This window comes from Bacillus sp. MRMR6, from assembly GCF_001940785.1.
Lineage (GTDB): Bacteria > Bacillota > Bacilli > Bacillales > Cytobacillaceae > Neobacillus.
Window position 1 is genome coordinate 173,015 of sequence record NZ_MSLS01000004.1, and the last position, 100,507, is coordinate 273,521.

92 protein-coding genes and 1 rRNA gene (1 of these 93 only partly in view) are annotated in these 100,507 nt (G+C 40.3%); 70 read left to right on the top strand and 23 right to left on the bottom strand.

The genetic code is table 11. From position 1 onward, the window contains the following. The 12 genes from BTR25_RS06575 to nagE all read left to right on the top strand — a co-directional run. Positions 1 to 4: the end of an ABC transporter ATP-binding protein gene (locus tag BTR25_RS06575; RefSeq protein WP_075687358.1), read on the top strand. It extends 1,826 nt beyond the left edge of the window; the window shows 4 of its 1,830 coding nt (coding positions 1,827-1,830); its start codon lies off the left edge, out of view; its stop codon occupies positions 2 to 4. Positions 5 to 125: 121 nt separating this feature from the next. After that, positions 126 to 641, top strand: a complete 516-nt coding sequence (locus BTR25_RS06580) for a YehS family protein (protein WP_075687267.1) — start codon at positions 126 to 128, stop codon at positions 639 to 641. 95 nt (positions 642 to 736) lie between these two features. Then, positions 737 to 1,444, top strand: a complete 708-nt coding sequence (locus BTR25_RS06585; RefSeq protein WP_075687268.1) for a M48 family metallopeptidase — start codon at positions 737 to 739, stop codon at positions 1,442 to 1,444. 181 nt (positions 1,445 to 1,625) lie between these two features. Beyond that, positions 1,626 to 3,092: a protein adenylyltransferase SelO gene (locus tag BTR25_RS06590; RefSeq protein ID WP_483295236.1), complete on the top strand. Its 1,467-nt coding sequence runs from the start codon at positions 1,626 to 1,628 to the stop codon at positions 3,090 to 3,092. 372 nt (positions 3,093 to 3,464) lie between these two features. Continuing rightward, a complete protein-coding gene (locus tag BTR25_RS06595; protein ID WP_483295237.1) occupies positions 3,465 to 5,855 on the top strand; it encodes a polyprenyl synthetase family protein in 2,391 nt (796 codons plus the stop codon). 154 nt (positions 5,856 to 6,009) lie between these two features. Further along, positions 6,010 to 7,608 carry an aspartate:alanine exchanger family transporter gene (locus BTR25_RS06600; RefSeq protein ID WP_075687271.1) on the top strand — a complete coding sequence of 533 codons (1,599 nt, stop codon included), beginning with the start codon at positions 6,010 to 6,012 and terminating at the stop codon, positions 7,606 to 7,608. A gap of 303 nt (positions 7,609 to 7,911) precedes the next feature. Beyond that, complete coding sequence (gene glsA, locus BTR25_RS06605) at positions 7,912 to 8,838, top strand: glutaminase A (protein ID WP_075687272.1); 927 nt, start codon at positions 7,912 to 7,914, stop codon at positions 8,836 to 8,838. 95 nt (positions 8,839 to 8,933) lie between these two features. Continuing rightward, the gene (locus BTR25_RS06610) at positions 8,934 to 10,046 is read left to right on the top strand and encodes an NAD(P)/FAD-dependent oxidoreductase (protein ID WP_075687273.1); all 1,113 of its coding nucleotides are present in this window, start codon (positions 8,934 to 8,936) and stop codon (positions 10,044 to 10,046) included. 231 nt (positions 10,047 to 10,277) lie between these two features. Then, positions 10,278 to 10,982 carry a Na-translocating system protein MpsC family protein gene (locus BTR25_RS06615; protein WP_075687274.1) on the top strand — a complete coding sequence of 235 codons (705 nt, stop codon included), beginning with the start codon at positions 10,278 to 10,280 and terminating at the stop codon, positions 10,980 to 10,982. A gap of 116 nt (positions 10,983 to 11,098) precedes the next feature. Continuing rightward, the gene (locus tag BTR25_RS06620; RefSeq protein ID WP_075687275.1) at positions 11,099 to 11,779 is read left to right on the top strand and encodes a Na-translocating system protein MpsC family protein; all 681 of its coding nucleotides are present in this window, start codon (positions 11,099 to 11,101) and stop codon (positions 11,777 to 11,779) included. Positions 11,780 to 12,279: 500 nt separating this feature from the next. Continuing rightward, complete coding sequence (locus tag BTR25_RS06625; protein ID WP_075687276.1) at positions 12,280 to 12,759, top strand: PTS sugar transporter subunit IIA; 480 nt, start codon at positions 12,280 to 12,282, stop codon at positions 12,757 to 12,759. Between the two features lie 298 nt (positions 12,760 to 13,057). Beyond that, the gene (nagE, locus tag BTR25_RS06630) at positions 13,058 to 14,503 is read left to right on the top strand and encodes an N-acetylglucosamine-specific PTS transporter subunit IIBC (RefSeq protein WP_075687277.1); all 1,446 of its coding nucleotides are present in this window, start codon (positions 13,058 to 13,060) and stop codon (positions 14,501 to 14,503) included. A 410-nt stretch (positions 14,504 to 14,913) separates the two neighbouring features. Here nagE and BTR25_RS06640 read toward each other — a convergent pair whose 3' ends face one another. Then, the gene (locus tag BTR25_RS06640) at positions 14,914 to 15,732 is read right to left on the bottom strand and encodes a PRD domain-containing protein (protein ID WP_075687279.1); all 819 of its coding nucleotides are present in this window, start codon (positions 15,730 to 15,732) and stop codon (positions 14,914 to 14,916) included. Positions 15,733 to 15,934: 202 nt separating this feature from the next. On the opposite strand from BTR25_RS06640, the gene BTR25_RS06645 reads away from it, so the two are divergent. Next, entirely contained in the window at positions 15,935 to 16,363 is a 429-nt protein-coding gene (locus BTR25_RS06645; protein ID WP_075687280.1) for a DUF4395 domain-containing protein, read from the top strand. 34 nt (positions 16,364 to 16,397) lie between these two features. Here BTR25_RS06645 and BTR25_RS06650 read toward each other — a convergent pair whose 3' ends face one another. Together BTR25_RS06650 and BTR25_RS06655 are read right to left on the bottom strand one after the other, a co-directional pair. Beyond that, positions 16,398 to 17,591 carry an MFS transporter gene (locus tag BTR25_RS06650; RefSeq protein ID WP_075687281.1) on the bottom strand — a complete coding sequence of 398 codons (1,194 nt, stop codon included), beginning with the start codon at positions 17,589 to 17,591 and terminating at the stop codon, positions 16,398 to 16,400. A gap of 161 nt (positions 17,592 to 17,752) precedes the next feature. Further along, a complete protein-coding gene (locus BTR25_RS06655; protein WP_075687282.1) occupies positions 17,753 to 18,829 on the bottom strand; it encodes a potassium channel family protein in 1,077 nt (358 codons plus the stop codon). A 210-nt stretch (positions 18,830 to 19,039) separates the two neighbouring features. Between BTR25_RS06655 and BTR25_RS06660 the strand changes: the two genes are divergently transcribed. The 3 genes from BTR25_RS06660 to BTR25_RS06670 all read left to right on the top strand — a co-directional run bounded on the left by BTR25_RS06660 (position 19,040) and on the right by BTR25_RS06670 (position 21,484). Continuing rightward, a complete protein-coding gene (locus tag BTR25_RS06660) occupies positions 19,040 to 19,540 on the top strand; it encodes a shikimate kinase (protein WP_075687359.1) in 501 nt (166 codons plus the stop codon). Between the two features lie 19 nt (positions 19,541 to 19,559). Beyond that, on the top strand, positions 19,560 to 20,324 hold the full coding sequence (gene aroD, locus BTR25_RS06665; RefSeq protein WP_075687283.1) for a type I 3-dehydroquinate dehydratase: 765 nt from the start codon (positions 19,560 to 19,562) through the stop codon (positions 20,322 to 20,324). A gap of 128 nt (positions 20,325 to 20,452) precedes the next feature. Further along, positions 20,453 to 21,484, top strand: a complete 1,032-nt coding sequence (locus BTR25_RS06670; protein ID WP_075687284.1) for a DUF418 domain-containing protein — start codon at positions 20,453 to 20,455, stop codon at positions 21,482 to 21,484. Positions 21,485 to 21,542: 58 nt separating this feature from the next. Here BTR25_RS06670 and BTR25_RS06675 read toward each other — a convergent pair whose 3' ends face one another. Beyond that, the gene (locus tag BTR25_RS06675; protein ID WP_075687285.1) at positions 21,543 to 23,276 is read right to left on the bottom strand and encodes an ABC transporter ATP-binding protein; all 1,734 of its coding nucleotides are present in this window, start codon (positions 23,274 to 23,276) and stop codon (positions 21,543 to 21,545) included. A 249-nt stretch (positions 23,277 to 23,525) separates the two neighbouring features. Between BTR25_RS06675 and BTR25_RS06680 the strand changes: the two genes are divergently transcribed. Further along, a complete protein-coding gene (locus BTR25_RS06680; RefSeq protein ID WP_075687286.1) occupies positions 23,526 to 23,969 on the top strand; it encodes a hypothetical protein in 444 nt (147 codons plus the stop codon). Between the two features lie 19 nt (positions 23,970 to 23,988). Continuing rightward, positions 23,989 to 24,858 (top strand): polysaccharide deacetylase family protein, encoded by an 870-nt coding sequence (locus tag BTR25_RS06685; protein WP_075687287.1) that lies wholly within the window; start codon positions 23,989 to 23,991, stop codon positions 24,856 to 24,858. A gap of 38 nt (positions 24,859 to 24,896) precedes the next feature. Here the strand turns inward: BTR25_RS06685 and BTR25_RS06690 are convergent, their stop codons facing one another. After that, positions 24,897 to 25,370 carry a redoxin domain-containing protein gene (locus tag BTR25_RS06690; protein ID WP_254842643.1) on the bottom strand — a complete coding sequence of 158 codons (474 nt, stop codon included), beginning with the start codon at positions 25,368 to 25,370 and terminating at the stop codon, positions 24,897 to 24,899. Positions 25,371 to 25,809: 439 nt separating this feature from the next. Between BTR25_RS06690 and BTR25_RS06700 the strand changes: the two genes are divergently transcribed. The 5 genes from BTR25_RS06700 to BTR25_RS06720 are packed head-to-tail and all read left to right on the top strand — an operon-like array spanning position 25,810 to position 29,807. Beyond that, the gene (locus tag BTR25_RS06700; protein WP_075687290.1) at positions 25,810 to 26,760 is read left to right on the top strand and encodes an ABC transporter permease; all 951 of its coding nucleotides are present in this window, start codon (positions 25,810 to 25,812) and stop codon (positions 26,758 to 26,760) included. Continuing rightward, entirely contained in the window at positions 26,753 to 27,703 is a 951-nt protein-coding gene (locus tag BTR25_RS06705) for an iron chelate uptake ABC transporter family permease subunit (protein ID WP_075687291.1), read from the top strand. Before BTR25_RS06700 ends, BTR25_RS06705 begins: the two co-directional genes overlap by 8 nt. Beyond that, positions 27,700 to 28,461: an iron ABC transporter ATP-binding protein gene (locus BTR25_RS06710; RefSeq protein WP_075687292.1), complete on the top strand. Its 762-nt coding sequence runs from the start codon at positions 27,700 to 27,702 to the stop codon at positions 28,459 to 28,461. Before BTR25_RS06705 ends, BTR25_RS06710 begins: the two co-directional genes overlap by 4 nt. Positions 28,462 to 28,497: 36 nt before the next feature. Further along, positions 28,498 to 29,451 carry a siderophore ABC transporter substrate-binding protein gene (locus BTR25_RS06715; protein WP_075687293.1) on the top strand — a complete coding sequence of 318 codons (954 nt, stop codon included), beginning with the start codon at positions 28,498 to 28,500 and terminating at the stop codon, positions 29,449 to 29,451. 50 nt (positions 29,452 to 29,501) lie between these two features. Further along, complete coding sequence (locus tag BTR25_RS06720; protein ID WP_075687294.1) at positions 29,502 to 29,807, top strand: antibiotic biosynthesis monooxygenase family protein; 306 nt, start codon at positions 29,502 to 29,504, stop codon at positions 29,805 to 29,807. Between the two features lie 40 nt (positions 29,808 to 29,847). On the opposite strand, the gene BTR25_RS06725 is transcribed toward BTR25_RS06720, so the two are convergent. Further along, positions 29,848 to 30,333 (bottom strand): hypothetical protein, encoded by a 486-nt coding sequence (locus BTR25_RS06725; RefSeq protein WP_075687295.1) that lies wholly within the window; start codon positions 30,331 to 30,333, stop codon positions 29,848 to 29,850. 107 nt (positions 30,334 to 30,440) lie between these two features. Here BTR25_RS06725 and BTR25_RS06730 point away from each other — a divergent pair, with 107 nt between their 5' ends. The 4 genes from BTR25_RS06730 (at position 30,441) to BTR25_RS06745 (ending at position 35,943) form a co-directional block, all read left to right on the top strand. Beyond that, the gene (locus BTR25_RS06730) at positions 30,441 to 30,692 is read left to right on the top strand and encodes an ATP-binding protein (RefSeq protein ID WP_075687296.1); all 252 of its coding nucleotides are present in this window, start codon (positions 30,441 to 30,443) and stop codon (positions 30,690 to 30,692) included. A 309-nt stretch (positions 30,693 to 31,001) separates the two neighbouring features. Further along, positions 31,002 to 32,558, top strand: coding sequence for an FMN-binding glutamate synthase family protein (locus BTR25_RS06735; RefSeq protein ID WP_075687360.1), 1,557 nt, complete (start codon positions 31,002 to 31,004; stop codon positions 32,556 to 32,558). 450 nt (positions 32,559 to 33,008) lie between these two features. Further along, positions 33,009 to 35,390 carry a M14 family zinc carboxypeptidase gene (locus tag BTR25_RS06740; protein WP_075687297.1) on the top strand — a complete coding sequence of 794 codons (2,382 nt, stop codon included), beginning with the start codon at positions 33,009 to 33,011 and terminating at the stop codon, positions 35,388 to 35,390. A gap of 148 nt (positions 35,391 to 35,538) precedes the next feature. Then, positions 35,539 to 35,943, top strand: coding sequence for an acyl-CoA thioesterase (locus tag BTR25_RS06745; RefSeq protein ID WP_075687298.1), 405 nt, complete (start codon positions 35,539 to 35,541; stop codon positions 35,941 to 35,943). Between the two features lie 357 nt (positions 35,944 to 36,300). Here the strand turns inward: BTR25_RS06745 and BTR25_RS06750 are convergent, their stop codons facing one another. Next, on the bottom strand, positions 36,301 to 36,408 hold the full coding sequence (locus tag BTR25_RS06750; protein WP_075687299.1) for a methionine/alanine import family NSS transporter small subunit: 108 nt from the start codon (positions 36,406 to 36,408) through the stop codon (positions 36,301 to 36,303). 1 nt (position 36,409) lies between these two features. Beyond that, a complete protein-coding gene (locus BTR25_RS06755) occupies positions 36,410 to 37,915 on the bottom strand; it encodes a sodium-dependent transporter (RefSeq protein WP_075687300.1) in 1,506 nt (501 codons plus the stop codon). 421 nt (positions 37,916 to 38,336) lie between these two features. Between BTR25_RS06755 and BTR25_RS06760 the strand changes: the two genes are divergently transcribed. Together BTR25_RS06760 and BTR25_RS06765 are read left to right on the top strand one after the other, a co-directional pair. Beyond that, complete coding sequence (locus BTR25_RS06760; RefSeq protein ID WP_483295239.1) at positions 38,337 to 39,671, top strand: alkaline phosphatase; 1,335 nt, start codon at positions 38,337 to 38,339, stop codon at positions 39,669 to 39,671. A 254-nt stretch (positions 39,672 to 39,925) separates the two neighbouring features. Next, positions 39,926 to 41,044 (top strand): cytochrome-c peroxidase, encoded by a 1,119-nt coding sequence (locus BTR25_RS06765; protein WP_075687301.1) that lies wholly within the window; start codon positions 39,926 to 39,928, stop codon positions 41,042 to 41,044. Positions 41,045 to 41,101: 57 nt separating this feature from the next. Here BTR25_RS06765 and BTR25_RS06770 read toward each other — a convergent pair whose 3' ends face one another. Continuing rightward, positions 41,102 to 41,638 carry a ribonuclease H-like YkuK family protein gene (locus BTR25_RS06770; RefSeq protein ID WP_075687302.1) on the bottom strand — a complete coding sequence of 179 codons (537 nt, stop codon included), beginning with the start codon at positions 41,636 to 41,638 and terminating at the stop codon, positions 41,102 to 41,104. A gap of 285 nt (positions 41,639 to 41,923) precedes the next feature. Between BTR25_RS06770 and BTR25_RS06775 the strand changes: the two genes are divergently transcribed. The 3 genes from BTR25_RS06775 to nhaC all read left to right on the top strand — a co-directional run bounded on the left by BTR25_RS06775 (position 41,924) and on the right by nhaC (position 46,183). Then, positions 41,924 to 43,351, top strand: coding sequence for an alanine/glycine:cation symporter family protein (locus BTR25_RS06775; RefSeq protein ID WP_075687303.1), 1,428 nt, complete (start codon positions 41,924 to 41,926; stop codon positions 43,349 to 43,351). A gap of 112 nt (positions 43,352 to 43,463) precedes the next feature. Further along, positions 43,464 to 44,561, top strand: coding sequence for an amidohydrolase (locus BTR25_RS06780; protein WP_075687304.1), 1,098 nt, complete (start codon positions 43,464 to 43,466; stop codon positions 44,559 to 44,561). 200 nt (positions 44,562 to 44,761) lie between these two features. Continuing rightward, positions 44,762 to 46,183: a Na+/H+ antiporter NhaC gene (gene nhaC, locus BTR25_RS06785; RefSeq protein ID WP_075687305.1), complete on the top strand. Its 1,422-nt coding sequence runs from the start codon at positions 44,762 to 44,764 to the stop codon at positions 46,181 to 46,183. A gap of 86 nt (positions 46,184 to 46,269) precedes the next feature. On the opposite strand, the gene BTR25_RS06790 is transcribed toward nhaC, so the two are convergent. Further along, complete coding sequence (locus BTR25_RS06790) at positions 46,270 to 47,529, bottom strand: transcriptional regulator (RefSeq protein WP_075687306.1); 1,260 nt, start codon at positions 47,527 to 47,529, stop codon at positions 46,270 to 46,272. Between the two features lie 79 nt (positions 47,530 to 47,608). Between BTR25_RS06790 and BTR25_RS06795 the strand changes: the two genes are divergently transcribed. The 3 genes from BTR25_RS06795 (at position 47,609) to BTR25_RS06805 (ending at position 51,063) form a co-directional block, all read left to right on the top strand. Beyond that, positions 47,609 to 48,718, top strand: coding sequence for a mandelate racemase/muconate lactonizing enzyme family protein (locus BTR25_RS06795; protein ID WP_075687307.1), 1,110 nt, complete (start codon positions 47,609 to 47,611; stop codon positions 48,716 to 48,718). Between the two features lie 12 nt (positions 48,719 to 48,730). Then, a complete protein-coding gene (locus BTR25_RS06800; protein WP_075687308.1) occupies positions 48,731 to 49,423 on the top strand; it encodes an N-acetyltransferase in 693 nt (230 codons plus the stop codon). A 137-nt stretch (positions 49,424 to 49,560) separates the two neighbouring features. After that, a complete protein-coding gene (locus BTR25_RS06805) occupies positions 49,561 to 51,063 on the top strand; it encodes a glycine betaine uptake BCCT transporter (protein ID WP_075687362.1) in 1,503 nt (500 codons plus the stop codon). A gap of 114 nt (positions 51,064 to 51,177) precedes the next feature. Here BTR25_RS06805 and BTR25_RS06810 read toward each other — a convergent pair whose 3' ends face one another. Both BTR25_RS06810 and BTR25_RS06815 read right to left on the bottom strand, forming a co-directional pair. Next, positions 51,178 to 51,681, bottom strand: coding sequence for a DinB family protein (locus BTR25_RS06810; RefSeq protein WP_075687309.1), 504 nt, complete (start codon positions 51,679 to 51,681; stop codon positions 51,178 to 51,180). 591 nt (positions 51,682 to 52,272) lie between these two features. Then, positions 52,273 to 53,223 carry an ABC transporter substrate-binding protein gene (locus BTR25_RS06815; protein ID WP_075687310.1) on the bottom strand — a complete coding sequence of 317 codons (951 nt, stop codon included), beginning with the start codon at positions 53,221 to 53,223 and terminating at the stop codon, positions 52,273 to 52,275. Between the two features lie 313 nt (positions 53,224 to 53,536). Here BTR25_RS06815 and BTR25_RS06820 point away from each other — a divergent pair, with 313 nt between their 5' ends. Genes BTR25_RS06820 through BTR25_RS06835 form a run of 4 tightly spaced genes read left to right on the top strand, consistent with a single transcriptional unit; the run spans position 53,537 to position 57,425 of the window. Next, entirely contained in the window at positions 53,537 to 54,556 is a 1,020-nt protein-coding gene (locus BTR25_RS06820; protein WP_483295240.1) for a FecCD family ABC transporter permease, read from the top strand. Beyond that, positions 54,556 to 55,578 carry a FecCD family ABC transporter permease gene (locus BTR25_RS06825; protein ID WP_075687311.1) on the top strand — a complete coding sequence of 341 codons (1,023 nt, stop codon included), beginning with the start codon at positions 54,556 to 54,558 and terminating at the stop codon, positions 55,576 to 55,578. Before BTR25_RS06820 ends, BTR25_RS06825 begins: the two co-directional genes overlap by 1 nt. Positions 55,579 to 55,592: 14 nt before the next feature. Beyond that, positions 55,593 to 56,417: an ABC transporter ATP-binding protein gene (locus BTR25_RS06830; protein WP_075687312.1), complete on the top strand. Its 825-nt coding sequence runs from the start codon at positions 55,593 to 55,595 to the stop codon at positions 56,415 to 56,417. Between the two features lie 24 nt (positions 56,418 to 56,441). Next, complete coding sequence (locus tag BTR25_RS06835) at positions 56,442 to 57,425, top strand: NAD(P)/FAD-dependent oxidoreductase (protein ID WP_075687313.1); 984 nt, start codon at positions 56,442 to 56,444, stop codon at positions 57,423 to 57,425. Between the two features lie 167 nt (positions 57,426 to 57,592). Here BTR25_RS06835 and BTR25_RS06840 read toward each other — a convergent pair whose 3' ends face one another. Beyond that, entirely contained in the window at positions 57,593 to 58,792 is a 1,200-nt protein-coding gene (locus BTR25_RS06840; protein WP_075687314.1) for an MFS transporter, read from the bottom strand. Positions 58,793 to 59,065: 273 nt separating this feature from the next. On the opposite strand from BTR25_RS06840, the gene BTR25_RS06845 reads away from it, so the two are divergent. The 14 genes from BTR25_RS06845 (at position 59,066) to BTR25_RS06910 (ending at position 75,309) form a co-directional block, all read left to right on the top strand. Next, positions 59,066 to 60,448 carry an L-cystine transporter gene (locus tag BTR25_RS06845; protein WP_075687315.1) on the top strand — a complete coding sequence of 461 codons (1,383 nt, stop codon included), beginning with the start codon at positions 59,066 to 59,068 and terminating at the stop codon, positions 60,446 to 60,448. 346 nt (positions 60,449 to 60,794) lie between these two features. Next, positions 60,795 to 61,370 carry a TetR/AcrR family transcriptional regulator gene (locus tag BTR25_RS06850; RefSeq protein WP_075687316.1) on the top strand — a complete coding sequence of 192 codons (576 nt, stop codon included), beginning with the start codon at positions 60,795 to 60,797 and terminating at the stop codon, positions 61,368 to 61,370. 228 nt (positions 61,371 to 61,598) lie between these two features. Beyond that, on the top strand, positions 61,599 to 63,719 hold the full coding sequence (locus BTR25_RS06855) for an MMPL family transporter (RefSeq protein WP_075687317.1): 2,121 nt from the start codon (positions 61,599 to 61,601) through the stop codon (positions 63,717 to 63,719). A 163-nt stretch (positions 63,720 to 63,882) separates the two neighbouring features. Beyond that, positions 63,883 to 65,505 carry an ATP-binding protein gene (locus BTR25_RS06860; RefSeq protein WP_075687318.1) on the top strand — a complete coding sequence of 541 codons (1,623 nt, stop codon included), beginning with the start codon at positions 63,883 to 63,885 and terminating at the stop codon, positions 65,503 to 65,505. 226 nt (positions 65,506 to 65,731) lie between these two features. Beyond that, positions 65,732 to 66,169 (top strand): SRPBCC family protein, encoded by a 438-nt coding sequence (locus BTR25_RS06865; protein WP_075687364.1) that lies wholly within the window; start codon positions 65,732 to 65,734, stop codon positions 66,167 to 66,169. A 195-nt stretch (positions 66,170 to 66,364) separates the two neighbouring features. Continuing rightward, the gene (gene atoD / locus BTR25_RS06870) at positions 66,365 to 67,042 is read left to right on the top strand and encodes an acetate CoA-transferase subunit alpha (RefSeq protein WP_075687319.1); all 678 of its coding nucleotides are present in this window, start codon (positions 66,365 to 66,367) and stop codon (positions 67,040 to 67,042) included. Beyond that, positions 67,023 to 67,673 (top strand): 3-oxoacid CoA-transferase subunit B, encoded by a 651-nt coding sequence (locus BTR25_RS06875; RefSeq protein ID WP_075687320.1) that lies wholly within the window; start codon positions 67,023 to 67,025, stop codon positions 67,671 to 67,673. Before atoD ends, BTR25_RS06875 begins: the two co-directional genes overlap by 20 nt. A 34-nt stretch (positions 67,674 to 67,707) precedes the next feature. Next, positions 67,708 to 68,892 carry an acetyl-CoA C-acetyltransferase gene (locus tag BTR25_RS06880; RefSeq protein WP_075687321.1) on the top strand — a complete coding sequence of 395 codons (1,185 nt, stop codon included), beginning with the start codon at positions 67,708 to 67,710 and terminating at the stop codon, positions 68,890 to 68,892. Between the two features lie 301 nt (positions 68,893 to 69,193). Next, positions 69,194 to 70,630 carry a GntP family permease gene (locus BTR25_RS06885; RefSeq protein ID WP_075687322.1) on the top strand — a complete coding sequence of 479 codons (1,437 nt, stop codon included), beginning with the start codon at positions 69,194 to 69,196 and terminating at the stop codon, positions 70,628 to 70,630. A 61-nt stretch (positions 70,631 to 70,691) separates the two neighbouring features. Beyond that, entirely contained in the window at positions 70,692 to 71,468 is a 777-nt protein-coding gene (locus tag BTR25_RS06890) for a 3-hydroxybutyrate dehydrogenase (RefSeq protein ID WP_075687323.1), read from the top strand. 117 nt (positions 71,469 to 71,585) lie between these two features. After that, entirely contained in the window at positions 71,586 to 73,001 is a 1,416-nt protein-coding gene (locus BTR25_RS06895) for a sigma-54 interaction domain-containing protein (protein ID WP_075687324.1), read from the top strand. A gap of 110 nt (positions 73,002 to 73,111) precedes the next feature. After that, a complete protein-coding gene (locus BTR25_RS06900) occupies positions 73,112 to 73,687 on the top strand; it encodes a LemA family protein (RefSeq protein WP_075687325.1) in 576 nt (191 codons plus the stop codon). Beyond that, a complete protein-coding gene (locus tag BTR25_RS06905; RefSeq protein ID WP_075687326.1) occupies positions 73,687 to 74,430 on the top strand; it encodes a TPM domain-containing protein in 744 nt (247 codons plus the stop codon). The genes BTR25_RS06900 and BTR25_RS06905 overlap by 1 nt, the downstream gene beginning before the upstream one ends. Before the next feature lie 123 nt (positions 74,431 to 74,553). Further along, entirely contained in the window at positions 74,554 to 75,309 is a 756-nt protein-coding gene (locus BTR25_RS06910; protein WP_075687327.1) for an NRDE family protein, read from the top strand. Positions 75,310 to 75,383: 74 nt separating this feature from the next. On the opposite strand, the gene BTR25_RS06915 is transcribed toward BTR25_RS06910, so the two are convergent. The 4 genes from BTR25_RS06915 to BTR25_RS06925 all read right to left on the bottom strand — a co-directional run bounded on the left by BTR25_RS06915 (position 75,384) and on the right by BTR25_RS06925 (position 77,148). Next, positions 75,384 to 75,551, bottom strand: a complete 168-nt coding sequence (locus BTR25_RS06915; RefSeq protein WP_075687328.1) for a DUF3934 family protein — start codon at positions 75,549 to 75,551, stop codon at positions 75,384 to 75,386. An 82-nt stretch (positions 75,552 to 75,633) separates the two neighbouring features. After that, on the bottom strand, positions 75,634 to 75,876 hold the full coding sequence (locus tag BTR25_RS06920) for a hypothetical protein (protein WP_075687329.1): 243 nt from the start codon (positions 75,874 to 75,876) through the stop codon (positions 75,634 to 75,636). Positions 75,877 to 75,895: 19 nt separating this feature from the next. Continuing rightward, a complete protein-coding gene (locus BTR25_RS28390; RefSeq protein ID WP_303046816.1) occupies positions 75,896 to 76,027 on the bottom strand; it encodes a hypothetical protein in 132 nt (43 codons plus the stop codon). A gap of 203 nt (positions 76,028 to 76,230) precedes the next feature. Continuing rightward, entirely contained in the window at positions 76,231 to 77,148 is a 918-nt protein-coding gene (locus tag BTR25_RS06925) for an SDR family oxidoreductase (protein ID WP_075687330.1), read from the bottom strand. A gap of 154 nt (positions 77,149 to 77,302) precedes the next feature. Between BTR25_RS06925 and BTR25_RS27430 the strand changes: the two genes are divergently transcribed. Both BTR25_RS27430 and BTR25_RS06930 read left to right on the top strand, forming a co-directional pair. Next, complete coding sequence (locus BTR25_RS27430; RefSeq protein ID WP_175596709.1) at positions 77,303 to 77,476, top strand: hypothetical protein; 174 nt, start codon at positions 77,303 to 77,305, stop codon at positions 77,474 to 77,476. Between the two features lie 268 nt (positions 77,477 to 77,744). After that, positions 77,745 to 78,737: a 2-hydroxyacid dehydrogenase gene (locus BTR25_RS06930; RefSeq protein ID WP_075687331.1), complete on the top strand. Its 993-nt coding sequence runs from the start codon at positions 77,745 to 77,747 to the stop codon at positions 78,735 to 78,737. Positions 78,738 to 78,906: 169 nt separating this feature from the next. On the opposite strand, the gene BTR25_RS06935 is transcribed toward BTR25_RS06930, so the two are convergent. Together BTR25_RS06935 and BTR25_RS06940 are read right to left on the bottom strand one after the other, a co-directional pair. Beyond that, positions 78,907 to 79,416 carry an SRPBCC domain-containing protein gene (locus tag BTR25_RS06935; protein WP_075687332.1) on the bottom strand — a complete coding sequence of 170 codons (510 nt, stop codon included), beginning with the start codon at positions 79,414 to 79,416 and terminating at the stop codon, positions 78,907 to 78,909. Between the two features lie 152 nt (positions 79,417 to 79,568). Further along, positions 79,569 to 79,913 carry an ArsR/SmtB family transcription factor gene (locus tag BTR25_RS06940; protein WP_075687333.1) on the bottom strand — a complete coding sequence of 115 codons (345 nt, stop codon included), beginning with the start codon at positions 79,911 to 79,913 and terminating at the stop codon, positions 79,569 to 79,571. Between the two features lie 313 nt (positions 79,914 to 80,226). Between BTR25_RS06940 and BTR25_RS06945 the strand changes: the two genes are divergently transcribed. From BTR25_RS06945 to BTR25_RS07005, 13 genes are all read left to right on the top strand, one after another. After that, positions 80,227 to 82,032 carry a glycosyl hydrolase family 18 protein gene (locus tag BTR25_RS06945; protein ID WP_075687334.1) on the top strand — a complete coding sequence of 602 codons (1,806 nt, stop codon included), beginning with the start codon at positions 80,227 to 80,229 and terminating at the stop codon, positions 82,030 to 82,032. Positions 82,033 to 82,199: 167 nt separating this feature from the next. Continuing rightward, a complete protein-coding gene (locus BTR25_RS06950; protein ID WP_075687335.1) occupies positions 82,200 to 83,534 on the top strand; it encodes an alpha/beta hydrolase family protein in 1,335 nt (444 codons plus the stop codon). Positions 83,535 to 83,710: 176 nt separating this feature from the next. Continuing rightward, positions 83,711 to 85,042, top strand: coding sequence for a S8 family peptidase (locus tag BTR25_RS06955; RefSeq protein WP_075687336.1), 1,332 nt, complete (start codon positions 83,711 to 83,713; stop codon positions 85,040 to 85,042). 170 nt (positions 85,043 to 85,212) lie between these two features. Continuing rightward, positions 85,213 to 86,505 (top strand): DUF2254 domain-containing protein, encoded by a 1,293-nt coding sequence (locus BTR25_RS06960; RefSeq protein WP_083652258.1) that lies wholly within the window; start codon positions 85,213 to 85,215, stop codon positions 86,503 to 86,505. A gap of 176 nt (positions 86,506 to 86,681) precedes the next feature. Continuing rightward, positions 86,682 to 87,683, top strand: a complete 1,002-nt coding sequence (locus BTR25_RS06965) for a LacI family DNA-binding transcriptional regulator (protein ID WP_075687337.1) — start codon at positions 86,682 to 86,684, stop codon at positions 87,681 to 87,683. Positions 87,684 to 87,700: 17 nt separating this feature from the next. Beyond that, on the top strand, positions 87,701 to 88,654 hold the full coding sequence (locus BTR25_RS06970; RefSeq protein ID WP_075687338.1) for a sugar kinase: 954 nt from the start codon (positions 87,701 to 87,703) through the stop codon (positions 88,652 to 88,654). Between the two features lie 9 nt (positions 88,655 to 88,663). Continuing rightward, positions 88,664 to 89,287 (top strand): 3-hexulose-6-phosphate synthase, encoded by a 624-nt coding sequence (gene hxlA / locus BTR25_RS06975; RefSeq protein WP_075687339.1) that lies wholly within the window; start codon positions 88,664 to 88,666, stop codon positions 89,285 to 89,287. After that, on the top strand, positions 89,284 to 89,841 hold the full coding sequence (hxlB, locus tag BTR25_RS06980) for a 6-phospho-3-hexuloisomerase (RefSeq protein WP_075687340.1): 558 nt from the start codon (positions 89,284 to 89,286) through the stop codon (positions 89,839 to 89,841). Before hxlA ends, hxlB begins: the two co-directional genes overlap by 4 nt. A 26-nt stretch (positions 89,842 to 89,867) precedes the next feature. Further along, complete coding sequence (locus BTR25_RS06985) at positions 89,868 to 90,497, top strand: bifunctional 4-hydroxy-2-oxoglutarate aldolase/2-dehydro-3-deoxy-phosphogluconate aldolase (protein ID WP_075687341.1); 630 nt, start codon at positions 89,868 to 89,870, stop codon at positions 90,495 to 90,497. A gap of 12 nt (positions 90,498 to 90,509) precedes the next feature. Next, positions 90,510 to 91,541, top strand: a complete 1,032-nt coding sequence (locus BTR25_RS06990) for a TRAP transporter substrate-binding protein (RefSeq protein ID WP_075687342.1) — start codon at positions 90,510 to 90,512, stop codon at positions 91,539 to 91,541. Between the two features lie 70 nt (positions 91,542 to 91,611). Further along, the gene (locus tag BTR25_RS06995) at positions 91,612 to 92,088 is read left to right on the top strand and encodes a TRAP transporter small permease (protein ID WP_075687343.1); all 477 of its coding nucleotides are present in this window, start codon (positions 91,612 to 91,614) and stop codon (positions 92,086 to 92,088) included. Then, a complete protein-coding gene (locus BTR25_RS07000; RefSeq protein ID WP_175596710.1) occupies positions 92,085 to 93,374 on the top strand; it encodes a TRAP transporter large permease in 1,290 nt (429 codons plus the stop codon). Before BTR25_RS06995 ends, BTR25_RS07000 begins: the two co-directional genes overlap by 4 nt. Positions 93,375 to 93,622: 248 nt before the next feature. Next, positions 93,623 to 93,904, top strand: a complete 282-nt coding sequence (locus tag BTR25_RS07005; RefSeq protein WP_075687344.1) for a cupin domain-containing protein — start codon at positions 93,623 to 93,625, stop codon at positions 93,902 to 93,904. Positions 93,905 to 93,939: 35 nt separating this feature from the next. On the opposite strand, the gene rpiA is transcribed toward BTR25_RS07005, so the two are convergent. The 4 genes from rpiA to BTR25_RS07030 form a co-directional block, all read right to left on the bottom strand. Next, complete coding sequence (gene rpiA, locus BTR25_RS07010) at positions 93,940 to 94,632, bottom strand: ribose-5-phosphate isomerase RpiA (protein ID WP_303046817.1); 693 nt, start codon at positions 94,630 to 94,632, stop codon at positions 93,940 to 93,942. Positions 94,633 to 95,149: 517 nt separating this feature from the next. Then, positions 95,150 to 95,875: a twin-arginine translocase subunit TatC gene (gene tatC, locus BTR25_RS07015; protein ID WP_075687345.1), complete on the bottom strand. Its 726-nt coding sequence runs from the start codon at positions 95,873 to 95,875 to the stop codon at positions 95,150 to 95,152. Between the two features lie 61 nt (positions 95,876 to 95,936). Beyond that, the gene (locus tag BTR25_RS07020; protein ID WP_075687346.1) at positions 95,937 to 96,143 is read right to left on the bottom strand and encodes a twin-arginine translocase TatA/TatE family subunit; all 207 of its coding nucleotides are present in this window, start codon (positions 96,141 to 96,143) and stop codon (positions 95,937 to 95,939) included. Positions 96,144 to 96,391: 248 nt separating this feature from the next. Continuing rightward, complete coding sequence (locus BTR25_RS07030) at positions 96,392 to 98,008, bottom strand: PhoX family protein (protein ID WP_254842644.1); 1,617 nt, start codon at positions 98,006 to 98,008, stop codon at positions 96,392 to 96,394. 267 nt (positions 98,009 to 98,275) lie between these two features. Here BTR25_RS07030 and BTR25_RS07035 point away from each other — a divergent pair, with 267 nt between their 5' ends. Both BTR25_RS07035 and BTR25_RS07040 read left to right on the top strand, forming a co-directional pair. Then, positions 98,276 to 99,727, top strand: a complete 1,452-nt coding sequence (locus BTR25_RS07035; protein WP_139311189.1) for a substrate-binding domain-containing protein — start codon at positions 98,276 to 98,278, stop codon at positions 99,725 to 99,727. A gap of 579 nt (positions 99,728 to 100,306) precedes the next feature. Next, positions 100,307 to 100,507, top strand: a 16S ribosomal RNA gene (locus BTR25_RS07040); the annotation flags it as partial.

The following is a 100,507-nucleotide window of genomic DNA, read 5'->3' on the forward strand; positions in this document are numbered from 1 at the left end:
CTAACCTGGAAGCGATATGCCGTGGATAAGTTGAAGTTGTTGTGATAAATGTACTAATATATAGAGGGTGGGTGCCTGTTACTTTTGGTGACAGGCACCCGTTTTTAAAAGTAGGAGGTCGACTGATGGAAAATAACGATATATTAATTCGTTTGCGATATGCGCTTGAAATTAAAAATAAAGAAATGGCAGAGATTTTTAAACTTGGCGGTGTGGAGGTAACCGTACCAGAAGTTATCCAGATTCTCACCAAATCAGATGAAGAGGAATATGATGCTGAGGATGACGGTGACGGTAACGGGCAAATCCGGGTGAATAACGGTATGTTTGATTCCTTTTTAAATGGTTTGATTATTTATAAAAGAGGAAAACAAGAGCCCAAACCTGGCCAACCAGCTGCTCCAGAACCACCATTAAAGAAAAGCGTAAATGTTAATAATCTTTTGCTAAAGAAAGTAAAAATTGCTCTAGCACTAACAACAGAGGACATGCTCGATCTATTTGAAAAAGCAGGCATCACCGTAACAAAAGGCGAACTTGGAGCCTTACTTCGAAAAGAAGGTCATAAAAACTACAAAGAATGCGGCGACAAATACGCCCGAAACTTTTTAAAGGGACTTGCTATTAAATATAGAGGATGACTCGGATTAGATGAGGTTCGGGAAGTTCAATTGCAAGACAAACTAACACCAATATGAGCGGACATTGTCCCGAGAAGGCCAATACAGGAGAAACGATGTTACATACCTACTTAGATGAGACTATTCGCTATGAAATAAAATACAAAAACCGGACTTCTTTTGGAATCACGGTTGATAGCTATGGAAATGTGGAGGTACAGGCTCCGAAAGGAACTTCCGATAGCCAAGTCATTCAAATATTAGAGACTAATTGGAACCTGATTCAGGCAAAAGTAAAAGAAATGACCGACAGGCTGAATGGGCCGCAGAGGAAGGCTTATGAGCATGGGGAAAGATTTCTTTACTTAGGTAGAGATTATCCTATTCAATTTTTCCAAGACGAACAGATCGAGAAGGATACTGTTGAGTTTAAGGGTGATGAATTACATATCCAGGTGAAACAGCTTGAGGATGAAAGGATAAAGCAGGCACTTAAACGATTCTATTATAAGCAATGTAAAGCCCTTGTAGAGAAGAGTATCTCTAACTATCAAAGCAGCTTCAATACAAAACCACGATCTATTCGCATATCAGATAGCAAAACAACATGGGGCACCTGCGATTCAAGACAACAGTTAACCTTCAATTGGAAGTTGGCGATGGCTCCTTTAGAGGTAATCAAGTACGTAGTCGTCCACGAAATGTGCCACATGGTCCATCTTAATCATGACCGCTCTTTCTGGCGCCTAGTCGGAAAAATCATGCCAGATTACAAAGAAAAAGAAAAGTGGTTAGCGGCCTCAAGCTGGAAGATGACGGTATAAGTGCGCAGGGACGGTTCTCCTGCTTCCTTAAGGAAGCAGGAGAACCGTCCCATTGCTTTCTAAGAACAAAATTAGACATATATTTTAACTTTATATGTAAAATAAGCTTAGGATTCTTTATTAGGGCGGTTCTGTTGAAGAAGCAGTAGAACCGTCCCTTTGCTTCAAAGAAAAGGGGGATATGATGACAAGCGGTAATCAAGCAGGATGGAATTTTGATAATAGTTATGAACGTTTACCGGGAGTGTTTTTTACTAAGCATAACCCAACTCCTGTAAGTTCGACGGAGTTGGTTATTCTTAATCGTTCTTTGGCAGCTGCTTTGGGTTTGAATGTTGAAGCACTGCAAAGTGAAGAAGCTGTTGCTGTATTCGCTGGTAACGAGATTCCTGAGGATGCTTCTCCTCTTGCACAAGCTTATGCAGGACATCAGTTTGGTCATCTAAATATGCTAGGGGACGGTAGGGCTATACTGCTTGGTGAGCAAATTACCCCTTCCGGTGAACGATTAGATATACAGCTCAAGGGTTCAGGAAGGACACCATACTCCCGCGGAGGCGATGGGCGTGCTGCGCTTGGACCGATGCTGCGTGAATACATCATCAGTGAAGCCATGCATGCACTGGGTATTCCTACTACCAGAAGTTTAGCCGTGGTTACAACAGGTGAGACAATCATCCGTGAAACCGAACTGCCGGGTGCAATTCTGACTCGTGTAGCGGCTAGTCATATTAGGGTGGGAACTTTTCAATATGCAGGAGCGAGGCCGACGGAGGAACTTCAAGCGTTAGCAGACTATACAATCAAACGCCATTACCCAGACATTGAAGCCGTTGAAAATCAATACCTGTCCTTGCTAGAAGAGGTAATTAAACGTCAAGCTATGTTAATAGCTAAATGGCAGCTGGTTGGTTTTATTCACGGTGTAATGAACACGGATAACATGACGATTAGCGGGGAAACAATTGATTATGGTCCATGCGCCTTCATGGATCAGTACGATCCAGCAACGGTATTCAGTTCTATCGATAGAGAAGGACGATATGCTTTCGGCAATCAGCCGAATATTGCTGTGTGGAATCTGGCTCGTTTGGCAGAAGCCCTTTTACCTTTATTGGCTGACGACCAGGAGCAGGCTGTCACATTGGCTCAGGACAAACTCGCGGATTTTGCTGAACTATTCAAAGCCAACTGGCTAGAAGGAATGAGAGCAAAGCTTGGTATTTTTAACGAAGAGGAACAGGATGTATCGCTTATCGAGAAGCTCCTCACGATGATGAAAAACCAAGGTGCTGACTATACCAATACATTTCGTGCCCTAACGTTTAATCAGCTTGAAACGATGGACCTATTTGGAACCACCGAATTTAAAGAATGGCATGAGATGTGGAAAGCTAGGCTAAGTAGGCAGCAGGAATCTGAGGAATCTTCTCATCAACTGATGCGAAATAGTAATCCTGCAGTGATTCCCCGGAATCACCGGGTCGAAGAAGCGCTAGAAGCTGCAGAGAATTGTGGGGATTTTAGTGTAATGAAAAGACTTCTTGACGTGCTTGCTGACCCTTATGCACATTCAGCAGAGCAAGAAGAGTACACGAAACTGCCAGCACCATCCACTCGGCCTTACCGGACTTTTTGCGGTACGTAGTTTTTTGGAAGCATGACTTATCTCAAGAGCTTGGTTGATATTTTTTCAACCAAACTCTTTTTTTACGCATCGATGCAAAAAATGTTACATATAAAAAGGATAAGTGACCACTGTGCTAACCTTTGATACAAAGAGGTCACATAGTGCCCATATAGGTAACTACTTCGCTAAAAATTGTAGCCAACTCGTCCACTTAGAACCTGTCTAAGTGCCCACATCACCAACTATCAAAGCCAACCTGGTCATTTATAGCCAATATAAGAAACCTCATTAAAAACTAAAGTCCAAGCTTAAAGCTATATTTTCTTCAGAGTAAATGTGAGGCACTTTTAAGTAATCTCGGTTAGAATTAAATATAAAAAGGCAGAGGGAATGGACAGGATGAGCGATGTATTAGAAATTAATGTTGATGAATGTTACCGGCGGGCAGAACAAAAGGCTGCTGAATATTTTAGAGAACTTAATATGCAGGTTTTGCAGAAGACCTACGTCCCTGCTTTAACAGAGGATATACAATTGTGGAAGCATAATCATATTCATCGTCATTCACTATTTCCTTTTGCGCGTAAAAGGAAAAAGCAAGGCCCAAAGGGATATCATCATTATATCCGCTGGCTGAATCTAACAGGAAAACTGGATCATTATCTTGATCGAAGCATTTCCTATCTGTTTATGCGCGATTTAGGTAAAGCGCTGAATTCTACTGAGACAGAGGCAAGAATCCGGAGAGTGGTTGATAGTTTAAAAAACTACCTAATTCAATCCACCTCAGCAGACCCAGAAGACACATCAGATACATTCAGCATGGCGGGGCTGTATCGCTGGGCCGAAAAGGAAGCTGTTGAGAGCTCTTTTATCTGGGTAATCAATAAATTAAAACATGTCTCTTCCCATATACCAGAGGGGATGGATGCGGAGCATGCTAAGCGAAAACTAATTAAGCTTATAGCCGGTGTCATTATGCATCAGGTGGAAGAGCTGACTGATGGGACACCACAAGAGGAACGGGCTCAGAAGCTGGGGGAAGCCATTAGATTAGGTTATTCCTATGGGTTAACGTACCCCTTTATTGATGATCTCCTAGATGCGAAGATTTTAACGGATGATGAGGAAAATCAATATACAAATCTCATACGTACCACTCTAACCACAGGAACAGTGCCGGAATTGGGCGAATGGCCCGGCAGGAATAAGGAGTTAATCCAATTTATCCATTCAGAATTACGAGAAGCCTTTGAGTATATTAAGAATCATCAAAGACCGGAGAACATGAAGTTGTTTTATGAACAGGCTTATGTATTCTTTCATTCTCAAGAAGTGGACCGAATCAAGGATTTATCCAATCCTAACTATACGAATGAAGAACTATATATCCCCATCATTGTAAAATCCTCTTCTTCCCGATTGATTGTTCGTTCTGTAATAAGTGCACCCGAGGACACGGGTTTTGACAATCGTACATTCGTATATGGTATCTATAATCAACTGGCGGATGATTTTGCAGATATGTTTGAGGACATGGAAGAAGGATCGGTTACACCGTATACGTATTATTTAAAATATCATGAAAAGCGTGATGACCTGCTAAACCCATTTGAATTATACTGGACAGTCATCAACCATCTAATCCATAACGTATTTCAGTCAGACCGGAAGACATGTGAGGTAATTCTAGACCGGGCAATTAATGGGCTGAAGCGCTACAAAGAACGGATGGGAACGGAAAAATACAATGAGGTTATCGAGCTATTTGCTTCCGGAGAGCCTGAGTTTAATCGTCTCATTCAAAAAATGGTAGCGAAAGCAGATGATGTTGATTTCTTTGATAAGTTGCTTCGTGACCATATCATTACCCTTTTAAAAAATGAACGCAAGGAACAGGAAGAGTTTTTAGATACGGTTAAATCAGTCCGGAATCAGATCAATACTATGTTAATTATCCCTAAAGCGAAACCCGAAGCATTACTGAATGAGCCGATTATTGACGCTGCAAATTACAGCTTAGAAGGTGACGGCAAGCGATTGCGGCCAATTATGACGTGGGTTATGGGTGTAACAGAATATGGGCTGGAGCCTGAAGCGATCGTGCCGCTTCTAAGGTCGTTGGAATATATGCATACAGCTTCGTTAATTTTCGATGACTTGCCTTCCCAGGATAATGCGTCCATTCGAAGGGGACGTCCAACCCTTCATAAAGTGTATAACAGTGCTACGGCTGAATTAACTGGTCTATTTCTGACTCAAAAGGCCATTGAAGAACAGGCCTCTCTAAACAAGTTTGATTCGGAGATAGTGCTTAAGTTAATCCGTTATTCGGCGCAGATGACAGCCGACATGTGTAAGGGACAGGCGATGGACTTGGGTTCAAGGGGGAAACGATCAACAATCGAACAATTGAACAGTATGTGCTTTTACAAGACAGGCATGGCCTTTGAAGCTTCCCTGATCATGCCTGCCATTCTCGCAAAAGCAAGTGAATTAGAAATGGGTGCTTTGAAAAAATTTGCCTACCATGCCGGTATTGCTTTTCAAATTAAAGACGATTTGCTCGATGTAGAAGGAAACCTAGACTTACTGGGAAAAACAATCGGAAAAGATGCAGAAAATAATCAAACTACCTTTGTTTCCATCTTAGGTTCCATTGGTGCGAAGAAAGCGATGTGGGAACATTTTTGTCTAGCAAGTGAAGCATTGCAGGAATTACCACGCAGTCATACATTTCTTAAGCATTTATTGAATTATATTATGAATCGCGACCATTAATATTCGGTAGAAGGGAACAGTGACAGTCACTGTTCCTTTTTGAACGTCAGGATAATTTCATAAAACTGTAAAATATTGATGACTTTAGTTTCATTGATTATGAGAAAATAAGCATTAAAAGAATGCTTGGATGGAGTATATGGAGGAAATATCTATGGAAGCGGTAAGAGAATTACTTGAAACACCACTCGCTCTGTTATTTATTATTTTATTTGTAGGATCGGTACTAGGGCAAATAAAAATTAAAGGAATTAGTATGGGGACATCAGGTGTGCTTCTAGCTGCGATGGTTTTTGGACACTTTGGCTATCAGGTTCCTTCTATTATCCAGCAATTTGGTCTTGGTTTATTTATAGTAGCTGTCGGTCTACAGGCAGGACCGCGCTTTTTTAGAATGATGAAATCAAGCGGTATCGTATTTGGCATCATTGGGTTACTAATTGTACTAGTGGCATCAATTACCACAATAATCGTTTCAAAGCTGTTTCATTTATCTCCTGCTCTCAGTATTGGAATTATGACAGGTGCCCTTACGAGTACCCCAGGATTAGCAGCTGCACTTCAAGCAACGAATGACCCCATTGCCTCAGTTGGTTATGGAATCGCATATCCATTTGGGGTAGTCGCGGTAGTCTTGTTCGTCCAACTATTGCCGCGATTGGTAAAAACAAATCTTGAGGAGGACCTGAAGAAGAAGACAGGCCCGGTCCGCAATGAAGCATCTCCAGAAGTGTTAACCATTGAAGTGACAAATCCAGCGATTAATAAAAAAACACTGAAGGAATTACACTTTACTCAGTTTGAATCGGTAGTAATCAGCCGAGTAATTCGCGGAGACAGGAATATTATTGCTTTAAATGATACAGTCATTTTGGTCGGAGACCGTTTAGTGGCGGTCGGGCTTCACGAGGATTTGGCCCAGCTTTGTGAGAGCATCGGTAGAAGGGTTACGACAAATTTTGAAAATGTAGATCACGTAAAGCTGCGCAAGGTTGCTGTGGATTCAGATGAAATGATTGGGAAAACATTGAAGGAAATCGGATTGAGGAGCAGTTATGGGGCAACGGTCACTCGGATTGAACGGGGTGGCTTTGAGTTTAATCAAGGACCAAAGTGGCGATTAGAGCGCGGAGATGTTTTGACGATTGTCAGCAGTGAGGATCGTCTAAATAAGGTCGAAAAGCTCTTTAGCAAAAAAAAGTTGACCGTTACGAATATCCATCTTCTTTCTTTAAGCTTGATCCTTCTAATGGGTATTATTGCAGGGATGATTCCGATTCATCTGCCGGGATTAGGGACGATAACATTGGGGGTTGCCGGCGGACCTTTGCTCATAGCGTTAATTATCGGGCACTTCGGAAAGCTGGGACCTATCCATGCCCGCTACTATCAGCCTTCTAATCAGGTTATACGCGATATTGGTCTCGTTCTATTTCTTGCAGGGGCAGGTACAACCGCAGGTACGGGAATAGTTGATGTGGTCCAACAGGAGGGCTTGCGTCTAGTTATTGGAGGTGCAATCATTACCACTTTTCCAATCATAGCAGGATACTTCATTGCTAGGAAATTATTCGGATTAAGCATTGTTCACTCACTAGGGGCATTATGTGGAGGAATGACAAGTACTCCAGGTCTTGGGGCGGCTAATCAATTGATTGACACAGAGGATCCAGCAATTGCCTACGCAGCGGCCTACCCCTTCGCCCTAATATTCGTAGCCATTGCTTCACAGCTGCTAATCTTCTTTTTATAAGGCTGTGTTAATGGTTATTGTTGATTTAAGAACCTGTTGATTGGAGCGAAAGGCGCTTGACTCCTCGAAAATGAAAATCACATTTTCTTCGTGCGATGTTTCGCTACCGTAGCCTTCCTTGTCCTGCGGGATGTACGAGCTGAGTGAGACCCCGCAGGTGCGAAGCTGTAATAGGCTCACGGGCGAGCCCGCGGAAAGCATAGCGCCTGGAGTGCAAATCAACAGATACGTCTTTTTATCATTTCAATTCTACAAGGGTAATATAAGTAAGGTGATATTCCTCAGAGAAAATGGATGATAAAAATGCTATGTCAATCAAGTGAAGAATTAGAAGCGTTTGTTAAAGAAACGATGGCCTGTACTCAACACGGAAAGGTTGCAGATTATATTCCTGCACTAGGAAGAGCAAATCCAGATGATTTATCAATAGCCATACAATATCCTGACGGAAAGTGTGTTTCAGCCGGGGAGATTTCAAAGGAATTCTCGCTTCAAAGTATTTCAAAAGTGATTAGCTTAGCGTTTGTCTTGATGGATAGAGGCCCAAGCTACGTATTTGAACGTGTGGGAATGGAGCCTACCGGTGACCCGTTTAATTCAATAGCAAAATTAGAGTCGATGCCAGCTAAACCCTTGAATCCGATGATTAACGCAGGTGCTTTGGTCGTAACTCATATGATAAAAGGAAATTCTGTGGAAGAAAGATTTCAACGCCTGTTGTCTTTTGTACAAGAATTGGCAGGTGATTCTACCATTGACTATTGTCAGGAAGTAGCAGAATCAGAGATTGAAACCGCTCATTTAAATCGGGCGTTGTGTTATTTTTTGAAACAGCACGGTATCATCCAGGAGGACGTTGAACAATTACTAGATCTTTATACAAAACAATGTGCGATCGAAATGAATTGTTTGGACCTAGCAAGGATCGGTCTCGTGTTTGCTCTTGATGGGGTCGACCCTTTAAGTGGAAAACAAATTATGCCTGTTGATATTGCCCGTATTTGCAAAACCTTTATGGTGACTTGTGGGATGTATAATGCGTCAGGGGAATTCGCGATTAAAATCGGCATTCCCGCCAAGAGTGGTGTATCGGGCGGTATAATGGGGGCTGTTCCAGGCAGATTTGGGATTGGGATTTTTGGCCCTTCCTTAGACGAAAGAGGAAATAGTATTGCAGGCATAAGACTGTTGGAACTTTTATCAAAGAAGTACAAATTGAGCATGTTTTAATCTTATTCAACTAGAACCCATTCCAGCAGAATGGGTTATTTCTATTTTTATCAAAAAAGTGGTAAAGTACATAAAAAAGCAGGAAAAGGTGTTTTATGAAAAAAATAATTGTGATTGGCGCAGGAATTCTCGGTGCTTCTACTGCCTACCACCTTTGTAAGCAGGATGTTGAGGTGATCTTAGTTGACCGCCAGGATATTGGACAAGCAACGGACGCTGCAGCGGGGATTGTTTGCCCATGGATTTCACAGAGGCGGAATAAGGACTGGTATGAACTTGTAAAAGGGGGTGCACGTTATTATCCAGAACTAATTGCCCAATTGGAGGCAGATGGAGAAGCAGAAACGGGTTACAAACGTGTAGGAGCGATTAGTTTACATACTGATGTGAAAAAACTTGAACAAATGGCTGAACGGGCATTGAAGCGGCGTGAAGATGCACCTGAAATCGGGGAAATTCGAGTGTTAACTCCTGTGGAAACGAAAGAGCTTTTTCCACCTTTATCAGAGGAGTTTGGATCGGTTTTTATAGGCGGTGGAGCTAGAGTAAATGGTAGAGCATTAAGAAAAGCCTTGGTGAACGCGGCTATAAGAAATGGAGTTTCTCTGCTGCACGGCAATGCCTCTTTGCTATTTAATAACAATAAGGTTTCAGGGATCAAACTTAAGGAAAAATCAATCCTAGCAGATTTGGTCATTGTTACTGCCGGTGCATGGTCTAGAGAAATCATCGAGCCGCTAGGTGTTTCATTTAGAGTAACACAGCAGAAGGCACAAATTATTCACCTTGAATTGCCGGGTATGGATACTAGCTCTTGGCCGGTGGTAATGCCGCCAACTTCACAATATATCCTTTCTTTTGAAGCTGGTCGTATTGTGATTGGAGCTACTCATGAAGATGAGGCAGAATTTGATGCTCGTGTGACTGTAGGAGGTCAGTATGAAATATTAAGTAAAGCCCTAGCAGTCGCTCCAGGATTAACGAATGGCACCCTTCTGGAAACGAGGGTGGGGTTCCGGCCATACACGCCTGGCTTTCTCCCTGTAATAGGTGCCCTTCCTGAATTTGAAGGAATCTTAGTAGCCAACGGGTTAGGTGCATCTGGCTTAACAAGCGGGCCTTACCTTGGTGCGGAGCTCGCCAAGCTTGCATTAGGTCTTAATTTAGAGCTTGATTTGAGTAGATATCAAGTGGCGGGTTCTGCCTGAGCCATTGAAGAATTTTGTTAAAATGATTGAAGTAAACTGAAAAAGGTGATAGACTATTTTAGTCTAATGTCTTGCAGTCATTAGTTTTAAGCGTCTCTACATATAAAATAGTAATAATTCAATTGTATGGTAAATGGGAGAAACTATAAAAATAGTCGTCTAACCGTGGCCTAACTTCTTTTTTAGAAGTTAGGCCTTTTTCAATTTTTTTGACCGAAGGGGGATGATGCAGTGATAAAAACAACTCAAGAAGATTTGCTGTATCTCAGCAGTAATTTTAGTAAGATGTTAAAACGCGGGTTTGGAAAAGGGCCGGAAACCTGTAATGTAACCAAAAGAGGCAATCGATTATATGTGCTTATGCGAAACTTTATCACGCCTGCAGAGGAAGTTTTACTTAAAAATGGAGATATTCTTTTGGCAACTAGGTTCCGTATGAGCGTATTTAATACAATTGTAGAAGAGTTTGTGAAGGAAGCTTCAAAGGTACTAGGCACGGAATATAAGAACTTTTATTATGATTGGAATTATGATACAAATAATGGGTTTCTTCTAATAGAGTGTGATCACTCTAAGGACCAATCAAAGATAGATGCGTTCTTTGAGACAGAGATTGTAAGGTTGTTAGTTGATGTTAGTTCAAGGCTTCATAAAATCCCTAGTTCATCAAGGATTGTTAAATATACACAAAATTATTGCGTTGTTGAATCTAAAGGGGTTTTGTTGGAGGTTGATTATATTTTGTATAAAAAAGGATGTTTTGATTTATTACTCCAGCAGTCGAAGGAAATAAAAAGCGGTTATTTGAAGCAGAAGAATCTCTTTGAAAAGCTATTTAATCGTGCAATAGACGACATATTTTTGATATTAGATTATGAGAATGATCGAAATTATCTTATTTTTAATTTTAATAAAGTATATATAATGGAAAAGTAAAATAAAGTAGCATGACTTCTTTTTTTGGACTATTAAAAGAATGGTTTTCGTATATACTAACGGTACTAAGTATGAAGAGGAAACCAATATAGTGGTAAGCAAGGAGTTCGATGCGGATGGTGGATCAAAACAAGGAAGAGTATCTCAGCAGCTACATTAGTAAATTATTACGGAAAAAGTTTGGTAGAGGACCACAGTCCTGTCATACCACCATATGCAGGAATTATATTGTTACCTATATACGAGGGTTTTTAACCCCTATGGAAGATGTCCTCCTGCAGCAAGGACAGAACAAGTATGTTGATCATGCAAGGACTGTGATCATCAACCACCTTCTAGATGAAATTAAAGGGGTTATACAAATAACTTTAGAGACTGATGTTGAAGAGTACTATCATGATTGGAACTTTCCTAATAACTCAGGAATCTTAATGTTTGTGCTTGAAAGAGAAGTTGCACCACCTGTAAATTCTGAAGTTGACCTCCCAAGATTAGGGTCTAGGGTTGAAAGAATAAGCCATTTGGTTGAAAAGGTTCCAGATAGAATACATACATATCCTATTTCTCCCTCCATCTTCTTGATTGAAAGGGAGGGGATCTTAGTACCGATTGAAAAAGCGCTTATTTCCAGAGGTTTTCAACAGGAACTGAAATTTACGAAGGATGAGTTAGAAAAAACGTATTTTCATCGTGAGGGCAGGTTTGAGGAAATCTTTAATAAACCTGTAAGGGATATCTTTATTGACTGGAATTTTAAAGAAGATAAATCGATGATGGCCTTTATTTTACATAATTAAAATGGGTAACCCGCTGAGCTAGCTTTGTTCTCCGCGGGTTTTTCCTTGCAGGACCTTCGGTAATCAAACAGGTTCATCCGGAGTTAGGAAAGAATCATGCCTTAAGAGTGAGGCTGGTTACGTTTCATAAGTCAGAAATGTGCATATGAAAATTACTCTTGGCATACTATTAAATAAATGTTATGATAATTTTGATAGAATCATATTGATCACATGTTACTGATACGATCAGGCATGGTGGTAAAGTAAAGGGCAATTTTGCCCTTTATTGTACCCCCATGCCTTTTTTATTTTTTCTAGGCAGGGGTTGCAGGTAATAAGTAGTGGTACGAGTTAGTAAAATAGTATAAATGAAACTTCTACCAGTGGGAGTTTTCTTCATCCCCACTTATTCTTCCTCGATTCCCCTAAGTCTTGAAGTGGGGTATTACTGCCCGTTAATGCGGGATAAATGCATGGTCGGGTCCATTCATGATTACGTTTAGTAAAGGAGAAACAAAATGGTATTTAATATTTTTAAAAAAGCAAAAGTAGAGATTCTAGCACCAGTTGATGGGCAAATTGTTGCACTTGACGAGGTTCCAGATCCTGTGTTTAGCCAGAGAATGATGGGAGAAGGAGTTGCTGTAGTTCCATCGAAAGGAAACATTCATGCTCCAGTTGACGGCACGGTCATTCTAGTTGCAGCAACGAAACACGCAATAGGGATTCGGGCTAAGGACGGTACAGAAATTCTAATTCATGTTGGACTAGAGACGGTAGCCTTAAATGGGGAGGGCTTTTCACTAGCTGTAAGTGAGGGAGATCGGGTTACTGCTGGGCAGGTTTTAATGGGGGTTGATTGGGAATATATTCGTACGCGGGCAAAGAGTGCTGTAACACCAATTGTCATTACGAATAATCAAAATAATAAAAAGCAAGTTACCATCACGAAGGAAAAAGATTGCATTCAAGGGAAAACTGTTATTATTACAGCTTGAAGAAAGTGAAAGCGCAATCAACTATATTTTAAATGAATTTAAGGAGGTGATAACCAAACTAACTGAAAACCTTGTAATTTGTGATAAGAATTGTCGTTTTATCTTCCCAGTAGAACATACTCCCTTTATTTGAACAAGAATCACATCATTCAGAACTAATATTTCTTATTATTAAAACTTAAAGCCAAATTCAATCGGACGTCTTGATTCTTGAATACTGCGATGGGTTATGGAAGCTGGAGACTCGTATTTCAGGGGAATGCAAAGAAAGAGAATAAATTTATAGGGGGAACTAAAAATGATGAAATATCTACAAAGACTTGGTCGGTCATTAATGCTGCCAGTTGCGGTTTTGCCAGCGGCTGCGATTTTAATGGGGATTGGGTACTGGATTGACCCCTCGGGCTGGGGAGCTGGGAGTCCCGTTGCTGCCTTCTTAATCAAAGCAGGTGGATCAATCATCGACAATATGGCAATCCTTTTTGCTGTAGGTGTAGCATTGGGAATGGCAAAGGAAAAAGATGGCTCAGCAGCACTAAGTGGTTTAGTTGCCTTCCTGGTAGTAACAACCGTGCTCTCAACAGGTTCAGTAGCCATGCTTCAAGGTGTGGATGCAGCAGAAGTAAATGCTGCCTTTGGGAAAATCGGAAATCAGTTTGTCGGAATCCTATCAGGTATTATCGCAGCTTTGATGTACAATCGCTTTAGTCATGTAAAGCTACCAGATGCCTTATCGTTCTTTAGTGGTAAGCGTCTCGTTCCAATCATGACATCTGTTGCGATGTTAGCCGTGTCACTTGTACTATTCTTTGTATGGCCGGTTATTTATACAGGACTCGTTTCTTTCGGTACATCAATCGCTGAATTAGGTGCAGCAGGTGCTGGACTATATGGTTTCTTCAACAGATTATTAATTCCTGTTGGCTTACACCATGCTTTAAACTCTGTGTTTTGGTTTGACGTTGCAGGTATTAACGATATCGGTAATTTTTGGTCAAGCACAGGTGAAAAGGGCGTAACAGGTATGTATCAAGCTGGTTTCTTCCCTGTAATGATGTTTGGATTACCAGCAGCAGCATTAGCAATGTATCATACAGCAAAAACTTCTAAGAAAAAGCAAGTAGCTGCTCTAATGATGGCGGCTGGTGTAGCTTCCTTCTTTACAGGGGTTACAGAACCACTTGAGTTTGCCTTTATGTTTGTGGCTCCAGTATTATATTTTACACATGCTGTTTTAACAGGTATTTCCTTAACCATTGCAGCATTATTCAATTGGACAGCAGGATTTGGATTTAGTGCTGGATTCGTTGACTTTGTCTTAAGCTTAAAAATTCCAATTGCGAATCAGCCTTATATGCTTTTAGTTCAAGGTCTCGTGTTTGCGGTCATTTACTACTTCTTATTCCGTTTTATTATTACAAAATTCAACTTAATGACTCCTGGTCGTGAAGAAGATATTGATGAAGACACAGAAGAAGGTGTAGTAGCAGGAAATAAATTTGCTGTAATGGCTGCTAAGATTTATGAAGGCTTAGGCGGAGATGCTAACGTTACGTCTGTTGACAATTGCGTCACTCGTTTACGCTTAGAAGTGAAGGATATGAAAGCAGTTGATCAAAAGAAAATTAAAGCTACAGGCGTACCGGGAATCAACGTTGTTGGGAAAAACAGCATCCAAGTAATCGTTGGTACCAATGTACAGTTTGTAGCAGATGAGATTGAGAAAATTCGTAAGAATAAATAATTGATTAAGTGAAGAATGCCTGGACCATTGGTCCAGGCATTCTTCTTTTGTCCAGCTCCAGCGCCTAGGGGCTCGGGTCATAAGCCACCCACGGAAGAAGGCAAAAAGCGCCTTCTTGCCGCGTGCGTCTTATGCCGGTCGCCCCTGGTCAAGGCGCTTCCGCTTTTCTTTGTCCAGCTCCAGCGCCTAGGGGCTCGGGTCATAAGCCACCCACGGAAGAAGGCAAAAAGCGCCTTCTTGCCGCGTGCGTCTTATGCCGGTCGCCCCTGGTCAAGGCGCTTCCGCTTTTCTTTGTCCAGCTCCAGCGCCTAGGGGCTCGGGTCATAAGCCACCCACGGAAGAAGGCAAAAAGCGCCTTATTCCGCGTGCATCTTATGCCGGTCGCCCCTGGTCAAGGCGCTTCCGCTTTTTTATCGGCTTCTTAATCTTTCGACGTGTAGTATTATGTATCCAAGTTCATGTTCTGGAAGCTGGATTCCATGGTTTCGTTTAAGATCTAGGGCAATCTTCTTTACACAATTGTATGAATTGGAAAACTTGGTTTTTAACATATTCAACATCTCGTCGTCCATAATGGGAACCCCGCCGCTACTTATTCTGGACATCGTATAACGGAGATGTGTAATTAACCTTTGGTAGGAGAGGTCATCCTCTTCTATCTGAATGTGTAAGCAATCTTTTATCGTTTGGATCATTTCTCCAATGATAGCGGTTTGCCTAAGTGTCTGTTTCATATCACCATTTTGTGGTTTGGCTGTGTGGATATGAAGAGCGATATAAGCTGCTTCGTCAACTGGCAATCTGACAGCTAATTTTTCTTCCATATAGCCTATTGCCCACATGCCAATATCAAATTCTTTTTTATATAGGATTTTAATTTCGTTGAACAGTTTGTTTTTTAGATGTATTCCTTCGTTTGTTCTTTCAATTGCAAAGGATAGGTGATCGGTAAGTCCAATATGGATATGCTCATGCAACTTAAGTCCAAGGTATTCTTCTGCATGGGTGATAATATCTTCAGAGATTGAAAGATGCTCTGCGGGGATGTTTTTCAGTAACTGCTGGAACTTCTCATTTTCTTTCATAACAAAAAGCTTTTCAATTTTTTGAGGGTTAACAATATCATTTTTCTTTTTTTGAAAGGCAATGCCTGCTCCGATCGCAATCTTCTCCTCATTTTGATCGGAGACAACAACAGCATTGTTATTTAAGATTCTTTTGATTTTCATCTGAAGTCAGCTCCTTAACTTTCCTATAATTCAGAGGATAAGAATTACAAACATAACCTTGTTAAACTTCGACATCTTTCGATCTTTCTCCTTCTACAATTATAACCCGGGATGCCCAATTTTTTTGATTAACTATACAAAAAGCAGAGAACAAGTTAAAATGAGTATAAACCAATAAATCCGATGAGAAAGGTGAGGTTTTATGTCAAATATGGTACGTTCGATTCCACGTCCATTAGTAAAGACAAACCAATGGGTCATTGTGATAAGTGTTGTTTTAACGTGGATATTCGGTCAAGCATGGTTTCTATTGATCCCATTATTATCAGGGATTTCTGGCATTGTTTTTCAATATAACCCAGTTATGAATATAGCAAAGAAATTCTTAAAGAAAAGGTCAGAGGAGTATGTACCAGAAGATTGGGAACAGCAGCAGTTTAATCAAAAAATTGCTATCCTTTGCTTAGGGGCGGCATTTGTTAGTTTTATAATTGGCTGGACTACCTTAGGCTATGTGTTTACGGTCCTAGTTGCTACGGCAGCCTTTGTGGCGATACTAGGATTTTGTATTGGCTGTTTTATTCACTACCAATGGAAGATGTATACGTATAAACGTTCGAAAAATGAATAAAAAGACTGCTGCAGATGTGTGCAGCAGTCTTTCTTTATCTGGCTAAAGCCTTTGCTTTCAAGGAACGTTTTTGCCATGTTAGTGTAATAAACAAGGTGATGACTAAAAGCACGAGTCCTAAAATAAATGGGTAGGTAATTTTTACATCATATAGTAAACCGGCAAGTGTTGGTCCCGCTACGTTGCCAATACTCATATATGCATTGTTCATTCCCATTGCAAATCCCTGTTCATTTCCAGCCATTTTAGATATCAATGTATTCAACACCGGTCTTAAAATAGAGGTAGATAGGAAAATGATCAATGAAATGACAAAGAAAAACGAATAATTGGTTGCAAAAAGAGAAAGGAAAAACCCTGCTGCAGCAACCCCGATAAATACATTAAGGACCGGTACCTCACCAAACCGGTTAACAATCTTATCAACTACGAAGAGCTGAACGATAACACTGACAACTCCAGTTGCTGTCACCATGATGGCAATATCTTTAGCTGTTGAGTCGAATTGATTGTCAAGGTATAATCCGATGACTGATTCATAAGCAATTAACCCAAAGCTCATGACTAAAGTGATAATTAGTGGTACAAAATAAGGCATTTTTACGGAGCGGGCGATTTTTCGAGCCATTGGTTCGTCCTCTGCCATTGCTGCAGCTCTACCTGCTTGATTGATGTCACTTTCTTTAAGCAGGATAATTGAAAATATAACAGCAACTAGTGACACAAGTGCTGAAATTAGGATTGGAAACTTCAGGCCAAAGTCAGCTAAAAAACCGCCAATGCCTGGACCTACCACAATACCTAGTGACATCGCTGCAGAAACTAAGCTGTTTCCTTTAGCCCGTTGGTCAAAGGTTGTGATGTCAGCTACATAAGCGAAAATAGCTGGTATTAAAAGGGCACATCCAATGCCGCCGACAACACGTGAGGTATACAGTACCAAAAGTGAATCAGATGCATAAAAGATAAACATGGATAGAGTTAGCCCAGACAACCCATAAATGATCATTTTCCTGCGGCCGTACTGATCTGTCCATTTACCTGCAATCGGGGAGAAGAGGAACTGAGCTCCTGCAAAGATGGCAATGAACAATCCAGCTGCCGTACCACCTTGGTTGATGGATTGTAAGTAAGCTGGGAGTATGGGAATGATGATACCGAAACTTCCAATGGCTATAAACATATTAATCATTAATATAATAATTTTTCTTCGTTGATCTCCAGTCATGTACTTGCATCCTTCTTTCATCATGTATCTCTTAAAAAAATGTTAACTTTTTTTACCATACCTTCTATCATAAATAGGATTTAATAAAAAAGTCAACTGGGAGAGCTTGGGTATTAAAAAGAAATAAAATAGAGTGTGTACCAGATAAAACGGTCCACACTCTACTTGTTTTTCTTATATACGCGTTTCGGTCCGTTGAGTTTTAATTCGGAAATGGTCTTTTTATCACAGATCACAAACAGCTGAGCATCCTTAGGAATCGGTTCATCTAGTTGCTGGTTTATATGCAAATTCCCTCGGTCAGCGACCAAAGTAGCTCCTTTATTAAGTAAATCCATAAAGGCATCACGATAGGTCTTCCATTCTTCCCTTTTTGGAATCTCATACATCGTCTCCTCATACTGAGTACTCATAAGTTCGGAATACATATGAGTGACCCCGTGGGAGAAAAGCGAGCGGACAGCAGCATGTGAAATCATTTCCTGAGTCGGAATGAATTCATCAACATTCACATGTTCGAACAAGCGGATATGCTTTTCAAACATGACTTCAGCTGTAACATGAATGGGGATTTTTAATCGTTCTTCAATAGATGTAATAGCAGTAGCCACCAGCAAGGTCTTTCCATCTACAAGAAGCGGATCTCTAGTAGCAAAGTTCTCTTGCGTGGTTTGGTCGGCAAAAATAATGACCCCTTTAGCTTTTGGCAAATTTGCATTTAATAGTGTCTCTTCATCAGCAGGATCCCCTTGAACATAGAAAAGACGGTCCTCCAGAAGGGGTGCCTTTTCAAGATCATCAATGACAACAATATCAACTTTTTTATCGGATTTTAGAATTTCTTTTATCGCCAATTTTGATTTAATGCTCCAACCGATTAAGATAATATGATTTTTCCCGGTGTACTTCATTTTTCCTCCAGCTTTGAGTTTATCGATCAGATAGACAGATGTAATCACCTTACTAATAAAAACACTGACTAACCCAATCCCAGTTATGTAAAGCAGAATGGTAAATACTTTTCCTTCCGTGGTAGCGGGTGAGTAGTCACCAAAACCAACAGTAGCTAGTGTTGTAAGAACCCAGTATATAGCATTAAGATAGGATTCAAAGGTTTCAGGTTCAATATATAAAGCGATATAGGCAGTGATGAGTATATACAAAAGGACAAATGGAACAAAAATTCTATTTCTTAGCTTATTAAGATAATAGAGGACTTTTATAAAGGGAATTCCCATGAGACCCATCCTAAGTGTAAATGATTAAGTTAAGTAAGCTTATGGTCCCAATAATACGGTTATCTTAAACATAGGCTTAGAGGATAAAATAAATTGGTTTTATTAGGTTGAAGGATTATAATGTAAAACAAGATTATATCGCGGCCGCAGGGGGATTGATTTCATTTGAATACTTCATTAAGAGAGCAGAATATCGTGTTAATCGGGTTTATGGGGGTCGGAAAGACAACCGTTGGAAAGCTAGTTGCTAAAAAACTTTTTCGAGATTTTTTAGATATTGACGAAGAAATAGAAAAAGAATACCAGATGCCTGTGTCGCAAATATTTGCAGAGTTGGGTGAAAAGGTCTTCAGAGAAAGAGAAAAAGAGTTTATCATGAACTTATGCCAGCATAAACTTAAGATTATTTCGGTTGGCGGCGGGGCTTTTCTTCAGGAAGAAATTAAAAATGTATGTATGTCTACCTGTACGGTTATTTACTTGGACATATCCTGGGGGGATTGGAAGAGCAGGCTAGAACTCATTAGTGAAAGCAGGCCGGTCCTTCAGGGGAAGTCCCTGTCTGATATTGAAGATTTATTTTATAAGAGAAAAGAAATTTACTCTAGTTATCATTCAAAGATAGAAGTTGGAATCCAAAGTGCGGAAGAGGTCGCAGACAGCATAGTTCAGACATTGAAGGTATCATGGGAATTGCACGAAACGAAATAAATTCGTATGGAGTGGGGATATGAAAAAGACGATAAGTGTTAAAGGGGTAACCATTGGCGAAGGAGTTCCAAAAATTTGTGTTCCGATGGTGGGGGAAACATTAACGCAATTAAAAGAAGAAGCAGCCTTTTTAAAGACGATCGATCTTGATCTCGTCGAGTGGCGCGTTGATTTTTTTGAACATGTTGAAGAGATTAACGAAGTGGAAGAGGCACTTAGCGAAATTCGTGCCATTCTTTCAGATGTACCGCTAATATTTACCTTCCGTAGTGCCAAGGAGGGGGGAGAGAAAGAAGTTACTGCTTCCTATTATTTTGAACTGAATAGGTCAATTGTTGAAACAGGTTTAATTGATGTAGTTGACATTGAGCTGTTCAATAATGAGATAGAAATAAAATCACTTATTTCAACAGCGCATAGCAACAACGTTTATGTAATCATTTCAAATCATGATTTTGATAAAACGCCAGCAAAGGAAGAAATCATTACCCGTTTGATTAAAGCTCAGGAATTAGGCGGGGACTTGCCGAAGATTGCCGTTATGCCTAGAAATCCTGCTGATGTGTTGACTCTTTTAGATGCAACCCATACAATGAACGAACAATTTGCTGATAGACCCATTATAACCATGTCAATGGCAGGTAAGGGAGTCATTAGCAGGCTGGCTGGTGAGGTGTTCGGGTCAGCCATCACGTTTGGGGCTGCCAAAAAAGCTTCCGCTCCTGGTCAGGTTTCAGTCGCCGAGCTTAGGAAGGTCCTTTCGTTGATTCATTCTAGTCTATGATTCTGAAATAGTATTCCCTGTGCGTGTGTTACATATGTTTATTCCAATTTAAGCAGTGTTAAGAGACTGTCCAAGAAAAAACCGCGTCAGTCTTTTAATATTGGTAAGATTAGATAGAGGTGTACACTATGAATTCTGTCGAAGATAAAGTAAGAATTGATGTCCTTGATTATTTACGGGGATTTGCACTGTTAGGGATTATATTAGTCAACATCCTGCCGTTGCTTGAGGTGAAATTGCCAGCTCCGGAATCACTTGATGCATCTTACCAAAGGTTTTTATTTCTATTTATGGAAGGCCGCTTTTATACACTGTTTTCCTTTTTGTTTGGTGTTGGTTTTTATCTCTTTATTTCAAGAGCCATTGCTAAGGGGAAAAATGGTTACTTTCTGTTTTTTCGAAGAATCCTCATATTATTTATCTTTGGGATTATTCATGTTCAGTTTCATCAAGGGGAAGCCCTAACCGTCTATGCGGTTGTTGGTCTTCTATTATTAGCATGCTTTAAAGTCAGAAGAAAGATCAATCTAGGTGTTGGCTTACTGCTATTATTTGCATTTAGTATCCTTGCATCTAAACTATTTATGGTCATACCGTTAATGCTGCTAGGCATTGCAGCTGGACAATATCAGGTATTTGAAAGGGTTGCAGAAAAGATAAAAAAGGTTAGAATTTTCACCTTGATTATGCTAGTCCTTGGCATTGGGAGCTTGAATTACCAATATCAACTTGTCCCTTCTATGCCATTTGGATTTTTTGCAGGAGGAGTGGATGAGGATACATATATGTTTTTAAGTATGGGCATTATGATTGGTCCAATTGTGTCGGCTTTATATGTGGGGATCCTTATGCTGCTTTTACAGTTCCCGCTTGTCCAAAAAATCCTGTCTCCATTAAAGAGTTATGGTAGGATGGCATTAACCAATTATCTTTCGCAAACCATCTTGATCTATTTGGCAGGCCATATGTTTCAGTTATTCGGACAAATTACGTATTTGCAATCATTGTTTGTTTGCTTAGTCATCTACGCATTCCAATTGATCTTTAGTGTTATTTGGCTAAGATATTTCCATTTTGGACCGATGGAATGGTTGTGGCGCTTACTAACCTACTTGAAGGTACCGCCAATGAAGAAACAACTTAAGGTACCTGGAGCCTAATAGCTATTTAATAGATCGAAAACACCATTCCAAAAGGGATGGTGTTTTTGATTTAATACTATGCTAATTGCTGCTCAGCATACTCGCGATATAAATGGTGAGTTCTAGTTAACTCTTGATGTGTTCCAATCCCCGTTATATGTCCTTTTTCGATAAAGATAATCTTATCAGCATCGACAATAGTGGATAGACGGTGAGCAATCACAAAAGTAGTTCTCCCTTCCATTAATCGGGATAATGCTTGTTGAACGACTCCTTCAGATTGGCTGTCCAAGCTGGCCGTTGCCTCGTCCATCATTAAAATCTTTGGATTCCTCAAAAATGCACGGGCTATCGCTATCCGCTGACGCTGACCTCCGGATAATTTTACGCCCCGCTCGCCAACCTCCGTATCTAGTCCTTTTGGGAAAGCCTTGATAAATTCATCCGCGTAGGCCATTTTGGTAACTTCCCAAAGCCGTTCATCGGTAATTTGATTGTCGTCGATTAAGCCGTAGCATAGATTATCGCGAATCGTTCCAGCCATCATCGCACTTTCCTGCGATACATAGCCAATTTGACTGCGCCATGAATTAAGGGTTAGTGAAGTGATGGGTGTATCGCCAATGAAAATTTCACCAGCATCAGGTTCATAAAAGCGCTCGAGAATTCCGAACATAGTCGTTTTCCCGCTGCCGCTTGGCCCCGCAAATGCAATCATTTCTCCAGGTTGCGCGTCGAAACTTATGTCTTCTAGGACGGGTTCCTCAGGACTATAGGCAAAGGACACATTCTTCACTTGAATAGGCTTATTTGTAATGTCCATCTCTATTCCTGTTTGCCCTTCCTCAAGCGGGAGCTCTAATATGTCAATAATTCTCTCTGTTGCGCCTTTTGCTTTCTGAAGTTGAGTGAAAAACATCGCAAAGGAGGTAATGGGAAAAACAATTTGAAACAAGTAGAGTAAAAAGGCAACGAGAGAACCAGTAGACATCGTGCCATTTGCTACACGCATGCCGCCGTAGCCGATTATCATCACAATTACCGTCATCATGACGAGGTACATAATAGGAGCGATTAATGCGGTGATGCGGGCTTCTTTTAAACCAAAACCCAATAATCGATCGACTCCTTTTAAGCCTTTAGTTCCTTCATGTTGTTCTGCAGTAGAGGACTTCATTAAGCGGATTTCACTAAGTGTCTGCTGAATCTCCCCGGTAAACATGGCTGTTTCGTCCTGTAGGCCCCGTGAAATCTTCGCCATTTTTCTGCCGAGCGGTATCATAATCGCTAAAGTAGTCGGAACAGATATTAACATGAGGAGAGTCATTTTCCAATCCATGATTAATAGAATCGTAATTGCACCTATGATCGAAATAATTCCTGTAATAAATTGCGGGAAGTGGTTAGAAATTAAATCTCTTACTACACTCGTATCGTTAACAATTCTACTCACAGTCTGCCCGCTGGATTGTTTATCAAAATAAGCTACAGGCAAGCGAATTAATTTTACCCACATCCGCTCTCGCAGCCGGGCGACTATTTTTTGGCCAACAAAGCTTAGCAGGTAAATAGAAACACCATTGATAATAGCTTGGGTTATAAAGGCGGACCCAATCCCGATCATAAGTGGGACGCTTAAAAGGGCAAAAGAGAATCCATCGACCAAGTTTTTAGTGAGAACAGGTACCATAAGCCCTGCTAGAGTAGTAAGAACGCTGGCTGCTAACCCAACAGCGAGAGCAAGTTTTGGAATTTTGGTTGATAAAATAAGGGTAAAGAATGGTCTTAATCCGTTTGGTGGATGTTGCATAGTGATATCTCCAATCTTAATGGGTGCTATTAACATCATAGCCTATTTCAGTATGATTTCATGTGAACTATATGAAAAATAAAAAGATGTTGAGCTACTGGCAGTTGTATGAATAAAACTTTTAGACAGGAAAGGCGACTCACAGCAGATGCGGGTCTTTATTTATGCATAGAAAAAAGAAATGTAACGTAGCAAGAGTACTTGCAGTCTAATTTTATGAGCACATCATATTAAAAGAGGAGTGGGAAGATGAAATTTAAGATGTTTCTAGCTATTTTAGTAGGGCTTTGTTTCACTTTTATATCAACAGTACATGCTTACGCACAAACAGAAGATATTCTAAAAAAACAAAAAGAAATTGACGACTATGTTTTTGTACAGCATCAAGATGAATTAACGGAAAAAGGAATTACGGTTACACATACAGCACCGCTAGAAGATACAGTTGAAATAGGAATCATTCCATATAATGAGGAGAACATCAGCTATTTGTATGATATTTTTGGCGAGGAGCAAGTAACGATTGTTGAAGGACAGCAAGCTGAACTAATGAACCAAACTACTTTACAAGGTGAGCCATCAGTCTCTGAAACTTCAAATGATAACACTTTTTCCATGACGTCACTATTTATAATTGCCGGGTCTATACTGCTATTGGGAAGCTACCTCTTATTAAAAAAGAAAAAGGCATAGTTGGGTGGTATTAAAGAAGGTGTTTATAGTAAAAAGAATCATATTCCTTCTAGTTAGCATTACGACCATATCTGCATGTGACTTAAACCCTAATGACTTTTTCCCTGTAGCTGACAGTCCTCATAAACAAACTGAATTAACACAAAAGGAAATCGAGTCTAGTTCTTTTCGTGAGCCTTATCTTCTTGAGATTAAAGGGGAATCAAATCAGTTATCGAAGAAGGCATGGGGAAAAATGTTAGAATGGCGTATACAGATGGTTGATTTTGCAAAGGGCCAGGAAAATGTCTATAGTAATGGTCCTGATCGGAAAATGGTTGCACTCACCTTTGACGATGGACCTGACACTCTTGTTACAGCAGCAATTATTGACATTTTAGAGGAGTATGAAGTTACCGGGAATTTCTTTTTTGTCGGTGAGAACGCAGAAAAATATCCAGAGGTTGTAAAAAAGGCCTATGATAAAGGGAATTTGGTATTGAGCCATAGCTATCATCATATTGACTTGGCAAAGCTCGAGATTCAAGAAGTACAAAAGGAAATAGAAATGGCCGAAGAAGCGATAGAAAAAATAATAGGACAAAAACCAGCTATGATCCGTCCGCCATTTGGTGAAACAAATAATGATGTTGCTACCGTAGCCATGAAGAATGACTATCAAATTGTACTATGGTCGATCGATACTCTTGACTGGTCACAAAGGGAAGCAGGGAATATTGTGAGAAATGTAACCGAAAATGTTAGAAATGGCGATATCATTTTAATGCATTCCGCAGCACAACATAGTGAAACCGAAAGGGCATTGCCGCTGATGATAGAAGAATTACAAAAAAGAGGCTACCAAATTGTTGGGCTGGACACATTATTAAATATCGATGCTTATCAATAAAAAAAAACATCTCTCGAATACTCGGGAGATGTTTTTATTTATTGATTTTTTAACTTTTCAAGCTCTGAAAATACGGCATCATAATCTTCTTTTTTATCCGCTTTAAAGGAGGTGTTGGTATAACTGATGAGGCCCTCTTTATTGACAAGGAAAACAGAGCGGGCTGCAACTGCCCCTTTTTCATTAAATACCTTATAGTCTTTTATCGTCTGCCTATGCCAATCCGATACCAATGGATAGGGAAGTGTACTCATGCTTGCAGAAAACACTCTGTGTGAGTGAATGTGATCCGCGCTTATTCCGAGTATTTCGGCATCCAATTCTTCAAATCGCTTATAATCCTCTTTCCAAGAGGTAATTTCTTTAATTCAGCCGGGGGTGAAATCCATCCCGTAAAAGGCCAACAAAACATTCTTTTTCCCTTTATAATCGGACAGGGAAATCTTTTCTTTAGTCGTAGCAGGCAGGGAAAAGTCAGGTGCAGTGTCCCCAATCTTTAAAGAATCTTCCAAGATTATTCCTCCTCTCTAGGATTAATAAAGTGAAACTTCCATCAGTGGGGTTTTCTTCATCCCCCACTGATGGTTAGTTGAACTTATCGGGCATTTACGGGCAGTTATCCCCACCTAGGATTCCTTGTTTACACACATAGCATTGAGGTGGGTGTATTACTGCCCGTTAATGCGGGATAAATACCTACCATATAAAATGCCCATTTGATCCTAAATTAGACAGGTAATCTTTCTTATTTAGAATTTAAAAACCAATCAGGTTTGATAGGTTAGCACCTTTCTTATGTCACAAATTATTCAAAATTAAGTGAAAATAGTTCTCAATTATCTGTTGACTATAAAATTGACGATGATATAATCAAAAATGTAGAAACTTAATGATAATGATTTTCAATATCACTTAAGGTTTGCTAGAAAAATAGAAATGTTGGAGAAAGCCATGAAGAAACGATATTTACTAATCGCCTTAATTGTCTTATCTGCCACATCCTTGTTTGTGGGCGTAAGCAGAATATCTCCATTGGACTTGTTAAATTTTCAGTCTGAGGAAACAGAAATCTTCTTAATAAGCAGACTTCCTAGATTAGTAGCCATTCTCCTTGCTGGTGCAGGGATGAGTATTGCTGGATTAATTATGCAGCAGCTCAGCCGCAATAAATTTGTATCGCCAACAACGGCGGGAACATTGGATGCGACGAGGCTGGGGATTTTAGTATCGATGCTGTTATTTGCGAATGCTTCGATGCTTGAGAAGATGGCAGTTGCCTTTGTCTTTGCGCTTGCTGGTACGTTTGTGTTCATGCAGATTCTTGACCGCATCAAGTTCAAGGATGCCATCTTCATTCCGCTAGTGGGAATGATGTTCGGAAATATTTTGTCTTCGGTCACAACGTTTTTTGCCTACCGGGCAGATGTGATTCAAAATATGTCAGCATGGCTGCAAGGGGATTTTTCGATGATTATGAAAGGGCGTTACGAGCTGCTATACATAAGTATCCCGATTTTAATCATCGCTTACTTTTATGCCAATCGATTTACCGTCGCTGGGATGGGAGAGGATTTTTCAAAAAATCTCGGTCTTGCCTACCGCAGAGTTGTCAACATCGGCCTTGTTCTAGTCGCTTTAATAACGGCTACAGTAGTCTTAACAGTTGGTATCATTCCGTTTCTTGGTTTAATTATTCCTAACATTATCTCAATATTTAAAGGTGACCACCTGCAAAAAACATTGCCGCATACGGCACTCCTTGGAGCGATTTTCCTTCTAATTTGTGATATTTTAGGCCGGGTGCTTATTTACCCTTATGAGATCTCGATCAGTCTCATGGTCGGCGTAATTGGAAGCGGAATTTTCTTATTCTTACTTTTCCGGAGGAAGGCATATGCGTAATGGGCTTAAATTGGTGATTCTTGCATTGATCGCTGCAGGAGTTTGTGCCATCTACTTACTTCATGAACTGAACGGAAGCTTTGGCTATGCGCTCCCGAAACGAACGATTAAGGTTCTGGCAATGGTGTTGACAGGCGTTACAATCGCCTATGCGACTGTTGTTTTTCAGACCATCACACATAATAGAATTTTGACACCGAGTATCATGGGGCTTGATTCCCTTTACATGCTGTTACAAACCTTGGTTATTTTCTTTTTAGGCTCCAGCCATTTAATTGTTGTGAATAAGCAAATGAACTTCATGATTTCTGTGGCTGCTATGGTGGTGTTTGCGTTACTGCTATATAAGTTCTTATTTAAAAAGGGGAACCAGCCAATTTATTTCTTGCTGCTTGTCGGAATTATAGTTGGGACATTTTTCTCAAGTATCTCAACCTTCTTTCAAGTGCTAATTGATCCAAATGAGTTTCAGATTGTTCAAGATCGAATGTTTGCCAGCTTCAATAACATTAATTCAGATTTAGTTTGGCTGGCGGTTGTCATCGTAGGCCTTGTCATGATTTATGCTTTGCCGTATTTAAAGTATTTAGATGTATTATCACTTGGCCGTGAGACAGCCATTAACCTTGGGGTTCCATATGACAGCATCGTCAAAAAAATGCTGGTCATTGTTGCAATCTTTATTTCAATCTCTACTGCTCTTGTTGGTCCAATTACCTTTTTTGGCTTAATAGTGGCAAATTTATCGTATCAATTTTTCAAAACTTATAAACATAAGACACTAATAACAGGTGCCATTTTATTAAGTATTATTGCACTGGTTGGCGGGCAATGGGTGGTCGAACGAGTCTTTACCTTTTCGACAACGCTTAGTGTGATTATCAACTTTATCGGCGGTGTCTATTTCATCTATTTATTACTGAAGGAGAGGAAAACGGCATGATTTCAGTTCGATCCTTATCAAAGTTCTATGGAAAAAAGTCGGTTGTTGAGGACGTAACCGTTGATATCGAACGGGGAAAGATTACTAGTTTTATTGGACCAAATGGTGCTGGAAAATCTACTTTGCTATCAATGGTCAGCCGTTTGCTCGACGCTGATACCGGGGAAGTGCTCGTTGACAAATCTGATGTAAAAGAGATGAAATCGAATGAATTTGCTAAGCGGATTTCGATCTTAAAGCAGTCAAACTATATGAATGTTCGTCTTTCAATACGCGAGCTTGTCAGCTTCGGCCGTTTTCCATACTCAAAAGGACGGTTAACGGAGGAAGATGAGGGTATTGTTGATCAGTCACTTGAGTATATGGGGCTAACTGAAATGCAGGACAGCTTTTTAGATGAGCTATCTGGAGGTCAGAGGCAGCGTGCCTTTATTGCGATGGTCATTGCTCAGGATACCGAGTACATATTACTCGATGAACCACTTAACAATTTGGATATGAAGCACTCTGTTCAAATTATGAAAATCTTACGCCGTCTAGTAGATGAGCTAGGGAAAACGGTTGTCATTGTATTGCATGATATTAATTTTGCCTCTGTCTATTCCGATCGAATTGTCGCAATGAAGGATGGAAAGGTGGTAAAGGACGGTCCGACAGAAGAGATTATTCAGTCTGAAGCGTTAAAAGAGATTTACGATATGGACATTCCCATCCAGCAAATGGGTGGCTGCCGAATCTGTGTATATTTTAGTTCATAAATAATAAAGTTCAAAATAAAAGGAGAGATTTTGGTTATGAAAAAGTGGAGTTTTTTAGCGTTAGTTTTATCATTGGTACTTATGTTGGCAGCTTGCGGGGCAAAGGAAGAAAGTAAAGCTGAAGAGGCATCTGCAAGTAAGGAAACAGAAGAGGTAGAAAAAGTCACCATTACTCATAAGCTAGGTGAAGCTGTTTTTGAACAGAGTCCGGAGAAAGTAGTAGTATTTGACTTTGGAATCTTAGATACATTAGATGAATTAGGAATTGAAGTAACAGGTGTTCCTCAAGCAACCATTCCAACTTATTTAGAAAAATATGCAGACAGCAAATATACAAATGTCGGCAGCTTAAAAGAGCCTGATTTCGAAGCGATCCATGCGATGCAGCCGGATGTAATTTTCATCTCAGCACGTCAGGCAGAATTGTATGACCAGTTTGCAGAAATTGCACCAACTGTTTATGTGGAATTAGATTACACAAAGTATATGGAATCATTTGAGTACAATATGAATCTTGTTGGTGAAGTTTTTGGTAAGAAAGATGAAGTGGCAGCAGAATTAAAAGAAATTAAAACGAGTGTAGAAGAGTTAAATAAAAAAGCATCTGAGCTTAATAAAAAAGGCCTAATCGTGTTAGCAAATGAAGGAAAAGTTAGTGCTTATGGATCAAGTTCACGTTTTGGAATCATCCATGATGTGTTTGGATTTGGAGCTGCGGATGAAAATATTGAAGTATCGACACATGGACAAAGTATCACGTTTGAATATATTATGGAAACAAATCCAGATGTATTGTTTGTCATCGACCGTAATACAGTTGTAGGCGGACAAAGCGGTGCGGAAAAAACGATCGAAAACGAACTTGTACAAAAAACAACTGCTTATAAAGAAGATAAAGTGATCTACCTAGATCCAAATTCTTGGTACCTAAGCGGCGGCGGTCTAAAATCAGTTAAAATCATGGCTGAAGAAATCGAAGCAGCACTATAATTTGTAGAAACGACAAACGGTGCCTGTCACCTGAATAGGGAGGGAAAAGGATGTTTTATCAAGTTAAGAGATTTGTAATAAAAGAAGGATTTTCAGGTGAGGTAGTGGAGCGCTTCTCTAAACGGGGCGGACTCATGTCAGAGCAGCCTGGCTTTATTGAAAAGCAGGTGTTGGTGAAGAAAGTTCGACGCGGTGATGAGGAAGTGCTAGTAATGGTCCGCTGGGAGTCTGAGCAGGATTGGAAGAACTGGGAGAAGCATCCCGATCATATTGCTGGACACCGGGCAAAGCAAGGAACGAGCAAACCGGAATATATTATTGAAACTGGCCAAGACGTTTATGAGGTCAAAGGGTAATAATAAAGTGGAAAGAAGCTGACAAGAGTTTGTCAGCTTTTTACCTTTCTTCTAGGTTTACGTTATGTTCCTTAGTCAGTTCTTTCATCTTAGCATTATAGTCATTAATCGTTTCTCTTCCTTCGTTTAACAACTTGTTAGCTTCTTGGATAAGATTTGCATCTTGCTTTTCAAGTGCATCTACTATTTTTAGAAATCCATCATACTGCAGCTTTGCTCCTTTAATGTATAGTTTATGAATTTCTTCAAGTTCCGCGGTTTCAATTGTCACTGCCTCTAACTCTTTTATGAATTCAGTGTAGTTTGGAATCACTGCATTGACTAACGCATCATACATCGTCGGGTCATCCTGATAATTGGCCCCGGAAACCCCTTCATAAGATGTAATTGCTTGAACTTCAAGTTCTCGAGCAGTCGACAATTCGTCATTCACATAGCTCAAAATATCATCCTGAACCGGCCCTCCAAAACAACCTGCCAATAACAAAACACATAAAAAAACCACCGCTGCCCATACCCTTCTCATAGCACCGCCTCCCCACCCATCCAATATATGAAGAATTGCAAGTCCGCTATGCATTGGTATTTACAAAAAAAGGTAAAGTGTACGCCTGAGGTGGACAGTGTCCACGGGTGGTGCCTGTCACCACACTTTGTCTGAAAAATGCAATTGAAGCCATGCCGCATGGAGGAAATATTTTTATCGATTATGAACTGATCCAAGAAAATAGGCGAATAATAGTCACGTTTATTGATAAAGGAATTGGAATCGACCGTAATGTATTAAGATATTTAGTGACACCTTTCTATACGTCAAAAGATAAGGAAATAGGGCTTGGATTGACCGTTAAAGCAACAAAATCATTCAAGAACATAACGGAGTAATGAAAATAGATAGTCATCCAGGCAAAGGAACATCTGATAAAATCGAGCTAAATTACCTATAAATAGTGGCAGGAATTACCTCGGGCTCCAAAAACAGAAGTGCTTCCTGCCCCTTATTTTTATCTGTACGCCCCACGTGGACATTTTGGGGTATTTGTCCACGAGCGGTGCCTGTCACCGAATGTTGTCACCGAATGTTTTTCACCGAATGTCGCACAGCGTAATATCCTTATTTTAAGTTTCATAGGTTATAAGGATGGCTGTTTGGTGTTCGAATGGGAAGGGGGATTTGGTGTGTTAGTAACGATTATGGTTATTCTTTTGGTGGTGTTTATTGTTGGGCCGCTTTGTTTTCTCCTTTGGCTGTATATTTTATCAAAGAAGCCACAGCATTCGATTATTCGTGCCTATCCCTTTTTGGGTTGGATTCGGTATTTATTAGAACATATTGGACCGGAATTGAGGCAGTACTGGTTTGATAGTGATACTGCCTCAAAGCCTTTTTCACGTTCTGAGTTTCTAGGAATTGTGTTTTCAGCGAAATATCGTACAGATCTTATCAGCTTTGGTTCGAAGCGAGACTTTGAACAGCCAGGTTATTATATCGCAAATAGTATGTTTCCGTTACTAACTGAGGAATTACGAGTGAACACTCAAGAAAAAGTCCAGTCACTCTCCTATAAAATTGACCATGAGGGGTTGTTTACACGAAGAGAACATTTAGAATCGGAAGAGGTGCCGCGCTGGCTGTACCCTGAAGAAGACGCCATTGTAATAGGGTCTGAACGTCGTTTTCCTTGGACATTATCTGGTCCTTTTGGAGCTTCGGCCATCTCGTACGGGGCTGTCGGTGAAAACTATATTCTTTCTACGGGGTACGGTTGTAATATGGCAGGGGGGTCATGGATTAATACAGGTGAAGGCGGTATTACACCTGAGCATCTAGTGAGCGGTGCGGATGTAGTTGCGCAAATCGGACCAGGTTTATATGGATTTCGAGACGATGAAGGCGGTTTTTCCCTTGAGGAATTTAAACGAAAAGCAAAAGAACCCAATATAAGGGCCTTTGAACTGAAGTTTGGGCAAGGAGCTAAAATCCGTGGCGGGCATTTGGAAGGGGCGAAAGTAACCGAAAAGGTTGCACGCATACGGAAAGTTGAAGTGGGAAAAACCATCAATTCTCCTAATCGATTTCAGTTTTTACGCAATGCTGCTGAGACCTTACAGTTTATAAAACTACTCCAAGAGGAAGGTGGAAAGCCGGTTGGAATAAAGATTGTTGTGGGTTATCATCTTAATCTGGATGAATTCTTTGAAGAAATGATTAGACTAGAGATATACCCAGATTTTATTACGGTGGACGGCGGTGAAGGGGGAACTGGTGCGACATATAAATCGATGGCTGATTCTATGGGACTACCGCTTTTTCCAGGTTTGGTCATCCTCGTCGACAAGGCGCACCAGTATGGTGTTCGGGGTAAACTAAAGATTTTTGCATCAGGTAAGTTAACCTCTGCTGACAAAATAGCTATAGCACTGGCGATTGGAGCAGATGCTGTGAATTCAGCAAGGGGATTTATGATTGCCAACGGCTGCATTATGGCCATGGACTGTCACACAGGAAAATGCCCTGCTGGTGTAACGACGACAGACCCAAAGTATCAAGATGCACTTGTCCCTAGCGAAAAAAAGTGGCGGGTGTTGAATTATATCATTAACGTCAGACAGGGGCTTTTTGCTCTTGCTGCGGCATGCGGCCTTGATACACCTAGAAAATTCAACAGAGATCACATTGTATTCAAGGACCAAGAGGGAAAGGTAAAAAGACTGTCTGAACTCTTTCCCATCCCCGATAATTTTAAATGATTTTTTAAAAAATAGTTCAATGCCTATCAATTTTATTGCCAATCCATCATTAGATAGAGAAACAAGCAATTGACATAAAAAGGACGGATGGAGTATGGCAAAGAGAAATCGGGGGAAAACATTAAGTCATTTGCCTTCTGGGGGACGCGGGACATGTCCGTTATGTAGAAGAACAAGAATAAAACTTCTTTATACTCATAAAACGGAAGCAAACGAAACGATAAAGGTTTGTAAAAACTGCCGTCTTAAATGAATTCATCAAGTTCCCTTGTATATCTGGGAGCTTTTTTTATTAAAGAATGTTATTGTTGAATATTACATTTTACCTATTAAAAACTTTTAAATAGTGATAATTATAGTATTGTTTTTTTCTATTATTCATATTATTATATTTTTCTGTTGATAAAAATACAGATATACTAATAAAAATACAAAAAGCAGGGGTTAAGTATGAAGAAGAAAACTATTGCAGGATTATTGGCTATTGGATTAATAACTACAGTTCCTATGACACCAGGATTTGCAGAGGGACCAAAGTGGACAAATGTAAATGTATATGAAGAACTAGGTGGAAGCTTATTTAATACTGAGAACTATGACTTTGTTAAATACTCTCAAATTGGTACTAAGCTTAATGGGATTGCCAAACAGTCGAACCGTGTTAAGGTCGAGGTCCGAGGTACGTCAGCAGACGGTCATCCTCTTTATGTGGTGACAATTGCAGACCCGACTACCCAAGGAAAGTTCGGTAAAATCCAGTCACTGAGAAAACAGATGTTCAAGAACCCTGGAAAAGCTCAGGACTGGATCGCCAACAATCCAGATTTTAAGGTACCCATTATGATAAACGGTTCCATTCATGGGACTGAATTTGTTGGAAGTGACGCACTGTTACAATTAATTGAGCGTTTTGCAACCCAAAATGATCTAGAAACTAAAAAAATACTAGAAAATAATATTCTTATATTCAACGTCGTTCAAAATCCGGATGGACGAGTGGATACTACTCGTTTTAATGGCGAAGGTATAGACTTAAACCGTGACTTTATCACTCAGTCACAACCGGAAACTCAGGAAACTGTAGAACTTATTAAGGAATGGAATCCAATGGTATTCCTAGATACACATGGATACGTGAAAGACTATGGACAGAACCTTCAAGGACTCATTGAACCATGTACTCCACCCCATAATCCTAATTATGAATATGATCTTTATCAAAAGTGGGCTCTAGACCAGGCATTAGCAATGGAACAGGAAGTTATGGCTGATAAAGCTAATTACAAAGGAAGTTTATATCAGAACAAAATGGTAGGGACATATATTCCACAGCGTGATGATGCTGCTGGATGGGATGATTACCCGCCTATTTTCACACCAATGTATGCCATGTATCATGGAGCATATGGTCATACCCTGGAAGCACCAACGAATGACTGGGATGGTGTTCGCTGGATGTACAATGCCATTATGGGGGCATTAAACCATGCTACTGAAAATAAGCAGGCAATGATTGCCGACCAGATTGAAATGTATAAACGCGGTATAAATTTTGACCATCCATTCCACCAAGAAGGATTTTTTCCAAATGCTTATATCCTTCCGGTTGATGAGCAAGATCCAACAGTGACTCAAAAGGCAGTTAACCATTTAGTAAACAATGACATCGAGGTGGTTGAAGCTACAAAAGATTTTACGGTTGAAGGTAAATCATACTCAAAAGGTACTTATTTGATTCAGATGGACCAGGCAAAGGCAGGATTAGCGAATACGATGCTTTGGGATGGTGAGGATATCTCCAATGATACACCAGCAATGTATGATATTTCTGCATGGAGCTTACCTGAACTTTGGGGCTTTGAAGCGATAGCTGTACAAACAGCTGTTACTGTAACGGCTAAAAAGGTGAATCAGATCAATGTTCAAGGGTCTCTTACAGGAAAAGGACCGTTCCTGATCCCGAATAGCTCCGTTAAGGCTGTTAATCTTGTAAACTCTTTACTACAGCAAGATATTAGTGTAAAACGTGATTCAAATGGTAATTTCTATGTAGACGCGGCAGCAAATCAAATTGCCTCGTTTGTTAAAAACTCTGGACTTCATATCGGAACAACTCCAAATGTTCCTAGCGATTCACAAGCCTTAAAAAGCTTGAAAGTAGCAATTCTAAAGGACGGCGGAATGGGTAAAGTTCAGTCCCATAGCGGCACCAAGTTAGCTCTTAAGAGACTAGGGTTTCAAGTGATGGAAGTGACGCCTGTGGAAGTAGCTGAAACCGATTTGAATGGTTTTGATGCATTTGTGTACAGCGGATCAGAAAGTTTAATCACGACAAATTTGTCTGCGGCTAATAAAGAGTTTGGCTTCCAAAACGCTACTCAACTTACCAAGTTTAAGAATAATGTAAATGACTTTCTAAGCAATGGCGGCAAGTATATTGCCATTGGTGCAGGTGCCTCTAGTGCGACGAAGACACTTGGACTTACTGACAATGTGATAGTTACAGCTGGATCCAATAGTAACGGCATTGTGAAGGTGAATTATAGCAGTGAATCTGGTTTATCTGCTGGGTATAGCCAAGAGGACCTCGGATTTGTCTACCGACCAGTTTGGTACACAGGTACTGAAGGTGATAAGGTAGTAGCTACCCTAAAGAAGTCGGCTGATTTCTTTGTTGCAGGTCACTGGAGAAATAATAGCCAAGCCCAAGGGAAGGCAGTCATTGTAAAAGAAGGGGATAAAGACGTAACATTAATCGGATTAGAAGCTGGTTTCCGGGATCATACCGACTACTTGTTCCGACTCCTTTCAAATGCAATCTTCGAAAAATAATAGCGGCTGAAAACTAGCTGAATGTAGAGAAGACAGAGGTAAGCGAGCCTCTGTCTTTTTTAAATGTAATTTATCAGAATGATTTGTGAATTATGAGAATAATGGGGTAAAATGAAGTAAATTCTTTTAGATAAAGGGGGGCTAAATAATGACCTATACTGAAGTAAGGGTAACTGCTGAGTCCAATAAGTTTCATGTTAGTAATGTTCAAATGTATGAGTATTTGGATCAAGCAAGACACGATTGGTACCGTTATTGCATTTTAATAGGTGTTGAGGCGGTAATCGTTCATATAAGTGCCGATTTCAAAAAAGAAATTTTTAACCGTGACCAGTTACAGATACGAACACGTCTCGAGCGAGTCGGAAATACTAGTTTTACACTAAAGCAAGTGGTTACTAATAACCGCGATGAATTAGTAGCTTCCGCAGAAGTAGTAATGGCCACGATTGACCGCCAAGTGAGGACAAAAGTTACTGTTCCCAACGAACTGCGGCTAATGATCAATCAGGATACACCGTTAAATCTATTAATAAATAACAGAGATTCCTAAGCTTTCTTAGGGATTTTTTTGTTGTAAAAAAACATTGATTTTTATCCCAAAACAGTTATGATATTACAGGGATATATTGGGAAAAGGTATGGGTAAATCTATGAAAAAAGTATTTATTATAATAGGAATTGTTCTTTTATTACCGATAAGGTTTTAGTTTTTACATATTTGATTGGTTCTATTATAGTCCAATAGCAAATTACTGCAGAGTACTAAAGTGAACTAGGTGAAAAAATTGGTGACAAAAAATTGGTGACAGGCACCGTCCGTGGACACTTTCCACCCCAGGCGTACAAATTGCGCAAAAAAAGAGATTGAGCATACGGATGCTCAATCCCTTTCAGATATAGATGTTTTTTATTTAGATTTTTTTGAAACGCGTACTACGTTGTAGATGCTGGCTGCTAAACCGCCCCAGATTATGACCATTCCAATAATCATCATTGTAATTGCGCTCGCTGACATGTTATACAGCCTCCTTATTCTTATCTAAAGCTACGTTAGACTTCCACTTTTTAACTGAAAGTAAAATTCCACCGATAATCGCTGCTGCAGCAATAATTACTCCACCATAGAAAATTAGCTCCGTAGGATAACCCTCATAGTTTTCCTTTAGGTTTTGACGGATGTTATCGAACATCATATAACCAAGTACTAATGGTGTAATAACCCCAAGGCAAACCTTCCACCAAGCTCCGATACGGAAGTCGGAAACGTCGTTTGTATGCTGCTGTAAGCCGTTTAAGCCCTTAAAGAACCATGCAATCATAACCACTTCCACTAAGCCTGCAAGAGCAACACCGAAGTTGTTAATGAAATAGTCAACGGTATCTAGTAAATATAAGCCGCCGTTTGTAGCAAAGAGTAAAGAGATCGAAGTTGCTGTTAAACCACCAATTAAAACAGACTTTGTTCTGGATACATTGAATTTGTCTTGGACACCTGCAACGAAAGTTTCAACAATTGAAATCAAAGATGTCATTCCGGCAAAAACGAGTGAAAGGAAGAATAATGTTCCAAAGAAGCTATTCATTCCTGGGAATTCGTTAATAATGCTAGGGAAGACAACGAATGCAAGACCAATTCCACTACTAACTACTTTTTCAACTGGTACTCCCTGTTGGGCTGCCATAAATCCAAGTGCAGCAAAAACCCCGATACCAGCTAGTAATTCAAATCCTGAGTTCGCAAAACCAGTAATAAAAGCATTGTTATTAATATCAGATTTCTTAGGTAAATAACTAGAATAAGTAATCATAATAGCAAACGCAATTGATAATGAGAAGAAAATTTGACCGTATGCTGCAACCCAAACTTTTCCGTTAAGAATTAGATCCCAGTTTGGCTTGAAAAAGGCATTTAATCCATCAGCAGCACCTTCAAGTGTTAAGGCACGAACAACAATAATTAAAAACATGATAACAAGAGCAGGAATGAAAATCTTATTTAACTTTTCAATTCCTTTAGATACACCACGGTATAAAACGATAAGCGTTACAGCCCAAATGAATAGTAATGGAAGAACAATGCCAGGTACTAAACCGCCAATTTCTCCAGGTGTGTCACCAAGCTTTAAGACATCTCCAAATAAGAAACCACCAGGATCCGCACCCCACTGAGTACCAAATGAATAGAAAGTATATTTAAGAGCCCATGCAATGATAACCGCGTAATAAGTTGCAATGACGAAGGAAATTAATACCTGMCACCATCCAAGCCATTCTGCTTTCTTATTAAAACGGAATAAAGAAAGCGGTGCAGAACCTCTAAATTTATGACCTAGTGTAAATTCTAATATTAAGATTGGAATCCCTGCTGTTAATAGAGCGAATAAATATGGTAAGAAAAATGCACCCCCTCCATTTTCATAAGCTACTGCTGGGAATCGCCAGATATTCCCTAGTCCGACTGCTGATCCTACTGCTGCTAGAATGAAGCCGTATCTTGACCCCCACTGTTGACGTTGTTCCATAATAATAACCCCCTAAGAGTATTCTTTCTTTTATAAAAATTCAGAAAACTATTTCGTTATCTTAATATACCTATTAATATCAAAAAAGTCAAAACTTTTTTTATGCTTTTTTTCAATTTTTTTTCGGTGATAAAAATCACTAAGAAGGTATAGGCGTTGCTTTTCTGTACTAAAGCAATTTGATAGGCTTTGTCTTTGATTGATTGTTTTGCTCCTCGAAAAATCATATTAAGATATTATACAGATAGAAGTAAATTCGATAATAGGGAATTCCCTTTGACTTGGACTTGTTATTGACAAATTCCTCCTTTCACAAATAGATATTATTTTTTTAGTTACACTATATGTTAGCGCTTCCACTTTTAGTATCAGGTTAACAGGTAACTACTGAAATAAATAGTAAGGGAGATGTAGGGTGTTTATTAATAGAAGATTTATAAAAAATATGTACCTTATACTGTTTGTTATTTCTTTTAGTTTTACAGAAGTTAATAGGGCCTCCGCTGAACAAAATGCACAGCCAATTAAGAATATCATTTTTCTAATAGGAGATGGAATGGGTGTGTCCTATACATCTGCATACAGATACCTTAAGGATGACCCAGCGACAAAAACGGTTGAATTAACGGAATTTGATCGATACCTAGTAGGGCAGCAAACTACGTACCCTGGTGATTCCGAGGAAAATGTTACGGACTCGGCGGCATCAGCCACTGCAATGTCCACTGGAGAGAAAACATACAATTCAGCCATTGCGGTTGGCAAGGATAAGAACGAATTAAGAACGGTCCTTGAAGCGGCAAAAGAAAAGGGGAAGGCAACAGGACTTGTTGCAACGGCGCAGATAACACATGGAACGCCGGCATCTTTTGCTGCACATGATGACAATCGGGACCATATGGATGCGATCGCAGATGACTATTATAATGAGAGAATTGAGGGCAGGCATAAAATTGACGTGATGCTTGGCGGCGGACTGGATTTGTTTATCCGAAAGGATCGGAATCTCGTAGAGGAGTTCAAACAGGATGGCTATAGTTATGTGACAAATCTAGTGGAGTTGATAAATGATAGGAATAGCCAGGTAATTGGGTTGTTTTCAAAGGCCGGCCTGCCAAAAATGATTGACCGATCAGAAGACGTTCCTTCGCTGGCAGATATGACCTCCTCTGCGATTGATCGTCTAAATCAAAACAAAAATGGTTTCTTTTTAATGGTAGAAGGAAGTCAAATTGATTGGGCAGGTCATGATAATGATATTGTTGCTGCCATGAGTGAGTTGGAGGACTTTGAAAAAGCATTTACAACGGCCATTGAATTTGCAAAAAAGGACGGGCAGACACTTGTTATTGCAACCGCTGACCATTCAACTGGAGGTTACACCATTGGTGCACGGGGAGAATATAACTGGTTTAGTCAGATTATAAAGGCAGTGCATCGGACGCCAGATTTCATAGCGAAGCAGATAGCAGGCGGAGCGGAAGTGGAAGAAACCTTGAAATCCTACGTTGACTTAAACCTGACCAAAAAAGAAATAAAATCAGTTAAGCGCGCTGCTAAGAGGAAAGATATAAAACAAATCGACCAAGCAATTGAAAATATCATCAACAAACGTTCCAACACCGGCTGGACAACCGATGGACACACTGGCGAAGACGTCAACGTCTACGCCTACGGTCCCGGAAGCAACCGGTTCACAGGACAAATTGACAACACCGACCACGCCAAACTTATCTTCAAAATATTGGAGGACTGAGACCTTAGTGATCTGCGGGCCACTGTGATGCTGTGATGCTGTGATGCAGCAGTGGTGCCTGTCACCGCTCGTGGACAAAAACACCCATTTGTATTTCTGGGGTGGACAGTTTTGCAGAATGATGAAGTGCCTTCTTGTTTTAGGGGGAGGTGCTTTTTGTTATGTGCTAATTTCTTCACAATAGGGTTCGGTATATTAAGACTACCAATTTTATAATGGTGTTAAGATAAAAAATCTCGAAGGAGAATACCATTATGAAGAAAGTACTAAAAGGGACAGCCATGTTGTTTTTGCTAGGCTTTGTGTTTGCAGGTTGTGGAGTGAAGGATAAAGCTGTAGCACCAGTGGATCCGACAGTGGAAAATACATCACAAGAGGTCACTCAAGCTAAACAGGTTGATTCAGACTCAGACATAGACCCAGAGGTATTGCTGAATAGTCTTCGTAATCACACAGCACTAATCCCAATTGGTGACGCAGTGATACCAGAGGATAATCCAATGACATTGGAGGTTTTGGCGCTTGGTCAGGCGTTATTTTTCGATCCTCGCCTCTCGGGGAACAACGAAGTGAGTTGTCAGACCTGTCATGATCCCAATCTAGGCTACGGTGATGCGAAGCCGACCTTTGCAACATACGATGGCGGCAATGGCAAGAGAAATAGTCCAACGGTCATTAACACCAGCTATTATAGTACCTTCTTTTGGGATGGCCGTGCAGACACTCTTGAGGAACAGGCATTGGGACCAATCGAAAATCCTGATGAGATGAATCAGCCCTTAGATGAATTGATACTGGAGTTAAAGGCGGTTAAGGGCTATGAAGATATGTTTCAAACGGCTTTTAACGATGGAATCACGAAGCAAAATGTTGCAAAAGCCCTAGCAGCCTTTCAAAGGCAAATTGTCGTAAAAAATACCTCGTATGACCGTTTCCTCCAAGGAGATACAGCGGCTTTATCAAACGAAGAAGTCCGAGGATTAAATCTATTTACTAGCAAAGCGATGTGTATTACCTGTCACAATGGACCGAATCTTACGGACAATAACTACTATAATATTGGTCTCAACACGGAGGATCTGGGCCGATTTGCAGTGACGGGAGACGAAAGGGATTTAGGAAGAATTCGGACACCAGGTTTATATGGCATTACCCACACTGCACCATATATGAGAGACGGCAGTATTGCTACCCTTGAAGAAGTGATTAATTATTACGACCGGGGCGGCGATCACCATCCAAATAAAAGCTTTTTTATGAAACAATTCATGAATCCTTTAGGATTATCAGACCAAGAAAAGGCAGATCTTCTAGCCTTTCTCAAGACTTTAGGAGGGGAGCCGCCGATTTTCTCGAAACCTGAACTCCCATAAAAGTAAAGGTCCTGAGCCCTGGCGCGTTACATGAGCAGCACACCAGGGCTCAAGACTCTACTTTGTATAACGGTTGGCATAGCTTGAAGCAACAAAAGCGTTTGGCTTAATTTTTGGTTCAACCCCCATCGACTCAATCCTTGTAACCATCTCCTGAACAAACTGCCTCGTTTTATTTCGTTTTCCCGCTCCAATATCGATATGTCCCTCCATTGTAAAAGTAGCTCCTTGATAGAGAAACGGAAGCACGATATTGATTAAACGGTTCTTCCTTTCTTCAGTAAAAAGTGCGACGATATCCTCTGTTAAAGATAACTCGAGAGAAATCCGTTCATGGAGCTTTGTCATTTTTCTAGGAATGACAATCTTTCTGATACATGCCCAAACACCTTTGCCTTCATTTTGAATGACAATTCCGGTTATAAAGACTGTATGTTTTTTATGAACCTGTGAATCTGTACCGACCATTAAGCGAAAGTTCCCGCTAGGAGCGATATTCATAAATTTTACGATATGTTCAAAGACTTGTTCGAAGGTCATACTGCGCTCTTGCAGGTTTTGAAAAGAATAATGATAAACCTGGAATTTTTTCATCTATGCACCACATCTTCCCTTTCAAGAAAAATTTTGACCTATCCTTAATTTTATTTTATGGAAAGAGAATTATTCATGTGCCAGCATAAAACCGTATTTTCTGCTATTGTGAGTTATTTTGTCATGAAGTGTCCACTGGAGACGTACAAATGAGGGTGTTTTGTATTTCTCTGGTGCCTGTCACCAACTGGTAAGATAATACATTGATATTCATGTGAGATTTTGTTACATTGGATTTTAAGTGGGTTTAATTATATAGAGATAGTTACATCAGGAGGAGCTAGGATGAATTTTATAGAGGTTTTTTTGGACTGGGCTAATACTTTGCTTTGGTCGAAGGTATTGATTGTTATGTTGATTGGTTTGGGTCTTTATTTTACTGTTCGCACGAAGTTTGTCCAATTTGGGATGATTGGTGAAATGTTCCGCCTAATGGGCGAGGGGACAAAGGGCGGTAAAAAAGGAATTTCATCTTTCCAGGCTTTTTGTATTAGTACGGCGTCTCGTGTTGGTACTGGAAACCTCGCAGGGGTAGCGATCGCAATTAGTCTCGGCGGTCCAGGAGCGGTCTTCTGGATGTGGTTGATTGCTTTAATCGGTTCTTCTACTGCGTTTGTGGAAAGCACACTAGCGCAAATCTACAAGGTGAAAGATGGGAACACTTTCCGAGGTGGACCTGCATATTATATGGAAAAAGCATTAAATGCTCGTTGGATGGGAGTAACCTTTGCAGTTTTGATTTCCATTACCTTCGGATTGGCCTTTAACTCTGTACAGGCTAATACAATCACAAGCTCATTAACGAATTCTTTCGGTTTTGATAAAGAAATCATCGCAATCGTTCTATCTGTTATTACAGGTATTATTATTTTTGGTGGAATTAAACGAGTTGCGGCAGTATCACAAGTGATTGTTCCTGTGATGGCAGGTGCTTACGTTTTAATCGCGCTATTCATTATGATCACAAATATTACAGAAGTACCAGCAGTATTGGCATTGATTTTTAAAAGTGCATTTGGTTTCACTGAAGTAGCAGGCGGTGCTATAGGTGCTGCGATGATGAACGGAATTAAGCGCGGGTTATTTTCGAATGAAGCGGGTATGGGTAGTGCTCCAAATGCTGCTGCGACAGCGGAGGTCAGCCATCCGGTTAAGCAGGGCCTCATCCAATCATTGGGTGTCTTTATTGATACACTTGTAATTTGTAGCTCAACTGCATTCATTATTCTGTTATCAGGCCTTTATACATCTGGTGAAACAAATGGAATTGCCTTAACGCAAAACGCTTTAGAAGGCTCACTGGGTTCATGGGCAGGAATCTTCCTAGCGTTGATTGTATTCCTTTTCGCCTTTAGTTCAATTGTAGGAAACTACTATTATGCTCAAACAAATATTGAGTTTATTAAAAATAATAAAATTGCTGTTAACGTATTCCGTGTTCTTGTGATCGGGATGGTTGCTTTTGGATCTTTAGCGGAATTAAGTTTTGTCTGGAATCTGGCCGATTTATTTATGGGACTAATGGCGATTATTAACTTAATAGCGATTACTCTCCTTGGTAAGTTTGCCTATGCTGCTCTTGCTGATTATAAAAAACAACGAGCCGCTGGGAAAAATCCAGTTTTCTACTCTTCAAGCATTGAAGGACTAAAGAATGTAGAGGCTTGGGATGAAGCGCCAGCAGAGGCAAAATCTAAAAGAAAAATAGGTTAAGAGATATCGGTGATGGGCTGAGTGCTTGTCACCTTTTCTCAAATATTTGTGGGGGAAGCTTGTTTTATTGTACTATGTGTATATTATTCTTAAGAGATAGGAGTGTCATAAATTGATAGAAAATTTTGAAAAACAAATTCTAGCCTGGTTTGAACATTTTCATGCTCACCCAGAGGTTAGCTGGAAGGAGTTTGAAACGACCAATACGCTTGCTGAAATTTTAGACGAACTAGGGGTGAGTTACCGTCGTTTCTCCGATGTCACGGGACTAATTGCCGAGATTGGTGAAGGTGACGAGGTTATTGCGGTCAGAGCTGATATTGATGCACTTTGGCAGGAGGTTGATGGAGTATGGCAGGCAAACCACTCATGCGGCCATGATGCCCATATGTCAATGGTCTTAGGTGCATTGCTATACTTGAAAAATCGTTCCCTAAATAAAAAGATTCGCTTCATTTTCCAGCCGGCTGAAGAAAAGGGAAATGGTGCGGTTGCGATGTTTGAGCGAGGGGCGATTCAGGATGTTACGCATTTGTTTGGCGTTCATCTTCGTCCGATTGAGGAGCTGCCGCTAGGACAGGTTGCACCTTCTATCCATCATGGCTCAGCGATTTTCCTAGAAGGAAGGGTGAAGGGAAATGATGCGCATGGAGCAAGACCACATCAAGGGGTTAATGCGATTGAAGTGGCAACAGCGCTTCATAATTATGTGAAATCAATTCACCTTTCACCGTTTGAGCCCTACTCTGCTAAACTAACAAAAGTTATTGCCGGCGGTGAAAGTACAAATATTATTCCAGGGACAGCGGAATTTGCCATCGATGTTCGTGCGCAAAAAAATCAGGTTCTTGATCAGTTGAAAGACAAGATTGATAATGGACTTCGGGGTTTGCAGGATTTTTATAGTGTGGATATTGAATGGACATGGAGTGATTTTACCCCTGGAGCAGAGGTTTCAACTGAAGCGGAGCTAATTGCTGAAGACGCCATTCGCTATTGCATTGGAGATGAAAACACTGCGTGTCCAGTCATAACACCAGGAAGTGATGATTTTCATTACTACACCGTGAAACAGCCGAAATTGAAAGCAACAATGATTGGTATAGGGGCAGATCTACAGCCAGGGTTACATCATCCTAAGATGGAGTTTAATAGCAGCATATTAGACGTTGGCGCTCGCATTCTTGCAGAAACGTTAACGAGAGCATAAGAAGAAAACGATGCATTTTGTCTGCATCGTTTTTTTGTATTGATGGCAGTTGGTTTTTTAAAAAAATTTTCATTGACGGAAATTGCAAGCGTACCTTAATATTAATTTAACGTCTATTTAGCGACAATTGGTAATTTTCTAAAAAAGGAAAGAGGCAAGGGCACAGATACATATTAAATAGGAGTCGGGGGAAAAGGATTATGAAAAAGGAAATGTCTTTTAAGCTAGCAATGATTCCACTTGTTACAATGATTGCAGTGATGGCTTTTACGATTATCGTACTTGAGCAGGGACCGCATATCCCATTGATTTTCGGAACTTCCATTGCTGCCATCGTTGCTTGGCGTTGCGGCTATAAGTGGAAAGAAATCGAAGAGGCAATGTATAAGGGAATTCGCCTCGCATTACCCGCAGTGATTATCATCATCCTTGTTGGACTAACGATTGGTGCTTGGATTGGCGGCGGAATCGTAGCTACGATGATTTTTTATGGATTAAAGATCATTACACCTTCTCTATTTTTAGTATCCATTTGTGTGATCTGTGCAGTTGTATCATTGGCAATCGGGAGCTCATGGTCAACAATGGGAACAATAGGTGTTGCAGGATTAGGAATCGGTTTAAGTATGGGAATTCCAGCGCCTATGATAGCTGGAGCGATCATTTCAGGTTCTTACTTCGGCGATAAAATGTCTCCGCTTTCAGATACAACAAATTTAGCATCAGGTCTAACGAATACTGATTTATTTGTACACATTCGACATATGTTCTATACAACCATTCCAGGCTTAATCATTGCACTAATTGCCTATTTCTTAATGGGAAGAAAATTTGGGACAGAAGGGATGGATGGAGCCAGTATTGAAAAAACGGCCGCTGTTTTGCAAGATAGCTTCTTGATTTCACCATTTTTAATGCTTATTCCACTTTTAGTTATCGTCCTAGTGGCCAAGAAGGTACCTGCTATTCCTGCATTGATCATTGGAATTACCCTTGGTTTTGCAGCACAAATTATCATTCAAGGCGGTTCCATCTCAGATGCAGTGGCAGCTCTGCAAAGCGGCTATGTGATTGATACGGGAAATGAAATGGTGGACAACCTGTTCAACCGCGGCGGCCTGGATTCGATGATGTACACGGTGTCAATGACCATTGTTGCTATGACTTTTGGTGGTATACTCGAACACACAGGGATGCTGCAGGCTATTGTGAATCAAATCCTAAAATTGGCGAAATCGACAAAAAGTTTGGTTGCTTCGACCATTGTATCTTGTTTTGCTACAAACGCAACCTGCTCCGAACAATATATATCAATCGTGATTCCTTCTCGTATGTATGCGAATGCCTATCGTGAAAAAGGACTTCATTCGAAAAATTTATCTCGCGCACTTGAAGATGGTGGGACACTTACATCTGTCTTCATCCCTTGGAACACGTGCGGGGTGTTTATTTTTGGAACACTAGGCGTTCATGCTTTAGACTATGGACCATATGCAATCTTGAATTTTATCGTCCCAATCATCTCAGTCATTTACGCTCTAACTGGAATCACGATTACAAAGCTAACCCCTGAGGAAATAAACTTACTAAACAATGAAGATGAGACGATCATAAAGGCATAAAACGAATAAAAGGAAAGTTCACCTGTTTGCGGGAACTTTCCTTTTATTTTAAAACTTTATGATCGAGCGGAATTCGCACTAAACTTTTAAAAATAGATTGGAAGTTTGAGCTCATAAACGGCACGTGGACGACCCTGCTGGTAGGTCATTTCCTCACCAACAACCTTCGCATACCGATGATCAACTAGCTTTTTTATAATCCGCTCAGTTGAACGTCGTGTCACCTGCAGATAATCGGCAAGGTCTGCAGCTGTAAACTGGAGAGTGTGTCTGGACTTACTAAATTCAATTATTTTTGAAACATTTGCTGGACTCAGTTTCGTTTGTTTTGCAATAAGCAAAGTTTCAGGATGATCACTTTTTAATCGCTGATTCCGCTTTACATGAGGGAAGGGGCCAAGTAATTCCTTATCCTCAGTTAAAATAAAGCAGCTCGTAGGATTAACATCTTTCTCGGCAAACTGAAGTGCAATCTGTGCGTGTTGATCCGCTTCCTTCATATTCGTACCAAAGCCAAAGCCAGCCAATAACGATTCTTTACTCTTCTCTAGAAAATCATGCAGAGTTTGTTTTTCCATTGCCTCTTCAATATCGCCTCTAGTGCTATATAGAAGAAGGATATTGTCTTGTTGTTCTTGAAAAGAGGCATTGATTTCGTTTGCGAACTGTTCTACTCGCTCAGTGCGGAAACTTTGCAGCATGAGATAACCAACTGCCACTTGTGCAGATTTACTTTTATGAAGATCAGCCTGGTCTTGAGCGTTTTGAAGCCCCCTTAGCAGGGATATTTCTGGATCGGTCATTCGGAGAGCAGGTATTCCCAACTCATGGAGACGATCATAGACAATGTGGATACTAGTTAAGGCTATATCAATGGCCCCTTGCTCCCATAGGGATTGATGAAACTTGACAATCCGGTTTGTATCAAAACAGGGTTCAGCTAACATCTCACGGTAATCGATCACAAATGGCTGAGCAATAATCTTACTGTCATTCAGTAAATTGGTTACAATGGAGGAGTCAATTAAATCAATCGAGATCCTCTCTGGTGAAATATTTTTTGTATAAATGATTTGTAAAAAGGATGAAGCAAAAGCTAATTCATCTTGTTTCAAATATAAAGCAGGGACTGTAAGCTTCTCACGTTGTTTTTTTGAAAAATAATATGGCAGTGCACCTGAGAAAAAGACAATATCACATGGTTTAAGTGTTTTAATTATGGCTGCCGATTCACTTGGTTCTTGATAAATATAGGGATCAATCTCAATCCCTTGCATTTTCGCTGCAACGGAAAGGATTTTACCCATAAATTCACTTGATCCAATCACAGCAATTTTCGTCATCATTAACACAGCTCCTATAAAATATTTAGCGTCTATATAACGACAAATATACCAAATTTATTTAGAGATTGGAAGGAATATTATGAAAATTACAGCAATTCATCTTAATGCCATTCATTTACCTCTTCTCGAACCGTTTGTGATTAGCTATCATACCTACGACTATATGCCTTCTATTATTGTAAAAATAGAAACAGATGAAGGAATTATCGGTTACGGTGAAGGGGTAGCAGATGAGCATGTAACAGGAGAAACCTGGGAGGGTACCTTTCATATTCTGAAAAATACCATTGCTCCGGCACTAATAGGTAAAAACCCAATGGAAATGGAGAAACTCCACGACATAATGGACAAATTGATTTATGCAGCCCCAACCGCAAAAGCGGCCATTGATATTGCCTGTTATGATCTTTTAGGAAAAAAGCTGAAGGTTCCTGTGTATCAATTAGTTGGCGGCCGGTTTCATGATGAATTCCCAATTACGCATGTATTGAGTATTGCCGAGCCAGAAGAAATGGCGAAAGAGGCAGCAAAAATGCAAGAGTTGGGCTATCGATCCTTTAAAATGAAGGTAGGAACACAAACGAAGGCCGATGTGGCGAGAATTAAGGCTGTTCGTGCTGAGGTGGGGGAGGATATTGCCATTAGAGTGGATGTAAATCAGGGGTGGAAGAACAGCTCCGAAACTCTTACGGCTTTATCCCAACTGAGTAATCAGGGGATTGACTGGGTAGAACAGCCGGTTGCTGCAGATGATATTGATGGAATGGTGGAGGTAAAGTCAAAGACAGCCATTCCTTTAATGATTGATGAAGGATTAAAAGGAATCCGCGAAATGCGAGAAATCATTCAAAAACGTGCGGCAGATAAGGTAAATATTAAATTAATGAAATGCGGAGGAATCTATCCAGCCGTTAAGCTTGCGCATCAAGCGGAACTTGCAGGAATGGAATGTCAGGTTGGCTCAATGGTTGAATCATCAGTTGGTTCTGCTGCGGGATTCCATGTTGCTTTTTCAAAAAAAGTTATTACCAGTGTAGAGCTGACAGGACCGCTGAAGTTTGCAAAAGATATCGGAAATCTAAAATATGAAGTGCCTTTTATCCGTTTGACTGAGAAGCCTGGGTTAGGGATTGAAGTGAACGAAGATATTTTAAAAGAGTTAACGGTGTTTGAAGATACGGTCAGGTAGGGAGGGTTTAATATGGATTGGATAAATGAAGGAGAGTTTAAGAAGGGTGGAAGATATAAGGTTCGTCGGCTTTCACTTAATGATATGAGTGAAATCCTTGTGGTACAGGAGGAGGTGGCCGATCAGTTAACGGACAAGGATTCCTTGGCTGCACTTTCGGAGGAAGAATTTAAATATATTCTATCTGGAAACGGACTGATGCTCGGTGTATTTGTTGATAACCAGTTAATTGCTTTTCGGGCACTGCTCGTTCCTGCCATAGATAACGAACATTTAGGCTGGGATATTGGCTTATCAGAGGATGATTTAGCAAAGGTTATTTATCAGGAGATTTCTTGTGTGCTTCCAACGTTTCGCGGAAATGGTCTGCAAAAAATTCTAGCGGGAATAATAATGGAAGAATTAAGCACACAAAATCATCCATACCGCTATATCTGCTGTACCGTAGCTCCGTTTAATATTCCTAGTTTAAAGGACAAATTTGCACAGGGCATGCATATAAATGCTGTAAAAGAAAAATACGGCGGCCGGCTTCGCTACATATTTGTATTAGATTTGGAAGAAAACAATGAAAATGAAAATAGGTCAAATGTCCATGTAAAAATGGAAGACATCGACGCACAGAAACTACTATTCACACAAGGAAAACGCTGCATAGCCATGGAAGCAAAAGATGATGGTTATTGGCTGTACTTTTCACGATAATTGTAAATTCTGAAAAGAAAACAATTAAAAGGATTGGTTTCTTATTTGTCCTTCTAATTCGTCTATTTCAGAATAGTAACCTTTCTTTTATTAAATACTTTAATATGGGTGGTTTGATTTTAGAGAGGTGTGGAATCGTGAAAAAGGTAAAACCAGTTTTTTATGTAGCACTTATTGTTTCAATCTTATTTATTATATGGGGGATCATTCCTGAATCGATTTTGCCAGAAGGAAATTTAAGAAACGTAACCAGTAACATCCAACAATTCATCATTGAAAAATTCGGCTGGTTTTATCTGCTGTCTGCCACTGGGTTTCTTGTGTTTGCCCTTGCGTTAATTTTTACGAAATACGGAAATATCAAACTGGGTAAAGATACTGATGAACCTGAATTTAATAGTGTGACATGGTTTGGAATGTTGTTCAGTGCAGGGATGGGCATTGGTCTCGTTTTCTGGGGAGTAGCAGAGCCTTTGTCGCATTACTATACCCCGAGGGTTGGAATGGGACAGACCACTGAGGCAGCAAGAGATGCGATCCGGTATTCCTTCTTTCATTGGGGGCTGCATCCTTGGGCCATTTATGCGGTAATTGGGTTGATTCTTGCTTATTTTACATTCCGCAAAGATTCAGATGGAGTAGTAAGCCAAATTCTAAAACCGATTTTTGGTGATCGGGTGAATGGTCCACTTGGGATTCTTTTTGACTTTATTGCCATTTTTGCAACCATTTTTGGTGTAGCTACTTCCTTGGGGTTTGGTGCTACCCAAATCAGCGGGGGTGTCTCATACTTGTTTCCTGGCGTTCAAAATACTGTGAATACGCAGCTAATCATTATTGGAATTGTCACAGTCTTGTATTTGGCATCTGCCCAAACGGGTTTGGACCGAGGGATTAAAATCCTGAGTAACACGAATATTTTTCTAGCTCTTGCGCTTATGCTCTTTTTGTTATTTGCCGGACCGACTAATTTTATAATGGACTTGTTCACTACTACAATTGGTAGTTATCTGCAAAATTTAACCGTTATGAGTTTTCGGCTAAGTCCTTTTGAACAGAATACATGGGTTCAGGATTGGACGATCTTTTATTGGGCCTGGTGGATTGCCTGGGCTCCGTTTGTAGGTACGTTCATTGCCCGTGTTTCAAAGGGGAGAACGATTAGGGAGTTTATAATTGGAGTTTTACTGGTGCCAACCGTTTTTGGTGGACTATGGTTTTCTGTATTTGGCGGTTCTGCTGTATATTTAGAGTATTTTCAAAATGAAGCAATCATGGATGTTGTCAATGAGAGAGGTCAGGAAATAGCCTTATTTACAGTTCTTTCCCACTTTCCTTTAGGAAATGTTATGTCATATATAGCGATATTCTTAATTGCTACGTTCTTTATTACATCTGCAGACTCGGCAACCTTTGTTTTAGGGATGCAAACAACCGGAGGCAGTTTAAACCCTCCTAATCGAGTTAAATTTATCTGGGGGCTTGTTCAATCATCTTCTGCTGCCGTATTGTTAATGGCTGGGGGACTCGGAGCTCTGCAAACAGCCTCCATCATCGCCGCCTTCCCCTTCACCATCATCATGATCCTAATGATCTTCTCACTCGTCAAAACCTTAAGAACAGAGAAAATCAAAAGGTGATAATAAGTTGTGGTGACAGGCACCACTCGTGGACATTTTGGCCGAAATGTCCACCTCAGGCGGACAGTAGTAGAATAAATATGCCTGATCCCCTATATTGGAGTCAGGCATTGTTTATTTTAGTTGGGCTTTTATCTCTTTTATTTGTTCGATATGCCGTTGTTCGTGCAGGTAAACTAGGTCGATCCATTGATTGAGCGGCAGATGGCCGAAGAGAGGATGCTTTACGGATCGTTCGGATAGGAGGGATTTGTCTTCGATTCTATCTAACACTTCAAATAGGATAGCCCTCGATTCATCTAAGAGTTCCACGATCTGATCAAATGAAAGGGGGACATCACCTGGAACAACCATATCAGGAGCATTAGCCTTTTGAGTGCGATCGGCAGCAAGATGTATGGTTTTAGGGTCTGCTTTTCTTGGGTGTCCTTGCTTTAAACCATAGACAACTGATTGTGTAAATACACGCTCTGTTAAAAACAAATGATGGCAAATTTGAGAAACACTCCAAGTGGAATCATCCAATTTTCTATTCAAGTCCTCGATAGTAAGTGAGTTGATTTCATTTAATAGTTGGTTTCTAGTTTCTATTAGCTGATCATTTACAGATAATTTCATAGCAATTTCTCCCTTCAATTAACCATACATACTGTATATATTCTCTGTTTTAGAAGAATATTCCTATTAAACAGAAGGGAGATGGACAAGTATTTGATATTAGATACTAGTGGATCTTCTATTATTTTTTTTAGAGTAAAGTCGCCTGAGGTAGTTCTAACCTAAATGACGAAGAAATCGTATAAAACTATATGGTGACAGGCACCGTCCGTGGACAATATGGCCGTTTTGTATTTCTATGGTGACAGGCACCATAGAAATACAATTCCCCCAATTTGTACGCCTGGGGTGGACAGTTAAGAAAAGTCAAAGGTATCTTCTCACATGGAGAAGAAGCCTGTGACTTTTTTGCAGAAAGCATAGATTTCGACTTTGAGAAATGTCTAGCTTCAGACATCATCGGCTAGTGTACTTCACTCTTCTCCCTACGATAAGTCAACATCGAACACTCAAAAACGCTCTTGGTGTTTCCTTTATCCCAGTCGAAGCGCACCATAAGGGAAGCAACGAAAGCTGGCCATCGCACGAAGGAAAAAGCTTAGCTTTTTTCGAGGAGTCCATACACCGATAAACGGGCGCCACGCGCTCTTCTTATTTTGCTAGAACTTGTTCTACTGCTTCAATAGTTTTTTGGCTGGCAATTAGGCCGTTGATGGTCCAGAAGCTTGGTTCGTTCATTTCATAGACTTTGCCATTCTTAACTGCGTCTAGGCCCTTCCAAATGGAGCTGTTAGCTAAAAGATCTAGACCAGCTTCTCCTTTTTTACTAATAAGGAAAATGTGGTCTGCACCGATTTCAGGTAGTTTTTCAAGGGCAATTGGATCCCATTGTACAGCGGCTCCACCAAGGTTTTCAATGAATGCAGGCTGTTTAATGCCTAGGTCGTTGTAGAGGACCTTTGCACTGAAACGGTCGCTTTCCATCAAGTAAAATTTATCAGCCATAACCCAGAGGATCGCTGCCGTTTCATCTCCGATCGACTCTTGAATCTTCGCTTTTGTGTCAGAAACCTTTGTATCATAAGCAGCAAGAGCTTCCGTTGCTTCGGCATGCTTATTTAAAATTTCTCCCATTTGTGTAAGCTGTGAACGGCAATCTGCGCTCACTTCGTCCTTAAATACGTATGTAGCTGCTATTTTTTTGTATTCTTCATATTGCCCCTTTTGAATGCTTGCTGGAGAACTGAAGATGAGTAAATCTGGGTCGTAGCTGATGGCTTGTTCAAGTGGAACATCCCAGCCAATCTTTGGTACACCTTGTAATTCAGTTTGTAAGTAATCTAAAACCGTGTCGCCAATAGACCATTGAGCTGCAGGAGTTACTCCTAATGCTACTAATGAGTCTTCTAAGTATGGAGCAATAACCCGCTCTGGGTTAGCAGGAATAACCACTTCCCCCATTGCATCCTCTAAGGTTACTTCAGGTGTTGTTTGGTCATCCGTGTTTTTTTCAGTTTCTGTATTATCAGCATTATTACAAGCACTGACTAAAAATAACATCAGTAATAAAGTAAATACTAGTGGTAGGTGCTTTTTTAACATTGTAATTCCTCCTGAAATAAAAAGTATCTGTGTTGCTGCAAATGATTATCATTTTCGCTCACGCCGTCAATGACAAAAACAACATGATTTTGCTTAGTTTGTGAAGAAAGTTAGAAGGATATTTATGGAATCAGTAATTTATGGCCAGCACATATTGAAATATAGCTGGGTGGTAATTATACTTGTTGATAATGATTATCATTATTTAAAAACATATGCCTCTTAAATATATTACTATTTATTTTTCTGGCTCTTTATAGAAAGGGTGTTATTTTTGAATGAAAATGCCATACACCAAGGGGATAAAGCTTTAATTCAGGATAACAATCATCGTTTGAAAACTTCTGTAAAAGGTACGTTGACCTTAATCATCGGTATCTTTTTAATCATTATTATTATGGGTTTATCAATTGCATATGGTGCAGCAGATATAAAATTTAGTACGGTATGGGAAGCAGTCACAAACTTTAATCCTGACATTACTTCACATCAGATCATACAGGAAATTCGGATGCCGAGAGCGGTTGGGGCCGTTTTTGTGGGAGCTCTGCTTGCTGTTTCGGGAGCGGTTATGCAAGGTTTAACGCGTAATCCGCTAGCTTCTCCATCTATTATGGGGGTAACGGATGGGGCAGCTTTTGCATTAGTGCTGACCCTCGCCTTTTTTCCGGCGGCGACGATTTTAGGACTTACGTTTTCTTCATTTGTCGGTGCTGGACTTGGAGTTACTCTCGTATTTATGATTGGTTCTTTTTCAAGAGGGGGCTTAACACCGGTCAAATTAGCGCTGGCTGGTGTAGCGGTAGGGTCGATGTTAAGTGCTATTTCGAGCGCGATTGCTCTTCATACACAGGTGGCAAAGAATATGAGCTTTTGGTATGCAGGAGGGTTAACGACAACAAATTGGACCTCGGTAAAAATATTAGTTGTTGCTGGTGGAATAGGACTCTTACTTGCGATCTTCATCTCAAAATCAATCACCATACTAAGTCTAGGTGAAGAAGTTTCAAAAGGACTTGGGCAAAATATCGTTTTAATAAAGATCTTAGGGGTATTGGTTGTACTGTTGCTGACCGGTGCTGCCGTATCTGTAGCGGGAGCAGTCGGCTTTATTGGTCTAGTGATTCCACATATCAGCCGCTTTGTCATCGGATCTGATTACCGCTGGATTATTCCCATCTCTGCTGTACTAGGCGGATTGTTATTAATCCTCTCCGACATCGCAGCCCGAATGGTGAATGCTCCGTTTGAAACACCTGTAGGAGCGATTACTGCTATTATTGGAGTTCCCTTTTTCTTATATTTGGCTCGTGGGGAAAGGAGAGGACTGTAGTGGATGCAGCAGTAAATACAAAGAAAAAGAAGTTTTATGTTATCGTTAGCGTTTTAGCACTGCTGACAATCATCGTGTTTATGATCAGTTTAAACCTTGGTGTTGTTCGGATTGCTCCATTAGATGTATTTAAAACATTAATCGGAATGGGAACTGCCCGTGACGAATTGGTATTAATCGATTTCAGGCTGCCAAGAATGATTTTGTCTTTGGTTATTGGGGCAGGATTAGCAGTCTCTGGAGCCATCCTTCAAGGCGTTTCCAAGAATGATTTAGCGGACCCTGGAATTTTAGGAATCAATGCTGGTGCCGGCTTCATGGTTATTTTATTTATTTACTTCTTTCAAGGATCGATGAACAGTGTTTCAACATTGGGGACCTTTTTATTGCCATTATTTGCCTTGGTTGGTGCCCTCACAGCTGCGTTAATGATATATGTATTAGCATGGAAAAAAGGAATTGACCCTGTAAGGTTGATCCTTGTCGGGATTGGGATAAATTCAGGCTTTGGAGCAGCGATCATTATTTTTCAGTTAAAAATGAACCCACAAGACTTTATGCAGGCTGCCGTTTGGCTATCAGGTGATATATGGGGGGCGAATTGGAAGATGGTAAGTGTCCTGACACCATTAATTCTGATACTTTTGCCATATGCCATTTATAAAGCACATACGTTAAATCTTATGAGTTTAGGGGATCAAGTGGCTGCGGGTCTTGGAGTGAATGTTGAAAAAGAACGGAGAGTATTGCTGTTTACAGCCGTCGCATTAGCGGGATTTTGTGTTGCTGCCGGCGGAGGGATCGCCTTCCTTGGACTAGTAGCGCCTCATATCGGAAGAAGGTTAATCGGACCAAAGCATCAGCTGCTTCTTCCTGTCACGGCAGTAATAGGTGCCTTGTTCTTGATATTGGCCGATACGCTTGGTAAAAATGCGTTAGCTCCGACTTCGATACCAGTGGGGATTGTGGTAGCCATTTTCAGTGCGCCGTATTTTATATATCTACTCATAAAAGCAAAATAAAGGGGGAATGGATCATGGTTTCACTATCAACGGAAAATTTACAGATTGGTTATGGAGAAAAAATCATTGTGGATGGTTTGAATTTGCAAATCAATAAGGGAGAAATCACCACGATTATTGGTGCAAACGGCTGCGGAAAATCAACCATCTTAAAAACAATGGCACGTGTCCATTCTGCAAATTCTGGTGTTGTCTATCTTGACGGAAAGATGATTCATAAAATACCTACAAAAGAAATTGCAAAAAAAATGGCGGTACTCCCTCAAAGCCCGGAGGCACCTAATGGATTAACCGTCTATGAATTGATTTCATATGGACGTTCTCCACACCAAAGTGGATTTGGAAGACTTTCAGATCGAGATCGTCAGGTTATACTTTGGGCATTAGAGGTGACTGGATTATCTGCTTTTGCTGAACATCCTGTTGATGCTTTGTCTGGTGGACAGCGTCAACGCGCGTGGATCGCGATGGCGATTGCTCAAGAAACAGACCTGTTGCTGCTGGATGAACCCACAACCTATCTTGATATGGCTCATCAATTAGAGATTTTACAGCTGCTTGAAAAATTAAACAGAGAAGAAGGCAGAACCATTGTAATGGTGATTCATGACTTGAACCACGCATCACGATTTTCTCACCATATGGTTGCCCTTCGTGCTGGTAAAAAGGTAAATGAGGGACCACCTGATGAAGTGATGACACACGAGACTTTAAAAGAAGTGTTTCAGATTGATGCTGAAATTGTCAGAGACCCAAGAACGAAAAAACCGGTCTGCCTTTCATACGATTTGATTAAAAAGGAGCAGCATGTTGAAAGTAGGAAAGTTGTAAATATATAACCACAAATGGGATGGGGATGAACAATGAAATTGTATGATGTAACCATTATTGGCGGGGGGCCAATCGGTTTATTTACAGCTTTTTATTGCGGGATGAGAGAAATGGAGACTAAGATTATTGAGTTTTTACCATACTTAGGCGGGAAGGTTTCTTATTTTTATCCAGAAAAAATCATTAGAGATATCGGGGGTATTCCGGCTATTTCAGGTGAAAAATTGATTGACCATTTGGTTGAACAGGCTCAAACGTTTAAACCGACGATTGTCTTGAACCAACAGGTGGTTGGATTAGAACGGTTGGAGGATGGAAACTTTCTGCTGACAAGCCATAATGGAGAGTGCCATCTGACTCGTACCATAATTCTAGCAACAGGGTTTGGAACCTTGAAAAGTGCAAGGCTTGGGATTAGCGGGGCAGAAAAGTATGAAGGAAAAAATCTCCATTACTCCGTGGAGAAGCTGAGTGCTTTCAAAGATAAGCATGTCCTTATCTCTGGCGGCGGCAATTCTGCGGTGGATTGGGCAAACGAATTACTCCCGATTGCCAAGAAAGTGACGGTTGTCCATCGCCGGAATGAATTTGCAGGATTGGAATGCAATATCACTAAATTAAAAATTTCTTCGGCTTCCATTATGACTCCTTATGTTTTAGAAGCGTTGCATGAGCAGGACGACAAGATTAAAAGTGTGCGTGTGAAAAATGTTGAGACGGAAGAATTTGAGGACATAGAAGTAGACGATGTTCTGGTCAACCATGGATACTGTATAGATCTTGGTCCAATGAAGGGCTGGGGGCTAGAAGTGGAATACGGCAGCATCAAGGTGGACTCGCAAATGCAAACGAATATAAAAGGAATCTTCGCAGCAGGAGACAGTGCAAACTATAAAGACAAACTCCACCTAATAGCCGGCGGATTCTCAGAAGGCCCAAAAGCCGTCAACAGCGCAAAAGCCTACACCCAACCCGAAAAAGAACTCAAGCCCATCTACTCAACCACCCATTTTTAATGGCAGTGGTGACAGGGTGACAGGCACCGCTCGTGGACATTATGGCTATTTTGTATATCTATGGTGACAGGCACCACAGAAATACAAATACCCCATTTTGTACGCCTGGGGTGGACAGTCCGGATAATAGAAGGCACCTTCTAATTTTGAAGGTGCCTGTTTTGGTGCTATTTTTCTTGTTTGATTACCCTTTGTGTCTGGGTGTGTTTGATGTAAAAGACGGTTGTCATGATGATGGATATGACCCCGAATAGGACACACATGAGCTGTAGTCCGATTAAATCCAGCAGTGAACCGGTAATGATTAGGACGATTTGAAAGCCGATTCGGTCGAGCATGTTTCGAAAGGAGAAAAATCTACCATGAAAGTCCTTAGGTACTTTTGTTTGAAAGATCGTTGCTGCCGTCGGAAAAAAGCATCCAACTGAAAAGCCAAACACCAAAAAGGCAGCAATGGTGATTACTGGAAGGTCTGCGAAAAAGAGCATAAATTCGGAAAGCCCAATCAGAATGGCGCTGCCAAACAAAATCTTATAGGATGAGATTTTGCTGTTAAGCTGTTTGATGAAAAAAGCACCTAGCATAAACGAGACACCTTCGGCAGTGTATATCCATCCTTTGATCGCCGAACTATCCTGAAGTTCGCTGATATTAATAACCATTAGATTAAAACCGCCTAGGAAAAGCAAAGGAATCAGCGTTATGATCAAGGTCATATAAACAATCGGCAAACCCTTTATGATTGGAAAAACGTCTTTAAAACTTGTCTTTTCTCTCGCATTTTTCACTTCACGATTATTGGCCTTATCTTCATCAAAATCTAAAAACCATGTTAGGGCAAAGAGCGCCATATAAGCTATGAGTGAACCAATATAAAGCGTAGATAATGGCAGAAAGCTTATAAGAATTCCAGCTGCTGCAGTACCGATAATTCTTGACAGGGTCGAAACATTCATATGAACCCCGTTCAGTTGAAGAAGATCTTTATCAGCCGCTACCAATGGAATGGCTGCCTGTAAAGCAGGGAAATAGAAGGCTGCCGATATTTGAATGAGAACGAAAAAAACAATCATCCACCAGACAGAGCCTGTAGCTATAGCGATTAGCATGAAAATAACACTGACAGCACGCAAAAATCCAGAACCTAACATAACGGATTTTTTGCTCATTTGATCGGTGATTTTTCCTGCATAAGGGCCGACTGCTATTCCGGCTAAGAGCCCTGTTGCCAAAAGAAGAGATTTTAAAAAGTCAGAAGGGACTTTCTCTTGCATAAACTCCAAATTACCAATAATCCCAAGCCATAACCCAAGCCCGGCAATAAATTCCCCGGTTAATATAATCCATACATTTTTATTTTTCCACATAGGAGCACCACGTTTTTATAGTCTAATACAATCAAATATATTATAGGTTCTAAAATATTGGAAGAAAAACATTAATGATAAAAGTGGTGCCTGTCACCACTTGTGATTAAGCAATTGGGTGTCCAGTGTGTTTTCGCTAACAAAATATAGAAGAGGCTGGCACTTAAATACTTTCGAAGAGATTAATTATTCCTACTTGACCGGTAGGAATAAATATAATAGTATTTTCATAGCCTAATATTAATATATATAAATTAAAAGGGGGGATTAAGGATGAATACAATATTAGTAATTGTCAATATTGCAATATTATTATTACTTATGTTTGGATTATTCTTGATGCAAAAGAAGCATGTTTCGTTCTCAAAACGTGTTTTTGCTGGTTTAGGTTTAGGTATTATTTTTGGTTATCTTATTCATTTAATTTACGGTACTGCATCTGTGGTAACAACAGAATCAATTGGTTGGTTTAACATTGTTGGTACTGGTTATGTAAAATTACTACAAATGGTGGTTATGCCGCTCGTATTCATTTCCATTGTGGGAGCTTTTACGAAATTAAAGCTTACAAAGAATATTGGCAAAATCAGTTTCCTTGTTATTGGTATTCTCTTAGGAACAACTGCAATCTCAGCAGCGATTGGGATTGGTACTACTTTAGGATTCGGCCTTGATGGAATTGAGTTAACAGAAGGCGAGGCTGAAGCAGCCCGTAATGCAGCATTAGAGGAAAGAGCTGCTGGTCTTCAAACCATGACAGCACCACAGCAAATTCTTGAACTTTTCCCTGCAAATCCATTCTTAGATTTGACAGGTGCTCGTGCAACTTCAACGATTGCTGTTGTAATATTTGCAGCCTTGATCGGTATTGCTTATCTTGGAGTGAAGCGAAAAGAACCTGAACACGCAGAGTTATTCGCCAAGATTGTGGATTCTTTATATGCAGTCATCATGCGAATCGTTACATTGATTCTGCGTTTAACACCATATGGAATTCTCGCTATTATTACAAAGGTAGCAGCAACTAGTAACTATGATGCGATTGTCAGCCTAGGAAAGTTTGTCATTGCATCTTATGTCGCGCTTATTCTTATGTTTATTGTTCATTTGCTATTATTATCATTTGCAAAGCTAAACCCAATTTTCTATCTAAAAAAGGCATTGCCAACTTTAACCTTTGCTTTTACTTCACGTACAAGTGCAGGAACATTGCCAATGACAATTAAAACACAAACGAAAGATTTAGGTGTTTCTGAAGGAATTGCCAACTTTGCTGGTTCCTTTGGGTTATCGATCGGTCAAAATGGCTGTGCTGGTGTATACCCAGCGATGTTAGCCGTAATGGTTGCTCCGGCAGCGGGGATTGACCCGTTAAGTCCAGGGTTCATCATTTCATTGATTCTTGTAGTTGCAATCAGCTCCTTTGGTGTTGCAGGTGTAGGCGGCGGTGCAACGTTCGCTGCGTTAATCGTTCTATCGATTATGAACCTTCCAATTGCCATTGTAGGTCTATTGATCTCCGTAGAACCATTAATTGACATGGGCCGCACAGCACTAAACGTCAGCGGAGCCATGACATCAGGCGTCCTAACAAGCAAAGCAACAGGCGAATTCGAAGAAAAAACCTACCAACAGCCAAACGTAGTCGAAGCGTAGGCTTGGTTGACATAATAAAAGGTGACAGGCACCGCTCGTGGACACTTTCCACCTGAGGCGTACACTCATCCTTATGCTGGACTGCTCATGATGGGCGGTCCAGTTTTTTTAGCTAATAGGAAAGTATAAGAGAAACCTCGGCATTCGCCTTATTGACTTGGCGAATGCAAAGTTTTTCTAATCTGATTCAAGAGGAGATTTTTCTGGTTTTTAAATATCAGCAGTTTGTAATCTAAAACATAGAGGGAGAGGGAATCTTATTTAGGGACTTCCTCTTTTTAAAAAAGTTTCCGCGATTCCTTTTTAACTTTGTGAAAGTTCTTTATAATAGGTTTGGGGTGAATGTATGGCACGTGAGCGGAAGTTTACTACAGAGGAGTTATTTCAAACGGTAAAAAAAATCCTGCTGCAGCATAATTATGAAGGTTTTACCTTTAGTTTGCTGGCAGAGCAGATGGAAGTTTCAAGAGGTGCAATATATAAATATTACGAGAACAAAGATGTGTTAATTACGGATTTTATGATCTATGAGATGGAACAGTTTCTCCTAGAGTTAAAGGCGATTGAAAAACACAGTGATTTCGAGGCTCAATTCGGTGCTTTAATGGATATTATTTTTGAGAAAACAGAAATACATCATTTGATAAGAGCCGCACAGCAAATGCTTCTACAGTCGAATGAAAAAGAGATGGAAAGAAAGGACAAGCTTGAAAAACTGCCGCTGGAAATGTATAAGCATTTGGAAAAATTTATTACGCTAGGCAAGAAACAGGGAAAAGTTAAATCACATATTCCTGATGGGCTTATGCTAGGATTTATCCTTCAATCGATTGCCATCCCAAACCATTTTGGGATTCCTCATGAGGAGTGGCTTACGTCGATGAAGGAAATGATTAGTCAGGGAATGTTCATAAGTAAGTAATTGACACAAACGTCACTTTGAAAGATAATAAAATTGACATTGTGTCTTTTATTTTTCACAAAGGTGACAGTTGTGTCACCTTTGAAGGGAGAGTTAACTTCGGCCAAAGTAGATTGATTTGCGTAGGAGATTATCAGAAGGTGAACCAACTTCGGCCAAAGTAAGTTACTTTACGTAGGAGAATGTCCAACGTAGTAGCCCCCAAAAAAAAGGGAGGGAAATGATAAGGTGGATTCATTCTTGAGAAGGATAACCGATCGAGTTACCTCGAAAAGAGGAATGTGGGTAACGCTTGGAATTTGGCTAGTAGTAACAATTTTGCTGGCAACTTTGGCACCAAGTGCAAAGGAATATGAGTCTTCAAGTATTGACTCCATCCCTGCCGATGCACAATCGATGATTGCCCAGGATAAGGTTGACCAGTATTTTAAAGGCAACGATGGAATTCCTGCGATCCTAGTCTTTCAATCTAAGGAAAAAGGTAAAGAAGTTCAATTATCACAGTTCGTTCCATTTTTTGAAGAGATTGATCAGGTGGAAGGAATCAAAGAAATGGTTCCACTTACAAGTCTGCCGCCACAGGTAGCTGCTGGCTTTTTTTCCGAGGATACAAGTACAGTTATTCTGCCGTTAACCTTTGAATCAACACTAGAAACAAAGGAAATGAGAACACATCAGGAGAAAATCAGTGAAATAGTTGAAAACTCGACTGAACTTACACTAAATATTACTGGGCCTGCAGGGATAGCGGTAGACTCTCTTAATCTCTTTTCCCGTGCAGATATAGTCCTTTTGCTATCAACTGTAGGTTTAATCCTTGTGCTGTTAATTGTTATTTACCGTTCGCCCTTACTGGCGCTGATTCCACTTTTAGCAGCCGGCTTTGTGTATGAGGTGGTAAATCAAGTCCTCGGGCTTATGGGTGGAGCAGGTCTGTTGTTAAACAATCAAACCTTATCCATCATGTCAATTCTATTATTTGCAGCAGTTATAGATTATTCGTTGTTTGTTTTTTCACGTTTCCGTGAAGAGTTAAAGCAGTATGAGAATAAGTTTGAAGCTATGAAACAGGCAATGAGAGAGACCGGGGTGCCAGTTTTTTTCTCTGGAGGAACAGTATTGGCGGCTATGTTAGTTCTGTTTTTTGCTGAATTTGGGGACTATCGAAACTTTGCACCAATTTTTGCAACCGCGATGTTCATTATCATGATCGCTTCGATTACACTCGTCCCAGCTTTATTTACGCTTTTTGGAAGAAAGTCATTCTGGCCTAAAATTCCAAGGGTAGGGGAACCAACAGTTAAGTCCAGCTCACTATGGAGTAAGGTTGGTCAATTTGTTGTAAAAAAACCAGTCGTTTCTGCCGCGGCCATAGGGTTAATTCTTCTTGTTTCTGCCCTAAATATGCTCAACCTAAATTATGAGTTTGATACGATGAAGTCGTTTCCGAAAGATATGCCTTCTCGACAAGGCTATGAAATATTAGAAGCGAAATTTGAAGCGGGTGACCTTGCGCCAACCACTGTCTTATTTGAGGCTGAAGATGTCATCACTCCTGAAGTGCAAGCAGATTTAGTAGAAGCACTCGCAGCGCTGCCTTTAGTCAATAATGTCCGCCCAACTGGTACGACAGAGGATCATAAAGTTATCCAGTACAGCCTTACGTTTGAGAAAAATCCATATGATGCTGAAACAATGGATACTCTGGAAGAGATGAGAGAGAACGCAGATCAATTTTTAGCAGATCAGCAGCTGGAAGGAAAGCTGCATTTTGCTGGAGAAACTGCAAAAAGAGTAGACGACAGAGCGATTAACAATCGTGATTTAGTTGTGATCGTATTACTTGAGTCAATTCTAATCTTGGGGATGCTAATGGTGATGACCAGATCAATTAAAATGCCGATTTACATGATGGGAACGATTTTAATCTCGTTCCTGGCCGCAGTCGGTCTAGGTATGTTCTTAAGTAGTTTGTTTTTCGATATTGATACCATTAGTAATCGTGTTCCGCTCTATTCGTTTGTTTTCCTAGTAGCCCTTGGAATTGATTACAATATCATACTAATTTCTAGATTCATAGAGGAAAGAAAGAAGCACTCTGTGAAGAAAGCCGTTGAGATCGCTGTCTCGAATACAGGGGGTGTCATTTCTTCAGCGGGAATTATCCTCGCAGCGACCTTCGCGGTATTAATGACGCAACCTATCCAGTTACTCTTTGTTTTTGGATTTATTGTTGCAGTGGGGATTCTATTAGATACATTTCTTATTCGAGGAGTTTTACTGCCAGCCTTAATTGTCTTGTTTGAAAAGGAAAAACCTACAGCTGGAAAGTCAGTTTCCAATAACTAAACGAATGAGTATAAGCGAAGCATCATCTGGAGATGCTTCGTTTTCTATTGTTCGGAAGTGGGTAATTCTGCTAAATAAAATAAATTATTACATAGATTTCGGTGTATCTCTAGTTTATGATAAAAGAGTATAAGGTGAATTCAACAGAGAATGGGTGAGTCACATGGTGTTTTTAGACTATATAGTCAATCTCTCAATTTTTTCGCTTTTGGTTAGTACGCCGTTAGTCATCCGGTCATTTATCAATCATAGAATCCCAAGGGATGTACCCTTTTGGGTCAGTATCTATGGAGGAATAGTTTCTGTTATTCTAACTAATCTATCCGTTCAAGAACAGGGATATTCCTATGACATAAGGTATGCTCCTGTTATTTTAGTGTTTGCCTATTTTGGCCCAGGGCCAGGTGTGCTAACAGGTTCCTTTGCCTTAATGGCAAGGCTGGCTTCAAGTGGGAATTGGGCTCCAGCGATTATTGGTTGGACGATGGTTATGGTCGGACTTACGATCTTTCATTATTACATAAAAAGACATTCTCCTGCCCAAAAGGCATTGGCTCTATTTGGAGTATATTCAATAATCTATTTAATCACTATATTCACATTTAATATATTTAGAAATAATCCTGTTTTTCACATAGAATACCTGTTATTTGTCATGCTTGGTGTTATTATAGGTGCACTATTGATCGAGTCATATGTGAAGTTATATCGCTTAAACAATAGATTGTCAGATATGTATAAAATAGTAGAAGCCAGTGAGACAAAATATCGCTTAATTGCAGAGAATACTTCCGATTTGATTATGGTCATGAATAAAGATCATGCCATAAATTATTATTCTCCGTCACATGAACTTGTATTAGGGTACAACTGTTCAGAGTTAGAAAAGTTTAAGCTGTGCGAATTTTTACATCCCGATGATGTGCCCGAGTTTAAAAACTCAATTACGAAGATGTTTGAGGATAAAGAACCGCAGTCATTGGAGTTTCGCCTTTACCATAGGGATGGTTACTGGATTGAATTTGAGTCGAGATGTGTTCCTGTTAAGGGTGATGAACAGCTTTCAGCACATATTGTCATCATTAGCCGGGATATTTCTGAGCGGAAAAAAGCAGAGGAAATTCTCCTGCAATCGGAAAAGCTCTCGATTGTAGGAGAATTAGCAGCGGGGGTAGCTCATGAAATCCGTAATCCGCTAACGACTATTAAAGGGTTTATTCAGCTTTATAAAAAGGACGAAAGTACAGCAGAATATAATGACTTACTGCTGAGTGAACTTGAACGAATAGAGACTATTACTAGTGAGCTATTGTCGCTCGGCAAACCTCAGGCAGTTCAACTAAACTATGCCAATTTGCCGGAATTAATCGAAAACACATTGGAGCTGCTCGCTCCACAGGCAATGATGAATGATATCCAGTTCAAACTATTTATTGAGGATGATGATATCGAGCTTATTTGTGAAAAAAATCAGCTTAAACAGGTTTTCCTTAATATCTTAAAAAATGCGATTGAAGCAATGCAAGAAGGCGGCGATATCGAGATTCGCTTAGAAAAGGGACCTGATGGAAACTGTGTTATATCCGTTCGAGACCAGGGCTGTGGAATCCCAGAAGAACTCCTGCCAAGATTAGGAGAACCATTCTACACACTAAAAGAAAAAGGCACAGGACTCGGCCTGATGATCTGTAACAAAATCATCAAACAACACCAAGGCACCATCACCTACCAAAGCAAACTAAAACAAGGAACACTCGTCCAAATCACCCTGCCACATACAATATAGAAATCGGCGCCCTTCATCAAAAGGGTGCTTTTTTGGTGCTTTTTTTGGTGCCTGTCACCGCTCGTGTACATTTTCGTCGTTTTGTCTTTCTGTGGTGACAGGCACCACAGAAAGACAAATCACTTGATTTGTACGCCTGGGGTGGACAGTGGTGTTTGACAGATGTGTTTTGGTTTTGGTTATATTAGGGGGGTGATGATTAATTTGTAAAGGTGTGATGGTGCTGATGGTGGATGTTTTGACGACGATTGTGATAGATTGCCCTCTTGAGGAGGTAGCTGCTTATGCATCTAACCCTGATCATGCTCCTGAATGGTATTCCAATATTGACACTGCTGAGTGGAGGACACCGAAACCTTTGACTTTAGGTTCGGAAGTCGCCTTTAAAGCGAATTTCCTCGGAAGACAGCTTGCCTATGTCTACCGAATAGTTGAGTATATCCCGAATGAGAAGCTTGTGATGAGTACAGCAGATGGGCCTTTCCCAATGGAGACAACTTACACTTGGGATAAGAAGAGTGAGCAATCAACGCTTATGACCTTACGAAATAGGGGAAACCCCTCCGGCTTCTCGAAGTTTCTTGCGCCGTTTATGGTACCTGCAATGAAACGTGCAAATAAAAAAGACTTAAAAAAAATTAAGCGAATCCTCGAAAGCCGTTGATGCTGCTTAATCTACAAAGCTCCTTATGGTTAGGAAAGTTTCCTAAGCCATAGGGAGCTTTTATTTTTCCCTCATTTTCGATTCTATTTTGTTCGAATTCTCCGTTGTTTAACCATTCCACAATAGTTGGCATGTTTCTTGCATATTAAAAAGGTGTGAGTGAACCTCACTTTATACTTTCAGGAGGTGCTGATAATGAATAAACTGATTTCAATCGAGGAAGTTTCATCGCTCTTTAAGGATGGAATGACCATAATGGCAGGTGGATTTATGGGTGTTGGTACACCACAAGACCTTGTATCCGCCTTACTCGAAGCTGATATAAAAGATATTACACTGATCGCAAATGACACCGCTTTTGCTGATTCGGGAGTAGGTCCCTTAATTGTAAATCGCCGTGTTAAAAAGGTAATTGCTTCACATATAGGTACAAATCCAGAAACGGGCAGGCAAATGATCGCTGGTGAGATGGAGGTTGAACTGGTTCCACAAGGTACGCTGGCAGAGCGGGTGCGCGCTGGAGGGTCTGGACTTGGAGGGGTTCTTACGCCTACAGGGGTTGGAACGGTTGTAGAAGAAGGAAAACAGAAGCTAACTGTAGACGGACGTGAATATTTACTAGAAAAACCGCTTAGAGCAGAAGTTGCGCTATTAAAAGCTTATAAAGCGGATAAGGCAGGGAATTTAGTCTATCACCGCTCGGCACGAAACTTCAATCCTTTTATGGCTTTAGCAGCAGATCTTGTCATTGTTCAGGTAGAAAAATTCGTCGAAATAGGGGAAATTGATCCGGACGAAGTAATGACTCCTGGTATATTAGTAGACAAAATTTATGTTCAAGGAGGAAGCGCTAATGGTACTTACACAAATTAGTCCAAAACAAATGATTGCCGCACGCGTTGCGAAGGAAATGAGAGACGGAGATGTAGTAAACCTAGGGATTGGGCTGCCGACCATGGTGCCAAATTTCTTACCAGACCATGTAAGTGTCATCCTTCAATCGGAAAATGGTTATGTTGGTTTAGGTCCTTTAGAGGGAGAGATTGACCCTGACTTAGTAAATGCAGGGGGCCAGCCAGCAGGTATCCTGCCTGGAGGAGCGTTCTTTGATAGCCTGTTCTCCTTTGAATTAATTCGCGGCGGTCACGTTGACGTAACGGTTCTAGGAGGGTTAGAGGTTGATGCTAAAGGGAATCTTGCCAACTGGATGGTTCCAGGGAAAATGGTTCCTGGTATGGGTGGTGCGATGGACCTCGTAACGGGTGCTAAAAAGGTCATCGTTGCGATGGAACATACTGCTAAAAATGGTTCATCAAAAGTTTTAGAAAACTGCCGGTTACCGCTTACAGGTAAAGGCGTGGTTGATTTGATAGTGACCGAACTAGCCGTTTTTCGGGTAACAGTAGAAGGCTTAGTACTTGAAGAGCTTCAAGAAGGTGTTGATTTAGAGACGGTTCGTGAAAGAACAGAGGCTTCCTATAACATAAACCCCAATCTTTTATAAAAATATAGATTCATAGAAACAGGAGGAAGAATTGATGCGTGATGTTGTAATTGTTAGTGCTGTAAGGACAGCGATAGGGAATTTCATGGGTACATTAAGTAACATCCCAGCAACGGAATTAGGTGCAATTGTCATCAAGGAGGCGATAAACCGCGCCGGTATTAAGGGAGAACAAGTCGATGAGGTCATAATGGGAAACGTTCTCCAGGCTGGTCTTGGACAGGGGCCAGCACGTCAAGCGGCGATAAAAGCTGGATTGCCAAATGAAGTCACTTCAATGGCCATTAACAAGCTTTGTGGCTCAGGATTAAAGGCCGTACATCTTGGGGCACAGGCAATCCAAACCGGTGAAGCAGAAATTGTCGTTGCAGGCGGCATGGAAAATATGAGTCAAACACCCTATCTATTAACGAACGGACGTTCAGGTTATCGAATGGGCGATGGAAGGATTATTGACAGCATGATTCACGATGGTTTGCAATGTGCATTAAATTCTTACCATATGGGTGTCACTGCCGAAAATATAGCTGAGCAGTATGGGTTGAGCAGAGAAGAACAGGACGAGTTTGCCGCCTGGAGCCAGCAAAAGGCGGAACATGCAATAAAGGAAAGTAAGTTTAAGGAAGAAATCGTTCCTGTTGTCATCCCACAGCGAAAGGGTGACCCGAATATCTTTGATACAGATGAGTTCCCGCGTTCAGGGGTAACGGCGGATACACTGGCGAAACTAAAACCAGCCTTTAAGAAGGATGGGACTGTTACAGCCGGAAACGCTTCTGGAATTAATGATGGTGCGGCAGCATTAGTATTAATGAGTAAAGAAAAAGCGGTTGAACTGGGCATTATCCCACTGGCTATTATTCGTGCAAATGGTACTGCAGGGGTTGATCCGAAGATAATGGGTATTGGACCTGTTCCAGCCACCAAGAAAGCCTTAGAAAAAGCTGGACTTTCGATGGATGATATAGACATTGTGGAAGCTAACGAAGCTTTTGCTGCTCAGTCTCTGGCAGTGGGTCGTGACCTTCAGATTCCTAAAGAAAAACTGAATATAAATGGGGGAGCAGTAGCATTAGGGCACCCAATTGGTGCTAGCGGTGCGCGGGTGCTTGTTACTTTACTCCATGAAATGAAACGCCAAGGCTCTCGCTATGGATTGGCAGCACTTTGTATTGGCGGAGGGCAAGGGATAGCAACGATCGTTGAGATGGAAAACTAGAAGCTGACTATTCCGTAAAAACGGAAAATTCCACTTTTGCGGAATGGTATTCGGACGAAATTCCGTAAAAACGGAATAAGCATATTTAATAGCGTAAATTTGGTAATAACATTATAAAAATTTTTTCAACTTTAAACTATGAAGATCTATTAAGATAAAATAGGTTGATAAAAGAATAATAGATTACATTCCTTGTTGGCACAGTAATTGCATTATAAGAAATGTAGGCTTCTTATGTAAACGCTTACTGAGGGTGCGTGGGGAGATAGCTTACACATTAGATAGATATAGGGGGATTTATATGGATTTATTGGTTATACTTCTGGCGCTCGGACTGTTAATGCTGGCCGCCTACCGTGGTTTTTCAGTTATCTTATTTGCACCGCTTTGTGCCATCTTAGCTGTGCTGCTAATCGAACCGATCCATGTGTTACCGTTCTTCTCTGGCGTGTTTATGGAAAAAATGGTTGGCTTTATTAAATCCTATTTTCCAGTGTTCCTATTAGGAGCAATATTTGGGAAGGTAGTTGAAATGTCAGGAATTGCTGAATCAATCGCAAAGACAATTGTAAATATGCTTGGTGCAAAACGAGCCATGCTGACAATCGTTTTACTTGGGGCAATCTTAACATATAGCGGAGTAAGCTTGTTCGTAGCTGTTTTCGCCATCTATCCATTTGCTGCTCAGATGTTTAGAGAAGCCAATATTCCTAAAAGGCTTATTCCAGGAACCATTGCACTTGGGGCATTTACTTTCACGATGGATGCTTTACCGGGAACACCCCAAATTCAAAACGTTATACCCATTGCTTTCTTTAAAACAGACATTTATGCAGCCCCAATCCTTGGGATCATTGGTGCTATCTTTGTCTTAACTCTTGGATTATTGTATTTAGAAATGAGACGGAAAAAAGCAGAAAAAATGGGTGAAGGCTATTATGGTTTCGGAGCTGAAAATGCCGCTGCCCTAGCAAAAGAAATGGTTGTAGAAAAGGAAGAGTCCACTCCTGACTTAGCAGCAAAACAATCTGTTTTAAGGCAGGTATTGGCTTTTGTCCCGTTAATTCTTGTAGGAGTAACTAATAAGCTGTTTATTACTTACATACCGCAATGGTATCCAAATGGATTCGATTTTTCTGCGATCGGGCTATCATATACGGTTGATGTACCTGCTGTTGCAGCGATCTGGGCGATCGAAATGGCGTTAACAGTTGGGATTATTTCTTCACTTGCGTACGATTGGAAAAGAGTTACACATAAATTTAAAGAAGGTCTTAACCAAAGTATTGGCGGTTCCTTGCTTGCAACGATGAATACGGGGGCTGAGTACGGATTTGGCGGGGTAATTGCTGCCCTTCCTGGCTTTGCAAAAATCAGTGATGGTATTGGAGGCACATTCACAAACCCGCTTGTCAATGGTGCTGTTACCACTAGTACACTTGCAGGTATTACCGGCTCGGCATCCGGCGGAATGGGTATTGCGCTAGGGGCAATGGCTGATAAATACAACCAGGCGATTGCTGCTGCCAATATCCCACCCGAAGTGATGCACCGAGTAGTAGCCATGGCATCAGGAGGAATGGATACACTTCCGCATAATGGTGCTGTTATTACCTTGCTAGCAGTTACAGGCTTAACACACAAACAATCTTATCGTGACATATTTGCAATTACCATTATTAAAACAGTAGCGGTTTTCTTCGTTATTGCCATTTACACGTACTTGGGTCTTGTATAAAGGTGACGAAAAGCTGCATAGATTTGTAGAGTTTGAACAAGATATTTTAGGAGGTTTTATCATGTTAAACGGAAGAGTAGCGTTTATTACAGGGTCTGCAAGTGGAATCGGTTTAGAAATTGCCAAAACTTTTGCACAAGAAGGAGCAAAGGTTGTGATCTCTGATCTAAATCAGGAAAAGAGTGAATTAGTAGCAGCTGAATTAAGGAACCTAGGGCATGAAGCGCTCTCCGCTCCATGTGACGTTACAGATGAGGTTGCCTTTAAAAACGCTCTTGAATTAGCATATACAACATTTGGAAGAATTGATATTTTAGTAAATAATGCGGGACTTCAATATGTTTCGCCTATTGAGGAATTCCCAACCGAGAGATTTGAGTTTTTAGTCAAAGTAATGTTAACTGCCCCCTTTATTGGAATTAAACATGTTTTCCCAATCATGAAAGAACAGGGCTTCGGCCGCATCATTAATATGGCCTCTATTAATGGTGTGATTGGCTTTGCAGGAAAGGCTGCTTACAATAGTGCAAAGCATGGAGTGATTGGTTTAACAAAAGTAGCGGCTTTAGAAGGAGCTGCACATGGAATTACCGTAAATGCTTTATGTCCAGGTTATGTTGATACACCACTAGTTAGGAACCAATTAAAGGATTTAGCAGAAACTAGGAATGTTAATCTAGAGCGTGTGCTTGACGATGTATTGCTTTCGCTTGTACCGCAAAAAAGACTATTAGCGGTATCTGAGATTGCTGATTACGCAGCCTTCTTAGCAAGTGAAAAGGCAAAAGGAGTGACAGGACAGGCTGTAATTCTAGACGGTGGTTATACAGTACAATAGAAACGAAAAAGAATCCTAATCGGTCATTCCGAATGGGGTTCTTTTTTGTCGGATCTGTTCGAAAAAATAAAAGTATATTTGCTATAATGACAATAGAAAATAGAGCAGAGGTGAGTGATGGTGAACTTAGGAATTGATGAGATTCCCTATAATTGGCTCGAAGAAATTATTAACCTATCTGCTGAACGAATTGTGGTAGTTGACCGAGATGGTGTGATTACCTATATCAATGAAGCATATTGTGAATTTTTGGGGACTACTATGGAAAAAGCAGTACGCCGTCCTGTTCAAGATGTCATCGAAAACACCCGAATGCATATCGTGATTAAAACAGGACAGGCAGAAATTGCAGCTGTTCAACACATCAATGGCAGCGAGATGATTGCAAATCGATTCCCTCTGATTGTCAAGGGCGAATTGGTAGGGGCTGTCGGGACTGTTATGTTTCGTAACCCTGAAGAACTTCATGTTTATAAAAGTAAAATCCAGCATATTGTTGATGAATTAAAATATTATAAAACGAAAGTTGAAAGAGAATTAAAAAGTAAATATTCCTTTGATACCCTTATAGGTAGGAGCAGTTCCTTCCTAACGGTAAAAGGGCTGGCGGAAAGAATTTCAGGTAGTCAGTCGAATGTATTATTACTAGGAGAATCCGGAACAGGGAAGGAGTTATTTGCACATGCTATCCATACCAACAGTCCACGTGCATTATTTCCCTTTATTGCAATTAACTGTGCTTCAATTCCAGAGCATTTGCTGGAATCAGAACTATTTGGCTATGAGGATGGTGCTTTTACTGGGGCTAAAAAAGGGGGGAAAAAGGGGCAATTTCAACTAGCGAATCGCGGATCTATTTTTCTTGACGAAATTGGAGATATGCCGCTGGCAATGCAAAGTAAGTTGCTAAGGGTATTGCAGGAAAAAGAAATTCAAGCTATCGGCGGGCATAAGTCAATTCCTGTTGATGTACGGATTATTGCTGCCACCCACCGTGATTTAGAAAAGATGGTAGAAGAGGGAAAGTTTCGCCAGGATTTATATTATCGGTTAAATGTTATAAAGATTGAGATACCCCCTCTTAGAAATAGAATTGACGATATCGAGTTACTATCTAAAAAGTTATTAGAAAAATTAGAGGGCAGATTTTACCGTAAAGCCATCTCCATTTCTCCTGAAGTGATTGAAAGGCTTCAGTTCCATACGTGGCCAGGGAATATTCGTGAGCTCGAGAACGTGTTAGAGCGTGCGATTAATGTGTTAGATGGAAATAGGATTGAATTGTCCCACTTGCCATTATACTTGCGTGACAATGGGACAGAAGATCCTGCAAAATCTGCAATCGAAACTAGGTCATCAAAACAAGGGGAAGTGCGGATTCAGCCCTTAAAAGAAACGCTTACCAAAGTTGAAAAAGAAGCCATCCAGCATGCTCTTAACAAGGTCGGAGGGAACAAGCAGGAAGCAGCAAAACTCTTAGAAATCGGTAAAACTAGTTTTTACGAAAAATGTAAATTATATGATATTAAATAAACACTTCCAGAAGGGAGTGTTTTCGTTTTTGTTAGGCTTTGTTCTCTTAGTTTAGATGAAACATATTTTAAAAATGAAACATACTAATAAAAAGGAGGGGATTAAGAAGAATGAAAAAAGGACTAATTGCTGTTGGGATTGCCGTAGGAGTGCTCGTGCTTTTCGGTATGATGCTTATGTCTAGCTATAATAATTTTGTCACCTTGGAAGAAAATGTGGACCAATCCTATGCGCAAATCGAAAATCAACTGCAGAGAAGACTGGATCTTATACCAAACCTTGTTAATACGGTAAAAGGCTATGCTGCTCATGAGCAGGAAGTAATTGCATCCATCTCTGATGCTCGTGCCAGATTGGCAGGGGCGAGAACTCCAGAGGAAGAAGCAACTGCCAATGCAGAGTTGTCAGGTGCACTAAGCCGGTTATTAGTGGTAGTTGAAAATTATCCGGACCTTAAAGCGGATCGCCAATTCACTCAATTAATGGACGAATTAGCCGGAACCGAAAATAGAATATCTGTCGCTAGACAGGATTACAATGACCAAGTAGGCACTTATAATAAGTCAATTAAAAGATTTCCTGGCGCGATTATTGCAGGAATTACAGGCTTTGATGCAAAAGAGTATTTTAATGCCGATCCACGTGCAGCTGAAGCTCCAGAGGTTAATTTCGGAGGCAATGACTAATGCCAGCCATTAGGATTTCCATTTTTGTTTTGTTGCTTTTCATTTTTACAGGAACTATTTTTGCTGAGGAAATCCGGGTTCCTGCACCAGTTGGAGACATTTACATCCAAGACTTTGCCAATATTTTGACCGAACCCGAAAGAGCAGAGTTAAGACAAATTGGCAGAACTCTTGAGGACCAGACAACTGCACAAGTGGCCGTGCTAACGGTAGAAACCATTGGTGAACAAACCATCGAGCAATTTGCAAATCAAGCTTTTCGCCAATACGGAATTGGCGGTGAAGCAGAAAACAATGGAGTGCTCCTTGTCGTATCCACAAATGATCGTTATATAAAGATTGAAGTTGGTTATGGTTTAGAAGGCAGGATACCTGATGGTAAAGCGGGCCGAATACTAGACGAATATGCCATTCCCTATCTACAATCTGAACAGCCTAATCAAGCGATCATAGAAACCTACAAAGCACTAGTAAATGAGGTTCTTGCTGAATACAGTTTAGAAGGATTACAATCAGGCGAAGCAGTACCTCAGCCTCCTGTAAATGAAGGAATAGGAATTCCATCATGGTTACTGATTATCATCGTTGTCGTTGTACTATTTCTAGACTTCAAGTTCTTTGGAGGTACACTTACCTACCTCCTTCTTTCCATGTTGTCCCGCGGTCGAGGTGGAGGAGGAGGCGGTCCGAGAGGCGGTGGAGGAGGTTCTTCAGGCGGCGGGGGAGCGAGTCGTGGCTGGTAAAAGAACTTTACTTTAAAAAACAGCCTTAATCCTATATAACAGGATTGGGGCTTTTTGGAGTTCTCTTTATGTACTCCATTCTAATTAACAGTTAAAATAAGATTAAAAAAGGCTGTGATGGTTATGTGTTTGGTTCTGTTTGCCTATCATGTTCATCCTGAATACAAACTAATGGTTGCTGCAAATCGGGATGAATTTTATCAGCGGCCAACCGCTTCTGCTCACTATTGGGAGGAGAGTCCTGAAATTCTTGCGGGGCGAGATTTAGAAAAAATGGGCACATGGATGGGAGTGACGAGAACCGGCCGTTTTGCCGCTCTGACCAATTATAGAGACCCAAATGAATTGACTGACGGAAAACGTTCACGTGGAGAAGTAGTCGCAAATGCCCTAACATATAAGGGCGAAATAAAGGAATATATGAAAAGACTAGAAAAGAATCCTTTACTGTATCCTGGTTATAATTTACTAGCAGGAGATATGGATTCCCTTTATTACTATTCAAATGTTGGCCATGAATTGCAGAAGGTTGAGCCGGGGATACATGGTGTCAGCAATCATCTGTTAAATACAGAGTGGCCGAAGGTGCAGATTGGTAAGGAAGGCATGTCCGCTATTCTAAAAGAGAGCCAATATGATCTAACAGAAAAGCTGTTTACTCTATTACAAAACGCCGACCCGGCTCCTGATGAAAGTCTTCCAAAAACGGGGGTTTCGTTAGATTTGGAGAGAATGCTTTCCCCACTTTTTATCAAAAGTGAGGGCTATGGAACAAGGAGTTCGACGGTTCTACTCATGTCGGATCGCGAGTTTCAATACATAGAACGTGTCATTACAAACGATAGCGTAACTGAACAGAAGTTTACGATTCCTATTTAAAAAGAAATGTCCTTCATTAAAGTGAAGGACATTTCTTTTTAAATATAGTCGAAGGAGACGAATCAAACGTTTGATTAGTCACCTTTAGTGTCGCTGGCTGCCTTTTCGCCGTCTGCTCTTTTCACGCCTTTACTAACATAGGGCTTTGCACTTTTCGCTTTGTTGGCGCTTTTCTGCCACCTGTTCCAGCCTTTCTTACCTGTTCCCTGTCCGGTTCCACCTTTTCCCTTGGCTTTACTCATCGTACCACTCCATTATCATTATACAAACCTTATTATTCGTAGTTAAGTCTACCACACAATTAGGTTTTGTCATCCCGCAGCCTTAATGCAGTCCGTTATCGAAAAAACCTAATGCGTATTTGATTGCTTCTTCCACTTCGGTTGTTTCATACCCTTCCATATCTTCATTAGAAATTTCTAACTTTGTACCTGATAAGGAGTAGCCGCTATCGAGATTAATATCAAGCATGACATCAAATCCATTTGTTGTGTTTGAAATCTTAATAATGTCATAATCACGGATAGCGGTACCAGTTTCGTATTCAATAGGCTCTAACTCTGACATAAAACGACCTCCAATGTATTTATTTTCTTTTATTAAAATCGGAAATGTTTGATTTACCCTCTGTAATGACGCGGTCGATATCGAGATAGGGTTTACCGCGGACTGCATCATTTGAAACGATATGAACGGAATCTTTTTTACTGTTGTTCATAAGTATTTTTTAACCTCCGATTCTTCAAACTGTCATAGGTAGTTTGTACAATTTTTAGAGATGAATTCATATGTTTTTGATGTAGAAAGAGGAATCTTGCTATATTTTGATTTTTTCATGATATTGGTGATTTTTTGCTGATATTTTAAAAAAGCTAACTTCAAAAGATCAAATCAACCGTTTGAGGTTAGCACCTTTTTGCCCTATGAAGACGTCACTTGTCCGCCGTTTACATGAAGGGTTTGCCCCGTCATGAAACGTGAATCATCGGAAGCGAGATAGACATAAGCAGGGGCGAGTTCAAACGGCTGACCTTGCCGCTTCATCGGGTTGCCTGCAAGCGGGACTTGGTCAGCGGAAAAGCTTGATGGAATTAGTGGAGTCCAAACCCGTCCCGGTGCTACGGCATTTACCCGAATCCCTTTATCAACTAAATTATTGGCCAAGGCACGTGTGAAACCAACATTGGCTGCTTTTGTTGCAGTATAGTCAATCAATTGATCATTCCCATCATAGGCAACAACAGATGCTGTATTAATAATTGAACTTCCAGCTTTTAAGTATTTAAGGGCGGCACGGGTTGTATAGAAATGAGAGTAAATATTTACTTTAAAGGTATCATCAAATTGTTCGTCGGTAATATCCAGCAGGCTTAGTTGCTGAAACTGAATTCCTACATGATTACAAAGAATATCAAGCTTTCCAAAAGTTTGAACGGTTTTTTCAACAATATCAATACATTGTTGTTTTTTTCGTAAGTCCCCAGGCAAAAGTAGACAACGTTGTCCCAGTTCTTCTATCCGTGACTTCGTTCGTTCGGCATCCTCGTGCTCATCTAAATAGGAAATCGCAACGTCAGCGCCTTCCTTGGAAAAAGCAATCGCAGCCGCTGCTCCGATACCACTGTCACCGCCAGTAATTAAAGCAACTTTCCCTGCCAGTTTTCCACTGCCTTTGTAGTTTGGATTTTCTATGATTGGCCTTGGCACCATTAATTTTTCAACACCAGGCTGGCGGAGCTGTCGCTGCTCTGGCACGGTAAGCGGAATATCTTCATACCGGGTTATTTTTCCATAATGGGGATAAAGGGGATAATCTTGATTTTTATCATCTTGTGGCATCGTGACCCTCCTAAAAACCATTTTGGGATTACTTTATGTTATATGGGCAGGAATCGTGCTTATCCGCTAAAAAACCTCTTATCGGTACGGGCTCGAAACGGCAGCTGCAGGAATAAAGTGAAGGATATACAAAGAGCTCTAGGGAGGTTATTTCGTGCAGTATTATCAATTCAGCCGTGAAGTACAGCTGTTGTTAGTTGATCAATCAGATGAAGAAGTGGAGTTACAATATAATTTTAATAAAACTCCTTTGAAAATGCCCCTTATTGGACCAAGGCCCCCATACTACTGCAATCCAAGATACGAACAGTACTATCCGGTTATATAGTTTTATAGTAGGAAGGTAATCCCTTCCTTTTTTGTTTTATCCCGTATTAACGGGCACGGCTGGAAGTTTCACTTATCCTGCATTAACGGGCAGTAAGACCCTCCACCTTAGGGTTATGAGTGAAAACAAGGAATCCTAGGTGGAGGATAACTGCCCGTAAAAGCTCGGGTAAGTTCAACTAACCATCAGGGGGGTGGAAAAAAATCCCCCTCTGCTGGAAGTTTCACTTTATAATAATGATAAAAAAGATATCAGGGGATGAAGAGTAATGAAGCCGAAGATTTACATCACAAGGAAGCTGCCAGATGAAATTGTGGCGATGTTAGAGGAATATTGCCGGGTCACTATGTGGCAGGAAGAGGGTCAACCTGTCCCATACGAAATTCTCGAACGAGAAATTGAATCGGTGGATGCACTATTCTGTTTATTAACAGACAGAATAGATGCCAAGTTAATCGATAAGGCAAAAATACTTAAAGTAATTAGCACAATGGCAGTAGGGTATAACCATATTGATATACAGGCAGCAACAGATCAAAAGATTATCGTTACCAATACACCGGGGGTCCTTACAGAAACGACAGCTGACTTAACCTTTGCGCTTTTGATGGCAGCGTCAAGAAGGCTGGTAGAAGCTTCTGATTTTCTTAGAAAAGGACAATGGAAAACGTGGTCACCGATGCAATTATCGGGGCAGGATATCTTTGGTGCTACCCTTGGCATCATCGGGTTTGGTAATATTGGACAAGCTGTTGCGAGAAGGGCAAATGGTTTTAACATGAATGTTATCTATTATAATCGGAGCCGAAAGGAAGAGGCGGAAAAAGAGCTAGGGGCCACATATAAAGATCTGGAAACTTTGCTAACAGAATCTGACTTTGTTTGTTTACTAACACCCTTTACAAAAGAGACAAAACATTTAATTGATAGGAATGAAATAGCACTAATGAAGAAGACGGCCATATTAATTAATACCTCACGTGGAGAAGTCGTCAATGAAGAGGCTTTATTTGATGCCTTAAAAAATGAACAGATTTGGGCCGCAGGCTTGGATGTTTTTCAACAAGAACCGGTGCCTCTTCAACACCCGTTGTTAACACTCCCTAACGTCGTCACATTACCGCATATAGGAAGTGCTAGTGTGAAAACGAGGCTGGCGATGGCTAGACTAGCAGCCCAACAGCTAATTGAGGGACTTCAAGGGGCGATGCCAGAAAATACAGTTAACCCAATGGCTTACAAAAAAGAGAGCGATCATTAACTACCGGGTTGAGTTTCCAATCGCAAAACCCCAATATGTAATCGAAAATAATTATTCAAATGTAGGTGATTTCCATCAACTTCAACTTTACTCAGCCAATTTTGTGTAGATTACGAAAAATAAATTGAAACAGAAACAAGCAATCCACATGGATTGCTTGTTTCTATCATTATTTAATGGATCCAAGATGTTCCTCTAAACGATCCCATGTTTCATTTATTCCCTGTTCCATACCCATATCTAAGACCGTTTTGAGTGCTTCTTGAGAAGCGTATACGGCGCGATTAATAAGCTTTGTCTTTCCGTCATTTTCTTCAAAAGATAAAGTGATGTAAGTTGAAGGCATCCCGTCAGCTTCATTTCCATCAGCATCGGAAAAATAATCAATATAAGCTATCTTTTCATCTTGAATGATTTCTTTATAAAGCCCTTTTCCCCAAGATTCGAATCCAAAAAAATCTCCTAGGTTCTCATCAACACACTTCATACAATAATGCCAGATGCCATCTATTCTAAAGTCAACGTTACATACAGTAAGAATCCAACCACGAGGTCCCCACCACTGTTTAAGATGTTCTGGATGCGAGAATGCACTAAATACTAGCTCCTTAGGTGCATCAAACACACGCTCAAGAACAAGTACGTTACCCTCTACCTTTGAAATCGTTTTTGTTGTCATATAAATTCCTCCATAATTAAATTTTAAAGTAATTTCTGTGGATTCCTCTAGATGAAAAAACGGCTCATTGTATTTTTATTCTACTGTTGATAAACTAGCTGACTCTCCTCGATTCCGCCTTTCCTTTAACTTACTTCAAATAAAGGTAAAAGCTATTTGGATTCCTTGTCGTCAGATTCCACTTCCTTTCCCTGCAATTTTTGGAGATAGTTTTCGAGTCTGTCATTCCTCTCATCCCAGATGTTGCGATAAGACTCAATCCAGGTGTTAAGTTCTTGGAACGTTTCTGGTCGAAGTTTGTAAATTCTACGGTTAGTAACTGCCTCCACCTCTACGGTACCAGCTTCGCTTAGAACTTTGAGATGTTTCGAAGCTTGAGGTTGATTGAAACCTAGTCGTTCAGTAATTTCCCCCACAGAGAGAGGCCCCTCACGCAAGAGTTCAACAATGAGCAGCCGTTTAGGTTCGGCTAAAACACTAATTGTTTTCATATTCATAATATACCCTATAAGGAATATTCCCGTCGATGCATATTGGTGCGATGTTTACTTTTATTTCCAAAAGACCTTTCTTTTTGAAAAAATAACCTACTTCTCTAATGAAGTAGGTTAGATCAATAAAGAATGAGTGCCAACTCACATACAGTTTGGCACCCATTTTTATTTAAATTTTTAATAGTTCGTAATGGTAATGGAACCCGTTATTCATTAACTCTTCTACTATTTTCCTGTATAACCGAAGATTCTATTATATTACAATTAAGTTACAGATAGATTGTAATTTTAATACGGGGAAGGTAGGAAACCAGAGATGTGGAGGAAAAATCAAGGACTGAGAATGAGCAAGCTTAGTACATTATTGGTCGTTTTGCTGCTGTTCCTTAGCACGTTTACAAACGTTGCTGAAGCGGCGAAACCGGATAAAATTGCACCAACAGCACCATCCAATCTGCGAGCTGCAGATATAACAGATTCGATAGTATCATTAGCTTGGAATAGCTCGGCAGATAATGTAGGGGTTACCGGTTATGAAGTTTACCAGGATAATAGATTAATAGGAAATGTATCCTCGACCACATATTCAGTAAAAAATCTAAATTTTAATACGTCATATAGCTTTTTTGTGAAAGCTCGTGATGCCAAGGGGAATATATCTACATCTAGTAACACGATCAAAGTGGTAACAGCCTCAAAGAATGTGGTAGATTTACCGCCGCAGGTTAGTGAAATTCAGTTGTCGCCTATTGCGGCCGATGGCAAGACGATTAGTGGTACCGTGGGTTTATCTGTTACTGCCAGCGATGACATAGGAATAAGCAAGGTAGAATTTTATAGCAGCAACGGGGGCTATTTAATTCGGACGTTAACATCCGCCCCATACACTGTGAATTGGGCAACGGATCCTTGGGTCCCTGATGGTGAACAGGTTCTGAAAGTAGTCGTCTACGATCTTGCAAACCAAAAGACGGAAGTGACGAAGACAGTAATCGTAAAAAACACAGCAACTCCTCTTCCAATTGATTTTAAAAGAGTTGGTTACTTCACCGGTTGGTCTACCTATTTAAATTTTCAGGTCTACAATATCGATGCAAGTAAGCTTACCCATTTGAACTATGCTTTTGCAAACATATCTGCAGATGGAAAGATTACAGTGGGAGATTCATGGGCTGATATTGAAAAACCCTTTCCCGGCGATACTGCTGAGCAGCCATATAAGGGGAACTTCTATCAGTTAACGAAGCTTAAACAGCAATACCCGCATTTAAAAACGTTAATTTCTGTAGGTGGGTGGACTTGGTCAGAAAGGTTTTCAGATGTTGCACTTACGGAGCAATCACGAACCATCTTTGCTGAAAGCAGTCTTGAATTTATTTTAAAATATGGCTTTGATGGCATCGATCTAGATTGGGAATACCCTGTAGCAGGGGGAGAAGCTGACAATATCAACCGTCCAGAGGACAAGCAGAACTTTACTCTTTTATTAAAGAAAATGAGAGAAGTCCTGGATGCCCAAAGTGCAAAAGATGGGAAAACCTATTTACTTACTATTGCTGCAGGTGCTAGTAAAGGCTACGCGGCGAATACTGAACTAAATTTACTTCACCAGTATGTAGATTATATTCAACTAATGACCTATGATATCCATGGATCTTGGGATACGATCACTGGTATGAATTCTCCGCTTTATCGAGATCCTGAGTCAAGGTTTTATGGGGAGTGGAGTGTTCAGGATGCGGTTCAAACAATTATCAGCAATGGAGTTCCATCAAACAAACTCATTATGGGAATACCTTTTTACGGAAGGGTCTATAATCAAGTAACCAATTCAAATAATGGATTATACCAGCCGTTTTCGGGTGGGGGTTCCTCCATTAGTTATGCCAGTCTAGAAGCGAACTATATAAACAGAAACGGGTTTATTCATTTTTGGGAACCAGATTCAAAAGTGCCTTGGTTGTTTAATGGTTCACAGTTTATCAGTTATGATGATACAGAATCGGTAGGTTATAAAACCTCCTATATTAAATTAAAGGGCTTGGGTGGAGCAATGATGTGGGAACTGAGCCAAGACCCTAATAAAGTCCTATTAACTAAGGTTTATAATGATTTAAAATAGTAGTAAACACAGACCGATTGGCAGGTCTGTGTTTTTTTGACATAGTAATGGACTTTCCTACAAATATGTTGAAAACATTGTTGTAATTTGTGTATGAAATTTCTTTGTAAACGCTTTCTTAATATCCGATAATTATGCTTGTACAAATAAATTTCGGGAGGGGAAATATGTTTAAAAAGACGGCTTTAATCACATTGATGGCAGCAAGTTTGGCATTTCCAATGACCAATATCGAAGCAGCAAAACCAGAGAAACCAGCAGTTGAAAACAAGAACCAAAATCAAGCGACGATTCCATACTACGTCGACGAGTCAAAATTGCCTTTTTCTAGTTTAGAAGGTTATGAGACTGACCGCTACTGGGGAGTACATAAAGGTGCTGGATACCGAATTGAAGTTCCGGAGAATTGGAATGGGGACCTCGTACTCTATGCACATGGTTACCGTGGCCAAGGTTTAGAATTAACGGTAAGTAATCCTACTAACCTACGAAAATACTTACTTGATAACGGCTATGCATGGGCTGCGTCAAGTTACAGCACTAATGGGTATGATGTAGCGCAAGGCGTGAAGGATACCCATGCACTTGGCAGTCTCTTCAATGGAAAGGCAGCTAAACCGTCAAAGACCTATATTACCGGACATTCAATGGGTGGTCATGTCACTGCCGTTCTAGCTGAACAATACGGGAATTCCTATGATGGTGCCTTTCCGATGTGCGGAGTTACCGGTGATACGGAGCTATTCGATTATTTTACAAGCTACAATATTGTAGCCCAAGCTCTTATTGGTATTCCTAAAGGGGAACAGCAATTTCCTGCTAGTGAATCATATGCTACCGTTACGGCACCAAGCATATTAGCACAAATGAATACGAATCCAGTTGTATACCAATCGTTAAAAGCGGTCACAAAAAATTTAACCGGTGGTGAGCGTCCTTTATTTGACGTAGCATTTGAATCTTATAAGGTGTTTTTACTCGGGCAAAACACGATCGATCCAACCTACGGGGTTGCCGCCGGTAACCTTGTAAATACGGTAGATACCGTATACCAATTGGACAATGATCCGAGTCTTTCTGAAGAAGAAATGGCATTAAATGCATCTGTTCTACGTGTTGCAGCTGACCCTCAAACGAAACAGCAGGGATTAACAGGTGTTCCTAAAGTAACTGGAAACATCAAAATTCCAACCCTTGCGATGCATAACATTGGTGATTTGTTCGTGCCATTTAGTATGGAACAAATTTATGCCAAGAGAATTAACGAAAATGGTAAGTCGGATTTATTTGTTCCAAGAGCCATTCGTGCCGTAGGACATTGTGATTTTACCGTAGCAGAGGAAGTGGAAGGGTTCAAAGACCTTGTGAAATGGGTAGAAGAAGGGAAAAAGCCTGAAGGAGACGATATTTTAAATCCGGATGCAGTAGCTGATGATCATTTTGGAACGAAATTTACTAGAGGATACCGTGCTTATGACCCTGAGAGGTACTACAGTCATTAAGTATTCTAAATGAACGATTTAGTTAAAGAATAATTGGTTAAAAGCCCTTGATTAGAGCCTATCAAGGGCTATTTTTTTTATAGATTTGAGCCTCTTTTTTGCAATTTGGTACAAGTACCGTGCCGGAGTTTTCCTTATTTTCATAGCTTAGTTAGTATGAAAAGGGGGAAAAGCAAATGTTTGGATATTCAATGGTACAAATGGTGCGGGCGCATGCAGATAAGCTGGATAAGCCCGTACGTGAAGAGATTTTAAACCTCTATAAGCCATTCAAATGGACACCGTGCTTTTTGCATAATATGTTTCAGAGATTCCTAAAGTTCCAAAAGAAGCTATCCGTTATTATTGAATTCGAGAATGGCTGCTATGAGGCTGGTTGCGATGAAGTAAAAAAAGTTATGAGTAATCATTTCTTTAATAAGGTTAAACGAGATTTTCCTAGAGTTTCATGCTGCAGTGCAGAAGTGACACCAAATGGATTAGAAGAAATGCTTACGAATTGCAGTCATATACGAAAAATTCATTCCAACCGAGAGGTACATGCTTTACTTGACACAGCCGTACCCTCTGCAAATGCTCAGAATGTGACTCGTAACCGTACAGCCCTAACAGGAAAAGGAGTCACTGTTGCAGTTATTGATACAGGAATTTATCCGCATGAGGATTTATCAGGAAGAATCGTAGGTTTTAGGGATTTTATCAATAACAGACCAGACCCATATGATGATAATGGTCATGGAACTCACTGTGCAGGAGATGTAGCTGGAAATGGAGCTGCGTCGGAAGGCAGATACATGGGGCCGGCACCTGAAGCAAATGTAATTGGAGTTAAAGTCTTGAATAAGATGGGTTCAGGCTCACTAGAAACGGTCATGGACGGGGTTGAATGGTGTATTCAAAATAATGAATCAAACCAAGAAAATAGAATAGACATTATTAGCATGTCATTAGGCAGTTCCGCTCAGTCTTATGGTACGGAAAATAATGATCCAATGGTTAAAATAGTGGAAGAAGCATGGGCAGCGGGAATCGTAGTTTGTGTAGCAGCCGGAAATGAAGGTCCAGAATCTGGCACCATTGCAAGTCCTGGAATCAGCGACAGGGTAATAACTGTGGGAGCATTAGATGATCGAAACACGCCTGAAACGAGAAGTGATGATGACGTAGCTGGGTTTTCGAGCAGAGGTCCGACCATCTATAATGTTCAGAAGCCAGACATCCTCGCTCCTGGGGTAAACATTATTTCGTTACGATCACCTAATTCGTATCTGGACAAGCTTCAAAAGTCCAGCAGGGTTGAAAATAACTATTTTGTACTATCAGGGACCTCAATGGCCACGCCAATTTGTGCGGGTATAGTAGCTTTAATGAAGCAGCAAAACCCCAATCAAACACCAGACGATATCAAATACAATCTCTTAAAAGGAGCCGACCTTTGGACGGAAAGAGACCCAAATATATATGGTTCAGGTTATATAAATGCAGAGAACTCCATACCAAACGCATAGCAGGAGGATAGAATTAAAACATGCCAAACTTTAGATAAAAAGGTTTGGCATTCTTTGATTTAAAGACAGTTTCAGACCCCAAAGACCTGTACTTCAAACTTAATAAGTTTGAGAAGCCAAACAGATGTGAAAAATAAAAAGTAAGGTCTTAAAAGAAAACGGAGGACAGTATGATTCAACGATTTCTGTTGCATGTGAAAAATAGTATATGGCTGACACCTAGTTTTTATTGCTTATTTTCTATCATCTTAGCGATTGGAGTTATCACAATTGATACTACCTTTTACAAAGATATTGAAAATGTTTTGCCTGATTTCTTTGTAACAAGTGTGGACCTGGCCCAAACTATATTAGGTGTAATTGCCGGGTCATTGTTAACGATGACAACCATTACGTTTTCTACCATTATGGTTGTATTAACGACCTATTCATCACAATTTTCCCCTAGGACACTAAGGAACTTTGTCACGAATAAAATAACAATGCGGGTTTTAGGGGTTTTCATGGGCGGCTTTGTCTATTCGATTTTTTCACTGCTTTTTATGAAGAGCACAATTGACCACCCGGTGATCTCATCTGGAGTTGGCGTTGTCTTTGCGCTGGTGTGCCTCGCCTTTTTTGCGTACTTTATTCATCATGTGGCGACCTCTATTCAGGTTAGTAATTTAATTGAACAACTAACGAAGGATGTACTTGAAATTGTACGGGCTAAGATTGAGTTAGTAGATCAGAAGAAAAATGTAACGATCGAAAAAGGTAATTATCAAGAGCCATCAGATAGAAAAAAGAGATCTGAAATTCACAGTAAAAAATATGGGTATCTACAGCTTTTAGATTATAACGAATTGTTACGGTTAACGACAGAGCAAGACCATACCATCATTATTAAACAAAAGATCGGTCAATTTATTACGCAGAAAGTTAGTATCTTTACCGTTTACCATCAGGAAGAGAAGATTACAACTGACTATCAAACGATTATTACGGTTGGAAGCGAAAGAACAACAATGCAGGATGAAGAGTTTGCTTTGAAGAAAATCGTCGAAATTACTCTCAGGGCCATTTCACCCGGAATCAATGATCCAAATACAGCGATCGATTGTATCCATCATTTAGGATTCGCCCTAGGCGAGGTAAGTAAGTTGGACGGAACCTTGCTGATTTATCATGATCAAAAAGGGAATGAAAGAGTAATCGTTCCCCAAAAAACATTTGAGGAAATATTATATTCAACCTTCTATCAAATCATCCACTACGGCCGTGAAGACATATCTGTGATCATTGCTATTTTTGAAGCCTTGATGATATTGGTCGAAAACAACCAAAAACAAATTAAACAAACAGTTTGGGGATTCAGTCACTACATACTAGAAGGAGTCGATTTCAACCTTTTAAAACAGCTTGACCAAAAAATCCTCCAAGAAAAACTTACAAAACTAAAAAAACTCTGCGAGCAGGAATGAATTCCGAACGACTATTTAAAAAAGATGGTCGTTTTCATTTTTTCTAGCTGATTTTTAAAAAAGTATTGTAAAACGCTTTCACCGGGTTTATAATTACCATAAACCGATTTAGTAAACCGATTTAGTAAATCGGTTTATCGAATAAACAACAAATTGAAGAACCTGGAGAAGATTTTATGAAAAGGGTTACAATATCAGACGTAGCACAGCTTGCTAATATTTCTAAAAGTACTGTCTCTCAATTTTTAAATAATCGATTTGATTATATGGCCGAGGACACGAAAAAACGTATTGAGGCTGCTATCAAAGAATTAGGGTATCGTCCAAATATTGTGGCACGAAGCTTAAAGCAAAAATCGACCTCAACGATTGGCGTCATCGTCGCGAACATCTTGCATGCTTTTTCAACTCAGGTAATCCGTGCAATTGAAGATATATGCCATTTAAACGATATTCACATCATTGTTTGCAATGCAGATGATGATCCAATAAAAGAAAAAAGATATATTGATATGTTAAGAGCCAAACAGCTAGATGGAATCATCATTTTTCCAACAGGTGAAAATATTGAACTTTATCGTGAAATGGTAGAGGAAAAGTATCCTATCGTGTTTGTCGACCGCCTTGTGCCAGATGTACAGATTCCTTCTGTCATGCTAGACAATGAAAGAGCGGCTGAGCTTGCCGTTCAACACTTGATTGGACAAGGATATGAACGAATTGGTGTAATTACAAATGTTATTCGCAATGTAATGCCAAGGATGGAGCGGATTGAGGGTTACAAAAAGACCTTACAAAGAAATGGAATAGCTGTTAATGAAGGATTTATTAAGAGTTTAGCTGTTGATCATATTCAAGAGGGATTGGAGCAAATGCTTCAGCTTGATCCGCCAATCCAAGCTGTTTTAGCAGGAAATGATCTCACCATGATGGAGATTTTAAAATATGCAAAAAAGCATGATGTGAAGATTCCAGCTGATTTAGCCGTTGTCGGAATTGATGATCTTTCCTTTGCAAGTTTTTATGAACCGGCCTTAACAGTCGTTGCTCAACCAGCAGGCGAAATTGGTAAAAAGGCTGCAGAGCTGTTGCTTAGTAGAATTCAGAAAAAAGAGCCGGAAGAAGAGCAAGATGTATATCGCTTTGAACCGACATTAATCGTACGAAATTCATGTTGAAAAGGGGTGTTTGTGCTATGAATGATGTTATTACTATAGGAGATGCAATGGTCACGTTTCATCCTGCTTCAACAGGACCAATGCGATATGTGCCCTCATTTGAAAGGAAAGTTGGCGGGGCAGAACTGAACGTAGCAATTGGTTGCTCTCGTTTAGGGTTAAAAACTGGATGGATCAGCCGTTTAGGCAATGATGAATTTGGCAGATATATATATAATTTTGTACGTGGTGAAGGGATCGATGTATCGCAATTAGAAATGGTTGATGGCTATCCAACCTCACTGAATTTTAAAGAAATCATGGAAGATGGAAATGGACGAACCTTCTATTATCGTTCCAACTCTCCAACAACTGCCTTAACGATTGAATCTTTGAATGAAGATTATATTAAGAATGCAAGAGTCCTGCATATTACGGGTGTCTTTCCTGCAGTCGACCAAGCGAAAAATATTGAGTTAATCAAGCATGCAATCGTTCTAGCAAAGCAGAATGGCGTCCTTGTATCGTTTGATCCTAATATCCGCCTAAAGCTATGGAGTAAAGAGGAAGCGAGAACAGCACTAAGAGAATTTCTCCCTTATGTGGATATATTCCTAACGGGTGTGGAAGAGGCTGAACTTTTACTAGGGGTAAGTGACCCAAAAGAAATTATTGAAAAGAGCAAAGAGTTTGGGATTTCCTATATCGCTATTAAGCAGGGAGAACAAGGCTCAATTGGGTATCATGAAGGACAGTACCTCGAGGCACCGCCAGTTAAAGCGAAAAAGGTAGTAGATACAGTCGGTGCTGGAGATGGCTTTGATTCAGGCTTTATCTATGGAGTGTTAAATAACTGGCCGCTTGAAAAAACACTACATTTTGCAAATACGATCGGGTCCTTAGTGGTGAGTGTACGTGGTGATAATGAAGGCCTCCCATATTTAGATGATGTACTTGTCCACCTAGGAGAAAAAGAATTCATAGAAAGATAGGGTGAGAGAATGAATCTTCAACTAGCACTTGACCGGTTAACCTGGGAAGAATGTTTTCAGCTTTTAGAGGAGACAAAGGCCTATGTTGATTGGATTGAGGTAGGTACAGGAGTCATTAAGGAATACGGTATGAGCATTGTTAGAGAAATAAAAAAATCGTATCCAGATAAAGTACTTGTCGCAGATATGAAGACATGTGATGCTGGCAGTCATGAAGCGGCTCAAGCCTTTCTAGCAGGCGCAGATATTACAACCGTAATGGCTTTCTCCGCGGATAAAACAATTGAGGATACACTTGAGACCGCAAAAAAATATAACAAGCGCATCATGATTGATCTGTTAGGGGTTACAGACCGTCATCGAATTGTGGAATTACAACAGCTGGGTGTTGATCTTGTCAGCCTACACTTTGGAAAGGATATGCAAAAGCAAGGAGAACTTGGTGCTGAGCAATTCTCATTAACCGAAGGCTTTATCAATCTGGAAGTGGCTACAGCAGGAGGAATCAGCCTTGCATCCCTGCCAAAGGTTGTTGAAACAAGACCTGATACGATTATTGTCGGCAGTGCGATTACAAAGGCGGAAAATCCTAGCGAAGCTGCTGCTGCAATGAAAGGAATGTTAAATAAATGAAATCGATTATAAATACAGTTGCAAATGAAATAACAACGGTTCTAGCAAATGTCATTGACGAGGAAGCAAGTCACTTATCTAAGCTCCTCTGCGAAGCAAAACGAATCTTCGTTTACGGAGAAGGCCGTTCCGGACTAATGGGTAAGGCGTTTGCGATGCGTCTGATGCATGGAGGCTTTCCGGTCTATGTAATTGGTGAAACGGTGACACCGAGTATTGAGGCAGATGACTTATTAGTCGCTATTTCCGGATCAGGGTCAACAGGGGCAATCTTACAATATGCGGCCAAATCGAAAGAGCTGGGTGCGAAAGTGTTTCTTGTAACAACAAACCGTGAATCAAAAATAGCTGAGATTTGTGACGGAATCCTCGTGATTCCAGCTGCTACTAAGTATAGAAGAGCTAGCGAACCAACAACGATTCAACCATTGGGTAACCAATTTGATCAATCCGTACATCTTGTCCTAGATGCCATTATCATTGGTACACTGCAAACGGAAGATACAGAAGCGGCTTATGATGAGATGACGAAACGACATACAAACTTAGAATAGAAATTTAATAGGAGGTGCAGGGTAAGGTGAATGTAATCGAGTTTATAAAAGCACATCCAATTGTCGCTGTAATAAGAGAAGCGACTCCTGACAATATAGTTCCAATTGTAAAGGCTTTATATAATGGCGGGGTTAAGGTAGTAGAAATTACTGCAGAAACACCAAAAGTCATGACTATGATTGAAATGGTAACAGACGAGCTTGGAGATCGAGTTTTAGTCGGGGCAGGAACGGTTTTAGACCCTGAGACAGCTAGAGCGGCAATTATGGCCGGAAGTAAATTTATTGTGTCTCCTTCACTAAATGTTGAGACAGTTAAGATGACGAAACGCTATGGTGTAGTTAGCATACCAGGTGCACTGACACCTACAGAAATTATAACGGCTTACGAGCATGGTGCGGATATGATTAAAGTGTTTCCTGCCAATGCTTTTGGTCCAGGTTACGTCAAAAATATCCACGGTCCATTCCCATATATACCTTTAATGGTCACAGGGGGAATAAACCCATCTAATGTGAATGACTATCTTGGAAATGGCGCTTTAGCTGCTGGAGTAGGAAGTAATTTAGTAAATCCAAAAAATTTAATTAGTGAGACGGATTATCTTACTCTCACTGAAAAGGCACGCGAATACACAAACACACTTAAAAACTAGGAGGAACAAAAAATGAAAAAAATATTCTCATTATCATTTGTATTACTTTTAGCTTTATCAGTAGTTTTAGCAGGCTGTGGCAAAGAAGAAACGGGAACAAGCGGTGAGGGTGAAGAAAAAAAGATTAAAATCATTGCTGCTCATAACCAAACATCACCTGATAACCCATACCAAGTTGGATTACTAGAATTTAAGAAGGTTGCAGAAGAAAAATCAAACGGTTCCATTGAAGTAGAAGTACATGCAGGAACAATCGGAACAGAGGAATCAGAATTAGTAGAAAAGCTTAAATTAGGTGCGGCAGATGTTGTATTAGTATCTCCTGGATTTATGACACAAACTGGAATCAAAGAAATCGATTTGTTAGCGTTACCATACCTATTTGATAGCTATGAGCACTGGGAAAAGGTTGTAGACGGTGAAGTGGGCGAAGAAATGGCAAAGTTGGTTAAAGATAAGTCAAATAATGATTTCAAAATCGTTGGCTACTGGTCTGCTGGTGTAAGACATTACTATGGTAAAAAGCCAATTGAGAAAATGGAAGACTTAAAAGGTATGACAATCAGAACACAAACTTCAGGTGTAGTAGCTGATTATTGGAAACAAGTTGGAACAATCCCTACTTCTATTGCATGGGGAGAATTATACCAAGCATTACAACAAAACGTTGTAGATTCATCTGAAAATTCATATCCATATTTCATTCAACAAAATCATCATAAGACAAAAAATGGTCAATACATTACGGAAACAGGACATGATTACACAACAAGATTCTTATTAGTTAACGGTAAAAAGTTTGATCAATATTCAAAAGCACAGCAAGAGATTATTTTAGAGGCAGCAAAAGCTTCTGTTGAAGCAGAAAGAGCTTCTGTATTAGCGCAAGAAGATGAGTATAAACAAGCTGCTATTGCGGATGGTGCAATTGTGAACGAAATCGACAGAACACCATTTATTAAATTGGCAGAACCAATGCAGGTTAAGGCTGCAGAGGCAATGGGTGCAACGCAATTATTTGAAAAGATTAGAGACCTAAAATAAATAAAATAGTTAAAGGGAAGATGAGCAGTAAGATCTTCCCTTTACTTTAAATAGGAGGGTGACGATAAGCGTGATAAAGATTCTCGAGAGAATACAACTAGGTATCGGTGTTTTAAGCTTATCGATTTTTATTGTTGCTATTATGATTCAAATTGTCACCAGACATCTGGGAATTGCAGTTATCTGGACAGAAGAAGTGGCCAATTATTCATTCATCTGGTCAGTATTTATGGGTGCATCTGTCATGGTGAACAGAAAAGAGCATTTTAGCTTTGATATGTTAGCAAAAAAGCTTGCTGGAAAATCAAGAACAACGTTAATTATCGTTATTGATACGATTATTTTGGTGTTTGCTCTATCCCTTCTCAATTACGGAATTGAAGTGGTCCAAAATTTCTGGAATTATAACTGGGCATCATTACCAGCAATGAAAATGGGCTATGTTTGGATTTCTATCCCCATTATGGGACTGACTATGAGCATTTATTGTATTAACCACTTAATCACTAGCATCAAAGAATTCAGAGGAAAGGGGGCTAACGTATGATTGGGATTATACTCGTTTTCTTATTTCTAGTCCTTATGTTTATTGGTGTACCAATCGCCTTTGTTATCGGAATTACCGCACTTCTAGGGATTATTTCTGTTCCGTATATCCCTGAGCTTACCGTTCCGATGAAAATGCTAAATGGAATCGATTCATTCGTTTTGCTTGCCGTTCCATTGTTTATCTTGGCAGCTAATTTGATGAATAGTGGAAAAATCTCGCAAAAGCTGATTGACCTTTCATTAGGAATAGTCGGCCATATCCGCGGCGGATTAGGCCATGCAAATATCCTTGTTTCTATGATCTTTGCAGGTGTTTCTGGTGCTGCTCAGGCAGATACAGCCGGAGTAGGTAAAATTCTTATTCCAAATATGAAAAAGCAAGGCTATGATACCGAAACGGCTGTTGGAGTTACAGCTGCATCGTCGACAATCGGTGTCGTCATTCCACCAAGTATTCCAATGATTATTTTTGCAGGCTTAACAAATGCTTCTGTTGGAGCGCTATTCTTGGGGGGAATTGTCCCTGGTGTTTTAATCGGCTTAGGAATGATGCTTTACCTTTATTTGAGAGCGGTAAAAAAAGGCTATCCAAAGTCAGACAGAGTGAAGCTTAAGGTATTTTTGAAATTAGTTTATGAAACGGTCCCAGCCCTGATTACACCCATCATTATCATCGGTGGAATTATTTCTGGGTTCTTTACAGCAACAGAAGCGGCGGCAGTGGCATCTGTGTATACTTTGTTAATTAGTATGTTCTTCTATAAAACATTGAAATTATCAGATCTTCCTAAAATCCTTACAGACACACTTGCATTAAGTTCTCTATCCCTTTTTGCTCTAGCTGCTGCAAGTGCACTTGGAGAACTGATGAGTTACTATCAATTGGCGACAGTAGCGCAGGATTTCTTTGCTAATCATGTAGGGACAAAATGGTTATTTATCTTAATCATTATCCTTTTCTTCTTATTTATCGGTACATTTATGGATGCGATTCCGGCAATGATTTTGTTCGTTCCAGTTATTTTACCTACAGCTACCATGTTTGGTATGGATGCAGTTCATTTAGGGCTGATTGTTGTTATCACGTTAGCAATCGGACTCGTTACACCGCCATATGGACTATGTTTATTATTGGCTGCGAAGATAGGAGATTTAAGCATCGAGCGGTCATTTGCAGCAGTAGCACCATATTTATTAATTGTTTTAGTCGTTCTTCTCTTTGTAGCATTTTTTCCAGATATCGCATTCTATTTGCCAAAAATGCTTAATCCAGGGTTATTCTAAAGAAATCTATGTTAATTAATAATGGTGATTTTTACGAAATTCGCTCCCTTTCCGCGGGCGTTCCGGGGAGCCTCCTCGGCGCTAAAGCGCCTGTGGGGTCTCCCCAGACCCGTACTCCCGCAGGACATTGAATAAGCTTCCTCGAATCAGCCCACGCACGAAGGAAATGCGATAGCATTTTCGAGGAGTCTCGCGGATTTCATAAAAATCGTTCAAGATCAGAGAAGTTTATCATCAAGGAGGACATCATGGTAAAAAGAGAAATTTTAAGCAGTGAAGGTTCAATGATGCTGGTAAAGGTTCATCTGGCGGAAGGGTTTTTCGGAGATCCAGACAAGCATCCAGAAGAGCAAATCAGCTATATTGAAAAAGGAAAAGTAGAATTTGAAGTGAATGGTGAAAAGAGAATTCTAACGGTTGGAGACAAACAATATATTCCACCAAACGTTGAACATCGCGTGAGAGTTATAGAGGAATGTGTGATACTTGATATGTTCAGTCCGATTCGTAAGGATTTACTCGAAAAATAATAGTTAGGGAGAGGGATAAAATCCTCTCCCTATTTTTATTTACGGATTACTTTTACTTCATCTTCTCCGCCAATGATTATGGTGTCAGTCATTCCAATAAAAAGGCCTGTTTCGACTACTCCCAATAAAAGCTTTAATTTCTGATGAAGCTCTTCAGGGTTAGCTATCGACTGAAAATCACAATCTACTATATAGTTTCCGTTATTAGAGATGAAAACTGTATCATCCCTCTTTCTAAGGACCGGGGTGGCTCCGAGCTTTGCGATCCTTTGAGCCGTTACTTCCCAGCCAAATGGTACCACTTCTACAGGAAGGGGAAATCTCCCTAGCTGTGAAACCATTTTGGACTCATCTGCAATGATAATCAGCTTTTTGGCAGCGGCATTGACGAGCTTCTCACGTAATAGGGAACCGCCGCCTCCCTTGGTCAAATTAAAATCAGGATCAATTTCATCAGCTCCATCGATCGCCAAATCAAGAGTTTGGATCTGAGCAAAATCGGTCAGGGGAATATTAAATTCATTTGCCCATCCCTCTGTCCGTTTTGAGGAGGGTATCCCTTTAATGTTTAACCCCTGCTCCACTAACTCACCTAGTCTTTTTAACAGCCAATAGACGGTTGATCCTGAACCTAAGCCAATGACCATTCCATCCTTAATAAACTCTGCAGCCTTTTCACCAGCCGCTATTTTTCTTGGATCTGAAGAGAATTTTTCCAATGGAAGCACCTCACTTTTCTCCTATTATATCACCAAAAATCAGGTGACAAATTTCTACCCGAAATTAATATGGAATTCTTAAGTTTCGGGCAATAGTAAGGGTTTTAATCAAACGTTTAATTAGTAGGAATTCGTGTTAAATGCTGTAGATTTCTAGTTTTTATACGGGAACGTTGAAGATTATTACTAGAGTGCTAGTTAATTATCGACGTTTTTTTTAATATAAAAGTCCTAGAAAACCTTTAATATCAGTGTTTTTTTCATTTCTAATCAAACGTTTATTTAATAAAATAACTATTAATCAAACGTTTGATTGAAACTGCCGTTAAGCCTGTCAATATAGGTTTTTCTCTATCTAAAAGGCAAAAAAATTGTCAAACGATGACGACATTGGAAATGCAAGTTTTGGTGACAGGCACCGCCCGTGGACAAAACACCTCTTTTGTACGCCAGGCGTGGACAGTTGTATAAAAGGTTAAAAGACTAGGGAGAGAGTCCTCTAGTCTTTTAATGATTTTGTGTTTACTTAGGCGGCGGGACTTAGTTGTTGTTGTTTTCTCCGATACACTACTTTTGATAATATGACACTGCATTCGTATAAGAAGATTAACGGGACGATGACCAACACATCAGATAAGAAATCTGGAGGAGTAATCAGCACGGCGGTTACAATTAATCCAAAATAGGAGTATTTCCGCATCTTTTGTAGCCGGTATGGATTCAAAACTCCAAGGGTCGTTAGGAACATGATGACAACAGGCAACTCAAATAAGAATCCAAATGGTAGAGTCATATGCAGTAAGAACTGAAAATATTTTTTCGTTGTAAAGAAGGTCATAAACAAATCTTCTGATAGAGATAACAGAAACTTAAATACAATTGGGAAGATGACAAAGTAGCCGAAGCAGATGCCAATGATAAATAATAGAAACAATGCTGGAATATAGGCCAGTGTTGCTTTTCTCTCACTTTCTTTCAATGCAGGCCGAACAAACCGCCAAACTTGATACGCGACCATTGGAATCGTTCCCGACATGGCAAAGACACTAGAAAGCAATAAATACACCCATAATATATCACTCGGACCTAAAATCGCGAGTTTCACTTCTAAATCTTGAACAAGCCAGTTATAAAGATCCTGTATATAGATGAAAGAAAGAATGAAAAACAAGATAAAGGTACCTAAGATGAAAATAAGACGTTTCCGTAACTCTTCTAAATGTCCGGTTAAGTCCAAATCACGCTGCTCCATTATTGCCCTCCTTTAGTAAAAAGGAGATGTAAGCACCGACTGCTTACATCTCCTGACTCATTTAGTTTAACTGTTTTTCCTCTTTGTCCTTCGACTTGCTACTAGTATCCATCTCATCATCAGATACTAGTTCGCGTGTGGATTTTTTAAATTCCTTTAATGTTGAACCAACTGCACGACCCAGTTCTGGTAATTTAGAGGGCCCGAAAATAATTAAGGCAATGACAAGAACGAGAATTAATCCAGGAATACCGATGTTTTGCAGCATGTATAATCCCTCCTTTTAAATAGCTTCTTTTGCTTTTTTCCTTTTATGAACGTAATTAAAAAGCTTATAGTTGGCGGTACAGCTACAAAATTGGCAAGTGGAGCTGATACTTTCTTCCTCCGTTACTTTCCGTACATGAGGAATAAATACAATTTTTAAAGCATCCTTTACATGTTTGGAGCAAACTAAAACCATCAAATATAACCCCTTCCACTGCATAGATTACTTAATTGCATCGAAAGCCAAGCCTATTTGAAGCTTCCACCTTGCACTGCAACTAAACAAGAACGCCCAAAGGAATAACCTGGGTAGGGATTCCATGTATCAGGATGCTGTACGTCTAAGAATAATGTACGTTCGTCAGGTGTTAACCACGGACCGGTCACTTCACAGCCTTTTGGACCTGATGCAAATTGCTGTGGAATTCCATAGTTTTTTCCGTCTGTTGGGATCATAAACACACCACAGTTTTTATAGGAAGCATACACATTTGTTTCGGTTGCACCATAATCTTCTACAACCCAGAGGTTCCCCTTGCTGTCGAAGTGAAGATTATCTGGGCAGGTAATACCGCTTTGCTGCCCGCCGGCAATAAACACTTCAAATGTAAACGAATCACTTGCGTGGTCTCCGCCCGATGGAACAAATCGAACAATTTGTCCATGAAAATTCCCATGTCCAGAACTATTCGTTAATGCTAAAAAGACAGTACCGTCAATTGGATGAATTTCCACATCCTCAGGACGATCTAATTTCGTCCCGCCCACCACTTTAGCGGCTGAACGTGCATTTGTTAGCACATCTGCCTGGTCGGCAAATTGACTTTGAAGTGCCGCATTAGAGACATAATCAAGTGCAATCCATTGCTGCCTGCTAAGGTTTGCGACATATAATGTTCCGTTTTCGAGAATATCGAAATTTGATTCACGATTTGCTGGATTAAATTTCTTGCTGCTGATGAATTTGTAGAAGCATTCATCACCCTTATCATCTCCCATATAAACCACCACTCGGCCATCATTGGTCAAGCCCATTGCTGTATTTTCATGGGCAAAGCGTCCAAGAGCGGTATGCTTGCGAACAGGTTTAGCCGGATCAAACGGATCAACCTCCACAACCCAGCCGTAATGACTATTATCGAAGTTCGGCCAGCCATACGAGCTGCCGTATTCTGTATTTTCCTCGCAGGATAATGCTGTATTCCAAAGGGTTCTGCCCCCGCTGCAGTTTCCTAATGAGCCAATTACTTGAGTGGCACCATTTACTGCCTTGCTTCCACGTGCAGGGCCAGTTAACTCGATAGGAGTGGTCCCGTCAACACGGCGATTATATGTATCATCTTGTAGGAGTTTCCATTCGCCTTTTTCTTTTTTAACGTGAATGACGGAGCCGCCGACTGCTTCTTTTTCCAGTTTAAGGAGCTCAGGATAGTTTGCTAGATTCTCTTTTTTAAAAGTAGACGGGTTAATTCCCAGCATGGTCATATAGTTCCCTGGTTCTGGGAACTCGTGATTCACCCAGATGAGGCCCTCTTCTGAATTGGTTCCTCCTTTTAAACTATCAATTGGAAAATAGACTGTAAGGTCTGCAGCATCTCCAAATCTTTCGCCTTTGGAGTTAATGACATCACCATAAGAAGCAATAATATTGTAGTGGTATCCGTTTGGCAGCACTAGTTCATTTTCCCATGTGCGACTAACTGGTTTGAATGGTGTAGTTAGCGGCTTGCCTTTGCCAGATGGTTGTCCATTCATTAAATGATCTGCAGTCATTGCGTTTCCAGTTAATGCTCCAATTCCAGATGATGCAGCAACTAATGCAGCCGTACTGCTTCCTACATAAGTTAAAAATAAACGGCGATCCATAATCATTCTCCCCTTTTGAGTGGTTTGTCCTTACAGTTATGATTATAGGTAAGCACCATACTAATGTTAATTAAGGGAGTGTAAAGAATTGTTAAGAAAATTTAAACTATTTTAAGATATGGTAAATTTAGGTTGACGCGGTCAGAACGATAGTATTTTGTTCGTATTTTATAACTTAGCCTTAATTTGCAGAAGGTTGATTATTGTAAAATGTAGGGCAATAGTGTAAAATTACACTAAATAACATTTGGCATTGGAGTGGTTGCTTTGAAGACAAAAATCCCGTTATTGTTAGTGTATTATGGTGTAATTCCATTGGGGCTTTCTTTTTTCGCCTTTATTCCCTTGTTTGATAGTTTACTGCTTACTTCCATAATTCCTTTAAGTATTGGGGGAGTAATCGTTGGAATTCTAGCTAGCAGAAAACTAGAAAGACAGAATGAGTTAAGGGGACTGTTTACATTTTTCTTATACCCGCTTACATATACGATCCTGTTATGGGCCATATTCATGCTGATCAGCGGTGGCTTTTCCGGTGCAGAAGCCTGGTTATTTTATTGCCTGCTTCACCTGCCGCTTGCTCCGCTTTATTTTATTGCGGGGCTAATGGGTGAGGGGAGATTGTTTTTTGGGGCACCCTTAGCCTATGAGCTTTCATTTTTGATAGGAGCATTGGTAACGCTGGTTATGAAGAAACGACTTCCTAATATCAGCAAGAAACAAATTCTTTCAATATCAGTTGTTTTGATTCTAGCGCTAGGAACGGGGGCAGGTATTCAGTGGCAGAGAAGTAAGACGGTTCTCTCGCCCTATGGGTTTGAATATGGAGGTGGATATTCGTCAACAGATTTATCGCCATATGAAGTGACGAATTCAAATAATAGACTCCCTAAATTAGAATCAGCTGCTACCTTTACGATCGATGAATTCGGCAAAATGCCTGTATTAGATGGGGCAGAAGCGGCCTTTCCTGTCTACTCTGCTTTTGCCAACGCTGTATATGAAGATATCAGTAGAGTGAATCTCGAAGAAAAAGAGATTGTTAGTTTTACTAATACCATATATGCCTTTGAGCGTCTGATAACTGGAGAGGTGGATATCTACTTTGGGGCAGAACCATCGAAAGAGCAGCAGGCAATGGCAAATGCTGCTGGGAAAGAACTTGTGATGACACCAATAGGGAAGGAAGCATTTGTGTTCTTTGTTAATCCGAAGAATAAGGTGGATAGTCTAACGGTAGAAGAAATACAAGGAATTTATGCCGGAAAAATAACAAACTGGTCAGATTTAGAGGGTAACAGGGAGCGGATTGTACCGTTTCAGCGACCCAAGAATTCAGGTAGTCAAACCCTTTTGGAAAAAATAATGGGGGAGACGGCGATTATGACGCCGCTTAAGGAAGAGGTCTCTGCAGGAATGGGTGGTATCATTGAGCAGGTAGCGGATTATCGAAACTATGATAATGCAATAGGGTTCTCATTTCGCTTCTTTGCTACTGGAATGAACCCCAACCCCGACATTAAACTGCTCGCCATTAATGGGACCCTGCCGAATCCTGAAAATATCTCAAGCGGCCAATATCCGTTTACGGCCAATTTATATGCGATTACCGTAAAAGATAATCCGAACGAGGAAATCGAACCATTTCTTAATTGGATGAAAGGGCCACAGGGCCAAGAAATCATAGAGAAGATCGGATATATTAGAATGAATAAGTAAAGTAGAAGAGTAACTTCATTTTGGATGAAGTTACTCTTTTATATTTATGAAAAAGTCGGAGGTACGGCTGAGAAGAATGCACAAATAAAGTAATAAAGGAATATTTTATTGCTCTGGGTGATCTCATTTACATAATAGTAGGAGAAAAACCTAAACGAATTTGATTAGGTTTTTTCTTTCTATAAAAGGATGCCTCTTTTATATAGAAAGATTCGATTATATATTTTAATTTATCATCTGTTATTTTATTTTTTAAAAAAAGGGGTTGATTTTATATGATTATGATAGTAGTATAGTAATCCTGAGTCGAAAACATATTTAGTTTGTTTCTTCTTAGGGATTTAATAGGTGATTGACAACATGGTCATTATGAATTAGAATAAGTTTCTGTCCTAATTCAAAAAAAGTTTTTAAAAAAATGTTTGACATCACAAAATGATTTATGTTATATTATTAAAGTCGCCTACGAGCGATATGCGAAATTGTTCTTTGAAAACTAAACAAACAAAAAAGTCAACAAACAATATTTTTGCTTCTTAATTGAAGTGAAGCCAACGTAACAAATGAGCTATATCAACTTTCATGGAGAGTTTGATCCTGGCTCAGGACGAACGCTGGCGGCGTGCCTAATACATGCAAGTCGAGCGAATCTTGAGGTGCTTGCACCTCTTGGTTAGCGGCGGACGGGTGAGTAACACGTGGGCAACCTGCCTGTAAGACTGGGATAACATCGGGAAACCGATGCTAATACCGGATAATCCTTTTCCTCTCATGAGGGAA

Excerpts from the sequence above, each read along its gene's own strand:
- BTR25_RS06650 (WP_075687281.1), bottom strand. The coding sequence starts at position 17,591 with ATGACTGGAGATCAACGAAGAAAAATTATTATATTAATGATTAATATG.
- BTR25_RS06845 (WP_075687315.1), top strand. The coding sequence starts at position 59,066 with ATGAATACAATATTAGTAATTGTCAATATTGCAATATTATTATTACTT.
- BTR25_RS06955 (WP_075687336.1), top strand. The coding sequence starts at position 83,711 with ATGTTTGGATATTCAATGGTACAAATGGTGCGGGCGCATGCAGATAAG.
- BTR25_RS06880 (WP_075687321.1), top strand. The coding sequence starts at position 67,708 with ATGCGTGATGTTGTAATTGTTAGTGCTGTAAGGACAGCGATAGGGAAT.
- BTR25_RS06715 (WP_075687293.1), top strand. The coding sequence starts at position 28,498 with ATGAAAAAGTGGAGTTTTTTAGCGTTAGTTTTATCATTGGTACTTATG.
- BTR25_RS06810 (WP_075687309.1), bottom strand. The coding sequence starts at position 51,681 with ATGAAATTATCTGTAAATGATCAGCTAATAGAAACTAGAAACCAACTA.
- BTR25_RS07000 (WP_175596710.1), top strand. The coding sequence starts at position 92,085 with ATGATTGGGATTATACTCGTTTTCTTATTTCTAGTCCTTATGTTTATT.
- BTR25_RS06600 (WP_075687271.1), top strand. The coding sequence starts at position 6,010 with ATGGAAGCGGTAAGAGAATTACTTGAAACACCACTCGCTCTGTTATTT.
- BTR25_RS06865 (WP_075687364.1), top strand. The coding sequence starts at position 65,732 with ATGGTGGATGTTTTGACGACGATTGTGATAGATTGCCCTCTTGAGGAG.
- BTR25_RS06850 (WP_075687316.1), top strand. The coding sequence starts at position 60,795 with ATGGCACGTGAGCGGAAGTTTACTACAGAGGAGTTATTTCAAACGGTA.
- BTR25_RS06645 (WP_075687280.1), top strand. The coding sequence starts at position 15,935 with ATGTCAAATATGGTACGTTCGATTCCACGTCCATTAGTAAAGACAAAC.
- nagE (WP_075687277.1), top strand. The coding sequence starts at position 13,058 with ATGATGAAATATCTACAAAGACTTGGTCGGTCATTAATGCTGCCAGTT.
- BTR25_RS06990 (WP_075687342.1), top strand. The coding sequence starts at position 90,510 with ATGAAAAAAATATTCTCATTATCATTTGTATTACTTTTAGCTTTATCA.
- BTR25_RS06580 (WP_075687267.1), top strand. The coding sequence starts at position 126 with ATGGAAAATAACGATATATTAATTCGTTTGCGATATGCGCTTGAAATT.
- BTR25_RS06735 (WP_075687360.1), top strand. The coding sequence starts at position 31,002 with ATGGTTATTCTTTTGGTGGTGTTTATTGTTGGGCCGCTTTGTTTTCTC.
- BTR25_RS28390 (WP_303046816.1), bottom strand. The coding sequence starts at position 76,027 with ATGAACAACAGTAAAAAAGATTCCGTTCATATCGTTTCAAATGATGCA.
- BTR25_RS06750 (WP_075687299.1), bottom strand. The coding sequence starts at position 36,408 with ATGTCAGCGAGCGCAATTACAATGATGATTATTGGAATGGTCATAATC.
- BTR25_RS06885 (WP_075687322.1), top strand. The coding sequence starts at position 69,194 with ATGGATTTATTGGTTATACTTCTGGCGCTCGGACTGTTAATGCTGGCC.
- hxlA (WP_075687339.1), top strand. The coding sequence starts at position 88,664 with ATGAATCTTCAACTAGCACTTGACCGGTTAACCTGGGAAGAATGTTTT.
- atoD (WP_075687319.1), top strand. The coding sequence starts at position 66,365 with ATGAATAAACTGATTTCAATCGAGGAAGTTTCATCGCTCTTTAAGGAT.
- BTR25_RS06640 (WP_075687279.1), bottom strand. The coding sequence starts at position 15,732 with ATGAAAATCAAAAGAATCTTAAATAACAATGCTGTTGTTGTCTCCGAT.
- BTR25_RS07020 (WP_075687346.1), bottom strand. The coding sequence starts at position 96,143 with ATGCTGCAAAACATCGGTATTCCTGGATTAATTCTCGTTCTTGTCATT.
- BTR25_RS06920 (WP_075687329.1), bottom strand. The coding sequence starts at position 75,876 with ATGTCAGAGTTAGAGCCTATTGAATACGAAACTGGTACCGCTATCCGT.
- BTR25_RS06770 (WP_075687302.1), bottom strand. The coding sequence starts at position 41,638 with ATGAAAAAATTCCAGGTTTATCATTATTCTTTTCAAAACCTGCAAGAG.
- BTR25_RS06790 (WP_075687306.1), bottom strand. The coding sequence starts at position 47,529 with ATGATGACGAAAATTGCTGTGATTGGATCAAGTGAATTTATGGGTAAA.
- aroD (WP_075687283.1), top strand. The coding sequence starts at position 19,560 with ATGAAAAAGACGATAAGTGTTAAAGGGGTAACCATTGGCGAAGGAGTT.
- BTR25_RS06765 (WP_075687301.1), top strand. The coding sequence starts at position 39,926 with ATGAAGAAAGTACTAAAAGGGACAGCCATGTTGTTTTTGCTAGGCTTT.
- BTR25_RS06950 (WP_075687335.1), top strand. The coding sequence starts at position 82,200 with ATGTTTAAAAAGACGGCTTTAATCACATTGATGGCAGCAAGTTTGGCA.
- BTR25_RS06835 (WP_075687313.1), top strand. The coding sequence starts at position 56,442 with ATGAAATTGTATGATGTAACCATTATTGGCGGGGGGCCAATCGGTTTA.
- BTR25_RS06830 (WP_075687312.1), top strand. The coding sequence starts at position 55,593 with ATGGTTTCACTATCAACGGAAAATTTACAGATTGGTTATGGAGAAAAA.
- BTR25_RS06960 (WP_083652258.1), top strand. The coding sequence starts at position 85,213 with ATGATTCAACGATTTCTGTTGCATGTGAAAAATAGTATATGGCTGACA.
- BTR25_RS06965 (WP_075687337.1), top strand. The coding sequence starts at position 86,682 with ATGAAAAGGGTTACAATATCAGACGTAGCACAGCTTGCTAATATTTCT.
- BTR25_RS06775 (WP_075687303.1), top strand. The coding sequence starts at position 41,924 with ATGAATTTTATAGAGGTTTTTTTGGACTGGGCTAATACTTTGCTTTGG.
- BTR25_RS06840 (WP_075687314.1), bottom strand. The coding sequence starts at position 58,792 with ATGTGGAAAAATAAAAATGTATGGATTATATTAACCGGGGAATTTATT.
- BTR25_RS06970 (WP_075687338.1), top strand. The coding sequence starts at position 87,701 with ATGAATGATGTTATTACTATAGGAGATGCAATGGTCACGTTTCATCCT.
- BTR25_RS06655 (WP_075687282.1), bottom strand. The coding sequence starts at position 18,829 with ATGGGAATTCCCTTTATAAAAGTCCTCTATTATCTTAATAAGCTAAGA.
- BTR25_RS06940 (WP_075687333.1), bottom strand. The coding sequence starts at position 79,913 with ATGAATATGAAAACAATTAGTGTTTTAGCCGAACCTAAACGGCTGCTC.
- BTR25_RS06930 (WP_075687331.1), top strand. The coding sequence starts at position 77,745 with ATGAAGCCGAAGATTTACATCACAAGGAAGCTGCCAGATGAAATTGTG.
- BTR25_RS06660 (WP_075687359.1), top strand. The coding sequence starts at position 19,040 with ATGGGGGTCGGAAAGACAACCGTTGGAAAGCTAGTTGCTAAAAAACTT.
- nhaC (WP_075687305.1), top strand. The coding sequence starts at position 44,762 with ATGAAAAAGGAAATGTCTTTTAAGCTAGCAATGATTCCACTTGTTACA.
- tatC (WP_075687345.1), bottom strand. The coding sequence starts at position 95,875 with ATGGAGCAGCGTGATTTGGACTTAACCGGACATTTAGAAGAGTTACGG.
- BTR25_RS06680 (WP_075687286.1), top strand. The coding sequence starts at position 23,526 with ATGAAATTTAAGATGTTTCTAGCTATTTTAGTAGGGCTTTGTTTCACT.
- BTR25_RS06720 (WP_075687294.1), top strand. The coding sequence starts at position 29,502 with ATGTTTTATCAAGTTAAGAGATTTGTAATAAAAGAAGGATTTTCAGGT.
- BTR25_RS06800 (WP_075687308.1), top strand. The coding sequence starts at position 48,731 with ATGGATTGGATAAATGAAGGAGAGTTTAAGAAGGGTGGAAGATATAAG.
- BTR25_RS07005 (WP_075687344.1), top strand. The coding sequence starts at position 93,623 with ATGGTAAAAAGAGAAATTTTAAGCAGTGAAGGTTCAATGATGCTGGTA.
- BTR25_RS06725 (WP_075687295.1), bottom strand. The coding sequence starts at position 30,333 with ATGAGAAGGGTATGGGCAGCGGTGGTTTTTTTATGTGTTTTGTTATTG.
- hxlB (WP_075687340.1), top strand. The coding sequence starts at position 89,284 with ATGAAATCGATTATAAATACAGTTGCAAATGAAATAACAACGGTTCTA.
- BTR25_RS06905 (WP_075687326.1), top strand. The coding sequence starts at position 73,687 with ATGCCAGCCATTAGGATTTCCATTTTTGTTTTGTTGCTTTTCATTTTT.
- BTR25_RS06710 (WP_075687292.1), top strand. The coding sequence starts at position 27,700 with ATGATTTCAGTTCGATCCTTATCAAAGTTCTATGGAAAAAAGTCGGTT.
- BTR25_RS06895 (WP_075687324.1), top strand. The coding sequence starts at position 71,586 with ATGGTGAACTTAGGAATTGATGAGATTCCCTATAATTGGCTCGAAGAA.
- BTR25_RS06860 (WP_075687318.1), top strand. The coding sequence starts at position 63,883 with ATGGTGTTTTTAGACTATATAGTCAATCTCTCAATTTTTTCGCTTTTG.
- BTR25_RS06745 (WP_075687298.1), top strand. The coding sequence starts at position 35,539 with ATGACCTATACTGAAGTAAGGGTAACTGCTGAGTCCAATAAGTTTCAT.
- BTR25_RS06740 (WP_075687297.1), top strand. The coding sequence starts at position 33,009 with ATGAAGAAGAAAACTATTGCAGGATTATTGGCTATTGGATTAATAACT.
- glsA (WP_075687272.1), top strand. The coding sequence starts at position 7,912 with ATGCTATGTCAATCAAGTGAAGAATTAGAAGCGTTTGTTAAAGAAACG.
- BTR25_RS06700 (WP_075687290.1), top strand. The coding sequence starts at position 25,810 with ATGAAGAAACGATATTTACTAATCGCCTTAATTGTCTTATCTGCCACA.
- BTR25_RS06795 (WP_075687307.1), top strand. The coding sequence starts at position 47,609 with ATGAAAATTACAGCAATTCATCTTAATGCCATTCATTTACCTCTTCTC.
- BTR25_RS06900 (WP_075687325.1), top strand. The coding sequence starts at position 73,112 with ATGAAAAAAGGACTAATTGCTGTTGGGATTGCCGTAGGAGTGCTCGTG.
- BTR25_RS06705 (WP_075687291.1), top strand. The coding sequence starts at position 26,753 with ATGCGTAATGGGCTTAAATTGGTGATTCTTGCATTGATCGCTGCAGGA.
- BTR25_RS06815 (WP_075687310.1), bottom strand. The coding sequence starts at position 53,223 with ATGTTAAAAAAGCACCTACCACTAGTATTTACTTTATTACTGATGTTA.
- BTR25_RS06925 (WP_075687330.1), bottom strand. The coding sequence starts at position 77,148 with ATGCCACAAGATGATAAAAATCAAGATTATCCCCTTTATCCCCATTAT.
- BTR25_RS06585 (WP_075687268.1), top strand. The coding sequence starts at position 737 with ATGTTACATACCTACTTAGATGAGACTATTCGCTATGAAATAAAATAC.
- BTR25_RS06675 (WP_075687285.1), bottom strand. The coding sequence starts at position 23,276 with ATGCAACATCCACCAAACGGATTAAGACCATTCTTTACCCTTATTTTA.
- BTR25_RS06915 (WP_075687328.1), bottom strand. The coding sequence starts at position 75,551 with ATGAGTAAAGCCAAGGGAAAAGGTGGAACCGGACAGGGAACAGGTAAG.
- BTR25_RS06610 (WP_075687273.1), top strand. The coding sequence starts at position 8,934 with ATGAAAAAAATAATTGTGATTGGCGCAGGAATTCTCGGTGCTTCTACT.
- BTR25_RS06945 (WP_075687334.1), top strand. The coding sequence starts at position 80,227 with ATGTGGAGGAAAAATCAAGGACTGAGAATGAGCAAGCTTAGTACATTA.
- BTR25_RS06590 (WP_483295236.1), top strand. The coding sequence starts at position 1,626 with ATGATGACAAGCGGTAATCAAGCAGGATGGAATTTTGATAATAGTTAT.
- BTR25_RS06935 (WP_075687332.1), bottom strand. The coding sequence starts at position 79,416 with ATGACAACAAAAACGATTTCAAAGGTAGAGGGTAACGTACTTGTTCTT.
- BTR25_RS07030 (WP_254842644.1), bottom strand. The coding sequence starts at position 98,008 with ATGGATCGCCGTTTATTTTTAACTTATGTAGGAAGCAGTACGGCTGCA.
- BTR25_RS06620 (WP_075687275.1), top strand. The coding sequence starts at position 11,099 with ATGGTGGATCAAAACAAGGAAGAGTATCTCAGCAGCTACATTAGTAAA.
- BTR25_RS06595 (WP_483295237.1), top strand. The coding sequence starts at position 3,465 with ATGGACAGGATGAGCGATGTATTAGAAATTAATGTTGATGAATGTTAC.
- BTR25_RS06625 (WP_075687276.1), top strand. The coding sequence starts at position 12,280 with ATGGTATTTAATATTTTTAAAAAAGCAAAAGTAGAGATTCTAGCACCA.
- BTR25_RS06890 (WP_075687323.1), top strand. The coding sequence starts at position 70,692 with ATGTTAAACGGAAGAGTAGCGTTTATTACAGGGTCTGCAAGTGGAATC.
- BTR25_RS06910 (WP_075687327.1), top strand. The coding sequence starts at position 74,554 with ATGTGTTTGGTTCTGTTTGCCTATCATGTTCATCCTGAATACAAACTA.
- BTR25_RS06670 (WP_075687284.1), top strand. The coding sequence starts at position 20,453 with ATGAATTCTGTCGAAGATAAAGTAAGAATTGATGTCCTTGATTATTTA.
- BTR25_RS06875 (WP_075687320.1), top strand. The coding sequence starts at position 67,023 with ATGGTACTTACACAAATTAGTCCAAAACAAATGATTGCCGCACGCGTT.